Source organism: Streptomyces sp. STR69, from assembly GCF_024519455.1.
In the GTDB taxonomy this organism is placed as follows: domain Bacteria; phylum Actinomycetota; class Actinomycetes; order Streptomycetales; family Streptomycetaceae; genus Streptomyces.
On the sequence record NZ_JALJRY010000005.1, the window covers coordinates 138921 to 249854 of the forward strand.

General features: G+C 69.7%; 107 protein-coding genes, 1 tRNA gene and 3 pseudogenes (2 of these 111 running past the window's edge). 52 read left to right on the forward strand and 59 right to left on the reverse strand.

The features are described 5' to 3' along the window. Positions 1-896: the 3' portion of a 4-hydroxybenzoate 3-monooxygenase gene (locus OC490_RS11090; RefSeq protein ID WP_262057701.1), read on the forward strand. It extends 280 nt beyond the left edge of the window; only the last 896 of its 1176 coding nucleotides appear in the window; its start codon lies off the left edge, out of view; the stop codon is at positions 894-896. 42 nt (positions 897-938) lie between these two features. Further along, complete coding sequence (locus OC490_RS11095; RefSeq protein WP_262057702.1) at positions 939-2540, forward strand: acetylserotonin O-methyltransferase; 1602 nt, start codon at positions 939-941, stop codon at positions 2538-2540. Between the two features lie 61 nt (positions 2541-2601). Here OC490_RS11095 and OC490_RS11100 read toward each other — a convergent pair whose 3' ends face one another. The 8 genes from OC490_RS11100 to OC490_RS11135 all read right to left on the reverse strand — a co-directional run bounded on the left by OC490_RS11100 (position 2602) and on the right by OC490_RS11135 (position 13124). Further along, positions 2602-4275 (reverse strand): pyridoxal phosphate-dependent aminotransferase, encoded by a 1674-nt coding sequence (locus OC490_RS11100; RefSeq protein ID WP_262057703.1) that lies wholly within the window; start codon positions 4273-4275, stop codon positions 2602-2604. Between the two features lie 180 nt (positions 4276-4455). Beyond that, positions 4456-5610 (reverse strand): aldose epimerase family protein, encoded by a 1155-nt coding sequence (locus tag OC490_RS11105; RefSeq protein ID WP_262057704.1) that lies wholly within the window; start codon positions 5608-5610, stop codon positions 4456-4458. A 132-nt stretch (positions 5611-5742) separates the two neighbouring features. Then, positions 5743-6987: a multiple monosaccharide ABC transporter permease gene (mmsB, locus tag OC490_RS11110; protein ID WP_262057705.1), complete on the reverse strand. Its 1245-nt coding sequence runs from the start codon at positions 6985-6987 to the stop codon at positions 5743-5745. Then, entirely contained in the window at positions 6984-8534 is a 1551-nt protein-coding gene (gene mmsA, locus OC490_RS11115; protein WP_262057706.1) for a multiple monosaccharide ABC transporter ATP-binding protein, read from the reverse strand. Before mmsA ends, mmsB begins: the two co-directional genes overlap by 4 nt. A 47-nt stretch (positions 8535-8581) precedes the next feature. Continuing rightward, complete coding sequence (chvE, locus tag OC490_RS11120; protein ID WP_262057707.1) at positions 8582-9694, reverse strand: multiple monosaccharide ABC transporter substrate-binding protein; 1113 nt, start codon at positions 9692-9694, stop codon at positions 8582-8584. A gap of 174 nt (positions 9695-9868) precedes the next feature. Beyond that, a complete protein-coding gene (locus tag OC490_RS11125; RefSeq protein WP_262057708.1) occupies positions 9869-10843 on the reverse strand; it encodes a hypothetical protein in 975 nt (324 codons plus the stop codon). 122 nt (positions 10844-10965) lie between these two features. Further along, a complete protein-coding gene (locus OC490_RS11130; protein ID WP_262057709.1) occupies positions 10966-11970 on the reverse strand; it encodes a zinc-dependent alcohol dehydrogenase in 1005 nt (334 codons plus the stop codon). Further along, a complete protein-coding gene (locus OC490_RS11135) occupies positions 11967-13124 on the reverse strand; it encodes a mandelate racemase/muconate lactonizing enzyme family protein (RefSeq protein WP_262057710.1) in 1158 nt (385 codons plus the stop codon). Before OC490_RS11135 ends, OC490_RS11130 begins: the two co-directional genes overlap by 4 nt. 223 nt (positions 13125-13347) lie before the next feature. Here OC490_RS11135 and OC490_RS11140 point away from each other — a divergent pair, with 223 nt between their 5' ends. Next, positions 13348-14184: a hypothetical protein gene (locus OC490_RS11140; RefSeq protein ID WP_410098604.1), complete on the forward strand. Its 837-nt coding sequence runs from the start codon at positions 13348-13350 to the stop codon at positions 14182-14184. A gap of 107 nt (positions 14185-14291) precedes the next feature. On the opposite strand, the gene OC490_RS11145 is transcribed toward OC490_RS11140, so the two are convergent. Next, the gene (locus tag OC490_RS11145) at positions 14292-14744 is read right to left on the reverse strand and encodes a MarR family winged helix-turn-helix transcriptional regulator (protein WP_262057712.1); all 453 of its coding nucleotides are present in this window, start codon (positions 14742-14744) and stop codon (positions 14292-14294) included. A 137-nt stretch (positions 14745-14881) separates the two neighbouring features. Here OC490_RS11145 and OC490_RS11150 point away from each other — a divergent pair, with 137 nt between their 5' ends. Next, positions 14882-15880, forward strand: a complete 999-nt coding sequence (locus OC490_RS11150; RefSeq protein ID WP_262057713.1) for an NADP-dependent oxidoreductase — start codon at positions 14882-14884, stop codon at positions 15878-15880. 277 nt (positions 15881-16157) lie between these two features. Here OC490_RS11150 and OC490_RS11155 read toward each other — a convergent pair whose 3' ends face one another. Then, positions 16158-17321 (reverse strand): serine hydrolase domain-containing protein, encoded by a 1164-nt coding sequence (locus tag OC490_RS11155; protein ID WP_262057714.1) that lies wholly within the window; start codon positions 17319-17321, stop codon positions 16158-16160. 290 nt (positions 17322-17611) lie between these two features. Here OC490_RS11155 and OC490_RS11160 point away from each other — a divergent pair, with 290 nt between their 5' ends. Continuing rightward, entirely contained in the window at positions 17612-18430 is an 819-nt protein-coding gene (locus OC490_RS11160) for a hypothetical protein (protein ID WP_262057715.1), read from the forward strand. A gap of 39 nt (positions 18431-18469) precedes the next feature. Next, complete coding sequence (locus OC490_RS11165) at positions 18470-19273, forward strand: EI24 domain-containing protein (protein WP_262057716.1); 804 nt, start codon at positions 18470-18472, stop codon at positions 19271-19273. Here the strand turns inward: OC490_RS11165 and OC490_RS11170 are convergent. Then, entirely contained in the window at positions 19259-20518 is a 1260-nt protein-coding gene (locus OC490_RS11170; protein ID WP_262057717.1) for a pyroglutamyl peptidase, read from the reverse strand. The two genes, OC490_RS11165 and OC490_RS11170, sit on opposite strands and share 15 nt — an antisense overlap. Before the next feature lie 154 nt (positions 20519-20672). On the opposite strand from OC490_RS11170, the gene OC490_RS11175 reads away from it, so the two are divergent. Next, positions 20673-21023, forward strand: a complete 351-nt coding sequence (locus OC490_RS11175) for a YrdB family protein (RefSeq protein ID WP_262057718.1) — start codon at positions 20673-20675, stop codon at positions 21021-21023. A 15-nt stretch (positions 21024-21038) separates the two neighbouring features. Here OC490_RS11175 and OC490_RS11180 read toward each other — a convergent pair whose 3' ends face one another. Further along, complete coding sequence (locus OC490_RS11180; RefSeq protein WP_262057719.1) at positions 21039-21614, reverse strand: TetR/AcrR family transcriptional regulator; 576 nt, start codon at positions 21612-21614, stop codon at positions 21039-21041. A gap of 64 nt (positions 21615-21678) precedes the next feature. Between OC490_RS11180 and OC490_RS11185 the strand changes: the two genes are divergently transcribed. Then, positions 21679-24186 (forward strand): beta-glucosidase, encoded by a 2508-nt coding sequence (locus OC490_RS11185; RefSeq protein ID WP_410098605.1) that lies wholly within the window; start codon positions 21679-21681, stop codon positions 24184-24186. Positions 24187-24269: 83 nt separating this feature from the next. Here the strand turns inward: OC490_RS11185 and OC490_RS11190 are convergent, their stop codons facing one another. Beyond that, positions 24270-25241, reverse strand: a complete 972-nt coding sequence (locus OC490_RS11190; RefSeq protein WP_262057721.1) for an aldose epimerase family protein — start codon at positions 25239-25241, stop codon at positions 24270-24272. Between the two features lie 10 nt (positions 25242-25251). Further along, positions 25252-26157 carry an SGNH/GDSL hydrolase family protein gene (locus tag OC490_RS11195; protein WP_262057722.1) on the reverse strand — a complete coding sequence of 302 codons (906 nt, stop codon included), beginning with the start codon at positions 26155-26157 and terminating at the stop codon, positions 25252-25254. A gap of 247 nt (positions 26158-26404) precedes the next feature. On the opposite strand from OC490_RS11195, the gene OC490_RS11200 reads away from it, so the two are divergent. Further along, positions 26405-26899: a DUF3145 domain-containing protein gene (locus OC490_RS11200; protein ID WP_026178291.1), complete on the forward strand. Its 495-nt coding sequence runs from the start codon at positions 26405-26407 to the stop codon at positions 26897-26899. 69 nt (positions 26900-26968) lie between these two features. Here OC490_RS11200 and OC490_RS11205 read toward each other — a convergent pair whose 3' ends face one another. The 5 genes from OC490_RS11205 to fasR all read right to left on the reverse strand — a co-directional run bounded on the left by OC490_RS11205 (position 26969) and on the right by fasR (position 31914). Then, positions 26969-28240 (reverse strand): beta-ketoacyl-[acyl-carrier-protein] synthase family protein, encoded by a 1272-nt coding sequence (locus OC490_RS11205; RefSeq protein ID WP_262057723.1) that lies wholly within the window; start codon positions 28238-28240, stop codon positions 26969-26971. Positions 28241-28355: 115 nt separating this feature from the next. Next, positions 28356-28604: an acyl carrier protein gene (locus OC490_RS11210; protein ID WP_200715295.1), complete on the reverse strand. Its 249-nt coding sequence runs from the start codon at positions 28602-28604 to the stop codon at positions 28356-28358. Positions 28605-28684: 80 nt separating this feature from the next. After that, a complete protein-coding gene (locus OC490_RS11215; protein WP_262057724.1) occupies positions 28685-29683 on the reverse strand; it encodes a ketoacyl-ACP synthase III in 999 nt (332 codons plus the stop codon). A gap of 18 nt (positions 29684-29701) precedes the next feature. Next, positions 29702-30619: an ACP S-malonyltransferase gene (locus OC490_RS11220; protein ID WP_262057725.1), complete on the reverse strand. Its 918-nt coding sequence runs from the start codon at positions 30617-30619 to the stop codon at positions 29702-29704. Positions 30620-30708: 89 nt separating this feature from the next. After that, complete coding sequence (gene fasR / locus OC490_RS11225; protein WP_262057726.1) at positions 30709-31914, reverse strand: fatty acid biosynthesis transcriptional regulator FasR; 1206 nt, start codon at positions 31912-31914, stop codon at positions 30709-30711. A 94-nt stretch (positions 31915-32008) separates the two neighbouring features. Between fasR and OC490_RS11230 the strand changes: the two genes are divergently transcribed. Then, entirely contained in the window at positions 32009-32659 is a 651-nt protein-coding gene (locus tag OC490_RS11230; RefSeq protein ID WP_262057727.1) for a pirin family protein, read from the forward strand. On the opposite strand, the gene OC490_RS11235 is transcribed toward OC490_RS11230, so the two are convergent. Then, positions 32656-33471: a serine hydrolase domain-containing protein gene (locus tag OC490_RS11235; RefSeq protein WP_262057728.1), complete on the reverse strand. Its 816-nt coding sequence runs from the start codon at positions 33469-33471 to the stop codon at positions 32656-32658. The genes OC490_RS11230 and OC490_RS11235 overlap by 4 nt on opposite strands. A gap of 95 nt (positions 33472-33566) precedes the next feature. Here OC490_RS11235 and OC490_RS11240 point away from each other — a divergent pair, with 95 nt between their 5' ends. Continuing rightward, a complete protein-coding gene (locus OC490_RS11240; RefSeq protein WP_262057729.1) occupies positions 33567-34028 on the forward strand; it encodes a MerR family transcriptional regulator in 462 nt (153 codons plus the stop codon). Continuing rightward, positions 34025-35041, forward strand: coding sequence for an aldo/keto reductase (locus tag OC490_RS11245; protein WP_262057730.1), 1017 nt, complete (start codon positions 34025-34027; stop codon positions 35039-35041). Before OC490_RS11240 ends, OC490_RS11245 begins: the two co-directional genes overlap by 4 nt. A 6-nt stretch (positions 35042-35047) precedes the next feature. On the opposite strand, the gene OC490_RS11250 is transcribed toward OC490_RS11245, so the two are convergent. The 3 genes from OC490_RS11250 to OC490_RS11260 all read right to left on the reverse strand — a co-directional run bounded on the left by OC490_RS11250 (position 35048) and on the right by OC490_RS11260 (position 37903). Further along, complete coding sequence (locus OC490_RS11250) at positions 35048-35896, reverse strand: DUF4429 domain-containing protein (protein ID WP_262057731.1); 849 nt, start codon at positions 35894-35896, stop codon at positions 35048-35050. A 58-nt stretch (positions 35897-35954) separates the two neighbouring features. Then, positions 35955-37184, reverse strand: coding sequence for an alpha/beta hydrolase family protein (locus OC490_RS11255; RefSeq protein WP_262057732.1), 1230 nt, complete (start codon positions 37182-37184; stop codon positions 35955-35957). 83 nt (positions 37185-37267) lie between these two features. Then, positions 37268-37903 (reverse strand): TetR family transcriptional regulator, encoded by a 636-nt coding sequence (locus tag OC490_RS11260; protein ID WP_262057733.1) that lies wholly within the window; start codon positions 37901-37903, stop codon positions 37268-37270. 83 nt (positions 37904-37986) lie between these two features. Between OC490_RS11260 and OC490_RS11265 the strand changes: the two genes are divergently transcribed. Beyond that, the gene (locus OC490_RS11265) at positions 37987-39606 is read left to right on the forward strand and encodes an MFS transporter (protein WP_262057734.1); all 1620 of its coding nucleotides are present in this window, start codon (positions 37987-37989) and stop codon (positions 39604-39606) included. 231 nt (positions 39607-39837) lie between these two features. Continuing rightward, on the forward strand, positions 39838-40089 hold the full coding sequence (locus tag OC490_RS11270) for a hypothetical protein (protein WP_262057735.1): 252 nt from the start codon (positions 39838-39840) through the stop codon (positions 40087-40089). Here the strand turns inward: OC490_RS11270 and OC490_RS11275 are convergent. Continuing rightward, positions 40072-40833, reverse strand: coding sequence for a potassium channel family protein (locus OC490_RS11275; RefSeq protein ID WP_262057736.1), 762 nt, complete (start codon positions 40831-40833; stop codon positions 40072-40074). The genes OC490_RS11270 and OC490_RS11275 overlap by 18 nt on opposite strands. A 110-nt stretch (positions 40834-40943) precedes the next feature. Next, positions 40944-43691 carry a pyruvate dehydrogenase (acetyl-transferring), homodimeric type gene (gene aceE / locus OC490_RS11280; RefSeq protein WP_262057737.1) on the reverse strand — a complete coding sequence of 916 codons (2748 nt, stop codon included), beginning with the start codon at positions 43689-43691 and terminating at the stop codon, positions 40944-40946. 362 nt (positions 43692-44053) lie between these two features. Here aceE and OC490_RS11285 point away from each other — a divergent pair, with 362 nt between their 5' ends. From OC490_RS11285 to OC490_RS11315, 7 genes are all read left to right on the forward strand, one after another. Continuing rightward, entirely contained in the window at positions 44054-44491 is a 438-nt protein-coding gene (locus tag OC490_RS11285; RefSeq protein WP_019060358.1) for a DUF3052 domain-containing protein, read from the forward strand. A gap of 141 nt (positions 44492-44632) precedes the next feature. Continuing rightward, positions 44633-45091 (forward strand): peroxiredoxin, encoded by a 459-nt coding sequence (locus OC490_RS11290; protein ID WP_262057738.1) that lies wholly within the window; start codon positions 44633-44635, stop codon positions 45089-45091. A 113-nt stretch (positions 45092-45204) separates the two neighbouring features. Then, positions 45205-45780 carry a TerD family protein gene (locus OC490_RS11295; protein ID WP_019060360.1) on the forward strand — a complete coding sequence of 192 codons (576 nt, stop codon included), beginning with the start codon at positions 45205-45207 and terminating at the stop codon, positions 45778-45780. A 114-nt stretch (positions 45781-45894) separates the two neighbouring features. Further along, entirely contained in the window at positions 45895-46470 is a 576-nt protein-coding gene (locus OC490_RS11300) for a TerD family protein (protein WP_262057739.1), read from the forward strand. A gap of 119 nt (positions 46471-46589) precedes the next feature. Beyond that, positions 46590-46778: a hypothetical protein gene (locus OC490_RS11305; protein WP_262057740.1), complete on the forward strand. Its 189-nt coding sequence runs from the start codon at positions 46590-46592 to the stop codon at positions 46776-46778. Between the two features lie 149 nt (positions 46779-46927). Then, positions 46928-48073, forward strand: coding sequence for a DUF475 domain-containing protein (locus OC490_RS11310; RefSeq protein WP_262057741.1), 1146 nt, complete (start codon positions 46928-46930; stop codon positions 48071-48073). 128 nt (positions 48074-48201) lie between these two features. Further along, on the forward strand, positions 48202-48936 hold the full coding sequence (locus OC490_RS11315; RefSeq protein ID WP_262057929.1) for a Tellurium resistance: 735 nt from the start codon (positions 48202-48204) through the stop codon (positions 48934-48936). Between the two features lie 66 nt (positions 48937-49002). On the opposite strand, the gene OC490_RS11320 is transcribed toward OC490_RS11315, so the two are convergent. Next, positions 49003-49770 (reverse strand): TerD family protein, encoded by a 768-nt coding sequence (locus OC490_RS11320; RefSeq protein WP_262057742.1) that lies wholly within the window; start codon positions 49768-49770, stop codon positions 49003-49005. 176 nt (positions 49771-49946) lie between these two features. Between OC490_RS11320 and OC490_RS11325 the strand changes: the two genes are divergently transcribed. Genes OC490_RS11325 through OC490_RS11335 form a run of 3 tightly spaced genes read left to right on the forward strand, consistent with a single transcriptional unit; the run spans position 49947 to position 54483 of the window. Beyond that, positions 49947-51113 carry an HpcH/HpaI aldolase/citrate lyase family protein gene (locus OC490_RS11325; protein ID WP_262057743.1) on the forward strand — a complete coding sequence of 389 codons (1167 nt, stop codon included), beginning with the start codon at positions 49947-49949 and terminating at the stop codon, positions 51111-51113. 14 nt (positions 51114-51127) lie between these two features. Further along, entirely contained in the window at positions 51128-53680 is a 2553-nt protein-coding gene (locus tag OC490_RS11330) for a phosphoribosyltransferase (protein WP_262057744.1), read from the forward strand. After that, entirely contained in the window at positions 53680-54483 is an 804-nt protein-coding gene (locus OC490_RS11335) for an HAD family hydrolase (protein WP_262057745.1), read from the forward strand. The genes OC490_RS11330 and OC490_RS11335 overlap by 1 nt, the downstream gene beginning before the upstream one ends. 63 nt (positions 54484-54546) lie before the next feature. Here OC490_RS11335 and OC490_RS11340 read toward each other — a convergent pair whose 3' ends face one another. After that, positions 54547-54762 (reverse strand): FmdB family zinc ribbon protein, encoded by a 216-nt coding sequence (locus tag OC490_RS11340; RefSeq protein ID WP_262057746.1) that lies wholly within the window; start codon positions 54760-54762, stop codon positions 54547-54549. A 298-nt stretch (positions 54763-55060) separates the two neighbouring features. On the opposite strand from OC490_RS11340, the gene OC490_RS11345 reads away from it, so the two are divergent. From OC490_RS11345 to OC490_RS11355, 3 genes are all read left to right on the forward strand, one after another. Further along, positions 55061-57244, forward strand: coding sequence for a transglycosylase domain-containing protein (locus OC490_RS11345; protein ID WP_262057930.1), 2184 nt, complete (start codon positions 55061-55063; stop codon positions 57242-57244). Positions 57245-57297: 53 nt separating this feature from the next. After that, positions 57298-58575: a hypothetical protein gene (locus OC490_RS11350; protein WP_262057747.1), complete on the forward strand. Its 1278-nt coding sequence runs from the start codon at positions 57298-57300 to the stop codon at positions 58573-58575. A 109-nt stretch (positions 58576-58684) separates the two neighbouring features. Further along, positions 58685-59854, forward strand: a complete 1170-nt coding sequence (locus OC490_RS11355) for an amidase domain-containing protein (RefSeq protein ID WP_262057748.1) — start codon at positions 58685-58687, stop codon at positions 59852-59854. 29 nt (positions 59855-59883) lie between these two features. On the opposite strand, the gene OC490_RS11360 is transcribed toward OC490_RS11355, so the two are convergent. Then, on the reverse strand, positions 59884-61272 hold the full coding sequence (locus tag OC490_RS11360) for a hypothetical protein (RefSeq protein ID WP_262057749.1): 1389 nt from the start codon (positions 61270-61272) through the stop codon (positions 59884-59886). Between the two features lie 153 nt (positions 61273-61425). Next, positions 61426-61635 (reverse strand): Arc family DNA-binding protein, encoded by a 210-nt coding sequence (locus tag OC490_RS49325; protein WP_315986670.1) that lies wholly within the window; start codon positions 61633-61635, stop codon positions 61426-61428. A gap of 28 nt (positions 61636-61663) precedes the next feature. Here OC490_RS49325 and OC490_RS11370 point away from each other — a divergent pair, with 28 nt between their 5' ends. Continuing rightward, positions 61664-62515, forward strand: coding sequence for an RNA-guided endonuclease InsQ/TnpB family protein (locus tag OC490_RS11370; RefSeq protein WP_262057750.1), 852 nt, complete (start codon positions 61664-61666; stop codon positions 62513-62515). 29 nt (positions 62516-62544) lie between these two features. After that, positions 62545-62787: pseudogene (locus OC490_RS49330) on the forward strand (RNA-guided endonuclease TnpB family protein); the annotation flags it as partial. 149 nt (positions 62788-62936) lie between these two features. On the opposite strand, the gene OC490_RS49335 reads toward OC490_RS49330, so the two are convergent. Beyond that, positions 62937-63194 carry a hypothetical protein gene (locus OC490_RS49335; protein WP_315986673.1) on the reverse strand — a complete coding sequence of 86 codons (258 nt, stop codon included), beginning with the start codon at positions 63192-63194 and terminating at the stop codon, positions 62937-62939. A 203-nt stretch (positions 63195-63397) separates the two neighbouring features. Between OC490_RS49335 and OC490_RS11380 the strand changes: the two genes are divergently transcribed. Continuing rightward, positions 63398-63472, forward strand: a tRNA-Val gene (locus OC490_RS11380). 194 nt (positions 63473-63666) lie between these two features. Then, entirely contained in the window at positions 63667-64074 is a 408-nt protein-coding gene (locus OC490_RS11385) for a hypothetical protein (protein ID WP_262057751.1), read from the forward strand. Between the two features lie 15 nt (positions 64075-64089). Here the strand turns inward: OC490_RS11385 and OC490_RS11390 are convergent, their stop codons facing one another. Together OC490_RS11390 and OC490_RS11395 are read right to left on the reverse strand one after the other, a co-directional pair. Continuing rightward, positions 64090-64485, reverse strand: a complete 396-nt coding sequence (locus tag OC490_RS11390; RefSeq protein WP_262057752.1) for a nuclear transport factor 2 family protein — start codon at positions 64483-64485, stop codon at positions 64090-64092. A gap of 45 nt (positions 64486-64530) precedes the next feature. Beyond that, a complete protein-coding gene (locus OC490_RS11395; protein ID WP_262057753.1) occupies positions 64531-64887 on the reverse strand; it encodes a hypothetical protein in 357 nt (118 codons plus the stop codon). A 497-nt stretch (positions 64888-65384) separates the two neighbouring features. Here OC490_RS11395 and OC490_RS11400 point away from each other — a divergent pair, with 497 nt between their 5' ends. Further along, complete coding sequence (locus OC490_RS11400) at positions 65385-66110, forward strand: class I SAM-dependent methyltransferase (protein WP_262057754.1); 726 nt, start codon at positions 65385-65387, stop codon at positions 66108-66110. Between the two features lie 214 nt (positions 66111-66324). Next, positions 66325-66969 carry a class I SAM-dependent DNA methyltransferase gene (locus tag OC490_RS11405; protein ID WP_262057755.1) on the forward strand — a complete coding sequence of 215 codons (645 nt, stop codon included), beginning with the start codon at positions 66325-66327 and terminating at the stop codon, positions 66967-66969. A 116-nt stretch (positions 66970-67085) separates the two neighbouring features. On the opposite strand, the gene OC490_RS11410 is transcribed toward OC490_RS11405, so the two are convergent. The 3 genes from OC490_RS11410 to OC490_RS11420 all read right to left on the reverse strand — a co-directional run bounded on the left by OC490_RS11410 (position 67086) and on the right by OC490_RS11420 (position 69293). Then, the gene (locus OC490_RS11410; protein WP_262057756.1) at positions 67086-67811 is read right to left on the reverse strand and encodes a helix-turn-helix domain-containing protein; all 726 of its coding nucleotides are present in this window, start codon (positions 67809-67811) and stop codon (positions 67086-67088) included. 88 nt (positions 67812-67899) lie between these two features. Further along, positions 67900-68361 carry a hypothetical protein gene (locus OC490_RS11415; protein ID WP_262057757.1) on the reverse strand — a complete coding sequence of 154 codons (462 nt, stop codon included), beginning with the start codon at positions 68359-68361 and terminating at the stop codon, positions 67900-67902. A 26-nt stretch (positions 68362-68387) separates the two neighbouring features. Further along, the gene (locus OC490_RS11420) at positions 68388-69293 is read right to left on the reverse strand and encodes a ketopantoate reductase family protein (RefSeq protein WP_262057758.1); all 906 of its coding nucleotides are present in this window, start codon (positions 69291-69293) and stop codon (positions 68388-68390) included. A 122-nt stretch (positions 69294-69415) separates the two neighbouring features. Between OC490_RS11420 and OC490_RS11425 the strand changes: the two genes are divergently transcribed. After that, the gene (locus tag OC490_RS11425) at positions 69416-69643 is read left to right on the forward strand and encodes a DUF2277 domain-containing protein (RefSeq protein ID WP_262057759.1); all 228 of its coding nucleotides are present in this window, start codon (positions 69416-69418) and stop codon (positions 69641-69643) included. A gap of 131 nt (positions 69644-69774) precedes the next feature. Here OC490_RS11425 and OC490_RS11430 read toward each other — a convergent pair whose 3' ends face one another. After that, positions 69775-70416, reverse strand: coding sequence for a DedA family protein (locus tag OC490_RS11430; RefSeq protein ID WP_262057760.1), 642 nt, complete (start codon positions 70414-70416; stop codon positions 69775-69777). A 219-nt stretch (positions 70417-70635) separates the two neighbouring features. On the opposite strand from OC490_RS11430, the gene OC490_RS11435 reads away from it, so the two are divergent. Then, positions 70636-71172 (forward strand): superoxide dismutase family protein, encoded by a 537-nt coding sequence (locus OC490_RS11435; RefSeq protein ID WP_262057761.1) that lies wholly within the window; start codon positions 70636-70638, stop codon positions 71170-71172. Here the strand turns inward: OC490_RS11435 and OC490_RS11440 are convergent. The 3 genes from OC490_RS11440 to OC490_RS11450 all read right to left on the reverse strand — a co-directional run bounded on the left by OC490_RS11440 (position 71144) and on the right by OC490_RS11450 (position 75513). Next, positions 71144-73081 (reverse strand): FAD/NAD(P)-binding protein, encoded by a 1938-nt coding sequence (locus OC490_RS11440; RefSeq protein ID WP_262057762.1) that lies wholly within the window; start codon positions 73079-73081, stop codon positions 71144-71146. The genes OC490_RS11435 and OC490_RS11440 overlap by 29 nt on opposite strands. A gap of 86 nt (positions 73082-73167) precedes the next feature. Continuing rightward, complete coding sequence (locus OC490_RS11445) at positions 73168-74796, reverse strand: alkaline phosphatase D family protein (protein WP_262057763.1); 1629 nt, start codon at positions 74794-74796, stop codon at positions 73168-73170. 72 nt (positions 74797-74868) lie between these two features. Continuing rightward, complete coding sequence (locus OC490_RS11450) at positions 74869-75513, reverse strand: HNH endonuclease family protein (RefSeq protein WP_262057764.1); 645 nt, start codon at positions 75511-75513, stop codon at positions 74869-74871. A gap of 365 nt (positions 75514-75878) precedes the next feature. Between OC490_RS11450 and OC490_RS11455 the strand changes: the two genes are divergently transcribed. Together OC490_RS11455 and OC490_RS11460 are read left to right on the forward strand one after the other, a co-directional pair. Continuing rightward, on the forward strand, positions 75879-76460 hold the full coding sequence (locus tag OC490_RS11455; RefSeq protein WP_262057765.1) for a TMEM165/GDT1 family protein: 582 nt from the start codon (positions 75879-75881) through the stop codon (positions 76458-76460). A 245-nt stretch (positions 76461-76705) separates the two neighbouring features. Then, a complete protein-coding gene (locus OC490_RS11460) occupies positions 76706-77362 on the forward strand; it encodes an HAD-IA family hydrolase (protein WP_262057766.1) in 657 nt (218 codons plus the stop codon). 187 nt (positions 77363-77549) lie between these two features. On the opposite strand, the gene OC490_RS11465 is transcribed toward OC490_RS11460, so the two are convergent. Further along, positions 77550-78506: a peptidoglycan-binding domain-containing protein gene (locus tag OC490_RS11465; protein ID WP_262057767.1), complete on the reverse strand. Its 957-nt coding sequence runs from the start codon at positions 78504-78506 to the stop codon at positions 77550-77552. A 157-nt stretch (positions 78507-78663) separates the two neighbouring features. On the opposite strand from OC490_RS11465, the gene OC490_RS11470 reads away from it, so the two are divergent. Further along, positions 78664-80745 (forward strand): MDR family MFS transporter, encoded by a 2082-nt coding sequence (locus tag OC490_RS11470; RefSeq protein ID WP_262057768.1) that lies wholly within the window; start codon positions 78664-78666, stop codon positions 80743-80745. Positions 80746-80946: 201 nt separating this feature from the next. Here OC490_RS11470 and OC490_RS11475 read toward each other — a convergent pair whose 3' ends face one another. Next, positions 80947-81447 carry a GNAT family N-acetyltransferase gene (locus OC490_RS11475; RefSeq protein WP_262057769.1) on the reverse strand — a complete coding sequence of 167 codons (501 nt, stop codon included), beginning with the start codon at positions 81445-81447 and terminating at the stop codon, positions 80947-80949. Between the two features lie 165 nt (positions 81448-81612). Here OC490_RS11475 and OC490_RS11480 point away from each other — a divergent pair, with 165 nt between their 5' ends. Together OC490_RS11480 and OC490_RS11485 are read left to right on the forward strand one after the other, a co-directional pair. Beyond that, entirely contained in the window at positions 81613-82263 is a 651-nt protein-coding gene (locus OC490_RS11480) for a hypothetical protein (RefSeq protein ID WP_262057770.1), read from the forward strand. A 5-nt stretch (positions 82264-82268) separates the two neighbouring features. After that, on the forward strand, positions 82269-82904 hold the full coding sequence (locus OC490_RS11485; protein ID WP_262057771.1) for a hypothetical protein: 636 nt from the start codon (positions 82269-82271) through the stop codon (positions 82902-82904). Here OC490_RS11485 and OC490_RS11490 read toward each other — a convergent pair. Further along, positions 82893-83330, reverse strand: a complete 438-nt coding sequence (locus OC490_RS11490; protein ID WP_262057772.1) for a DUF1992 domain-containing protein — start codon at positions 83328-83330, stop codon at positions 82893-82895. The two genes, OC490_RS11485 and OC490_RS11490, sit on opposite strands and share 12 nt — an antisense overlap. Before the next feature lie 82 nt (positions 83331-83412). Between OC490_RS11490 and OC490_RS11495 the strand changes: the two genes are divergently transcribed. Then, on the forward strand, positions 83413-83805 hold the full coding sequence (locus OC490_RS11495; protein WP_262057773.1) for a hypothetical protein: 393 nt from the start codon (positions 83413-83415) through the stop codon (positions 83803-83805). 20 nt (positions 83806-83825) lie between these two features. Here the strand turns inward: OC490_RS11495 and OC490_RS11500 are convergent, their stop codons facing one another. Next, positions 83826-84497 (reverse strand): O-methyltransferase, encoded by a 672-nt coding sequence (locus OC490_RS11500; RefSeq protein ID WP_262057774.1) that lies wholly within the window; start codon positions 84495-84497, stop codon positions 83826-83828. Positions 84498-84774: 277 nt separating this feature from the next. Between OC490_RS11500 and OC490_RS11505 the strand changes: the two genes are divergently transcribed. Beyond that, positions 84775-86820: a bifunctional glycosyltransferase 87/phosphatase PAP2 family protein gene (locus OC490_RS11505; protein ID WP_262057775.1), complete on the forward strand. Its 2046-nt coding sequence runs from the start codon at positions 84775-84777 to the stop codon at positions 86818-86820. On the opposite strand, the gene OC490_RS11510 is transcribed toward OC490_RS11505, so the two are convergent. Both OC490_RS11510 and OC490_RS11515 read right to left on the reverse strand, forming a co-directional pair. Continuing rightward, positions 86789-87205 carry a DUF6193 family natural product biosynthesis protein gene (locus OC490_RS11510; RefSeq protein ID WP_262057776.1) on the reverse strand — a complete coding sequence of 139 codons (417 nt, stop codon included), beginning with the start codon at positions 87203-87205 and terminating at the stop codon, positions 86789-86791. The two genes, OC490_RS11505 and OC490_RS11510, sit on opposite strands and share 32 nt — an antisense overlap. 287 nt (positions 87206-87492) lie before the next feature. Next, positions 87493-88188 carry an SDR family oxidoreductase gene (locus OC490_RS11515; protein ID WP_262057777.1) on the reverse strand — a complete coding sequence of 232 codons (696 nt, stop codon included), beginning with the start codon at positions 88186-88188 and terminating at the stop codon, positions 87493-87495. 133 nt (positions 88189-88321) lie between these two features. On the opposite strand from OC490_RS11515, the pseudogene OC490_RS11520 reads away from it, so the two are divergent. Both OC490_RS11520 and OC490_RS11525 read left to right on the forward strand, forming a co-directional pair. After that, a pseudogene (locus OC490_RS11520) lies at positions 88322-89158 on the forward strand (helix-turn-helix transcriptional regulator); the annotation flags it as partial. A 161-nt stretch (positions 89159-89319) separates the two neighbouring features. Beyond that, positions 89320-90282, forward strand: a complete 963-nt coding sequence (locus OC490_RS11525) for a serine/threonine dehydratase (protein ID WP_262057778.1) — start codon at positions 89320-89322, stop codon at positions 90280-90282. 188 nt (positions 90283-90470) lie between these two features. Here the strand turns inward: OC490_RS11525 and OC490_RS11530 are convergent, their stop codons facing one another. Beyond that, positions 90471-91091 (reverse strand): trypsin-like serine protease, encoded by a 621-nt coding sequence (locus OC490_RS11530; RefSeq protein WP_262057779.1) that lies wholly within the window; start codon positions 91089-91091, stop codon positions 90471-90473. Further along, the gene (locus OC490_RS11535; protein WP_262057780.1) at positions 91085-91672 is read right to left on the reverse strand and encodes a hypothetical protein; all 588 of its coding nucleotides are present in this window, start codon (positions 91670-91672) and stop codon (positions 91085-91087) included. Before OC490_RS11535 ends, OC490_RS11530 begins: the two co-directional genes overlap by 7 nt. Positions 91673-91800: 128 nt before the next feature. Between OC490_RS11535 and OC490_RS11540 the strand changes: the two genes are divergently transcribed. Continuing rightward, positions 91801-92667 (forward strand): hypothetical protein, encoded by an 867-nt coding sequence (locus OC490_RS11540; RefSeq protein ID WP_262057781.1) that lies wholly within the window; start codon positions 91801-91803, stop codon positions 92665-92667. Positions 92668-92719: 52 nt separating this feature from the next. Here the strand turns inward: OC490_RS11540 and OC490_RS11545 are convergent, their stop codons facing one another. Continuing rightward, complete coding sequence (locus tag OC490_RS11545) at positions 92720-93613, reverse strand: SDR family oxidoreductase (RefSeq protein WP_262057782.1); 894 nt, start codon at positions 93611-93613, stop codon at positions 92720-92722. A 139-nt stretch (positions 93614-93752) separates the two neighbouring features. Between OC490_RS11545 and OC490_RS11550 the strand changes: the two genes are divergently transcribed. After that, positions 93753-94652 (forward strand): LysR family transcriptional regulator, encoded by a 900-nt coding sequence (locus OC490_RS11550; protein WP_262057783.1) that lies wholly within the window; start codon positions 93753-93755, stop codon positions 94650-94652. Here OC490_RS11550 and OC490_RS11555 read toward each other — a convergent pair. Further along, on the reverse strand, positions 94636-95805 hold the full coding sequence (locus OC490_RS11555; protein ID WP_262057784.1) for a steroid 3-ketoacyl-CoA thiolase: 1170 nt from the start codon (positions 95803-95805) through the stop codon (positions 94636-94638). The genes OC490_RS11550 and OC490_RS11555 overlap by 17 nt on opposite strands. 229 nt (positions 95806-96034) lie before the next feature. Between OC490_RS11555 and OC490_RS11560 the strand changes: the two genes are divergently transcribed. Continuing rightward, entirely contained in the window at positions 96035-97270 is a 1236-nt protein-coding gene (locus tag OC490_RS11560; protein ID WP_262057785.1) for a cytochrome P450, read from the forward strand. Between the two features lie 67 nt (positions 97271-97337). Here the strand turns inward: OC490_RS11560 and OC490_RS11565 are convergent, their stop codons facing one another. From OC490_RS11565 to OC490_RS11575, 3 genes are all read right to left on the reverse strand, one after another. Next, positions 97338-97922 carry a TerD family protein gene (locus tag OC490_RS11565; protein WP_262057786.1) on the reverse strand — a complete coding sequence of 195 codons (585 nt, stop codon included), beginning with the start codon at positions 97920-97922 and terminating at the stop codon, positions 97338-97340. 67 nt (positions 97923-97989) lie between these two features. After that, a complete protein-coding gene (locus OC490_RS11570) occupies positions 97990-98682 on the reverse strand; it encodes a YoaK family protein (RefSeq protein WP_262057787.1) in 693 nt (230 codons plus the stop codon). Between the two features lie 73 nt (positions 98683-98755). Beyond that, a complete protein-coding gene (locus OC490_RS11575; protein ID WP_262057788.1) occupies positions 98756-99172 on the reverse strand; it encodes a transglycosylase SLT domain-containing protein in 417 nt (138 codons plus the stop codon). Positions 99173-99543: 371 nt separating this feature from the next. On the opposite strand from OC490_RS11575, the gene OC490_RS11580 reads away from it, so the two are divergent. Both OC490_RS11580 and OC490_RS11585 read left to right on the forward strand, forming a co-directional pair. Then, complete coding sequence (locus OC490_RS11580) at positions 99544-100212, forward strand: phosphotransferase (RefSeq protein ID WP_410098609.1); 669 nt, start codon at positions 99544-99546, stop codon at positions 100210-100212. A 187-nt stretch (positions 100213-100399) separates the two neighbouring features. Continuing rightward, entirely contained in the window at positions 100400-101335 is a 936-nt protein-coding gene (locus OC490_RS11585) for a glutamate ABC transporter substrate-binding protein (RefSeq protein ID WP_262057790.1), read from the forward strand. Here OC490_RS11585 and OC490_RS11590 read toward each other — a convergent pair. From OC490_RS11590 to OC490_RS11605, 4 genes are read right to left on the reverse strand one after another with little or no spacing between them, the layout of a single operon-like run. Then, complete coding sequence (locus tag OC490_RS11590; RefSeq protein WP_262057791.1) at positions 101323-102531, reverse strand: hypothetical protein; 1209 nt, start codon at positions 102529-102531, stop codon at positions 101323-101325. The genes OC490_RS11585 and OC490_RS11590 overlap by 13 nt on opposite strands. Positions 102532-102565: 34 nt before the next feature. Then, positions 102566-103561 carry a CU044_5270 family protein gene (locus tag OC490_RS11595; protein ID WP_262057792.1) on the reverse strand — a complete coding sequence of 332 codons (996 nt, stop codon included), beginning with the start codon at positions 103559-103561 and terminating at the stop codon, positions 102566-102568. Beyond that, positions 103558-104256: an RNA polymerase sigma factor gene (locus OC490_RS11600; protein ID WP_262057793.1), complete on the reverse strand. Its 699-nt coding sequence runs from the start codon at positions 104254-104256 to the stop codon at positions 103558-103560. The genes OC490_RS11595 and OC490_RS11600 overlap by 4 nt, the downstream gene beginning before the upstream one ends. Positions 104257-104310: 54 nt before the next feature. Continuing rightward, a complete protein-coding gene (locus OC490_RS11605) occupies positions 104311-105168 on the reverse strand; it encodes a helix-turn-helix domain-containing protein (protein ID WP_262057794.1) in 858 nt (285 codons plus the stop codon). Positions 105169-105318: 150 nt separating this feature from the next. Between OC490_RS11605 and OC490_RS11610 the strand changes: the two genes are divergently transcribed. Next, on the forward strand, positions 105319-106044 hold the full coding sequence (locus OC490_RS11610; protein ID WP_262057795.1) for an alpha/beta hydrolase: 726 nt from the start codon (positions 105319-105321) through the stop codon (positions 106042-106044). 13 nt (positions 106045-106057) lie between these two features. Here OC490_RS11610 and OC490_RS11615 read toward each other — a convergent pair whose 3' ends face one another. After that, positions 106058-107122: a PP2C family protein-serine/threonine phosphatase gene (locus tag OC490_RS11615; protein WP_262057796.1), complete on the reverse strand. Its 1065-nt coding sequence runs from the start codon at positions 107120-107122 to the stop codon at positions 106058-106060. A gap of 202 nt (positions 107123-107324) precedes the next feature. Between OC490_RS11615 and OC490_RS11620 the strand changes: the two genes are divergently transcribed. Next, complete coding sequence (locus tag OC490_RS11620) at positions 107325-109454, forward strand: ATP-binding protein (protein ID WP_262057797.1); 2130 nt, start codon at positions 107325-107327, stop codon at positions 109452-109454. Here OC490_RS11620 and OC490_RS11625 read toward each other — a convergent pair. Then, positions 109391-109742: pseudogene (locus tag OC490_RS11625) on the reverse strand (nuclear transport factor 2 family protein); the annotation flags it as partial. The gene OC490_RS11620 and the pseudogene OC490_RS11625 sit on opposite strands and share 64 nt — an antisense overlap. A gap of 4 nt (positions 109743-109746) precedes the next feature. Beyond that, positions 109747-110781 (reverse strand): MBL fold metallo-hydrolase, encoded by a 1035-nt coding sequence (locus OC490_RS11630; RefSeq protein WP_262057798.1) that lies wholly within the window; start codon positions 110779-110781, stop codon positions 109747-109749. Positions 110782-110909: 128 nt separating this feature from the next. Here OC490_RS11630 and OC490_RS11635 point away from each other — a divergent pair, with 128 nt between their 5' ends. Continuing rightward, a protein-coding gene (locus OC490_RS11635; RefSeq protein WP_262057799.1) for an aldehyde dehydrogenase crosses the window boundary here: on the forward strand, positions 110910-110934 show its beginning. It continues 1433 nt past the right edge of the window; only the first 25 of its 1458 coding nucleotides appear in the window; it begins with the start codon at positions 110910-110912; its stop codon lies beyond the right edge, outside the window.

Consider the following 110934-nt stretch of genomic DNA (forward strand, 5'->3'; position numbering starts at 1 on the left):
TCGACTACGGCGAGTTGGGGCGCGGCGAGGTCCACACCGTCTACCCCCAGCAGGAGTTGGTGCGGGACCTGCTCGCCGAGTATCTGCGGCGCGGCGGCGAGATCCGCTTCGGCGCCGAGGCCGAGGAGATCTCCGAGGGCCGGGTACGGGTACGCGGCGGCGACGACGTCACCGGGCGTTATGTCGCCGGCTGCGACGGACACCGGGGCGTCGCCCGCGGCACCCTCGTGGCGCAGGGCACCCGTACCGCCCGCTGGGACCACGGCGTGACCTGGCTGGCGGTGCTGGCCGAGGCCCCGCCTAGCCTCGCCGCCGTCGGATACGCCCTGCACGACCGCGGATTCGCCGGCCACATGGCCCGTACGGCGACCGTCACCCGCTACTACCTCCAGTGCCCGCGCGGCACCGATCCCGCCGACTGGAGCGAGGACCGGATCTGGTCCGAGCTGGAGATCCGGCTCCGTACCGCCGAGTTCGGCCCGCTGAAGCAGGGTCCCGTGCTGGAGAAGACGGTCGTCGACCTGCGCTCCGACGTCCTGGACAGCCCCGGCGCCGGACGCCTCTGGCTGGCCGGAGACGCCGCCGGACTCATCAGCCCCTCCGCAGCCAAGGGCGCCAACCTCGCCGTACTCCAGGCCGAACGCCTCGCCCGGGCCTTCGTGTCGGCGCTCACCCGCGACGACGAGAGCGACCTCGCCCGCTACGCCGCCGACTGCCTGCCCCGCGTCTGGCGGGCCCACGAGTTCTCGCACTGGATGAGCGGCCTGCTGCACGGCCCGACCACCGAGGACGCCGAGGCCCGCTACGGCCGCGCGCTCCAGTACGCCCGCCTCGACAGCCTGCGCACCTCCCGCACGCACCAGGACTTCTTCGCCGAGAACTACACCGGCATCTGACCCCGTCTCCCGTCCCCACACACGATCACCGGGAACCCCCTCATGAACCTCCCCGTCGCACAGGCGCGCCTCGCCGAGGCCGACGTACAACGCATCCGGCGAGCGGCGGCCTACGTCGAGGCCCACGACACGGACGCCGTCCTGGCCGAACTGCTCCCGGACCTCACCCCCGCCGAACGGGCCGACGTCGCCCGCCACTTGGTCTTCGACCACACCGCCGTCCTCGTCTTCCCCGACTCCCTCGACGGCCTCTGCGAAGAACTCCGCCGCCTCGGCTTCGAACCCGGCGCCGTCACCCCGAGCGTCGTGGTCCGCGAACGCCTCGCCCGCCGCTACGGCCCCACCCTCGCCGAGACCCCGGTCGGCATCGTGCACGTCGCGGTCGGCACCCGCAGCGTGGAGATCTTCGCGCTCCCGGTCCCCCCGGACTCCCCACTGGAGGCCGTAGCTGCCGACGAACGCGAGGCGGAACACGAGTCGCACCACGCCTTCGCGGTCACCGCCCCCGGCCCGGTGGTCCCCGCAGGCCTACGGCTCCTCCTCCAGGAGCGGGGCGGCGCGGTCCCCGACGGCGGCGGCTACAACGGCCACGAGAACGTCACCGTCCTCTACCACCGCACCCGAACCCACCGCCGCTTCGAACTCCGCCTCCCCGGCCGCCACACCCCGCTCCCCGACCCGACGGCCTCCCTGCTCGGCGTCATGACCGGAGCCTGGGCCACCCAAGCGGTCGCCACCATGGCCGAGTTGCGCATCGCCGACCACCTGGCCGATCACCCGGGCATCGGCGCCGACACCCTGGCCGACCTCACCGCCACCGACCCGGACGCACTACGACGCCTGCTCCGCTACCTCACCTCACTGGGCCTGCTCACCTCGGCCGGCGGCACCTACCACCTCACCGCCACCGGCCAACCCCTGCGCACGGGCACGGAGTTCTCCCTCCACCCGCTGGCCCAGCTCTACGGCGGCCCGTTCTACGACTCCTTCAGCGGCCTGACCCACTCCGTACGCACCGGCCAGGAAGCCTTCGCCCACCGCTACGGCCAGCACCACTTCCCGTACTTCGCCCAACACCCCGAACTCGGCGACCTGTTCCACCGCGCGATGGCGGCGAGCGCCGAGATGTTCGCCCCGGTACCGACCCTGATCGACTTCTCGGCCGCACGACGCGTGGTCGACGTGGGCGGCGGAAACGGCGCGCTGCTGGCCCGACTCCTGCGCACCCACGCCCACTTGGAGGGCGTACTCCTGGAACGCCCCGAGGCCCTGGAAGCGGCCCGCCCCCGACTCCCCGAACGCTGCTCCTTCGTAGCGGGCGACTTCACCCGGTCCGTACCGGAGGACGGCGACATCTACCTCCTGTCCCGAGTCCTCCACGACTGGGACGACGACCGCTGCCTGACCATCCTCGACAACTGCGCCAAGGCAATGCGCCCAGGAGCCCAACTACTGGTGGTGGAACGCCTGTTGCCGGCGCCGACGGCAATCGCCTGGGACATCCACATGCTGTGCAACGTCGGCGGCCAGGAACGGGACGAGGACCACTACCGCCTACTCCTGGAGAAGACAGGCTTCGAGGTGGAGGCCCGCCACGAGCTACCGCTGGGAGCCTCACTACTGAACGCCGTAAGGGTCAGTTGACCCAAGGGGTGCGGGGAACTGCGCGACCAGCCACAGCGCACCCGCACCCGGCAACGATTCCTCAGCCCGCCTGCCCCATCCCCGCAGCATTGGGCCAACTCTGAGCATTGGGCCACCCGGTGGCGGGCGCAGGCGCAAGATTCTGCATCCCGTTGGGACTGGTGGCGCCCCGAACCTGCGCGGCCGTAAGCCCATTACGCGCAGGCACACCAGTGGGCGTCGGCCCCTGAGGCACCGGCGCAGGCGCAGGCGTACCGTACGGCTGCTGCTGAGGCTGTTGCATCACGGGCATCTGCTGCGACACCTGAGCCAACTGCTCCGGCATCTGCGCAACGGGCTGCATCGGCATCTGCGGAGCCTGCGCGACGGCAACCATCGGCTGGTACTGCGGCTGGGGTTGGGGTTGGGGTTGGGGCTGCGGAACAGGCAAAGGAACAGGCTGCGGCTGAGGCACCGCAGCCGCCGGTACCTGCATGGGCACGGGCTGCGGCTGCATCTGCGTGATCGCCGCGGGCATCTGCAGGCCCGCACCGTTCGTCGCCCCGACAAGACGATCCACGGCCGCCGTACCCGAGCTGTAGCTGGTCCCTGTGCTCAGCTCGGGTACGGCGGCTCCCCTCCTGGTCCCGTAGAGCACCTGTTCCAGGCCGGACACCAGGCGACGCACGTCCGTCTCGGGGCGCACCACGAGGCGCAGGAAGCGGCTGGACGAACCGATCTTGTTACCGCACTCGCGGACCAGGATGCGGTGCTCGGTGAGCATCCGGTCCCGGACCACGGTCCCCTCGGCGCCCACGGGGAGGCGCACGAAGAGGAAGTTGCCCTGCGACGGATAGACCGTCAGGCCGGGCAGCGCGGAGAGCTGGCTCGCCATGTCGAGTCGGTCGCGGCGCACCTGCTGGAGGCTCTGCGCGTACTCCGCGCCGTGCTCCTTGAGGATGAACACCACGTGTTCGGCGAAGGCGTTGAGGTTCCACTTCGGGAGCATCGAGCGGATGCGCCCGGCGAGGGCCGGGTTGGCGACGAGGTAGCCGAACCGTATGCCGTGCAGACCGAAGTTCTTGCCGAGGCTGCGCAGCACGACGACGTTGGGGCGCAACATCGCCTCTTGTACGACGCTGGGTTCGACCTCGGCGTCGGCGAACTCCAGGAACGACTCGTCGATGATGACGAGGTCCAGGTCGGCCATCGCGTCCATGAACTGGACGAGCGCCTGCTTGTGCTGGAAGCCGCCGTCGGGGTTGTTCGGGTTGCAGATGACGGCGACCTTGGTGTTGCGCTTGCGGATGAACTCGGCGTACTGCGCGAGGTCCAGGGCGAAGCCGTTGGACTCCTGGAGCGGGAACATGTCGACCCGCTTGCCGGTCTCCATGGGCTGGTCGGTCCAGCGGCCGAAGGTGGGGACGGGGATGGCGAGGGACTCGCGGACCATCAAGTGGTCGATCCAGGTGATCAGTTCGGTGGAACCGTTGCCCATCGCGACGCAGCTCGGCGGGAGTTGGAGCAGATTGCACAGCTCGGCCGTGATGGTGTCGGCGCTGCTCGGGTAGTACGTGATGATCTCGCGCAACCGGGCCGCCATCTGGTCGAACATGGCGGGGGTGGGGAAGTACGGGTTGCACGGGATACAGAAGTCCACGGGGCCGGTGCCGTCGCTCTCACGCGCCAGCGCTGCCATCGACGGGCTGTGCGCCGCCGTACTGCGGAACAGCGAGGTGACGTTGGAGTCGGCCAATGGAACCTCCGTATGAAGGCGGGCCCGGCGGGGACGACCGGGCCCGTCGTCTTGGGTGGCCCGCGCGGGGGAGCACGGGCCACCCTTGAGTACGGAGACGGGAGTGGCACTGTTCAACGGATGTGAAAATGGTGTGAGTTCGGGAACCCCGGGTCCGAACTACGCGTCAGCTGTGAGGCTTCAGGAGCTGAACGTGTGGATCGTCGACGTTTTGTACGTCTGACCAGGCCGCAGCACTGTCGACGGGAAGTTCGCGTGGTTCGGCGAGTCCGGGAAGTGCTGGGTCTCCAGGCACAGCGCGTCGCCCTGGCGGTAGGTGTGGCCGCCGGTGCCGGTCAGGGTGCCGTCGAGGAAGTTGCCCGTGTAGAACTGCAGCCCCGGCTGGTCGGTGGCGATCTTCAGGGTGCGGCCGGAGTGCGGGTCGTGCAGGGTCGCGGCATGCTCGGGCTTCGCGGTGATGCCCTTGTCGAGGGCCCAGTTGTGGTCGTAGCCCTTGGCCTGCACCTGCTGGACGTGGCCGGCCCGGATGTCACGGCCGATCGGCTTCGTCTTGCGGAAGTCGAAGGGGGTGGCCGAGACCTTGGCCAACTCGCCCGTGGGGATCAGCCCCGAGTCGGTGGGCGTGTAGCGGGCGGCGGGGATCGTGAGTTCGTGGTGCTCGATGGTGCCGCTGCCCTCGCCGGCGAGGTTCCAGTAGACGTGGCTGGTCAGGTTGACGACCGTGGCCTTGTCGGTGGTGGCCTCGTAGTCGATGCGCCAGTCGCCGTGCTTGTTGAGCGTGTACGTCACCTTCACCTTGAGGGTGCCCGGGTAGCCCATCTCGCCGTCGACGCTGGTGTAGTAGAGGTGCAGGCCGACGTCGGAGCCGGCGGTGAAGCCCTCCACGTCCCAGATGTGTTTGTCGAAGCCCTGGGTGCCGCCGTGCAGGCTGTTGACCCCGTCGTTGACGGAGAGCTGGTAGCTCTTGCCGTCCAGGGTGAACTGGCCCTTGGCGATGCGGTTTCCGTAGCGGCCGATCAGCGCGCCGAAGTACGGGGTCTTCGCCACGTAGTCGGCGATGTTGTCGAAGCCGAGCGACACGTTGGCGTACTTGCCGTGCCGGTCCGGGAGTTCCAGGGACTGGACGACCCCGCCCCACGACAGCACCTTGAGCCGGGTGCCGCCGTTCTCCAGCGACCAGCGGTAGACCTTGCTGCCGTCGGCGAGGGTGCCGAAGAGTTCCTTCACGGGCTTCTTGCCTCCCGAGGCTGCCTGCGCCGTACCCGTACCGAGTGTGCTCGCGGCGATACCGGCTGCCGCGGCTCCTGCAATGACCGTGCGTCTGTTCAGTTCCATTGAGCGGCTCCCTTGTGCGTTGAAGGGGGGCTCCACTGGTCCCCGCGCCCAAGGGGCGCGGGGAACTGCGCGACCAGCCATGTACGGCCCGCAGCTTTCATACGGCCTTCCCAGCGGAGCGTCGCGCTGGACTTACGAACCGGACTTGCGTTTGTTCCACACGTCGAAGCCGACCGCGGCCAGCAGGGCGAGGCCCTTGATGACCTTCTGCCAGTCGGTGCCGACGCTGAGGAGGTTCATGCCGTTGTTCAGCACGCCGAGGACCAGACCGCCGATGATGGCACCGAAGACGGTGCCGACACCGCCGCTCATGGACGCGCCACCGATGAACGAGGAGGCGATGGCCTCCAGTTCGTAGCCGTCACCGGCCTTCGGCGAGGCCGCGTTGAGGCGGGCGGTGATCACCAGACCCGCCAGGGCCGCGAGCACGCCCATGTTCAGGAACACCTGGAAGGTGACGCGCTTGTCCTTGACGCCGGACAGCTTCGCGGCCGGCAGATTGCCGCCGATCGCGTAGATGTGGCGGCCGAAGACGGAGTTGCGCATCACATAGCCGTATCCGGCCACCAGGACGGCGAGGACGATCAGGATGATCGGCGCGCCGTTGTAGCTGGCGAGCAGCATGGTGAGCCAGAGGATCGCGGCGACGATGACGACGAGCTTGAGGAGGAACAGCTTCGTCGGCGCCACGTCGAGCGAGAACTCCTGCTGCCTTCGCCGGTCGCGGAACTCCTGCCACACCACCGCGGCGATCATCGCCAGGCCCAACAGCAGTGTGATGTTGTGGTAGTTGGTGTTCGGGCCGACCTCGGGCAGGAAGCCGTTGCCGAACTTCTGCAGACCGTTGGGGAAGGGGCCCAGCGTCTGGCCCTGGAGGAGGATCTCCGTGAGTCCGCGGAAGAGCAGCATTCCGGCGAGCGTGACGATGAACGACGGTATGCCCGCGTAGGCGATCAACAACCCCTGTACCGAGCCCGCCACCGCGCCCATCAGCAGGCACAGCACCAACGCGACCGGCCACGACACCTGGTGATTGACCATCAGGACGGCCGCGAAGGCGCCCACGAACGCCGTGAGCGAACCGACGGACAGGTCGATGTGCCCGGCGATGATGACCAGCATCATGCCGATGGCGAGGATCAGGATGTAGCTGTTCTGCAGCACCAGGTTGGAGACGTTGCGCGGCAGCAGCAGGTCCCCGCCGGTCCAGACCGCGAAGAGGATCACGATCAGACCGAGGGCGATCAGCATGCCGTACTGGCGCATGTTGCGCCGCAGGCCGTCCAGCACCAGCCACAACAGGCCGCTGTCCGCGGCCGATCCGCTCTTGCCCGGTGGCGCGGGGGCCGGGCTCTTGGCGGTCACGTCCGTGCTCATCGCGTTACCTCTTTGTCCTTCGTCATCTGGCGCATCAGCACTTCCTGCGTGGCCTCGGCCCGGGGTACCTCACCGGTCAGCCGGCCCGCCGCCATCGTGTAGATGCGGTCGCACATGCCGAGCAGCTCCGGCAGTTCGGAGGAGATGAAGACCACTGCCTTGCCCTCGGCGGCGAGTTGGTCGATGACCGTGTAGATCTCGTACTTGGCGCCCACGTCGATGCCTCGGGTGGGCTCGTCCAGGATCAGCACCTCGGGACCAGCGAAGATCCACTTGCTGAGGACGACCTTCTGCTGGTTGCCGCCGGACAGCTTGCCCACCGGCTCGAACACCGTCGGCGCCTTGATGTTCATGGACTTGCGGAACCGCTCGGCGACCTGCCGCTCCTCGTGCTCGTCGACGACTCCGCGCTGGGAGACCTTGTTCAGGGCGGCCAGCGAGATGTTCCGGTTGATCGTGTCGATGAGGTTGAGGCCGTAGTGCTTGCGGTCCTCGGTGACATAGGCGATGCCGTGGCCGACCGCCTCCGCGACCGACTTCGTACGGATCTCCTGCCCGTCCTTGAGGACCGTGCCGCCGGCGTAACGGCCGTAGGAACGGCCGAAGACGCTCATCGCGAGTTCGGTGCGGCCGGCGCCCATCAGTCCGGCGATGCCGACGATCTCGCCCCTGCGCACATTTATTGACACATCGTCAACTACCTTGCGCTGCTGGTCGATCGGGTGGAACACGGTCCAGCCGCGGATCTCCATGGCGGGTGCCGCCTCGGGCTTCCCCTCGTACGGGGTGCGTTCGGGGAAGCGGTGGTCGAGGTCGCGGCCGACCATGCCGGAGATGATCCGCTCCTCGGTCGTCTCCGGCGCCTTCACGTCGAGGGTCTCGATGGAGCGGCCGTCACGCAGGATCGTCACCGAGTCGGCGACCCTGCGGATCTCGTTCAGCTTGTGCGAGATGATGATGCAGGTGATGCCCTGGTTCTTCAACTCCAGGATGAGGTCCAGGAGTTTGCCGCTGTCCTCGTCGTTCAGGGCCGCCGTCGGCTCATCCAGGATGAGCAGCTTCACCTTCTTCGACAGCGCCTTCGCGATCTCCACCAGCTGCTGCTTGCCCACGCCGATGTCGGCGACCCGGGTCTCCGGGTGGTCGCTGAGACCCACCCGGCGCAGCAGTTCGGTGCCGTGCCGCAGGGTCTCGTTCCAGTTGATGAGCCCGCGCGTGGCGTGCTCGTTGCCGAGGAAGATGTTCTCGGCAATGGAGAGGAACGGCACCAGTGCCAGCTCCTGGTGGATGATGACGATGCCGCGGTGCTCGCTCGCCCGGATGTCGCGGAAGTGGCACTCCTCTCCCTCGAAGAGGATGTCGCCTTGGTAACTGCCGTGCGGATGGACGCCGGAGAGCACCTTCATCAGGGTGGACTTCCCGGCGCCGTTCTCACCGCAGATGGCGTGGACCTCGCCCTGACGGACCGTCAAAGTGACGTCCGACAGCGCTTTGACACCGGGAAAGGTCTTGACGATCGAGCGCATTTCCAGGACGGGTCCCGCCATGGTCGTGCCTTCCAATCAAGTGTGGGGTCGGGTAACTGGCCGCGGACTTACTTGAGTTGAGCGTCCGTGTAGTACCCGCCCTTGACCAGCACGTCCTCGTAATTCGTCTTGTCGACGCTCACCGGCTGGAGCAGGTAGGCGGGGACGACCTTGGTGCCGTTGTCGTAGGTCTTGGTGTCGTTGGTCTGCGGCGTCTTCTTGTTGAGGACGTCGTCGATCATGGTGTCCGCGACCTTGGCCAGCTCGCGGGTGTCCTTGTAGACAGTCTGCGTCTGCTCGCCGGCGATGATCGACTTCACCGAGGCCAGCTCCGCGTCCTGGCCGGTGATGACCGGCAGAGGCTTGGCAGCGGAGCCGTAGCTGTCCGACTTCAGCGCGGACAGGATGCCGATGGAGATGCCGTCGTAGGGCGAGAGCACCGCGTCGACCCGGCCGCTCTTGTAGGAGCCGGTGAGGATGTCCTCCATGCGGTTCTGCGCCTTGGTGCCGTCCCAGCGCAGGGTGGTGACCTTGTTCAGCGCGGTCTGCCCGGACTTGACGACCAGTATCTTCTTGTCGATGTACGGCTGGAGCACGCTCATCGCGCCGTTGAAGAAGTACTTGGTGTTGTTGTCGTCGTTCGAACCGGCGAACAGCTCGATGTTGAACGGGCCCTTCTTGCCCTTGTCCAGACCGAGCTTCTGGATGATGTAGGTGCCCTGGAGGACACCGACCTTGGTGTTGTCGAACGAGGCGTAGTAGTCGACGTTCTTCGTGCCGAGGATCAGGCGGTCGTAGGCGATGACCGGGATCTTCGCGTCCGCGGCCTCCTGAAGCACGTTGTTCAGGGACTTGTTGTCGATCGCCGCGATGATCAGGCCCTTGACGCCCTGGGTGATCATGTTCTCGATCTGGGAGACCTGGGTGTCCGGGTCGTCCTCGCCGTAGACCAGCTTGGTCTTGTAGCCCTTGGACTTGAGGTCCTTGACCATGTTGTCGCCGTCGGAGATCCAGCGCGCGGAGGACTTCGTCGGCATCGCGATGCCGATCGTGCCGCCCTTGGCGCTGCTCTCCTTCTCCTTGCTGCCGCCCGAACCGCTCTGCCCGCACGCGGACAGGGTCAGCGCGAGGGTGGCGGCGCCGGCTATGAGGGGGAGGGCGCGGCTTCTGCGGATGCGCATATGAACTGGCCTCAATCTTCTCGTCGTTGAGAGGTGCAGCGGGCGTGGGGTTGGTTCGGTTGTGTTGTGTGGTGCAGGCCCGGTGTTGACAGGTGCGGGTGATGCGGGGTGCCTGTGGAAACTGGGGCCGCGTTCATAAGGGGCGCGGGGAACTGCGCGACCAGCCCCCGACGGTCAGTCAGTGGCAGCCTCGACGGGGAAACGGTTCAAGGACCCCGGCAACCTCGTGCCCAGCGGAGCCATGTCGCCGTCCGCGCCGTGGCGGGCCAGCAGGTCGAGGGCGAGACGGCCCCGACGGACCCGCTCGCGCGCCGTGTCGAGGGTGACGTCCCGCAGGTGGGTGCCCCACGGGTAGATACCGGGGGCCTTGGAGAGGCCGAACTTCAGGTACAGCGGGGCGCCGCGCCGGATCAGCTCGGCGACCTCGTACATCCGGATATAGCCACCGAGGTCGTCCGGCGCCTCGATGTACATGTCCATCGGAGCCGCCGACACCCGCCGGATCTCGGTGAGATGATCCAGCGTCAGATCGCTGGGCACGTTGAGAGAGTCGGCGCCCAGCTGCTCGTAGACCGCGTACGCGGCCGGGTTGACGGGACCGATCAGCGCCGAGACCTTGAGCGTGGTGTCCGCCGGGATGATCCCGGCGACGCGTGCCCGGTGCAGCGTCCACAGCACGCCCTCGTCGGCGACGAGCAGGCACTTGACGCCCAACTCCGTTGCCCGCACGGCGTCTTCGAGGCAGCCGGCCACCGCGTCGTGGCCCCGGGCGCGCAGGCCCCCGCCGCGTGAGTCGGAGCGGACCGAGCCGCCGATGTCCCAGGTCCCGCGCGGACCCGTGAACAGGCAGAGCTCGATGTCGCGTTCGGCCGTGGCCTCGACCATCTCGGTGATCTCGGCGTCGGTCAGCATCCACACGCCGCTGCCCTGGCTGATCCGGTGGATCGGCACATCGAGGCGCGAGGACTCCTTGAGGATGACCGCCAGCGCCTCGGGACCCTCGCAGGAGGGGATCTCGGTGCGCCAGCGACCGCCGCCGGGGAAGGTGTGCGGCGAGGCGTCGGCGGGGTCGAGGGCGGGCGCACCCAGGCCGAGCGCGGAGAGCGCCTGCTCCCCGGGCCTGCGGGCTGCCGTGGCGGTGTCGGTCACTGGCTGTCCTTCTCGTTCGGTATTTCGGACGCGGTTCGCGGCTCGGGGTACGGAAAAACTGTGGTGGTACGTCGGCACGGGGTGGTCAGGACACCCCGTGCCGACGTACGGCTAGGGGTTTCCTACGGCCGCAGCAGCACCTTGCCGACCTTGGGATCGCCGGACCCCACCAGCTCGATGGCCTGCGGGAACTCGGCGAGCGGCAGCTCATGGGTGACCAGGGTCAGCGGATCGAGCAACCCCGCCCCGAACACCCGCACCGTGTGCGCCCAGGCGTCCGGCGGTGCCCCGAAGACGGTGTGCACCTCCAGCTGCCGTACGACGAGATCGGTCGGGTCGAGACCCTCCGCACCCGGTGCGGGGATGCCCGTGAGGACCAGACGTCCGCCGCGCCTCAGCAGCGCGGCGGCCGTACGGGCCGCGTCGGCGGAACCCGCGGTCTCGATCACCACGTCGAAGTCGTCGGGGAGTTGCTCGTTCTTGGTACGGAAGTCCGTGGCGCCGAACTGTTCCGAGAGGGCCGCGCGGTCCGGGCGGGAGCCCACCACCAGGAGTTCGGCGGGGGAGTTCGCCTTGAGGAACTGGATCGCGAACATGCCGAGGGTTCCGGTGCCGACCACGGCGACCCGCTCACCCGGCCGCGCGTTCGCCTTCAGCGCCGCCGCCGCGATGCAGGCCGCCGGCTCCAGCAGCGCCGCCGCCGTCAAGTCCGCCTCGTCCGGGAGGACATGGAGGAGCCGGGCGGGGAGGGTGAGGGTGGTGGCCATCGCGCCGGGCTGGGTGAAGCCCGTCTCCTCATAGCCTGCCGTGCACAACGTTGTCTCGCCCGCGTGACACCGGTCGCACACCTGGCAGTTGCGGAAGCCCTCACCGACCACCTTGCGGCCGACCAGACCCGACGGCACCCCGGCACCGACCGCCTCCACCGTGCCGGACCACTCGTGGCCCGGGGTGAGGGGGTAACGGACGTAGCCCTCGGGCCTGTTGCCCTGGTACACCTCGCGGTCGCTGCCGCAGATGCCGACCGCGTGGACGCGCACCAGCGCCTCACCCGCGTCCGGACGGCGCGGCTCGTGCGAGACCAGACTGTGCTCGCCCGGTGCCGCGATGACGACCGCCGTGCTCACTTCGAGCCCTTCGGCTTGCGCTGCTCCCAGCCGTCCGCCCAGAGGTCGAACCGGGCCTGCTGCTGCGGGAATTCGGCCGCCGCGTCGGTGTCCAGCTCGACGCCGAGACCAGGCGCGTCGGAGAGGTGGAAGTAGCCGTCGATCACCTGCGGGGCACCCTTGACGACCTTCTTGATCTCCGCGTCCGCGAAGTCGTTGAAGTGCTCCAGGATCTTGAAGTTCGGGGTGGAGAAGCCGACTTGGAGCGAGGCGGCGGTCAGCACCGGCCCGCCGACGTTGTGCGGGGCGACGAGGACGTAGTGCGCCTCGGCGGTCGCGGCCAGCTTGCGCGTCTCCCAGATGCCGCCGATGTGACCGACGTCGGGCTGGATGATGTCGACGGCCTGGCTCTCGAACAGCTCGCGGAACTCGATGCGATCGTGAATGCGCTCACCCGTGGCGACCGGGATGTCCACCTTCGCGGCGACCTTCTCCAGCGCCTTCAGGTTCTCCGGCGGGCACGGCTCCTCCAGCCAGGCCGGCTTGAACGGCGCGAGCTCGTGCGCGAGCCGTACGGCGGTGGAGGGTGAGAAGCGGCCGTGCATCTCCAGCATCAGCTCGGCGTCCGGTCCGATGGCGTCCCGTACGGCCTCGATGAGCGAGACGGCGTACAGGGTCTGCTCGTGGTCGAGTTCGAAGTGGCCGGTCCCGAACGGGTCGATCTTCAGGGCCTTGTAGCCGCGCTCCATGACCCCCTGGGCGGCCTTGTGATAGGCCTCCGGGGTCCGCTCGGTGGTGTACCAGCCGTTGGCGTACGCCTTCACCTTGTCGGTGACCTTGCCGCCGAGCAGCTGCCACACCGGCACACCGAGGGCCTTGCCCTTGATGTCCCAGCAGGCCATCTCGATGACGGCGATGCCGGACATCACGATTTCGCCCGCACGGCCGTAGTCGCCGTACTTCATCCGGCGTACGAGGTCTTCCACGGCGAACGGATCGGAACCGAGAATGTGGTTTGCCTCGGCCTCGCGCAGGTAACCGATCAGCGCGTCGGTGTGGCCCAGCATCCGGGTCTCGCCGACGCCGGTGACGCCCTCGTCGGTGTGCACTTGGACGTACGTCAGATTGCGCCATGGCGTCCCGACCACGTGCGTACTGATTCCCGTGATGCGCACGGCAGCTGCCCCCTGTGCTCTTCGGTGCTGTTCGAAATTTCGGCTCACGTTCGAAATGCTGGGCAGACAGTAAGGACGGCGGGGCGGGAGTGTCAATGGGTCGAACGCGTAACGGTTCGGCAAGGGTTTCGGCCGACGTTTCGGTCAGGCGCGCGGTTCCTTGCACAATTTTCACAGCAGTGGCTATGAACGTTACCTGTGGGGAACTTAGTCTTCCGGCGTCATGGACTACTGCCACCCCTGCGGCCGGCACCTGAACGGCGCCCTCGCGTGCCCGGGGTGCGGCGCATCAGCCGAAGTACCGGTCGAGTCATCTCCCGCCTACGAGACGGGAGTTGACGTGCGTTCGCAAACGGACGGTGGGGCGGGGGATGTTCCCGACACCCGTGAGTCGTACGACGGTGACGCGGGTCGCGACGACGGGGAGCACGGCGAACACCTTGGACGGGCCGCGCGGCGGAAGAGCCGGGGGCGTGGGCGCGGCAGCGCCGATGACGGCGGCGGCGCCCGTGACGGCGACCGGGTCGAGGGCGGTGACGACGACGGTGACGGTGACACGAACGCGCCGGGTGCGAGCCGTCGCGATCGCAAGGCCGCGGCGCATCGCCGGCGCCGGCGCCGGGTGCTGCTCGTCACGGCCGGCTTCGTGCTGGCGGCCGGCGGGCTGAGCCTGGCCGAGCTGGGCACGGACGCGCCGTTCTCGATCTCGAAGCCCGCCGGACCGGGCGACGCGTCGGCGGAGGGCGGGGCGTCCTCGGAGGCCGGCGGCACGGCCGAGCCCTTGGGCGACACGAAGACCGTGGGGGCAGGGGCGGGTACGGGTACGGCGTCTCCGGACGCGTCGGCGTCACGGTCGGCTTCGCCTTCGGAGTCCGGGAAGGGGACGAAGAGTCCCTCCGCGTCGCTGACACCGGCGACCGCCGCCGGCAACACGTCCCCCACGTCGACATCCACGACGGATCCGACGACCACTCCGACCTCGGAGCCCTCGTCCTCGGATCCGAGCCCCACGCCGTCGCCCTCGGAGACGTGCGAACAGATCCTGTGGTGGTGCTCCTGAGCCGTTCGGCTCGGGGGTTCGGGCCCGAAGCATCCAGGCCCGATCCGAAGCGTCCAGGTCCGATCCGAAGCATCCAGGTCCGATCCGAAGCATCCAGGCCCGAACGGTCAGATTTCCAGCATCCGTCGTAGCAGGCCCCGGAGTGCCAGCCTTTCTTCGTCCGACAGCCCCGCGAGCGGCTCGCGGGCGAATCGGAGGGATTCGCGCAAGCTACGGGCCACCCGGCGCCCCTCGTCCGTCGCCGCCGCCAGCTTCACGCGCCGGTCGGCGGGGTCGGGGCGGCGCTCCACCAGGCCCCGCGTCTCCAGCCGGTCCACGATCCCGGTGACGTTCGACGGCTCGCACTTCAACTTCTGCGCCAGCTTGCGCATCGGCAGCGGCTCCAGCGACAGCAGGCTGAGCAGCCGGGCCTGGGCACCGGTCAGCGAGTGGTCGCCCGCCGCCTCCTCGTAGTCCTCGTAGAACCGCGCCACGACATCGCCGATCAGCTCGACGACCTCCAGGGTCACGGGGTCGGCGCGGCGCGTCTTGTCGGAGCGCGTCTTTTCGGGTGTGGACATGGGATCCAGCGTACCCCGTTACTTGACATCATGAAATATTCAGAGGCATGGTTGTTTCAGGTACTGAAGTATCAGGTACTGAAGTATTCGACGCTCCCCGCACGGAGCGCACGGAGACACGAAGAAAGGCGCTTGTGATGATCAACCGCGAATGGCACCTGCTCAGCCGCCCGGTCGGCTGGCCGAAGCCCGAGGACTTCGCCCTGGTGGAGACCGAGACCCGGACCCCGGGCGAGGGCCAGGTGCTGGTGCGGAACAAGTACCTCTCCGTCGACCCGTACATGCGCGGCCGGATGAGCGCCGCCAAGTCGTACGTCGCCCCGTTCGAGCTCGGCAAGGTCATGCAGGGCGGCGCGGTCGGCGAGGTCGTCGAGTCCAACGCCGAGGGCATCGCGGTCGGCGACCACCTCCTGCACTTCGGCGGCTGGCGCGAGTACGCGACCATCGACACCAAGGGCGCCGTCAAGGTCGACCCCGACCTCGCCCCGCTCTCCACCTACCTCGGCGTCCTCGGCATGACCGGCCTCACCGCCTACGCCGGGCTGCTGCGCACCGCCTCCTTCAAGGAAGGCGACTCCGTCTTCGTCTCCGGTGCCGCCGGCGCCGTGGGCAGCCAGGTCGGGCAGATCGCCAAGCTCAAGGGCGCGTCGCGGGTCATCGGCTCCGCCGGGTCCGACGAGAAGGTCAAGCTGTTGGTTGAGGAATACGGGTTCGACGCGGCCTTCAACTACAAGAACGGGCCCGTGAGTCAGCAGCTGCGCGAGGCTGCTCCGGATGGTGTCGATGTGTACTTCGACAACGTCGGGGGCGACCACCTTGAGGCTGCCATCGGTTCGCTGAACGAGCGTGGGCGCATTGCCATTTGCGGCATGATCTCGGTCTACAACAGCACCGAGCCCGTGGCCGGTCCGAAGAACCTCGGGCGCCTCATCCAGACGCGTGGGCGTATCGAGGGGTTCCTCGTCGGCGACCACTACGACCTGCAGCCGGAGTTCGTGCGGGAGGTCGGTGCTTGGGTGGCTTCCGGGGAGCTGAAGTACCGGGAGACCGTCGTCGAGGGGATCGAGAACAACCTTGAGGCGTTCCTGGGGCAGCTGCGAGGGGACAACACGGGGAAGATGATCGTCAAGCTTTGATCTGATCTGATCTGATCGGATCTGGCCTGACCGGGTTGGGTAGGTGTCAGGTAGCTGGGCCGGTGTTGAGAAGGCGCCGTTCGCGTACCTCCTTTGGTTCGGTCGCCTTCGGGGCGCTTTAAGCCGGTGTCGAGAGCCCCACCGTGCTCGGCGCTGCGCGCCTCCGCGCGCTGGGACTCTCGACACCGGCGCGCCCCTACGGCGCCCTCTCGGCCGGCGCGTGGGGACAGCGGGAGTTGGTGGGCCCTCGCCGTGGGGAGGGCCTACGCCGTTGGCTTTAGCCGGTCTGGGCTGCTTGGCGGGCTGCTTGGTGGGCGGCTTGGACCAGGCGGACGTTTTCTGGGGCGGCGCCGCCCGCCAGGGCGAAGCGGCGGCGGGTGTAGCCGTAGGCCAGGCCGGTGCGGGGGTCCGCGAAGGCCTGGGAGCCTGCCGCGCCGCTGTGGCCGATCGCGCCGGCGCTCAGGAACGAGTACCACGTGTCAGCTGTCGCCTGGAAACCCAGGCCGTACGAGCGGTGTGTGCCGGTGACCAGGTCGTAGCCGACGGAGTGGATCTGGCCGAACTCCGCGACCGTGTCCTGCTTCAGGAGCGGGGCCCGGCCGTCTACCTCGCTGATCGCCGCCGCGTACAGGCCGGCGAGGCCGCGTGCCGAGGCCACTCCGCCTACCGACGCGGGGCCCTTGGCGCGGATCACTCTTTCGTTGGGGAGCGACGCCAATACCGTGGGCTGGGCCGCGTGTTCGTTGAAGGCGATGCCGGCGAGGCTGTGCCGGCTGTCCGGTTCCACGGCGCGTAGGGCCTGTTCGTTGGGGGAGGGGAGCGGTGGTTGGGTGGAGTGGAAGCGGGGCTCCTGGGTGGCGGGGAGGCCCAGGAAGAAGTCCAGGGCGTAGGGGGCTCGGACTCTTTCCTCGTACACGTCCTGGAGTGAACGGCCTGTGGCTCGTCTTACGATCTCGCCGGTCAACGCGCCTATGACCAGGGCGTGATAGCCGAAGGCCGTGCCGGGGCGCCAGAACGGGCGCTGGTCGGCGAGGCGTTCGGCCACCGCGCGGTCGTCGGCCAGTTCGTCGAGGGCGAAGCCGGTGTCCGTGCCGACCAGGCCCGCCCGGTGCGCCAGCAACTCGCGCAGCGTCAGCGCGCCTTTGCCCTCCGAGGCGAACTCCGGCCAGTAGTAGGTCACTTTGCGGTCCAGTTCCAGCGTGCCGTCCTGTACGAGCAGTGCCACCACGAGGTGGGCGGCGCCCTTGGTGGACGAGAACACGCCGTAGAGGGAGTCGCCCTCCGTGCCTGGCCCGGCCCAGAGGTCGACGACCTGGCGGCCGTGTACGTACGCGCACAACTGGCCCTCGTAGTCCGCGCGTTCCGTCGACACGAACGCGGCGAACTCCTCCCGGACCGTTTCGAAGCCGTCGGCTACGGTGCCGTGGATCTCCTGGGTCATCCGCTCTCCTCAACTGATCCGCTGCTCGCGTGTGCCATGGTGAACAACGCCTGTCCGACCTGCGGGAGTTCCCCCTCGGACCTCCTCCTGGTTCCAGAGATCGGTACGGCGAGCGACACCCGTTCGACTCAACGGGGGCGGGAAGGTGTTGGTGTCATCGATGCCCGGATGTCGCATTCAGGGGGGCGAGGAACGGGCATGCTGAGTGCAGGTACCGGGTGGCGGGTGCGTGAAGAGGGGTTCCCATGGCGGCCATTCCTTCGCTTCCGAGCAAGGACGAGGTGTTGCGCGTGGCACGCAGCACCACCGACATCACCGGGCAACTCCTGGACACGGCCGGGAACATCACCAGGATCGCGATCAACACCCTTGATCCACGGGACGGTTCGGGTGCCGAGGCGCTCCGGGTGCTGCGTGAGACCACCGCCGAACTGGCCGAGGCGAGCGCGTCGCCGCAGGCCCAGGAGGCCTTCTATCGCATGGTCGACACCCTGACGCGGCTCGGTACGACTGGTGCGCCGCTGGCCGTGCACCCGGTGAGTCAGCCGGCGCAGGCGCTGTTGGGTGTGCTCGGGGACAGCCTGCTGCCCGTGCTCGACGCGGTGGAGCCCGCCGTCGAGGAGTTCGCCGCCGCGCTCGGCGATCTGGTCGAGGCGGCCTCCCCGTTGCTGCCCGCGGCGGCGGGCGTGGCCGCGGGCACGCTGCTCGCCCTCACCCCGCTGCTCCGCGCGGCGGCCGACGCCCTGGCCGAATCCTCCCCCGAACTCCGGCGCATCGCCGAGGCGTTGGCGTCCGCGCTGGCCCCGCTGCTGCCCCCGCAGGTGGCCCTCGCGCAACGCGCGGCGACCGCCGGCGCGAAGGTCCTCCGGGCGACCCTCCCGCCCCTCGCCGACCTCACGGAGGCCGCGGCGGCGACGACCAAGGCGGCCGGGCCGATGCTGGTCGCGGGTGAGGAGTTGTTCGTTTCTGTGGTGGAGCGGGTCCAGCCGGTGCTGCTGGCTGCGGCCTTCCGTGCGGGGCGGGTGGCTCGGGCTACCGCGGTACGGGTGACCGCGGCGGTTTCGCCTGCGGCGGATCAAGGGGTCGTGGTGGCGGTGTCGGCGGGTTAGGAGCCGTGGTCGGTGTCGACGCTGAGTAAAGTTCTCCCCATGCATGATCTTGGGGTGGGATTCGGCTATCTCCTGAAGGGCCAGCGCTGGGTGGCCCGGCACGGGCGGCAGTATGGGTTCGGGCTGGTTCCCGGGCTGATCACGCTGGTTCTCTATGTCGCGGTGCTTGTCGCGCTCGCGGTGTGGGGTGGGGACTTCGTCAGCTGGGCGACGCCCTTCGCGGACGACTGGGCCAGTCCGTGGCAGGGGCTGTTCCGGGGTTTCCTCACGGTGGTCTTGTTCGTACTGGCCCTGCTGCTCTCGGTGTTGACCTTCACGGCGGTCACCCTGCTGATAGGGCAGCCCTTCTACGAGACCCTCTCCGAGAAGGTCGACCGGGACGTCTCACCCGACGGCACGGCCCCCGAGTCGGGCCTCCCGCTCTGGCGTGAACTGTGGATCTCGGCCCGTGACAGTCTTCGGGTTCTGGTGCGTGCGCTGGTGTGGGGTGTTCTGCTCTTCGCCTTCGGTTTTCTTCCGTTCGTCGGCCAGACCGTCGTTCCGGTGATCGGGTTCTTCGTCACCGGGTTCTTCCTCACCGAGGAACTGACGGCCGTCGCCCTGCAGCGCCGAGGCGTCGACCTCCGCGCCCGCCTCACCCTCCTCCGCTCCCGCAAGACCCTGATCTGGGGCTTCGGCACCCCCCTCGGCCTGGCCTTCCTGGTCCCGTTCGTCGCCGTCTTCCTGATGCCGGGTGCGGTGGCGGGGGCGACGATGATGGCTCGGGACCTGCTGGGCGAGGAGACAGAGGGGGGCGACGAGGGGGAGGACGCGGAGAGCGGGCCTGAGTCAGTTGGTCAGTGACGCGTTCATTGCCGCTGTCACCATCGCCCTGACCTGGTCGATGATGTCCAACCGGTTCTGTATGAACTGGGGATCGGTGATCGTCCCGGTCGCCGGGTCCGTGTTGCCCGTTCCGAACTGCAGTACCGGTGTGTGGATGTGTCCGCCCGGCAGCGAGTCGTGCAGTCCGAGCCGGTCCCGCAGCAGGGTCGCGCGGTAGGCGATCTCGTTGGACAGGTAGTTGCCGCCGCCACCGGCGCGGGCCGTGGAGCCGGGGGTCGGGCCGTCCGGCTGTACGACGGGAGTCGTCCCGCCCGCCGGGATCTCGGTGACCTCGGTGTGGTCGTAGACGGTGAAACGTCCGGTCTTCGCGGCCACAATCGCCTTGTACGGCAAGGTCGTCGACGTCCACTGGGGCTGCGAGGCCGGGTCGGTGACCGGGACGGTCTCCGTGCGCGAGACGGTGTCGTTGTCCGGATAGCCGCCCCGCCAGGCCCCGTTGGTCCGCTCGACGTCGAAACGGCCCACCCGGCCCTGGCTCACCGTCGTGAACAGATCCAGCTTCGGGAGATACGGCCGCAGCGTCCGCTCCACGGTTCCCTCGGCGAAGTCGGCCCAGCGCACCGGGAACATGGCCGTCTCGATGCGGGCCGGGCCGTCCGCCGTCTGGATCACCGTCCCGTCGAGCGCGAGCGCGGTGGCGCCGGACGGGTTGGAGATCCTGATGTCCGCGTCCAGCGTGAACGGGTCGAAGCCGGTCACCAGGATCCGCTTCAGTCCCTTGTCGCGGGCCGGGTAGCGGATGCTGCTCTGGCCGCGCGAGGTCTGTTCCAACTCGGAGAGCAGTACGGTCCGTTGGGCGCTGCTGATCCCGAACTCCGGTGCCCAGGCCCGCACTTCCCTGGTCATTCCCAACCGCGCCCAGTACAGCGGCCGGTCGTCGTCCCGGCTCAGATCCCCACCGGCGGGGCCCCGGCCCTGCGCCCGGTCGACTGCCCGCTGCCACAGCGCGGTTCCCTCGCGTACGACGATGCGGCGGGCCTGAGCGTAGCTGTGCGCCCCTTCGAGGGCTCGGGTGAACTCCGGTGCCACGGTGTCGAATCCGGAGTGTTCGAGGATCTCCTGGGGGACCGGCTTGTCGAGCCGTTGTTCCTCGACGGTCGGGGAGAGTGTGGTGTCGGCCGCCGCCGCGCTGGTGCCGGGGGCGGAGAAACCGGCCAGCAGGGCCAGTCCGAGGACGCCTGTCCGAACTCGTATGACATTCAAAGTGGTTGAGGCCTTCCGTCGCAGTGGGGTGCGGTGCCGGACGGCCGCAGTATCGCGTGACGGGAGTGGTCTACGCCACGGGTGCGACGGACGATCCGATTCCCCGCCTCCTCGGCCGGGACGGAGTGATCCGATCCGGGTGATACTGCCGCTCATGACGGCAGTGAAGACAGCGAAGGCAGCGAACCTCGGCGTGCTCTTCGCCATTGAACTCGGCGCCCTTGTCGCCGTCGGCTATTGGGGGTTCACCCGGGGTCTCGCGACCCCGCTGACCTGGCTGCTCGGCCTCGGCGCGCCCGTCGTGCTCGCCGTGCTGTGGGGGCTGTGCGGTTCGCCGAAGGCCAGGTACAAGACGCGCGGCGCCGGTCGGGTCGTCTTCGAGGTGGTGTGGTTCGGTGCGGGGGTGGTCGCGCTGGTCCTTGCCGGGGCCTACGACTGGGCGCTCGTCTTCGGTCTCGTGTGCGTGGCGAGCAAGACGCTCGCCGTCATCTGGCGGCAGGTGTAGGGGAGTCGGGCGAGGTCATGTCTCGCCCAGCAGGGTCAGGAAGTCGCGGAACGCCCCCGGCATGTCCACCGACTCCGGGTCCAGCAGCCACTGGTACTGCAGGCCGTCCATCACCGCGACCAGCAGGGGGGCCGTGCGCTCGGGGGTGAGGCCGTTGGGCAGGACGTCTCCGTACTCGGCTCGCAGCACCCCCGCCATGCTTGCCCGCACCCTGGCGTACCGCGCGGTGAAGTAGTCGCGGGCCGGGTGTTCCTCCGTGACGCTCTCGCCGAGGAGTGCGGAGAAGGTCTGGATGATCGCGGGCCGCATCGCGTTGTACTCGACGAGAGACGCCAGCAGGTCGATCCGCCAGCGGCTGTCCGGGACCGCGTCCCACTGGTCCCGTTCCTCCAGGACGGCTACGAGCAGCGCGTCCTTCGTGGGGAAGTAGTGCAGCAGGCCCTGCTGGGTCAGCCCGACCCGCTCCGCCACCGCCGCCAGGCTCGCGCCCCGGTAGCCGCGCTCGGCGATCACCTCCAGCGCCGCCCGCACGATCTCGGCGCGCCGCTCCGCACTCTTGGCCCTGGCGCTCATGGCGTCACCGTACGACATCCGCCACAGGTGAATATAACGGCAAGATTACAAAACCTACCGATCTACAGGCAATCGATGCACGATGGAGGCGCTGAGACGCAGCAACACAGCGGCACAGGACGGACTCACGGACTCTCAACGAGGAGGCAACCCCGTGGCGGGAACCCATGAAGAAGTCGTCGAAGCGGCCCTCGGCGCACTCGACCTCGACGCCAAGACCCGGCTGCTGGCCGGTCAGGACATGTGGTCCCTGCCCGCGCTCCCGGAGATCGGCCTGACGTCCCTCGTCATGTCCGACGGCCCGATCGGCGTCCGGGGCCGGCACTGGACCGCCGACGACCCCTCCGTCGCACTGCCGTCACCCACCGCCCTCGCCGCCGCCTGGGACCCCGAACTCGCCCGCCGCGCCGGTGTGCTGCTCGCCCAGGAGGCCCGCCGCAAGGGCGTCCACGTGCTGCTCGCTCCGACCGTCAATCTCCATCGCTCGCCGCTCGGCGGACGGCACTTCGAGGCGTACAGCGAGGACCCGTACCTCACCGGGCGGATCGGCTCCGGGTATGTGGAGGGCGTTCAGGCGGGTGGCGTGGGCACCACCGTCAAGCACTTCGTCGCCAACGACGCCGAGACCGAACGCTTCACCGTGGACAATCTGATCTCCCAACGCGCCCTGCGCGAGCTGTACTTGGCGCCCTTCGAGCTCATCGTCGAGCAGGCCCGCCCCTGGGGCGTCATGACCGCCTACAACACGGTCAACGGCACGACAATGACCGAACACCGCCGACTGGTGAACGAGATCCTGCGTGGCGAATGGGGCTTCGACGGCTTCAACGTCTCCGACTGGACGGCCGCCCGCTCCACCGTCGGCGCCATCGAGGGCGGCCTCGACGTCGCCATGCCCGGCCCGAAGACCGTGTACGGCGAGGCCCTCGCCCGGGTCGTGCGTGACGGCGAGGTCGCCGAGGCCACGGTTGACGCGGCCGTACGGAACGTGCTGCGGCTCGCCGCCCGCGTCGGCATCCTGGCCGGCGCCGAACCCGTCGTCGCGGAAGCCGAACTCCCGTCCCCCGTCGACGGCGAGGCGCTCGCCCGCGAGATCGCCCGCCGCTCCTTCGTCCTCGTGCGGAACCAGGACAACGCCCTTCCGCTGAGGCCGAACACCACCGTCGCGCTCATAGGCGCCGCCGCCCGCGACGCCCGCGTCCTCGGCGGCGGCTCCGCCACCGTCTTCCCGGCCCGGATCGTCTCCCCGCTCGACGGCCTCACCGCCGCCCTCCCCGAAGGCGCCCTGAGCTACGCCGTCGGCGCCGACCCGAACACCGAACTCGCCGTCGCCGACCAGGGTTTCACCCTGCGCGCGATCTGCCGGGACGCGGCCGGCCAGGTCGTCGCGACCGTCGCCCTGCCCAACGGGCAGATCAAATGGGTGGGTTCGGACCTCCCCGAGGGCGTCACCCACGACACCCTTCACACCGTCGAACTCACCGGCACCTTCACCCCGCGCGCCAGCGGTTCGCACACCTTCGGCATCACGGGCATCGGCGCGTTCACCCTCACCGTCGACGGCACGACGTACTACGACGACGTCCAACGCCCGGCCAAGGACGACCCGTTCATCTCCTTCTTCGGCGCCCCCGAGCCCCGCGCCCTCGTCGAACTCACCGCCGACGTCCCCGTCGAGGTGTCCCTGGCGTACACCGTCGCCCGTCCCGTGGGCATCCCCCTCCGGGTCGTCGGCTTCGCGCTCGCCCACCAGGAACCGCAGCGCGACCCCGACGAACTGATCGCCGAGGCCGTCGAAGCGGCCCGCGCCGCCGACACCGCCGTCGTCGTGGTCGCCACCACCGAGCGGGTCGAGTCGGAGGGTTACGACCGCACCGACCTCCAACTCCCCGGCCGCCAGGACGACTTGGTGCACGCCGTCGCCGCCGTCAACCCGAACACCGTCGTGATCGTCAACTCCGGCTCCCCGGTCGAACTGCCCTGGCGCGAGGAGGTCGCCGCCGTCCTGCTCGGCTGGTTCCCCGGCCAGGAGGCCGGCGCCGCCCTCGCCGACGTCCTCACCGGCGCCCACGAACCAGGCGGCCGGCTCCCCACCACCTGGGGTTCCCTCACCGACGCCCCGGTCAGTCAAGTGGTCCCAGAGAACGGCGAACTCCCTTACACCGAGGGCGTGTTCATCGGCTATCGCGCCTGGGAGAAGGAGGGCCGCACCCCGTCGTACCCCTTCGGGCACGGCCTGGGCTACACCGACTGGAGCTATGCATCGATCGAGGCGGAGAGCACGACGGACAGTACGTCCGTCACCGTGCGCGTCACCAACTCCGGTGCCCGGCACGGCCGTGAGGTCGTCCAGATCTACCTGGCCCCGACGGAGCACGACCCCGAGCGTCCGGCCCGCTGGCTGGCCGGATTCGCCGGGGTCGAGGCGGCGCCCGGCGAGAGCGTCGAGGTGCGGGTCGAACTCCCGCGCCGATCTTTCGAGATCTGGGATGAGACGGCGAACTCGTGGGCAGTTGTAAAGGGTTCGTACGAGATCCACGCGGGGCGCTCGATCACGGACCGCGGGGTCGCCACGACGATTAACGTCTGAGCCGGGACAAGCTCCCCACAGACAGCCCCGGCCCGGGACCTGACCCCTGGGCCGGGGCTCATCACATCCAGGCCCCAGCCCGGTCAGCGGGCCGAGAAGCCGTACACCGTCTCCGAGCGGTAGGTCTCGCCCGGGCGCAGTTCCGTGCTCGGGAACTCGGGGCGGTTCGGGGAGTCCGGGAAGTGCTGGGTCTCCAGGGCGATTCCGGCGCCCGGGGCGAACGGGTCGCTCAGGTGGTCACCGGTGTAGAGCTGGATGCCCGGCTCGGTCGTCGCGATCGTCAGGACGCGGCCGGACGCCGGGTCGTGCAGCTCGGCGATCTCGACGGGGGCCGGGGTCGGGCCCTTGTCGAGCGCGAAGTTGTGGTCGTAGCCGGTGCCGACCTTCCGTGACTCGCGGAAGTCGAAACGGGTGCCGGTGACGTCGTCGAGCGTGCCGGTCGGGATCAGATCGGCGTCGACGGGCGTGAACCGCGAGGCGGCGAGCCGGAGTTCGTGCCCGGCCGGGCTGCCGGAGCCGCTCAGGTCGAAGTAGCTGTGGTTCGTGAGGTTCACGACGGTCGGCGCGTCCGTCGTCGCCTCGTAGGCGATGCGCAGCGCGCCCGACTCGTCGAGTCTGTACGTCGCCGAGACGTCCAGGCGGCCGGGGAAGCCCTCCTCGCCGTGCTCGCTGACCCGGCTCAGCCGCACCCCGTGCTCGACCGGCTCGACGTCCCACACCCGCTTGTCGAAGCCGCGCTCGCCGCCGTGCAGGGAGTTGGGCGCGTTGTTCTGCGCGAGGGAGTAGGTCACGCCCTCCAACGGGAAACGGCCGGCCGCGATCCGGTTCGCGTACCGGCCGACCAGCGCGCCGAGATACGGCTCCGGGTGGGTGAGGTAGCCGTCCAGACCGCCGAACCCGAGCACCACGTCCGCCGTGTGTCCCGCCCGGTCCGGCACCTCCACCGACTGCACGATCCCGCCGTACGACAGCACCCGCACCCGTACGCCCGCCCGCTCCAGCGTCCAGCGGTGCACGGGAGTGCCGTCGGGAAGGGTGCCGAAAAGTTCGCTCATGAGGGAAACCCTAGGTCACGGGTTCGGCCGCGGTGATCCGCCGGTAGGCCATCGCCGCGAGCTGCGCCTGGCCGTCCTTGCTCGGATGGAACCAGTCCCAGTGGCTCAACTGGTCCGTGCCGAAGCGGTAGTCGTAGACCGCGCCCCCGTCGAAACGGCAGCGCACATCCGTCGCGCACACCTGCTCCAGGGCCTTGTTGTACGCCTCCACCCGGTCCTGCACCGTGTCGCGCCGCTCGGTGGCCGCCGAGTCCAGGGCGTCCGCGTCGGCCAGCATCGAGGGGCAGATCCCCAGCTTCCACACCGCCTTGCCCAGCGGGTTGGTCCGCCCCTGCGACCAGAGCCGCTTGAGATTCGGCACGCTCGCGACGTAGACCTGTGTCTTCGGCAGCGCCCGGCGCAGGGACTTCAGCGAGGTCTCGAACTCGGTGCGGAAGTCGGCGACCGAGGTCATCGCCGAGGTCGAGGCCCGGCAGGCGTCGTTGGCCCCCACCATCACCGTGACCAACTGCGGCTTGCGGGCGACCGCCTGGGTGATCTGGCCGGGCAGGTCGGCCATCCGCGCGCCGGTCTCCGCGTAGTTCCAACTCCGCTCGGCCGCGCCGGTCTTGCCCAGCAGCCGTACGGCCAGACTGTCGACCGAGGCCTCGGTGCCCGTCGCCCAGGACACCTCGGGGCAGTCCGACAGGACCGTACAGGCGTCGAAACCACGGGTGATGGAGTCGCCCACGGCGGCGACCGAGGACGGGCTGCGGTCCCAGACGGGGGTGGGGGAGGGCTTAGCCTCGGCCGCCTTACCGCTCTTGCTGTGGGTGCCGGAGGACGCGCCCCCGCCCGAGTCGCAGCCGGCCGCGCCCAGTACGGCCGCTGTCATGAGGGCGAGCGCTGCCCGTGAACGACGACGTCGCATGCGCATGTTGAGACCCATCCCCTCCATAACGGTCTCAACCCATAACAACGCGCCATGGTTCCCGTTGCGGCCCGATGCAACGGCTCACCCCGTACAAGCGTCCCCATGGGTGAATGGCGGGGTTTCCTGGCACCTGGAGGGACGGTACGTCACACTCCGCGCGCCGCCGCACGGTAGCCTCGCCCTCAACGTGGCTGCCCCGCCACCGCCGTTTGCCAGTCAGCAAGATGCCCCGCTCTGTCCGGAGGTCCCGGTGACGACACGTGGAGTTCTGTACGTGCACTCCGCGCCGCGCGCGCTGTGCCCGCACGTCGAGTGGGCCGTCGCCGGGGTGCTCGGCACACGCGTCAGCCTCGACTGGATCCGACAGCCCGCCGCGCCCGGAACATGGCGCTCCGAATTCTCCTGGCAGGCGGAGGCGGGAACGGCGTCCAAACTGGCGTCGGCCCTCCGCGGCTGGCACCTCCTCCGCTTCGAGGTCACCGCCGAGCCCTGCCCCACGGCCGAGGGCGAGCGCTACAGCTGCACCCCCGACCTCGGCATCTTCCACGCCGTCACCGGCATCCACGGCGACATCCTGATCCCGGAGGACCGCCTGCGCGCGGCCCTGACGAGGTCCCAGCAGGGCGAGACGAACCTGGAAGCCGACATCGCCAAGCTCCTCGGCAAGCCCTGGGACGACGAGTTGGAGCCGTTCAGGTACGCGGGCGAGGGTGCGCCGGTGCGCTGGCTGCATCAGGTGGTCTGACGTTCCGTTCCGTACACGCCGAGGGCCCCCACCGGTTGGTGGGGGCCCTCGGCGTCGTACAGGAAGTTCTCAGACCGTACGGAACGCCAGCACCACGTTGTGTCCACCGAACCCGAACGAGTCGTTCAGCGCGGCGATCCGGCCCTCGACCGGCAGCTTGCGGGCCTCGCCGCGGACCACGTCCGCGTTGGCCTCCGCCTCCGGGTCGAGGTTGTCGACGTTGATGGTCGGCGGGGCGATCCGGTTGTAGAGGGCGAGGACCGTCGCGACCGACTCGACGCCGCCCGCGCCACCCAGCAGGTGACCGGTCATCGACTTGGTCGCGGAGACCGCCATGTGGTCGGCGTCGTCGCCGAACACCTTGCGCAGCGCCTTCAGTTCGGCCACGTCACCGGCCGGCGTCGAGGTCGCGTGCGCGTTCACGTGCACGATCTCCGCCGGGTCCAGGTCGGTGTTGTCGAGCAGGTGCTTCAGGGCCTGCGAGATACCGCGGCCCTCCGGCTCCGGCTGCACGATGTCGTGGCCGTCGGCGGAGATGCCCTGCCCGACCGCCTCCGCGTACACCCGGGCACCGCGCTGTGCGGCGTGCTCGGCGGACTCCAGGACCAGGACGCCGGCGCCCTCGCCGAGGACGAAGCCGTCGCGGGCGGTGTCGTAGGGACGCGAGGCGCCCTGCGGGTCGTCGTTGTTCTTGGACATCGCCATCATGTTGCCGAACGCGGCGATGGGGAGGGGGTGGATGGCCGCCTCCGTGCCACCCGCGACGACGACGTCGGCGCGGCCGGTGCGGATCATCTCGATGGCGTAGCCGATGGCCTCGGCGCCGGAGGCGCACGCGGAGACCGGCGTGTGCACACCCGCGCGGGCGCCGACGAGCAGCCCCACGTTGGCGGACGGGCCGTTCGGCATCAGCATGGGGACGGTATGCGGGGAGACGCGGCGGACGCCCTTCTCCTTGAGCACGTCGTACTGGTCGAGGAGGGTCGTCACACCGCCGATGCCGGAGGCGATGACGGTGCCCAGGCGGTCGGGGTCGACGGCGGGGTCCTCACCGGCCTTGTCGGTGAAGCCGGCGTCGGCCCACGCCTCCTTGGCCGCGATCAGCGCGAACTGCGCCGAGCGGTCCAGTCGGCGGGCCTGCGGACGCGGGATGACCTCTGAGGGGTCGACGGCGGCCGGCGCGGCGATACGGACCGCCTGCTCGGCGGCCCAGTCCTGCTCAAGGGCCTTCACACCGGACTTGCCGGCGATCAGACCTTCCCAGGTCGAGGCTGCGTCGCCACCCAGCGGTGTGGTTGCGCCGATACCGGTGACGACCACGGTGCGATTGGTCGGGCTCACGGGAATTCTCTCTCCAACGGTACGAGGATTAAGCGGCGCCACCGCCGGGTGGCGGGGCCATGCAGCCGGGCCTATGGGGTGGCTCGGGCCTGCTGGTCCGGGCCTAAGAGGTGGCTCAGGCCTGGTTCTTGAGGATGTAGTCGGTCGCGTCGCCGACCGTCTTGAGGTTCTTGACGTCCTCGTCGGGGATCTTGACGTCGAAGCGCTCTTCGGCGGCGACGACGACCTCGACCATGGACAGCGAGTCGACGTCCAGGTCGTCGGTGAAGGACTTGTCCAGCTGGACGTCCTCAACCGGGATGCCGGCGATCTCGTTCACGATGTCGGCGAGACCGGCGACGATCTCTTCCTGAGTGGCGGCCATGTCAGGCGCTCCTTCTTTGTGATCCAGAGGGTGTGGCGGTGCTTCCGGTCCGGATCCGATGATGATCCGGCACGGAGTGCCTAGGGGAGGGTAACGACCGTCGCGGCGTACACGAGACCCGCCCCGAAGCCGATGACGAGCGCGGTGTCGCCGCTCTTCGCCTCGCCGGTCGCCAGAAGCCGCTCCATAGCGAGCGGAATCGAGGCGGCCGAGGTGTTGCCGGTGGTGCGTACGTCACGCGCGACCGTGACGTGCTCCGGCAGTTTCAGCGTCTTCACCATCGAGTCGATGATCCGCTCGTTGGCCTGGTGGGGAATGAAGACATCCAGTTCGTTCGCGGTGATCCCGGCCGCGTCCAGCGCCTGCTGGGCGACCTTCGCCATCTCGAACACGGCCCAGCGGAACACCGCCTGGCCCTCCTGCGTGATCGCAGGGAACTTGCCCGTGGAGTCGTACTCGGTCCACGGCACGGTCTGCTTGATGGTGTCGGACTTGTCGCCCTCCGAGCCCCACACGGTCGGGCCGATGTGCGGCTCCTTCGCGGGGCCGACCACGACCGCGCCCGCGCCGTCGCCGAACAGGAAGGCCGTCGCGCGGTCCTCCAGGTCGGTCAGGTCGGACAGCCGCTCCACACCGATGACGAGGACGTACTCGGCGCTGCCCTCGACGACCATGCCCTTGGCGAGCGTCAGGCCGTAGCCGAAGCCCGCGCAGCCCGCCGAGATGTCGAACGCGGCAGCCTTGTTCGTGCCGAGCTTGTCCGCGATCTCCGTCGCCACGGCCGGGGTCTGCTTGAAGTGCGAGACCGTCGACACGATCACGCCGCCGATCTGCTCGGCGGTGATCCCCGCGTCGGCGATCGCCTTGCCGGACGCCTCGATGGACATCGCGGCGACGGTCTCCTCGTCGTTCGCCCAGTGCCGGGTCTCGATACCGGAACGGGAGCGGATCCACTCGTCGGACGAGTCGATCGTCTCCAGGATCACCTCGTTCGGGACGACCCGGACCGGACGGTAGCCGCCCACACCGAGGATGCGCGCGTACGGTGCGCCCTTGCTCGGCTTGATCTTCGTCGACATGTTCCTACGGCTCCTTCTTCAGGCGTTGGCATGCTCTGCGATGAGCTCGCGGGCCGCGTCGAGGTCGTCGGGGGTCTTCAGGGCCAGCGTCTTCACGCCCGGCAGGGCGCGCTTGGCGAGGCCGGTCAGGGTGCCGCCGGGGCACACCTCCAGGAGCGCGGTGACGCCGAGCTCCTTGAAGGTCTCCATGCACAGGTCCCAGCGGACGGGGTTGGCGACCTGGCCGACGAGGCGGTCCAGCACCTCGGCGCCGGTGGTGACCGCCTTGCCGTCCTTGTTCGAGACGTACGTCAACTTCGGGTCGGCGGGCGTCAGTTCACGCGCGGCCTCGGCGAGCGCGTCGACCGCCGGGCCCATGTGCTCGGTGTGGAACGCGCCGGCCACCTTCAGCGCCACGACCCGGCGCACGCCCTCGGGCTTGTCGGCCTCCAGGGCGGCGATCTGCTCCAGCGTGCCGGCGGCCACGATCTGGCCCGCGCCGTTCACGTTGGCCGGGGTCAGGCCCAGCTTCTCCAGATGCGCGACGGTCGTGTCGTGGTCCCCGCCGAGCAGCGCGGCCATCCCGGTCCCGGTGATCGCGGCGGCCTCGGCCATCGCCAGACCGCGCTTGCGTACGAGGGTCAGGGCGGCCGTGTCGTCGAGGACACCGGCGAAGACGGCGGCGGTGATCTCGCCGACGCTGTGACCGGCGACGGCGCCCGGGGACACCTCGCCGAGCGCGGTCGCGGAGACCAGCCCGGCGGCGACCAGCAGCGGCTGGGCGACGGCGGTGTCGCGGATCTCGTCCGCGTCGGCCTTCGTGCCGTAGTGCACCAGGTCGAGGTCGATGGCGGCCGAGAGGGCACGCAGACGGTCCTCGACACCGGGGAGGTCGAGCCAGGGGGTCAGGAAGCCGGGCGTCTGGGCGCCCTGGCCGGGAGCGACGAGTACGAGCACTCTCACACTCTCTCTTGGGGACGGGCACGGCCGCCCGTGGGGACAGGGACGAAGAACACGAGGGGGTTTTGTGGGGCCCCGACAAAAACCTAGGTCTGGAGATCTCCATCGGCCAGACGCCCCAGGATCAGCGCGATCCGCAGCGTGAACGCGGAACGTACATCGGACGGCGACCAGCCGGTGACGTCAGTCACACGTCGAAGCCGGTAGCGCACGGTGTTGGGATGGACGAACAGCATGCGTGCCGCACCTTCGAGACTACTCGCCTGTTCCAGATAGACGCTGAGCGTCTCCAGGAGCGCCGACCCGGCCTCCTCCAGTGGTCTGTAGATCTCCTCCACCAACTGGTCGCGCGCACCCGGGTCACCGGCCATCGCGCGTTCCGGAAGCAGGTCGTCCGCCAGCACCGGGCGCGGTGCGTCCTGCCAGGCGGAGCAGGCCTTCAGCCCGGCCGCGGCGGCCTGCGCGGACCGGGTCGCGGCCAGCAGATCCGGCACGATCGGCCCGGCCACGACAGGTCCGGCCGCATACGGCCCGATCAGCGACTTGGCGACCGCGAGGGGGTTGTCGCTGCCTCCCGCGATCACGACGAGCCGGTCGCCCAGCACCCCGGTCAGCACCTGGAGCTTGGCGTGCCGGGCAGCACGGCGGATCGCCTCCACGGTCAGCTCGCTGTCGCCGTCGGGCGCGGTGCCCAGGACGACACACACGTGCTCCGGCGAGTTCCACCCGAGCGCGGCGGCCCGGGAGACAGCCCCTTCGTCGGCCTCGCCGCTCAGCACGGCGTTCACGACCAGCGACTCCAGCCGCGCGTCCCACGCACCGCGCGCCTCGGCGGCCTGCGCGTACACCTGGGCGGTCGCGAAGGCGATCTCACGGGCGTACACGAGCAACGCCTCGCGGAGGACGGATTCGTCGCCGGGCGCCGCCACCTCGTCGATCGCGGACTCCATGACCTCGATCGTCGTGCGCACCATCTCCACGGTCTGGCGCAGCGTGATGGCCCGGGTCAGCTCCCGGGGCGCCGTACCGAAGACGTCGGTGGAGATCGCCTGGGGGGCGTCGGGATGCCGGAACCACTCGGTGAACGCGGCGATACCGGCCTGTGCGACCAGCCCGATCCAGGAACGGTTCTCCGGGGGCATCGCCCGGTACCACGGCAGCGACTCGTCCATGCGCGCGATGGCCTGGGCGGCGAGACTCCCGGACGACTGCTCCAGCCGCTTGAGGGTCGCCGGGTGCGAGTGGGCTCGGGGCAGGGGGGCTGCGGGTCTGGTGGTTTCGGGTTCGGGCACGTGACAAGACTGCACCATCTTTTGGTTCGGTCACCTTCGGGGCACCTTGAGCCGGTGTGCCCTCGCCGTGGGCGGGACTACCGTGGTGGGTGTGATGGACGTACGGCGTTCTGCCGAGCGGTACTCAGGGGGTGACCCGCAGGGCGGGATCCAGTCGTGGCACGCCTTTTCCTTCGGGCCGCACTACGACCCCGACAACCTCCGGTTCGGTGCGGTCATCGCCTGCAACGAGGAACGGCTCGCCCCGGGCGCCGGGTTCGACGAACACCCGCACAGCCACACCGAGATCGTCACGTGGGTCGTCGAGGGGGAGCTCAGCCACCGCGACTCCACCGGCCACCTCACGCGCGTCCGGCCCGGTGACGTGCAGCGTCTCAGTTCGGCGGCCGGGGTGCGGCATGTCGAGCGCAACGACAGCGACTCGCCCCTGACCTTCGTGCAGATGTGGCTGGCACCGCTGGAGCCCGGTGGCGAACCGTCGTACGAGATCGTCCACGGCATCGCGGACTCCACTCCGTACGCGGTGCCGGAGGCGGGGGCGATGCTGCACGTGCGCCGTCTTACGCCCGGCGAGCGGACGGCCGTACCGGACGCGGCGCATGTGTACGTTCATGTGGTGCGCGGCGAAGTGAGCCTGGGCGGCGAGAAGTTGGGGCCGGGGGATGCTGCTCGGATCACGGACGCGCGGGATCTGGCGGCTCAGGCGGCCACCGGGGCCGAGTTGTTGATGTGGGAGATGCTCTAGATCTCGGTCAGCACCGCGTCCGTGAAGGGCGGCCAGGCCTCCACCGCCCACGGCCCGAACGCCCGGTCCGTCAGTGCCACGCAGGCCGCGCCCGCCGTCGGGTCCACCCACAGGAACGTACCGGACTGGCCGAAGTGGCCGAAGGTGCGCGGGGAGGACGAACTGCCCGTCCAGTGCGGGGACTTGGAGTCGCGGATCTCGAAGCCGAGGCCCCAGTCGTTGGGGTTCTGGTGGCCGTAGCCCGGCAGGACGCCCTTGGTGCCCGGGTACTGGACCGTCATCGCCTCGGCGACCGTACGGGGGTCGAGGAGGCGCGGTGCCTGGAGTTCGGCGGCAAAGAGGAGGAGGTCGTCGACCGTCGAGACCCCGTCCTTCGCCGGGGAGCCTTCGAGGGTCGTTGAGCTCATGCCCAGCGGGTCCAGGACCGCCTGATGCAGGTACTCCGCGAACGGGATCTCCGTCGCCTTCGCGAGGTGGTCGCCCAGCTGCTCGAAGCCCGCGTTCGAGTACAGGCGGCGCTGTCCGGGGGGTGCCGTCACGCGGTGTTCGTCGAAGGCCAGGCCCGAGGTGTGGGCGAGGAGGTGGCGCACGGTGGAGCCGGGCGGGCCCGCCGGTTCGTCCAGCTCGATCGCGCCCTCCTCGTACGCGACGAGGGCGGCGTAGGCCGCGAGCGGCTTGGTGACCGAGGCGAGCGGGAAGCGGTGGGCGGTCGGGCCGCGGGTCCCGAGGACGGTTCCGTCGGCCCGTACGACACCTGCTGCCGCGGTCGGCACCGGCCAGTTCTCGATCAGCGCGAGGTTCTGCAAGGACATGCCGTCGAGCCTAAGCGCTCGGTCCCGGGCCTCCTGCCGATTTCTTACGGGTTCCGCTTGCTTCGAGTGCACTCCAAGGCCATAGCGTGGTGGCCATGACGGTGATGGAGACCACGGGTACCAGGACCGACAGCTGCGCAGGCCCGCCGCAGGCCGAGCGGCGTCCCGACGGCGCGGACAGCTACACCATCAGCGAGGTCGTCGCCTTCACCGGGCTGACGGCACACACCCTGCGCTGGTACGAGCGCATCGGGCTCATGCAGCACATCGACCGCTCGCACACCGGCCAGCGCCGCTACAGCAACCGCGACCTCGACTGGCTCGACCTCGTCGGCAAGCTCCGCCTGACCGGCATGCCGGTCGCCGACATGGTCCGCTACGCCGAGCTGGTGCGCGAGGGCGACCACACCTACGGCGACCGCTTCGAACTCCTCGAAGCCACCCGCCGGGACGTCCTGGCCAGGATCGCCGAACTGCACGACACCCTCGCCGTACTCGACCGGAAGATCGCCTTCTACGGCGAGGCCCACGCCTACGAGAAGGAGAAGGCAGGATGACCGACACCACGATCCCGACCGCACGGCTCGGCGCGGACGGCCCCGAGGTCGGCGTCCAGGGCCTCGGCTGCATGGGCATGAGCTTCGCCTACGGTCCCCCCGACGCGAAGGAGTCGCTGGCCACCCTGGACCGGGCGCTGGAGCTCGGCGTGACCTTCTACGACACGGCGGACGTGTACGGCGTGGGGGAGAACGAGCGGTTCCTCTCGCCGTTCTTCAAGGCGCACCGTGACGAGGTCGTCGTCGCCACCAAGTTCGCCATGTCCATCCCGCCCGGCGAGCCCACCCGGCGGGTCATCCGCAACGACCGGCCCTACATCCGCCAGGCCGTCGAGGCGAGCCTGCAACGTCTCGGCATCGATGTCATCGACCTCTACTACATGCACCGCCGCGACCCGGCCGTCCCCATCGAGGAGACCGTCGGCGCGATGGCGGAGTTGGTGCGCGAGGGCAAGGTCAGGCACCTCGGGCTGAGCGAGGTCACGGGAGCGGAGCTGCGCGCGGCGCACACCGTGCACCCGATCGCCGCCGTGCAGTCGGAGTGGTCGCTTTTCAGCCGTGACGTCGAGATCAGTCTCGTCGGGGCGGCCGTCGAACTGGGCTCGGCCGTCGTGCCGTACTCGCCGCTCGGCCGGGGCTTCCTCACCGGCTCCTTCGCCAACGCCGAACAGGACCTGACGGAGGGCGACTTCCGCCGTTCGCAGCCCCGCTTCACCGGCGAGAACGCGTCGGCCAACGCGGCGCTCCTGGAACCGATCCGCGCGGTCGCCGACGCCCACGACGCCTCCCTCGGCCAGATCGCCCTGGCCTGGGTACAGCAGCGGGCCCAGGTCCACGGCCTCCCGGTGATCCCGATCCCCGGCACCACCAAGCGCAGGCGGGTGGAGGAGAACACGGCGGCGACGCGGATCGTCCTGACGGACGACGAGCTGACCCTGCTGGAGCCGATCGCCGGCAAGGTGGCGGGCGACCGCTACGCGGACATGACCTTCGCTTCCACCAGCAGGGAGTAGTGGTCCTTACAGTTCCGCGAGGAGTTCCGCCTTCTTCACGGTGAACTCCTCGTCCGTCACCAGCCCCGCTGCATGCAACTCACCAAGATGCCGAATCCGCTCGGCGATGTCCGCGGGGTCACGCCGAGCGGCCGGGATCACAGCCGTAGGACGCGCGGAGCGAACGGCGGAAAGGACCGCTGCCGCGAACGGCAGAGACTCGTGCACCGGCCCGTATCCCAGCCCGAACACCACAGCCGCCGGATCCTGATCCACCGGCACCGGCGGCGCAGTCCCCCGCAGCAGCCGTAGATGACCCTCGAAGACCTCGGGGGAGCGCCACTCGACGCCGTTGAGGTCGGTGACCGGGAAGCTCTGGTCGCCGGCCTTCCACTTGGCCGACGAGGCGCCGGTCCAGAACCAGCGGAAGGACACCGTCTTCCCGTCGAAGGTCGCCTTCCCGTCGTACGCCTTGAAGCGCAGCGGTACTTCGGGCGCGGCCACCAGGAACCGTTCGGCGGGCCCGCGGTCCTGTTTCAGCTGGGCGCGCAGCTCGTCGGCGTAGTACTCGGCGAGGGTCTCGCGCTCGGCGGGCAGCACCAGTTGATAGGGGTCGCTGCCCTCCTTCAGCTGGCCGGCCGCCGCCTCCATGAGCGGGTCGGAGCCGGGGCGCGGTACGACGCGCAGGACGACGGTGCCGCGTCTGCCGGGGGCGAGCGTCACCGTCTCGATCGCCTCGAAGGGGATCCAGCGTTCACCGAGCGCCTGGAACAGCTTGGGGGTTCGAATGCCCCGCTCGTAGCGGATACGCACGAAGTCGGACTCGAACTCCCAAGCGGCATGAAATCCGGCCAGTACGTCACCCATGCGGCTCATCGTAGGCGGCACACACTCCTCCGTCCCATCCCCGCGCAGACCGCAGTTCCTGCTGTTTCTACGCGCGTCCGGCCGCCGGGGCGTCGGACAGACCCTGTCGGCAGGTGTCGGTGTCGTGCGCGCACGACACCGCGTCGTACGCGCCCACACCGATGTCGGCGAAATTGGCGAGGCTGTCGGTACCCGACGCGAAGTAGCCGGTGTGCCCCTTGGCGTCCTTCGCGGCCAGCACCCGCGCGCCGAACGCCCTGGACACCGGGTCCTCGCCGTGCCCGAGACCGCCGACCTCCATGTACGGCACGTCCTGGATCCAGTCGTCGGCGTCCCGCATCGCCCACACCTGGGCGAGGGTGTGCAGGTGGGAGGCGTTCGAGGCGCGCATACCGGGGCTGCCGGCCACCGCGATGTCGGTCACCCGGGGCGGCAGTTCGTGTGCGGCGACCCCGCACACCACCGAGCCGTAGCTGTGGCAGAAGAGGGCGATCCGCGAGGTGCCGGGCAGCGCGCGTACCAGCGCGTTCAGCCGTACGGCGCCTGCCTCGGCGCGTCCCGCGGTGGCCGAGTCGATGCCGAGGCCGCCGGGCGCGGTGTAGTCGGCCCAGGCGATGACGGCCGTGCGCGTGCCGGTGTCGGTCGCGGACTTCGCCGTGTTCTCGGCGGCGTACAGGTTCTGCGCCATACCGACCGGTGCCGAGTAGCTCTTGTTGGTCTTCTGGAAGGTCAGCAGGTCGGTGTCGACACCGGGGACGATGATCGAGACGCGCTGCGCGGTGTCCAGGTCGCCGAAGACCTCGGCGATCCGGCCCGAACCCTCGGGGTCGAAGGCCAGGATGTGGCGGTCCCCGCTCATCAGCGCCTCGAAGCGGTGCATGAGGCGGCCCGCCTCCTGCTTGCCGTAGGGCGTGAGGCGGCTGTCGTGCATGCGCTTCCGCTCGACCTTGCGGGCCTGGTCGAGGGCGATGTGGTTGGCGCGGTAGCGCAGCTGGACCGGGGCGCCGTTCATGTTGCCGACCGCGAGGGGATAGCGGTGCGCGAGGCGCGTGCGCTGCTGGGCGGTGAGCGAGGCGAAGAAGCGGGCCAGCCGGGTCGGGGAGGCGTCCGGGTCGGGCAGCTCGCGCCCGTTTATGCGGCCGTGCTCCCATGCGGAGAGGGAGGCCTGGAGCGCCGTTTTCCCGGGGTGGCTGCGTACCGCGGTCCAGCCGGTGGTCGCCAGCATCACGAACACCACGGCCAGCGCGAGCAGCGCGCGCCAGGCGTTCAGCGTGGGGGAGGAGTCGAAGGAAGTCACTGGGAGGACACACTAGGAGAACGAGAGGGTCTCGCGTTAACCGAGTGACGGGGATCACGTTTCAGCGGTACGTGATGAGGAACTCAGTACGACTCGCTCGCGCGCCAGTTCCCCGCGAGCGCCGGTCCCACCCCGTCCAGGTAGGCGGCCGTCAACTCCCGCATCGCCTCGATGCTGAGGTCGTCCCCCGCGATCCACATCCGCTCCACCACCCGCATCACCCCGCCGAACACCGCCACCACCAGCCGCGGCCGGGGGTCCGCGTCCATTGCCAGCCCCTCGCGTACGGCGATGATCTGCGCGAGTTCCTCCTCCAGCTCCATCGAGCGCCGCAGATGCGCGGCGAGCAGCGCGGGCGTCGACTCGATGACCCGGTAGGTGCGCATGTGCAGGTCCAGCGGTACGACCTGCTGGATCGCCTCGTTGATGGTGTCCCAGCTCTCCAGCACGGCCCGGCGCAGCGCCTCCAGCGGGGCCTCGTGCGGCGGGCGGGCGCGGACGGCCCCGACGAAGTGCGTCTCGGTGAGCCGGGGCACGAAGAACGCGGCCTCCTCCTTGCCCGCGAAGTAGCGGAAGAAGGTGCGCTGCGAGACGTCGACGGCCTCGGCGATCTCGTCGACGGTGGTCTGTTCGTAGCCCTTGGTCGTGAACAGTTCGAGGGCGGCGTGCAGCAGCGCGTCCCGCGTGCGGGCCTTCTTGCGCTCGCGCAATGTCTCCATGCCGTTCTCCTTGCGATTGTTGACAGCCGCCGACATCTGCACCTGTTTGTCAACTGTCAGCGGCTGACACTAGCCTCGAACGCATGACTAGTCAGACCACCATCAGCGCGACGGGGCCGGGGGACAAGGCACCGGCCGCCCCGTCCGACCCGACGCCCTCCACGGGGCTGCGCGGCCACCCGTGGTTCACCCTCATAACCGTCGCCGTCGGCGTCATGATGGTGGCCCTCGACGGCACCATCGTCGCCATCGCCAACCCGGCCATCCAGAAGGACCTCGGCGCCAGCTTCGCCGACGTCCAGTGGATCACCAACGGCTACTTCCTCGCCCTCGCGGTCTCCCTCATCACCGCCGGCAAGCTCGGCGACCGCTTCGGCCACCGCCAGACCTTCCTGATCGGCGTGAGCGGATTCGCCCTCGCGTCCGGCGCGATCGGCCTCTCGCACAGCATCGCGTTCGTCGTCACCTTCCGCGTGCTCCAGGGGCTGTTCGGCGCGCTGCTGATGCCGGCCGCGCTCGGCCTGCTGCGGGCCACCTTCCCCGCCGAGAAGCTCAACATGGCCATCGGCCTGTGGGGCATGGTCATCGGCGCCTCCACCGCGGGCGGCCCGATTCTCGGCGGCGTCCTCGTCGAGCACGTCAACTGGCAGTCGGTGTTCTTCATCAACGTGCCGGTCGGCGCCATCGCGCTGATCCTCGGCCTGCTGATCCTGCGTGACCACCGCGCCGAGAACGTGCCCCGCTCCTTCGACATCCTCGGCATCGTGCTGCTCTCCGGCGCGATGTTCTGCCTCGTCTGGGCCCTCATCAAGGCGCCCGCCTGGGGCTGGGGCGCCGGTACGACCTGGGCGTTCCTCGCCGCGTCCGTCCTGGGCTTCGCCCTGTTCGCCTTCTGGGAGCAGCGCGTCAAGGAACCCCTCATCCCGCTGGGCCTGTTCCGCTCCGTCCCGCTGTCCGCGGGCGTCGTGTTGATGGTCCTGATGGCGATCGCCTTCATGGGCGGCCTGTTCTTCGTGACGTTCTATCTGCAGAACGTGCACGGTATGAGCCCCATCGACGCCGGTCTCCACCTCCTCCCACTCACCGGGATGATGATCGTCGGCTCCCCGCTGGCCGGCGCGGCGATCACCAAGCTCGGCCCGCGCATCCCGCTGGCCGGCGGCATGGCGGCCACCGCGATCGCCATGTACGGCATGTCCACCCTGGAGTCGGACACCGGCAGCGCGGTCATGTCCATCTGGTTCGCCCTGCTGGGCCTCGGCCTCGCCCCCGTGATGGTCGGCGCCACCGAGGTCATCGTGGGCAACGCCCCCATGGAGCTCTCCGGTGTCGCCGGCGGTCTCCAGCAGGCCGCGATGCAGATCGGCGGCAGCCTCGGTACGGCCGTCCTCGGCGCCGTCATGGCCTCCCGCGTCGACAGCGACCTGGCCGACAACTGGGCGGACGCGGGTCTGCCCAAGCTCACCCAGCCGCAACTGGACGCGACCGCCGAAGCGGTCCAGGTCGGTGTCGCCCCGGTCGCCCCGGGCACCCCGGCGGCGGTCGCCGCGAAGATCACGCAGGTCGCCCACGACACCTTTATCTCCGGCATGAGCCTGGCCTGCCTGGTCGCGGCCGGCGTAGCGGTGGTCGCGGTGTTCGTCGCCCTGCTGACCAAGCGCGGCGAGAACGCGGAGGCGGGCGCGGGAGCCGCCCACATCTAACCCTTTTTCAGGGCGAGTTCGCCTATCAGGGTGACTGCGCTAAAGATTCCTGGCGTTCGGTACGCGCCGCAGGTCACAGTAAGTCAAGTCCTCCGCAGGGCAGGGGGGACGGGTGGTCTGCGGCGCGCTGCCGGAGGGGGGCAGCGCGCAAGCAGGCTTTTTTCATGCGTACGGGGGTAGCGGTCGTAGTGTCGTAGTACGGAACTGGCGTGGACATCCAGGGAGTTGACGATGACGGGTTCAGGAAACGGAACACGCACTCGGCCGGACCGCGCGACGCTCGCCGTCGTCGGACTGGTCTGCGCGGTCGCGGGCTTCTTCCTGGCGGGCAACCTGGGGATCGTCCTCGGCCCGATCGCGGTGATCTGCGGCTGGCTCGCCATGGGCCGCAGGTGGGCGGGCGCACGCCGGGTGGTGGCCCTGGTGGCCCTGGTCCTGGGCGCGATCGACACGGTGGCGGCGGTTCTATGGACGTTCTTCTGAGCCGGGGCTGACCAGGCTCGGCACCCCCGGCAGTGCCGCCACCTCCGCCCGCAGCGCCCGTACTTCCTCTGTCAGCGCCTCGATGGCCTCGGTCTGCCGTCGTTCCTCCACGTCGTCCTTCTCGAACCGGGCGATGAACCAGGTGGCGATGTTCGCGGTGACGACACCGAGCAGCGCGATCCCGGACAGCATCAGCCCGACGGCGATCATCCGCCCCAGGCCGGTGGTCGGCGCGTGATCCCCGTACCCCACCGTCGTCATGGTCGTGAACGACCACCACACGGCATCACCCAGCGTCCGGATGTTCCCGTTGGGCGAGTCCCGTTCCACGGACAGCACCGCGAGCGAGCCGAACATCAACAGCCCGACCACCGCGCCGGCGACATACGTCGTCAGCTGGATCTGCGAGGCCATCCGGGCCCGCCGCCCGACGAGTATGAGCGTCGACACCATCCGCAGCAGCCGCAGCGGCTGGAGTATCGGCAGCACGACCGCGCACAGATCCATCCAGTGCGTCCGCACGAACCGCCGCCGGTCCCGGGACATCGCGAGCCGCATCAGATAGTCGGCGGCGAACGCCGCCCACACCGCCCACTCGACCGCCGTGCATACCGCCGTCAGTGAATGACCGGCGGTGGTGTCCACGATCGGCACGGCATAGGCAACGGCAAACGCAACGGCGAGCGCCAGCAACGGCCGCTGAGTCAGCTGCTCCCAACGGGCTTGCGCCGATTGTTGCTTCATGCCCGCATCGTAGGTCGACGGGACGCCCCTTAAAGGCGCCCCGAAGGGGCTTGCCTTTAAGGGGCGCGGGGAACTGCGCGACCAGCCCCCACCGGCCCGCAGCCAAAAAACTACGCGTCCCCTCCAGCCACACCCGGATCGGCCGAGGCGACATCCAGCAACTGGTACCGATCGATCGCCTGCTTCAGCACAGACCGATCAACCTTCCCCTCCCGAGCCAACTCCGTCAGCACAGCCACCACGATCGACTCCGCGTCGATGTGGAAGAACCGCCGAGCAGCCCCCCGAGTGTCGGCGAACCCGAACCCGTCGGCCCCCAACGACTGATAAGTCCCGGGCACCCACCGCGAGATCTGATCAGGAACCGACCGCATCCAGTCGGAAACCGCCACGAACGGCCCCTCCGCCCCGCTCAACTTCCGCGTGACATAAGGAACCTGCTGCTCCTCCTCGGGATGCAGCAGGTTGTGCCGCTCCACCTCGACGGCCTCGCGCCGCAGTTCGTTCCAGGAGGTCGCGGACCACACATCGGCCCGCACGTTCCACTCCTCGGCGAGGATCCGCTGCGCCTCGATCGCCCACGGCACCGCCACACCCGATGCCATGATCTGCGCCGGAACCGTGCCCGAGGCACCCTGGCTGATGCGGTGAACGCCCTTGAGGATGCCCTCGACATCGACGTCCGCCGGCTCGGCCGGGTGCTGGAGCGGCTCGTTGTAGACGGTGAGGTAGTAGAAGACGTCCTCACCGTGCGGGTGTTCCGCGTCCGAGCCGTACATCCGCCGCAGCCCGTCCTGCACGATGTACGCGATCTCGTACGAATACGCCGGGTCGTAGGCGACACAGCCCGGGTTGGTCGACGCCAGCAACTGCGAGTGCCCGTCCGCGTGTTGCAGACCCTCACCGGTCAGAGTCGTACGCCCGGCGGTCGCGCCCAGCACGAAACCGCGCGCCAACTGGTCGGCCATCTGCCAGAACTGGTCACCGGTGCGTTGGAAACCGAACATCGAGTAGAAGACGTAGACCGGGATGAGCGGCTCGCCGTGGGTCGCGTACGCCGAACCCGCCGCGATCAGCGAAGCGGTGCAGCCCGCCTCCGAGATGCCGTCGTGCAGCATCTGCCCGGTCGGCGACTCCTTGTACGCGAGCAGCAGTTCACGGTCCACCGACTCGTACTGCTGGCCGAGCGGGTTGTAGATCTTCGCGCTCGGGAAGAACGAGTCCATGCCGAACGTGCGGTACTCGTCCGGCGCGATCAGCACGAACCGCTTGCCGATCTCCTTGTCCCGCATGAGGTCCTTGAGCAGCCGTACGAACGCCATGGTGGTGGCGATCGACTGCTGGCCGGAGCCCTTCTTCACGCTCGCGTACGTCTTGTCCTCGGGCAGGACCAGCGGCTTCGAGCGGACGACACGCGTCGGGACGTACCCGCCCAGCGCGTTGCGCCGGTCGTGCATGTACTGGATCTCCTCCGAGTTCCGGCCCGGGTGGTAGTACGGCGGCGCGCCGGACTCCAGCTCCTGGTCGGTGATCGGGAGGTGCAGCCGGTCGCGGAAGCCCTTGAGGTCGGCGACCGTCAGCTTCTTCATCTGGTGCGTGGCGTTGCGGCCCTCGAAGTTGGGGCCCAGCGTCCAGCCCTTGACCGTCTGGGCGAGGACCACGGTCGGCTGGCCCTTGTGCTCCTTGGCCGCCTCGAAGGCCGCGAACACCTTCCGGTGGTCGTGCCCGCCGCGCCCCAGGTGCAGGATCTGGTCGTCGGTCATGTTCTCGACCATCGCGCGCAGCCGGTGGTCGTGCCCGAAGAAGTGCTCGCGGATGTACGCGCCGGTCTCCGTGGCGTACGTCTGGAACTGGCCGTCCGGCGTGGTGTTGAGCTGGTTGACCAGCACACCGTCGCGGTCCTGGGCGAGCAGCGGGTCCCAGGTGCGGTCCCAGACCAGCTTGATGACGTTCCAGCCGGCGCCCCGGAACTGCGACTCCAGCTCCTGGATGATCTTGCCGTTGCCGCGCACCGGGCCGTCGAGCCGCTGGAGGTTGCAGTTGACGACGAAGGTCAGGTTGTCGAGGCCCTCGCGCGCGGCGATCGACAGCTGGCCGAGCGACTCCGGCTCGTCCATCTCGCCGTCACCGAGGAACGCCCACACGTGTGACCTGGAGGTGTCCGCGATCCCGCGCGCCTCCATGTAGCGGTTCATCCGCGCCTGGAAGATCGCGCCGAGCGGGCCGAGGCCCATGGACACGGTCGGGAACTCCCAGAAGTCCGGCATCGACCGCGGGTGCGGATACGAGGACAGTCCGTACGGCGCCTTCGACTTCTCCTGGCGGAACGCGTCCAGCTGCTGCTCGCTGAGCCGGTCCAGGAGGAACGCGCGGGCGTAGATGCCCGGCGAGGCGTGCCCCTGGAAGAAGATCTGGTCGCCGCCGTCGCCCTGGTCCTTGCCCCGGAAGAAGTGGTTGAAGCCCACGTCGTAGAGCGAGGCGGAGGAGGCGAAGGTGGCGATGTGGCCGCCGACCCCGATACCGGGACGCTGGGCCCTGGACACCATCACCGCGGCGTTCCAGCGGGTGGCGTTGAGGACCTTGCGCTCGATCTCCTCGTTGCCGGGGAAGAACGGCTCGTCCTTGGTGGCGATGGTGTTGACGTAGTCCGTGCTGCGCATCTCGGGCACGGCCACGCGCTTCTCGCGGGCCCGCTCGATCAGCCGGAGCATCAGATAGCGGGCCCGCTCACGGCCGCGCTGGTCCACGGCGGCGTCGAGCGAGTCGAGCCACTCCTGGGTCTCTTCGGGATCGAAGTCAGGAACCTGACTCGGAAGGCCGCCAATGATGATCGGATTGCGATCGGATCCGGAAGCCACGCTGTTCCTTACCTGTCAGAGGGAGCTGGGTGAGGGGGCTGCACCGTTCCCCATGGTCTACCGCGGGGCGGCAATCGTCATCTCTACCGTGAGGTAACCGTGACTCGTTTAGCAAAGTCATTCGAGTCGCGTACCCTCGGAGGGTTCTCAAACGTGCAAACCGGGCAGAACGCTGTGGTGTACGTCACCGGTGGTCGCGATAGCGTGCCTGGAGTTGCGGCGACACGGCCAGGATCGTCACCGTTTCGGCGTTCCGAATCGCCGGGTACTTGCGCGATCCGGCCCGTCCGTGTGGACTACGGCCAACGCTTCGCGTACGCGCGTGGCTGGACATTCATCAAGACATGATCAGGAGGCAACCCGTGAGCGCGACCGCGGACCACGCGGAGGAGCGGACGAACCCTGCCGTCAGGCTGGGGTTCCAGCCCGAGCAGGTGGTCCAGGAGATCGGCTACGACGACGACGTAGACCAGGAACTCCGCGAGGCCATTGAAGAAGTCATCGGCAGCGACCTGGTGGACGAGGACTACGACGACGTCGCCGATGCCGTGGTGCTGTGGTTCCGCGACGAGGACGGCGACCTGACCGACGTGCTGGTGGACGCCATCTCGTACGTCGAGGAGGGCGGCTCCATCCTGCTGCTGACGCCGAAGACCGGCCGTGACGGCTACGTCGAGCCGAGCGACATCTCGGAAGCCGCCACGACCGCGGGCCTTTCCGCGGCCAAGAGCGTCAGCGTGGGCAAGGACTGGAGTGGCAGCCGGCTGGTGACGCCCAAGGCAGCCAAGTCCAAGAGGTAGTCCACGGAGGTACCTCGATCGTCGAACCCCGGACGGGCTGGCCACGCCAGCCCGTCCGTCCGCATGCCGTGATCGCTGCGTAGGGTGGTGGGCCCAGGGTGGTCTCACCCGAACAGCCCCACCGAAGGGATGCAGGACGAGATGGCGATCCAGGTCGGCGACAAGGCCCCCGATTTCGAGCTCAAAGACAACCACGGCGCCACCGTGAAGCTCTCCGACTTCCGCGGCGACAAGAACGTGGTGCTGCTCTTCTACCCCTTCGCCTTCACCGGCGTCTGCACCGGCGAACTGTGCTCCCTGCGCGACAACCTGCCGCAGTTCACCGACCGCGACACCCAACTCCTCGCGGTCTCCAACGACTCCATCCACGCCCTGCGCGTCTTCGCCGAACAGGAGGGCCTGGAGTACCCGTTGCTCTCCGACTTCTGGCCGCACGGCAACACTTCGCGCGACTACGGCGTCTTCGACGAGGACAAGGGGTGCGCTCTGCGCGGCACCTTCATCATCGACAAGGAGGGCGTCGTGCGCTGGACCGTCGTCAACGGGCTCCCGGACGCACGCGACCTCGGCGAGTACGTGAAGGCCCTCGACACCCTGTGATTGTTAGGTTCCAGGGCCTGCGAGGGCCGGGAACCCGTCACTAGGATCGAGACGTTGATCCGATACCGACGCACTACGGGGCATCCCCGCCCCTGGACACCAATGGAGGACTCGTGGGAGTCAGCCTCAGCAAGGGCGGCAACGTTTCACTGACCAAGGAGGCCCCGGGCCTGACCGCGGTCATCGTCGGTCTGGGGTGGGACGTCCGCACCACCACCGGTACCGACTTCGACCTCGATGCCAGCGCACTGCTGCTGAACAGCGCGGGCAAGGTCGCGAGCGACGCCAACTTCGTCTTCTTCAACAACCTCAAGAGCCCCGACGGCTCCGTCGAGCACACCGGTGACAACACCACCGGTGAGGGCGAGGGCGACGACGAGGCGATCAAGGTGAACCTCGCGGCGGTCCCGGCGGACGTCGACAAGATCACCTTCCCGGTCTCGATCTACGACGCCGAGAACCGCCAGCAGTCCTTCGGCCAGGTCCGCAACGCGTTCATCCGCGTGGTGAACCAGGCCGGCGGCGCCGAGATCGCCCGCTACGACCTCTCCGAGGACGCCTCGACCGAGACGGCGATGGTCTTCGGCGAGCTCTACCGCAACGGCGCGGAGTGGAAGTTCCGCGCCATCGGCCAGGGCTACGCCTCGGGCCTGCGCGGTATCGCCCAGGACTTCGGCGTCAACGTCTGACGTCCGTAGGCTTCACCCCCAGGCGCCGCACGGTTCACGTGCGGCGCCTGGCGGTCCCCCTCTGGGGGAGTGCAGGACAACTCACACAGCATCGCCTCGGGGAGGACCAGCACAATGGGCGTCACACTCGCCAAGGGGGGCAACGTCTCCCTGTCCAAGGCCGCACCGAACCTCACGAACGTACTGATCGGGCTCGGCTGGGACGCGCGTTCCACCACCGGAGCCGACTTCGACCTCGACGCCAGCGCGCTGCTGTGCAACGGCGGCCGGGTGCTCGGGGACGAGTGGTTCATCTTCTACAACCAGCTCAAGAGCCCGGACGGCTCGGTCGAGCACACCGGCGACAACCTCACCGGTGAGGGCGAGGGCGACGACGAGTCGATCCTGGTCGACCTCACCAAGGTGCCGGCCAACGTCGACAAGATCGTCTTCCCGGTCTCCATCCACGACGCCGACAACCGCGGCCAGACCTTCGGCCAGGTCAGCAACGCCTTCATCCGCGTCGTCAACCAGGCCGACGGCCAGGAACTCGCCCGCTACGACCTCTCCGAGGACGCCTCCACCGAGACGGCCATGATCTTCGGCGAGCTCTACCGCTACCAGGGCGAGTGGAAGTTCCGCGCGGTGGGACAGGGGTACGCGTCGGGGCTGAGGGGCATCGCCCTAGACTTCGGGGTCAACGTTTCGTAAGGGGCCGCTCACTCGGGGTGGCTCGGCGACGACAAGAGAGAGCCACCTGCTGCGCCTGGTAACGAGGCAGGTGGCTCTCGGGAGCTCGCCGCCCTCGGAAGGACGGGAGTCCGTTCATTATGCCCAGCGAACCGCAGCAGCCCGAACAGCGCCCCGCCCAGGCGATCAACGCACTCATGTACTGCGCGGCTCTGATCGCCGGTGTCGTACTGGTCGTGGCCGGTCACGCCACACCTGTCGAGGCGTCCGGTTATGTCTCCCCGTTTCTCGTGATCTTCGAGGGGACGAAGTCGCGTTCGCACGGCTGAACGCCCAGGACCTGCGGGTTACCCGACCGGTACGGGGTAGCTGTCCCGGTCGGGGTGGTCTCCCTCTAGACTCAGTGCTCGACGTCAAATTTTAAGTAAAGCCGAGTGCGGCGCGGGGGAGACCCGTACACACAGGGATTGGGTAGCCAGTGCTTCTGAAAACCTTCGGCTGGTCGTTCGCGGTCACCGCGCTCGGCCTGGTCGCGGCCGCGTTCTACGGGGGGTGGGAAGCCTTCGGAATCGTGGCGATCCTGGCCGTCCTGGAGATTTCGCTGTCCTTCGACAACGCGGTGGTCAACGCCGGGATCCTGAAGAAGATGTCCGCCTTCTGGCAGAAGATCTTCCTCACGGTCGGCGTCCTGATCGCCGTCTTCGGCATGCGGCTGGTGTTCCCCGTCGTCATCGTCGCGGTGACCGCCAAGAAGAATCCGATCGACGCGGTCAACCTCGCGTTGACCGACAAGGACCAGTACCAGCAGCTGGTGACCGACGCCCACCCGGCGATCGCGGCCTTCGGCGGCATGTTCCTGCTGATGATCTTCCTCGACTTCATCTTCGAGGAGCGGGACATCCAGTGGCTGCGCTGGATCGAGCGCCCGCTCGCCAAGCTCGGCAAGGTCGACATGCTGTCGGTCTGTATCGCGCTGATCGCCCTGCTGGTCACCTCGATGACCTTCGCGGTCCACGCCCACCAGCACGGCGGCGCCCACGCGGACAAGGCACAGACGGTCCTGATCTCCGGTATCGCCGGCCTGATCACGTACATGATCGTCGGCGGGCTCTCCGGCTACTTCGAGGACAAGCTCGAAGAAGAGGAGGAGCGGGAGCACGAGGAGGAGGAAGAGGCCGCGCGCACCGGCAAGCAGCGCCCGGCGGTGGTCCTCGCCGGCCAGGCCGCGTTCTTCATGTTCCTCTACCTGGAGGTCCTGGACGCGTCCTTCTCCTTCGACGGCGTGATCGGCGCCTTCGCCATCACCAACGACATCGTCCTGATGGCGCTGGGCCTGGGCATCGGCGCGATGTACGTCCGCTCGCTGACGGTGTACCTGGTCCGCCAGGGCACCCTGGACGACTACGTCTACCTGGAGCACGGCGCCCACTACGCGATCGGCGCCCTCGCCGTGATCCTCATGGTCACCATCCAGTACCAGATCAACGAGGTCATCACCGGCCTGGTCGGCGTCGTTCTGATCGGCTGGTCGTTCTGGTCCTCGGTCCGCCGCAACAACGCGATCGCGGAAGCCGAGGGAAAAGCCGGCTCGGACGAGAAGACTGAGGTCTCGTCCGGGGTGTGACAAGCTCCCTGGTAAGGGAACGCTCTGTTCGGGGCGGCAGACAGAGGACATGCCCTCGGTCCGCCGCCCCGACGGCTTTGTCATGCGGCATGCGAATGCGGCACGTGGATGTGGACGTGGGGGCGGGAATGGGCTTCTTCGACGGGATCTGGCGGCGTGAGGCCGACTTCGACTCGGGCAGCGCGGCCAGCAACGCGATCGAACTGACCAAACGGCACCACCAGGTCTCGCTCACCAAACAGGGCGCGGCCACCGGCAACCTGCGCGTCAACCTCACCTGGCGCATGCGGACCTCCGACATCGGCGGCCCCCAGCGCGACAGCCTGCTGCGCCACCCCTTCAAGGCCCTCAAGCCGCCCGAGGTCATGGGCCACAGCCAGAGCATGGTCAACGTCGACCTCGACCTGGGCTGCCTCTACGAACTCATGGACGGCACCAAGGGCGTGGTCCAGCCCCTCGGCGGCCTCCTCGGCGACGTCAACTCACCCCCGTACGTGAAGCTCAGCGGCGACGACCGCTTCGGCTCCGCGTCCGGCGAGACGATGTACGTCAACCTCGACCACCGCGACGAGATCAAGCGCCTCCTGGTCTTCGTCTACATCTACGACCAGACCCCGGCCTTCGACCGCACCCACGCGATCGTCACCCTCTACCCCAGCAACGGCCCCCGCATCGAGATAGGCCTCGACGAACGCCACCCCCAGGCCCGTTCCTGCGCGGTGGTGATGATCGAGAACGTCAAGGGCGAACTCGTCGTCCGCCGCGAGGTGAAGTTCGTCTACGGCTTCCAGGCAGAACTGGACCGCCTGTACGGCTGGGGACTGCAGTGGGGGCGAGGCTACAAGACGAAGGTCGAGCGCTAGTTTTTTAGGGGCGCGGGGAACTGCGCGCCCAGCCCCCACCGACCGGCACCCGAAAACCGCTCACCCTCAGATGAACTGCGGCCCCTGCGGCGGCAAGCGGAAGTCAGGATCCACCGCACTCGCCGAAGGCACCGGCTGCGGATACCCGTACGTCCCCGCGGGAGCGGCCTGCGGATACCCGTACGCAGGCTGAGTCACCGGCTCCTGCGTCTGCGGATACCCGTACCCGGACGACTGCGCCGGAACCGCCGGAGGCAACGGCTGTGAGGTCTCGGGAACGCCCGCGGCCTCCGACTCGTCGACCGTGATACCGAAGTCCGTGGCCAGTCCCCGCAGCCCGTTCGAGTACCCCTCGCCGAGCGCGCGGAACTTCCACCCCTCACCCCGCCGGTACAGCTCCCCGCAGATCAGCGCGGTCTCCTCGCCGGTCTCCGGCTTGATGTCGAAATACAGCAGCGGCTCACCCTCGGCGACGGCGGCGTCGTACAGCGTGATGCGCAGGCCCAGTACGCGATCGAAGGTCTTGTCCTCCGCCGATGCGACCACCAGAATCCGGCTGACTTCGGGCTCGACACCGGCCAGATCTGTCTGGATCGTGTCGGTGGGGCCCTCGGCGACACGCTTCTTGCCGAGCCACCAGACCTTCCCGGAGGGGTGCCGGGGCTGGTTGTAGAAGACGAAGTCCTCGTCGGAACGCACCTGACCGGCGGGGCCGAGGAGCAGAGCAGAGGCATCCACGTCCGGGACACCCTGTCCGGGCGTCCAGCGCAGCACGGCACGTACCGTGGTGGCCTCCAACGGGACGTTCGACCCCTTCAGCATCGCGTGCGTCATGCGGTCATCCTGCCCTCTCGGTCCTGGTCACGACAACGTGGGGGTTCGGACACCGACACGGCCGAGTTACCTGAAGTTCATGCCCGGCGGGAACCCCTGACATGGATTTGTACGTACTATTACCGGCCACCTATCGAAAACAATCACGAACCACAACGTCACCACGGGGGAGCTTTATGCGTCATTTCGGGCACATTGCCCCTGAGGTACGGCAGCGTCTCTTCTTCCAGGAGCCGTGCGAGTTCGACGCGGACTCCCCGGCCCGGCTGCTCGCCGCCGCCCTCGGCGCCACGCTCTACAGCCCGGCCACCCGGCCCCACCTGGCCGACGACATCGTCAAGCTGGCCGGGCGCGGCGTCGTGTCGATGGTGCTGTGCCTGGAGGACTCGATCGGCGACGAGGACGTCCCGGCCGCCGAGGAGAACCTCGTCCAGCAGTTCACCGAGCTGGCCGCCCGCCCCGACACGGAGCTCCCGCTGCTGTTCGTCCGGGTCCGCGTGCCCGAACAGATCCCCGATCTCGTCCGCCGCATAGGCCCGGCCGTACGACTCCTCTCCGGCTTCGTGATGCCGAAGTTCACCGAGGAGAGCGGCATGCCCTTCCTGGAGGCGCTGGCCGCCGCGGAGGTGTCGAGCGGCCACCGGCTGTTCGGCATGCCGGTCCTGGAGTCGCCCGAGCTGCTCTACCGCGAGTCGCGCGTCGAGACCCTGGAGGGCATCTCCCGCGCCGTCGACAAGTACCGCGACCGCGTCCTCGCCCTGCGCCTGGGCGTGACGGACTTCTGCTCCTCCTACGGCCTCCGCAGGGCCTCCGACATGACGGCCTACGACGTCCAGATCGTCGCCAACGTGATCGGCGACGTGGTGAACATGCTGGGCCGGGCCGACGGCACCGGCTTCACGGTGACCGGCCCGGTGTGGGAGTACTTCCGCGTCCAGGAGCGCATGTTCAAGCCGCAGCTGCGCCGCAGCCCCTTCCTGGAGGGCCAGGCGGAGGAGCTGCGCGAGGCGCTGATCGAGCACGCCATGGACGGACTGCTGCGCGAGATCGCCCTCGACCAGGCCAACGGGCTGATGGGCAAGACCTGCATCCACCCCACGCACGTGCTGCCCGTGCACGCGCTGTCCGTGGTCAGCCACGAGGAGTTCTGCGACGCACAGGACATCCTGCGGCCCGAGCGGGGCGGCGGGGGTGTGCTGCGCTCGGCGTACACGAACAAGATGAACGAGGTGAAGCCGCACCGCGCCTGGGCCGAGCGGACCATGCTGCGCGCCGAGATCTTCGGTGTCGCACGCGAGGACGTCGGCTTCGTGGAGCTGCTCGCCGCCGGAATCCCCGGCTGAATCGCAAGGGACGCATGAACAAGGCAGTGAACAACGGGGTCTGGTCCGGCAGTTGGGTCGCGGAGCGGCTCGGCGTCGAACTCCTCGGCGACCCCGAACTGACCGACCTCCTGGGCCTGGCCCTCCGCCGCAACCCCAAACGGGCCCACCTCCTCGTCTCGAACGTGCTCGGCAAGCACGTCCCCCAGTCCCCGTCGATCGTCTACGGCTACGGCTTCACCCTGGGCCGCCGCGTGCGCGACCTCCTGGGCCCCGACGAGTCCCGCCGTGCGGTGGTCCTCGGCTACGCGGAAACCGCGACGGGCCTGGGCCACGCCGTGGCGGACGGCATCGCCGTCGCCCCCTACCTCCACTCCACCCGCCGCCCGGTCCCCGGCGTGGCCACGGCAGGCGGCTTCGAGGAGTCCCACTCCCACGCGACCTCCCACCTCCTCCTCCCCGAGAACCCCGCGCTGCTGGCCGGCGAGGGCCCCTTGGTCCTGGTGGACGACGAGTTCTCCACCGGCAACACGGTCCTCAACACCATCCGCGACCTTCACGAGCGCTACCCGCGGGACCGGTACGTGGTGGTGGCCCTGGTCGACATGCGCTCGGCGGCGGACGCGGGCCGCCTGGACGAGTTCGCGGCGGAGATAGGCGCGAGGGTGGACCTGGTGGCAGCGGCTTCGGGCACGGTTCGCCTGCCGGCGGGGGTCCTGGAGAAGGGGCAGGAGTTGGTGGCGCGGTACGAGGCAGGGGGTGCCGGGACAGGTGGTTCGTCGTCGGCCGCGCCGTCCGGGCCGGCCGCGCAGTTCCCCGCGCCCCTGAAAACCGACCTGAGCGCCAACCCCCCAGGGGCGCGGGGCAGTGTCGATATGCGGCTCCGCCGCGGGGCGCGCCCAGCCCCCACCGGCCCGCAGCCAAAACGAGTCGACCTCCGCTGGCCCAACAACCTCCCCGACGGCGGAAGACACGGCTTCACCCCCGCCCACCGAATACGCCTCGAACGCGCCCTCCCCGCAATGGCAGCCCGCCTCGCAGAGGCACTCCCAGAAGACGCGCACCGCGTACACATCCTCGGCTTCGAAGAGCTGATGTACGCCCCCCTGAGACTCGCCCGCGAGCTGGAGCAGATCGTCGACGCCGACGTCACCTACTCCACCACCACCCGTTCCCCCGTCCTCGCGGTCGACGACCCCGGCTACGCGATCCGCACCCGCCTCACCTTCCCCGCCCACGACACCCCCGCGGACGGCCCCGGCGACCGCTACGCCTACAACATCGCCGGCGCCGGTTTCGACGCGGTGGTCGCGGTCGTCGACTCCCGCGGGGACACCCCCGAACTGCACGGACTGCTCGCCGAGTTGGCCGCGCACACCCCGCACGTCGTCCTCGCGGTGGTCCCCTCGTACGTCCCCGAAAGGCCCCCCATGCTGCCCGAGCCCCTCCGCGGCCCCGCCTTCTCCTCGTACGCGCCGGAAGAGGTCGGCTGGCTGCTCCAGGATCTCTCGGACGTGACGCTGGAGGCGCCGACCGAGGAGCGCGAGGAGGCCATCCAGAGCGGTGGTGCGCACTACGCGGAGTCGCTGCCGGTGGAGTACCAGCCCAGCGAGCAGTACCAGGAGCTGTTCCACACCGCACTGGACGAGGCCGCCGGCCGACTCGCGCTGGCCGTGGGGGCAGTCACCGAACTCGTCCTCGCCGAGCGCTCACCGCGCCCCGTGCTCGTGTCCCTCGCCCGCGCCGGCACCCCCGTAGGTGTCCTGATGCGCCGCTGGGCCCAGTACCGCCACGGTCTCGACCTGCCGCACTACGCCGTGTCGATCGTGCGCGGCCGAGGCATCGACGCCAACGCGCTGCGCTATCTCGCCGCCCATCACGACCCGGCCGACGTCGTGTTCGTCGACGGCTGGACCGGCAAGGGCGCCATCACCCGCGAACTCGCCGACGCGATCCGGGAGTTCGAGGAGTCCGACGGCGTCACCGGCTTCGACCCGGAGATCGCGGTGCTCGCCGACCCCGGCTCCTGCGTGAAGACGTACGGCACCCGTGAGGACTTCCTCATCCCCTCCGCCTGCCTCAACTCGACCGTGTCGGGGCTCATTTCACGCACGGTGCTGCGCTCCGACCTGGTCGGCCCGCACGACTTCCACGGCGCGAAGTTCTACCGCGAACTCGCCGGCGCGGACGTCTCGGTGGACTTCCTGGATGCCGTCGCCGCCCGCTTCCCGGAGGTCACGGACGCCGTGGTGACCCTGGCCAAGGAACTGCTGGCCGCCGACCGCACGCCAACCTGGGAGGGCTGGGCGGCAGTTGAGCGGATCAGCGAGGAGTACGGCATCCACGACGTGAACCTCGTCAAGCCCGGCGTCGGCGAGACCACCCGGGTGCTGCTGCGCCGGGTGCCCTGGAAGATCCTCGCGCGGGCCGGTGCCGGTGCCGACCTCGACCACGTCAGACTGCTCGCCGAGCAGAGAGGCGTGCCCGTCGAGGAGGTGGCCGAACTGCCGTACACCTGCGTGGGGTTGATCCACCCCAAGTACACGCGCGGTGCGACCGGTGCCGACGGCAAGGCGGTGTCGGTCTGATGCCGGTACTCGTCGCGAGCGACCTCGACCGTACGCTCATCTACTCCTCGGCCGCCCTCGCCCTGACCATGCCGGACGCACGGGCGCCCCGGCTGCTCTGTGTCGAGGTGCACGAGAGCAGGCCGCTGTCCTTCATGACGGAGACGGCGGCCGGACTGCTCACCGAACTCGGTGACGCGGCCGTGTTCGTGCCGACCACCACCCGCACCCGCAAGCAGTACCAGCGCATCAGCCTGCCCGGCCCGGCACCGAAGTACGCGATCTGCGCCAACGGCGGCCACCTTCTCGTCGACGGCGTGACCGACGAGGACTGGCACGCCGGGGTACAGGCGAAGCTGGCCGCCGAGTGCGCTCCGCTGGAGGAGGTCCGCCAGTACCTGGCCGACTCCGCCGACCCGGCCTGGGTGCGCAAGCACCGCGTCGCCGAGGACCTCTTCGCCTACCTCGTCGTGGAGCGCGAACTCCTCCCCGAGGAGTGGGTGAAGGAGCTCGCGGTCTGGGCGGAGAACCGCGGCTGGACGGTCTCCCTCCAGGGCCGCAAGATCTACGCCGTACCCAAGCCCCTCACCAAGAGCGCTGCCATGCGAGAGGTGGCCCACAGAACTGGTGCCGACCTCACCCTCGCAGCAGGCGACTCCCTCCTGGACGCCGACCTCCTGCTGGCGGCCGACAAGGGCTGGCGCCCGGGCCACGGCGAACTGGCAGACGAGGCTTGGACGGCCCCCAACATCACGGCCCTACCGGAGCGAGGCGTCCTGGCAGGCGAGCGGATCCTTCAGGAGTTCCTGAGGGCAACGCCTTAAGGGGCGCGGGGAACTGCGCGCTCAGCCCCCACGCACCCGCACCCGACAACGCACCGGGCTCACCTAGCCGCAGCAGCCCCCACCGCAACAACCACCGCCCCCTCCGCCCGCTGCAGGCGAGGGGGCGGACGACGTACCGCCCACCGCCACAGCCGACAGCAACTTCACCGTGTCGTCATGCCCGGAGGGGCAGTCCGCCGGCGCGGAAGACTCCGCCATCGGCCGGCTGACTTCGAACGTGGATCCGCAGGTGCGGCAGCGGTACTCATAGCGAGGCATGACATCAGGCTAACGCCGAGCTGACATGAAGACGGCACCTTGTTTTTTCATGAAGGTTTCGGCTGTGTCCTGTTCTGTCGTTTTCTTATATGGAGAACTTGCGAAGACCACTGGTAATTTGAGTCCGCCGCGTGACCTGTGAGGCCGAGGGGAACCGGGATTTGCAGCCGCGTCCACGGCAACCTTGTAAGACCCTCGTACGTCTGTGCGTCTGCCTGTGCGAGCAATATGGAGTGCGGAGGGAGACGTAGTGACCCACGAGGGGGAGGGGGAGCAGCCTCAGCGGCCGGACGAGACCATGCAGCTGAAGCTCCCTGCCGGGTTCCGGCCGGACGAGACCATGCAGTTGCGGTTGTCCGACCTGGCGATACCGGAGGCACCCGAGATACCCGAGGGGGAGACGAAACCGGTACGGCACCGGGGCCGCAAAGCCCCCCGCCCGTCCCTCCGCACCCGTCTCTCCCGCCTCGCCCAGGCCCTCGGCCCCCGCTTCGCTCCCCTCATCGCCCGTCTCGCCCCGGTCGTGATCTTCCTCACGCCGTACGTCCGCAAGATGCGCCCGCAGTACCCGCGCCCGGGCCGTACCGACTGGCGCCGCTGGATACCCTCCTGGCGGCAGTGGGTCGGAGGGGTGGCCGCCTCCGTCGGGCTCAGTGGTCTGTTCCTGGTCGTCGCCTACGCGACCACCGACATCCCCTCGGACCTCAACACGTACGCGACCCAGCAGGACAACGTGTACTTCTGGTCCGACGGCACGCCCATGGCCCGTACCGGCTGGGTGCAGCGGCAGGCCATGCCGTTGAAGGACATTCCGACCGATGTCCGCTGGGCGGTGCTCGCCGCCGAGAACGAGAGCTTCTACAGCGATCCCGGCATTTCGATGAAGGGCATCGCCCGCGCCCTCTATCGCACGGTCGGCGAGGGTGACACCGAGGGCGGCTCGACGATCACCCAGCAGTACGTCAAAAACGTCTATCTGACCCAGAACCAGACGGTGAGCCGCAAATTCACCGAAGCGATGATCTCCCTCAAGCTCGACAACAAGATGAGCAAGGACAAGATCCTTGAGGGCTATCTCAACACCAGCTGGTTCGGCCGCGGCACCTACGGTCTGCAGCGTGCGTCCCAGGCCTACTACGGCAAGGACGTCAGCCAGCTCAACGCCAGCGAGGGCGCCTTCCTCGCCTCCCTGCTGAAGGGCGCGGGCCTCTACGACCCGACGATCAGCAAGGCCAACCACGCCCGGGCGGTGGCCCGTTGGTCCTGGATCCTGGACCGCATGGTGAAGATCGGCAAGCTGTCGCCGGCCGAGCGCGCCAAGTACAAGACGTTCCCCGAGCCGCTCAAGGAGTCGCGGACCTACGACACCGGCAAGCAGAGCGACTACCTGGTCGAGCTGGCGACGCAGTACGCGAAGAAGACCGGGCACATCTCCGACAAGGACTTCGACCTCGGCGGCTACCAGATCTACACGACCTTCGACCGCAACCGCGAGACCGAGCTCACGGACGCCGTCACCAAGGCCCGCAAGGCCGCCCAGAAGGACGACCCCGCCAACGCGAAGGCCGCGCACTACGGCGCCTCCTCGGTGGCCTCCGACGGCCGTATCCTCGCGGTCTACGGCGGCCCCGACCACCGTACGCAGGGCTTCAACGAGTCCAACGCGACCACCGTCCCGGCCGGTTCGGCCTTCGAACCCTTCGTCTACGCCGCCGCGTTGGAGCACGGTGTCACCAAGACCCGGGGCAGACCGCCGACCCCGGTCACCCCTCAGACGCTGTACGACGGGAACGACGGCGTGCCGGTGACCACACCGGAGGGGCCGTACTGGGACCGCAGCGGCAAGAAGGTCTCCGCGCACAACGACGGCAAGAAGTCCTACGGGCAGATCAGTCTGCGTCAGGCCCTCGCCCAGTCCGTGAACACCCCGTTCATGCAGCTCGGCATGGACACCGGCCTGTCGACCGTGCGGCAGACCGCCGAGGCGGCCGGACTGCTCTCCTCCAGTTTCGGGGCGCAGGTACCCGCGCTGTCCCTGGGCAACGCCACACCCAGCGCCCTGCGGATGGCGAGCGCGTACGGCACGTTCGACGCCGGGGGCGTCCACACCGAGCCGTACTCGGTCCGCCGTATCACCCGCAACGGCGCCGGGGTCGTGCTGGAGCGGCCGAAGCCGAACCGGGCGATGAGCAAGACCACCGCCGACGAGGTGACGGAGGCGCTCGCGGACTCCTTCGGTCTCGCGCATCCCGCCGCCGCCCAGACCGACGGAGCCGAGGTGGCGGGCAAGACCGGTACCACCCAGGACGACACCGCGGCCTGGTACGTCGGCACCGCCAAGTCCGTGTCGACCGCCGTCGTCGTCTACCGCATCGACCTGAGCAAGAGCCTCGAACCCCTGCCGCTGAAAGGAATCTCCGGCACCCCAGTCACCGACGTCCCCTACGGCATCTGGTCGAGAGCCATGACCCCGCTCGGCTGAGCTCGGCTGACCACCGCAGCGCAACCGCCACCTCCTCGCAGAATGAGCCGCCCATGAAGCCCCCGACGAAGGCGCCGTCCGGCCGCCGCCGCCGAGCCCGTGAACCTCGCCGTACCCCGAAGCCGGGATTCCTCACCCTGGCCGTGTTCCTTGTCGTCGCCTCTCTGGTGACCGGGTATCTGGCGTTGAACCGGGACAGTACGACGCCGACCGCGTCGGCCGGCAAGAACGCCTCGCCGAAGTCGACCAAGGAACCCGTCTGGGACGGCAAGACGCAGGTGCTGGGGGACGGCTCGACCTCGTACACGGGGCCGCAGAAGGACCAGTTGAAGGCCGTACCGCTCAAGCCCGGTGAGAAACCACCCCAGTTCGTCGTCTTCTCCTGGGACGGGGCCCTGCAGGGGGACGACAAACTCTTCTCGCACTACCGGGAGATGGCCAAGGAGTACAACGCCCACATGACCTTCTTCCTCACGGGCATCTATCTGCTGCCCAAGAGCAAGAGGGACCTGTACCACCCGCCCATGCACCCGGTGGGCTCCGCCGCCATCGACTTCCCCACCGACCAGCACATCCGCGACACCCTGGAGCAACTCCGCCTGGCCTACGAGCAGGGCAACGACATCGGCACCCACTTCAACGGCCACTTCTGCGAGGCCAAGGGCGGCGGTGACTGGAGCGTCGCGCAGTGGAAGAGCGAGATCGACCAGTTCTTCTCCTTCGTCGAGAACTGGAAGACCAACACCGGCTACACCGACATCCCGGCCCTGCCCTTCGACTTCAAGAAGGAGGTCGTCGGCGGCCGTGCCCCCTGCCTGGAGGGCCAGCCCAACCTCCTGAAGGCGCTGAAGGGTTACGGCTGGAAGTACGACGCCAGCTCCCCGGGCGACTTCCAGATATGGCCCACCAAGAAGGACGGCCTCTGGGACTTCCCGCTCGAACTGCTCCCCTACGGGAACAACATCCAGGCCCTGTCGATGGACTTCAACTTCCTCTACAACCAGTCCAACGGCGCCACCCAGGGCGACCCCTCGAAGTTCGCCGACTGGGAACAGAAGACCATCGACTCGTACATGGCCGGCTTCAACCGGGTCTACTACGGCAGCCGTGCGCCCCTGTTCATCGGCAACCACTTCGAGAACTGGAACGGCAGCATCTACATGAAGGCGATCGACACGATCATCCCGAAGATCTGCACCAAGAAGGGCGTGAAGTGCGTGTCCTTCAAGGAGTTGTCCGACTGGATGGATGCGCAGTCGCCGCAGACTTTGCAGCAGTTGCGCAGTCTGGACCCGGCCCAGTCGCCGGACTGGTCCACGGTGGTCAAGTGACCTGTCGCGACTGGTGAACTCACCAACCGCAACCCCCTTCACAGTAGCCACACATGGCGTGCGAAGATGCCCTCGCCCGGTAGGCGTACCGGCGTAGAGGGGAACACCATTGAAATCCAGAAAACTGAGCCGTAGCCGGAGCCGCACGGCCATAGTCACGGCGGCGGCGGCCTCCGTCGTCGCCGGGGTCGCCCTCGTGCCCAACTGGAGCGCGGGAGCGGCCGTAGTCAACGACCCGACCGTGGACGCCTCGACCAAGGCGACCTTCCAGAAGCTGGCCGACGCGGTCTTCACCGACCGCACCCAGGCCCTCGTCCACGGGGCGACGACGAAGCAGAGCACCTCGCGCTTCTCGGGCGACGTCCGTCTCTCCAGCACCCAGACGCGCGACGAGAAGTCCGCGCTGAGCGCGCTGCGGGGCCGCCAGAGCAGCATCGCGAAGCTCGGCGAGACGTACAGCACGGGCAGCACCAAGGTCACGCTCGACGCGACCCGGGTCACCGGCCGTACCGCCAAGGCCGACGTCACCGAGACGACCACGCTGACGTACGCGAAGGCCACCGCCGGCGCACCGAAGACCACCGGCTTCCAGGCCCACCACGAGTTGACCTTCAAGGCCGACCAGCAGGGCACCTGGCAGCTGTCGAACATCCAGGACACCGACACCGGCGGCCTCGCCGTCAACACGGTGGCCAAGCCCGCGGTCAAGGCGTCGCCCGCCCCTGCCGACGACGGCAACACCACGCCGGACGCACCGCGCGCGGCCACCACCCGCAACCCGGTGGCGGTCCCGAAGACGAGCACGGCGTACGACTACAAGGCGATGGCGACCTACGCCGAGAAGTACTGGAACGTGTACAACACGGACTACCCGAACTTCAACGGCCACGCGGACGGCGGCGACTGCACCAACTTCGTCAGCCAGTCCCTGAAGGCCGGCGGCTGGAAGCACGTCCCGGGCTACGTCTACGACTACACGAAGTGGTTCGGCACCGCCGACATCCAGTCGGACTCCTTCGTCGGCGTCAACGAGTGGTCCTGGTTCGCCCAGAACTCCAAGCGGACCACCCCGCTCGCCAACGTCTACCAGGCGGAGGTCGGTGACGTCATCCAGGTCGACTTCGACCGGGACGGCGCGAAGGACCACACGATGATCGTGACGTACAAGGCCAACGGCATCCCGTACGTCACCTACCACTCGAACAACACCTACCGCAGGTCGCTGTCGAGCCTCATCGCGTCGTACCCGAACGCGTACTACTACGCCTACCGCACCTGAGCCTCGCAGGTCGGCACCCGCCGCCGGGCTCAGTGTCCGGCGGCGGTCCCGCGCTCCTCGCGGATCTGGCCGACCACCCGCGCGACCGTCTGCCGTACGGCCTCCGTCTCGGTCAGGAAGTGCCAGTAGTCCGGGTGACGGCCCTCCAGCGTGGCGACCGCGCGGTCGAGGCGGCCGACGGCGTCGTCCAGGGGCCGGGCGTGCCGCGGCTCGGGCGTGGTCCGTCCCGACATCGCCAGGCGCTGGGCGTCACGGATCGCGAAGCGGGTGCGGTCGATCTCCTGCTGCGGGTCCTTCTGTACGGCGTTCAGCCGCCGCAGCCGGTCACCGGCCGCCGACACGGCCTCGTCGGTGGTGTTCAGCAAAGCCCGCACCGTCGACAGCAGTGACGTGGCGTCCGGCCAGCGCTGCGCGTCCCGCGCGGCCTGCGCCTCCTTCAGCTTCGCCTCGGCCTGCCGTACGTTCTCACCGGCCTGGTCGGGCACGTGCTGGAGGTCCTGCCAGCACGCGGCCGAGAACCGCCGCCGCAGCTCGCTCAGCACCGGGTCGACCTGGCCCGCGCGGGTGGTGAGCGCCTGCGCGCGGGTCCGCAGCGAGACCAGCCGGTGGTCGATCTCGGCGGCCCGCTCGGGCAGTTGACCGGCCTCGGCCGTGATGGCCTCCGCCTCCCGCGCGACCTGCGTGGCCCGCTCCAGCGTCTGCGGCACGCCGTGCTGCCCGGCGCCCTGGTTCAGCTTCGTGAGCTCCGGCCCGAGCTTGGCGAGCCGCCCGGCGAGATCGTCGGCCCGCAGTCCCGACGCCCGTACGGCGTCCAGCGCGTTGCTCGCGGCCAGCAGCGCCTGCCGGGCCCGCTCCACGGCCGGCGCCAGCCGCGCCAACTGCGTCTCCGCCTTGCCGAGCAGCGGACCGAGCCCGCTCTCGAACCGGTCCAACTCCTGCTTGACCTGGCCGAGTTGATCCTTGGCGGCGGTCAACTCGGCACGGGCCTGGTTCGCGGCGGCGGCCTCCAGATCGTCGCGGTCGAGGTCGTGCGCGTCCACGGCGTTGATGTAACGGCCGCTCGCCTCGTCGATCCGCCGGCCCAGCGCCTCGAAGTCGCTCACCGCGCGGCGCGCGGCCGGCGAGTCGTCGACCGCGGTGATGGTGTCTATCGAGATCCGCAGATCCCGCTGGGCGGTGTCCAGCTCGTAGAACGCGGCGGCGGCGGCGTCCTTGGCGGCCTGCGCCTCGGCCCGCTGACCCTCGGCCCGCCCCCCGAACCAGCGCCGGGTGCCACCGCCCGCGAACGCGGCGGCCAGCGCCGGTGCGGCGAGCAGCGGCAGGCTCATCAGCGTGAGGGTGTCGAAGGCGGCACGGGCGGCGGAACCGCGCCGGGACCGTGTGAGCGGCGAATACGGCTGCGCAGGTGTCGCCGTCACATCCCTCTCCCGTGTTGTGCGTCCTGACCGTTGTCATTCTCCCACCGGTAGAGGACGAACACACGGGCCGGTCAGTTCGCGTTCCGCACCGTGACTTTCCCGTCGCCGGTGTGGGCGGTCACCACCTTGCTTTCGAGCAGGGTGCCTAGTCCTTCAGGGCCTGGGTGAACGCCCATTCCCGTGTAGCGGGGCAGGGGAGGCTGAATCGCCGCCAGGGTGATTCGGCGTCTCAGGAGCGACGGCGGTGAGGCCGGCCTCAAGCAGGTGCAGCATCTCGGAGTTGAGAGACCGCCGGTCGGTGGCCGCCTGGCCGGTCAGTCGTTGGTGAAGGTCTTCAGGCAGGCGAAGCGTAAATTTGATCATGCCGTCATTGTGCCGCTACCATGGTGGCATGTCACGTTTCCGGATGTATCCGACGAGTGAGCAGGCGGGCATCGTGCTCGGCCACTGCGCGCACGCCCGGTACGTGTGGAACCTGGCCGTCGAGCAGCACTCCCACTGGCGCAAGGACAGGAAGGCGGCGCCGGGTTTCGCCGAGCAGTGCCGCCAGCTCACCGAGGCCCGGCGGGAGAACGAGTGGCTGCGCGAGGGCAACGCCGACGTGATGCAGCAGGCCCTCAAGGACTTCGCGCAGGCCAAGAACGCCCGCTTCACGTCCGCGTTCGGTGAACCGACCTGGCGCAAGCGGTTCCGACACGAGGGCTTCCGCGTCATCGGCACAGACCGTGTTCCCGAGTCGGAGCTGGACGACAGCCCGAAGCTGAACGCCAAGACCGGCAATCAGGTCATGGGCCGCTCGGTGGTGGTGCAGAAGCTCAACCGGCGCTGGGCGCAGGTGAAGGTGCCCGGCTGCGGCTGGGTTCGCTTCCGCCTCACCCGCACCGGCCTGCCGGAGGCGAAGACGTACCGGGTCACCTTCCGCAACAATCAGTGGCACATCGCTTTCGCCGTCATCCCCGAACCGGTCCCCGCGCCCGGCACGGGTGAGGCCATCGGCGTCGACCGGGGTGTGGCCATCACGGCCGCCCTCTCGGACGGTCGCAGGCTCAACTGCCCCCAGCTCACGGTGAAAGAGCGGGCGCAGATCCGCAAGCACCAGCGCCGCGCCGCCCGCGCCCCGAAGGCAGTGAGCGGAAGACCGCCGAGTACGCGAAGGCCGCCAGGCTCAAGGCCCGAGAAGCCGACCGGCGCAAGGACTGGTGCGAGAAGACCTCCACCATGCTCGCCCGGACGTACGGCGTGATCCGGTTCGAGAAGCTGAACATCAAGAACATGACCGCCAGGGCCAGGCCGAAGCCCGACCCGGAGCAGCCTGGCAGGTTCCTGAAGAACGGCCGGGCTGCCAAGGCCGGGCTGAACCGGGCCATCCTGGCCCAGGGCTGGGGTCTGCTGCGCCGCCGTACCGAACACAAGGCTCCTGGCCGGGTCGAGGACGTACCCGCCCCCTACACGTCTCTGCGGTGCAGTGCCTGCGGATGGATCGAGAAGAAGTCGCGCAAGAGCCAAGCCGACTTCGTCTGCGTGTCCTGCGGGTTCACCTGCAACGCCGATGAGAACGCAGCAGTCAATGTCGCGGCAGGACAGGGCGGGATCCCCCGCCCCCGGCATACCGCCGGTGCCGGAGGGGTGACAGCGGCCACCAGCCGTTCGAACGCCCGTGAACCTCAACCCACGTGGGTTGGAATCCCCTCTTGTAAGAGGGGGAGGATGTCAAATGGGAACTCGACGAGTCTCGTCTCGTCCGAGTCGATGGTGAGGGCACGGCCCGGCAGCGCGAAGGCCCGGTGATCGGGGTGCTTGTCGTCACCGGCGGAGGCGGTACCGCAGGCGGTGGCGCCGAGGATCAGCAGGGCGAGGATGCCGGTGGCGGTCGCGGCGCGGCGACGGGTACGGGTACGGGTACCGGCATGGGTACGGGTCACGATGGTTTCCCTCTGGGGCGGTCGCGGAGTCCCGGTGACTCCTACGGCTCCCCTCGCCCGTAGGGAGCGACGCTCCTCAGGGGCATCCGGTGCGCTCCCGGACCCGGGGTGGGGAAAACCCCCGGCACTTCTCCGGGGGATACGGGTGGGGATACGGGTTTGCAGGACAGGCCCCCTGGCAATGTAGGCTGTCGACTCGTCCTGGGCGCGTAGCTCAGGGGTAGAGCGTCGCCCTTACAAGGCGAATGTCGGCGGTTCGAAACCGTCCGCGCCCACCAGGATAAACAGCAGGTCAGAGGCCTTCCGGGGAGATCTCCGGGAGGCCTCTTTCCGTGCTCGGAGTCCACCTCGCCCTGCGGGATGCGCCGCACGGGCCACCGGGTTGTCGCCTGCCGTCCAGACCCGCCCGGGTTTCTACGGAAGGTGCCGGAAGGCGCTCGCGGATTTCGGGGGCGGTGGGCAGGATGGGCTCATGACTCAACCTGGCGCCACGCCCTCGGGTTCCGTGTTGTCCCTGTGGTCGAAGGACTCGGTGTTGTCGATCGGTTCGGTGGGGTCGGTGCTGTCCATCGGTTCCGTCGGGTCGGCCCTGTCCGTCGGGTCGATCGGGAGCTCGCTGTCGGCCGGGTCGATCGGCTCGGCGCTGTCGGTGGTCTCGGCGGGCTCGTGGCTCAGCACGGGGTCCGTACTGTCCGCGCAGTCACGGTGGTCGGTGCTGTCGTGGCGTGCGACGCGCGGGTTCCGGGCGGTCGGGGCCGGGTCCGGAGCGGGGACCGGCACCGGGGTCCGTTTCGGCGGGGTGCCGGTCGTGGGAGCGGTCGGGGTCGTCGGGGCTGTGGCGGCCTTGGCACTTGCCCAACGGGCGCTGCGTAAGCCGTAGTTGGGGACGGCGGGGTCAGGACCAGAACTCGTTCGACCTGTCGATGTCCTCGACGCACTCGTCCAGGTCCGTGATCCTGTCGCCGAGGATGCGGAAGACGATGCCGCCGGTCTCGTCGATGCGCTTGCCGTCGCGCTCGGCCGTGACGTGGTGGAGTGTGACCGCGTGGCCCCGGCCGTCGACCAGGACGTTGCGCAGTTCGACGCGCAGGGTGCCGTTCGTCTGAGCGAAGAGCTGACCGTACATGTCGATGGCTGCGTCCAGGCCCTTGAAGTCGCCGGACAACGGGTGGGTGCCGGGAACGTGGTGCGTGACGTCCGAGGACATCAGCCCGCGCAGGGTGTCCATGTCGCCGCGGACGAAGGCGTCGTAGCCCTTGCGGACGAGGAGTGCGTGCGGGTGGTCGGCCATGATCGATCGCCGCCTCTCGGTTGCTTCGGCGATATAAGGCTTCTCTCAGCCATTGTCCGCCTTGTCGTCCACCGATGGCGCCTCGTGGGCGTGCTTCAGCTTCATTCGTGACTCGACGCGCTCCGCCGCGGTGACTTCCGTCCAGAAGCGGTGGCCGCTGACGAAGACCGCGAGTTCGTGCTCACGCTGCCGGAGCTTCTCCACCTCGGCCTGTTCGTCGGGCGTCCAACCTGGAGAGGCGGGGCGTTCCACCTTGCGCCAGCCGCCCGTGTCGCTGAACCCGTCCAGGGGCTCGACCGACCAGGGCAGCCGCTTCAGCAGGGACGTCAGCTCTGCCCGGACCTGATGCAGCTCCTCCTGACCGGCGAGGAGGTCGCTAGGGAAGTCATAGGTCGTTGCCACGCGCTAATGCTACGCCTGTTCGAATTTGGGTCGCGAGTTCCTTCCGGGACTTCATGCGAACGGGTGTGGGCGGTACGGGGGGTCAGGCGGTACCGGTGCGTCCGTTCCGGTGGCCCAGGGGTGGGGAGAGCTTTGCGGGCTGGTACCTCTGTGCGACGACGGGTCGGCATATCGGCTACGAGTCGTGGCTGGAGCGGGACAGTCTGAACCTCCTGAATGCGGATCCGCAGGTGACGGGGATCGCGTCGCAGCCGTTCTGCCTGCTGCACCGGCACGACGGCGGGTGTCCGCGTCGGCATGCTCCCGACTGTTTCCTGCGCCTTGCGAGCGACGACCCCAGGGAGACATGGCGCTGCTTTCTCGACGACCACGACACCTGGATCCCCCTGACCCCACCATCACGGCGCTCCACATCGCCGTCGCCCGGGAATCTCAGCCGGCCGAGTCCCGGGAAACCCAGTGGCTCTTCGGGCCCGGCTCTGAATACGTTCGGCCGCATGGCAGACGACTGCTTCGGGCATCCACGACTCGCCGCGATCTACGATCCGCTCGAACCCGACCGCAGCGATCTCGATGCCTACCTCCGGATGGCGGAAGAGTTCGGCGCGTGCCAGGTTCTGGACATCGGCTGCGGCACAGGGGTGTTCGCACTTCTCCTGGCCGACCGCGGGATCGAGGTCGTCGGCATCGATCCCGCCCAGGCATCCGTCGATGTCGCCCGGGCCAAACCGGGCAGTGAGCGAGTGCACTGGATCTGCGGTGACGCCACGGCCCTCCCGCCACTGCAGGTCGACCTCGCGACGATGACAGCGAACGTCGCCCAGGCCATCGCCGATCCGGACACCTGGCAGAAGACCCTCCGGGGAGCCTACGAAGCGCTACGGCCCGGCGGGCGCCTGATCTTCGAAACCCGTGATCCGGCCAGACGCGGCTGGGAAGAGTGGACCCGGGAGAACTCCTACCACGTGACGGAGATCCCGGGCGTCGGCTCCGTCGAGAGCTGGGTCCAGCTGATCGAGGTGAGTTGGCCCCTGGTGACCTTCCGCTGGACCTACGTCTTCGCAGCGGACGGACAGGTGCTGACCTCGGACTCGACGCTGCGTTTCCGGGAGCGCGACGAGGTGGAGACGGACCTGGTCACGCACGGCTATGTGGTGCAAGACGTGCGCGATGCGCCTGACCGGCCAGGCAGGGAGTTCGTCTTCCTGGCACGACGTCCCTGATCCACAGTGATCCACGCCATTTGAACTTCAATGGCACACGCTCAAGGTTTCGATGGCACAGGACACGGGTCGTCGAAGCGTCCGGTGCCGGTGCCGGTGTCAGGTGTTGCGTCTCGAAGGATCTGGTCTCCGTCTCAAGTGACCTGGTCTGGTTCCTAGTTGATCTCAGCTGATCCGGCTCGTCATCCTGATTGCTGCACTACTCTGCCGAGCCATGAACGCGGACCGCTGGTTGGCAGACACCCGGACCTCCTACGACACGGTCGCGGTCAGCTATGCCGACCAAATACGCGAGGCTCTGGCCGGGGCGCCGTATCTTCGGGCGGCTCTGGCGCTGTTCGCCGACTTGGTGCACGCCGCCGGCGGTGGGCCGGTGGCGGACGTGGGCTGTGGACCTGGACACGTCACCGCTCACCTGCACGAGCTGGGTGTGGACGCTTTCGGCATCGACCTTTCGTCCGTGATGATCGACGTGGCTCGGCGTGACCACCCCCGCCTGCGGTTCGAGGTGGGCTCGATGACCGACCTCGGCCTCGCCGATGCTTCAGTCGTCGGACTGCTCGCATTTTGGTCGTTGATTCACGTCCCCGACGAAGCAGTGCCCATGGTCTTCGGCCACTTCCGGCGCGTGTTGCGTCCCGGCGGACCACTGCTGCTCGGCTTTCACGTCGGCGACGAGTCGAGGCTGAAGACGCAGGGCTACGGCGGCCACCCGATGAAGGTCCACGTTCACCGCCGCCGGCCCGACCAAGTGGCGGCCTGGCTACGCGATGCCGGGTTCACCGTCGAGGCCCACATGCTGATCGACCCCGACGAGAGCGTTCCAGGTGCGGTCCTCTTCGCACGCCGTCAGTCCTAGTCACTCAGGCGTGGTACCAGTTCGAAACGGCAGAGCCGGACCCAATCGGCTGAGCCGGCATCCGGCAGCCACTCGCCCGGGACCACATCACCTGGGGTTCCCGGTATCCCCACGTCTCAGCTGAACTGGTCGCCGCAGGCCAGGAGTCCGACCAAGGGCCTGATCATTTGAGACGGGACATCAGGCGACCGTGGCTCCCCCCTCCGGGGAGTCGGTGGAGCGGCTGAGTTTCTCCCAGGCGTCGAAGCCGTCCTGGACGCGTCGGCGCCCGGCGGCGACCAGGCGTAGCGCGTCCGAGCCGAGCAGGACGTGTACGGGAGGCCGGTCCGCGTCCAGCAGGGTGAGGATGGCGTCGCCCGCGCGATCGGGGTCGCCGATGCCCTGACCCGCGAGGGCCTGGCGCCGGGTTCGGATCGGGTCGAACAGGGCGTCGTAGTCGGCGATGCTGCGTGGTGCGCGGACCAGTGACCTGCCGGCCCAGTCGGTTTTGAACGCGCCGGGAGCACCTGTCGCAGCGCCGGTCGCAGTCGCGACGAGTGCTCGTCCCGGTCCTTGCGCCCGGCCGTGGTGCCCGCGAGGGCGAACAGATGCCGCCGCTCGATGTCGTCGAACCGCAGCGCGTCGCAGAGGGCATGCAATACCTGTTCGGAGGGCTGCCGGGCGCGGCCTTGTTCCAGCCGGGTGTAGTACTCGGTGCTCACCCCGGCCAGCCGCGCGACCTCACCGCGCCGCAGACCGGCGACCCGGCGACCGGCGCCGAACTCGACCGGCAGACCGATCTCCTCCGGCGTGAGTCCGGCACGGCGGGCCCGCAGGAAGTCGCCCAAGTCGTTGTTGGCCATGCCCCGAGTCTTCTCTTCAGCCGGCCGATCACCAAGGGGATGGCTGGCCCTGCCAGTACTACACACCAGGTCGGGCGAGGCAGCCGTTTCAGACGGTGGTCGGGTCCGTCGCCGTCGGCTCCGTCGACGCCTCGTCGTCGCTCATGGCCACGTAGACGGTCACGATCGAGGCGACCACGTCGATCTCCGCCGGGCCGACGAGCCGCAGCCAGACGAGCTCTTCCAGACCGTCGAACCGGCGCACGAAGGCAGCCGCTTCCTCGGGCCAGGGAAGCGGTGTCCTCGGCAGATGGATCACGGAGATCGCGTCGACGAAGCAGCCGGAGAGCCCGGGGCCCTTCGACAGCCCGACATGGCGGAGGCCGGCGAGGGAGATGATGGCCTCCGGCTTCGACGGCCCGTCCCGGAGGGTGATCTCCAGTGACTCCTCGTCGTCCTGGGCCTCGAAGGAGACCCGGGCGATGAAGTGATGGGCGAACGGCGCCAGCAGCCTCGCGGCACTCGCACACCGGTTCCTGAACGCGTCCTCTGCCTGATCCAGCCCCGTCACAGGCGGAGACTATCGGGCGGCACCGGTCAGTTGGGCTGCGATGCCCTCAACTCCCTTACCAGTCCTGCCGTTACCGGCACCGCGATGCCCTGGCGTTCCGCCGCCCGCAGCAACGCCCCGCCGATCGCGTCCAGTTCGAGCGGGCGGTGCGCCTCGGCGTCGCGCTGCATCGACGACTTGGTGCCCGGAGGGAACGTGTCGTAGCGGGCCAGCGCCCCCACCGGGTCGGACGGGCCGCCGTAGGACCGGCTCACCGCGGCCGTCTCCTCCAGCAGGGCCGTCAACTCCTCGCGGTGGCGCGTCCGGACGTCGCCGAGGGGGAGGCCGTAGCGGGTGGTGAGGAGGGCGAGGGGGGCCAGGAACGTCATCTTGGCCCAGAGCGCCGCCGTCTCGTCGGGCAGGACCCGGGTGGTGGGGCCGGCCGTGCGCAGTGCGGCTGCCAGTGCTTCCAGGCGTTCGCGGGGGACCGGATCGCCCGTGAGGTCGATCTCCGCGAACGGGCTGCCGTGCTCAATCACCCCCCGGGCGACGCGAGTTGACTCGACCCGGATGATCGCGGGGGCGACCTGGGCGGGCGGGTAGTGGGCGCGCAGGCGGGCCGGATGTTCCACGCCGTTCAGGAACGGGACGAGGAGGCTGTCGCCGAGCGCCGGTGCCGGGACGCGGGCCAGTGCCGCGTCGAGCGCCGTCGCCTTGACCGTGATCAGGCAGGCGTCCACCGGTTCGCGCAGTTCCGTGTCGGCCTCCACCGGTGCCGTGAAGTCGCCGAAGGAGGCGCTGCGGACCCGGATTCCGTTGCCGCGGAGGGAGTTGGCCGTTTCTTCTCCGGCCAGGCAGATCACCCGGTGGCCGGCCCGGGACAGCAGCGCCGCGAGCAGGCCGCCCACGCCGCCGGGACCCAGTACGGCCACGGTGAGTCCGTCGTTCGCCATGTTCTTCGTCCTCTCGTCGGGTCGGCCCCGTGCACGGTGACGGTGGCCGCCTCGGCAGGATCATCGCAGGCGGGTTCGGGAGAGCGGCGGCGGTATCCCTTTCGGGGCGCGAGACTGGACGTATGTGCCGCAGTATCAAGACTCTTCGACCGCCCGCCCTGCCCGACGAGGCCACGGAGGAGGAGATCCGCGCCGCCGCGCTGCAGTACGTGCGCAAGGTCTCCGGGTTCCGGGCGCCCGCCGCGCACAATCGCGAGGTCTTCGACCGCGCGGTCCATCTGATTGCCGACGCGACGGCTGAGCTGCTGGCCGACCTTGAGGTGAGGGGGGCTTCGCGGGGAGCGCAGTGACCGATCTGCGGGCCGGTGGGGGCTGGTCGCGCCCACGCGGCGGAGCCGCACATGTGACAGCCCCGCGCCCCTAAATGGCGGTCGCCTTCGGCGGCCGGCCTTGGGGCGCGACAGCGCGGCTCCGGGCTGCTCTACGGCGCCGCAGTCGCCTCCGCCGCCCCCGGCTGCCGTCGCATGACATACGCCGCCCCCGCCCCCGCCCCGAACAGCGCCGCGAACGACACCCCCGTCGCCAGCCACGTCGTCCCGAGCCACTGTGCGCCGTAGTAGCCGAGCGCCACGCTGTACGCCGCCCAGGACAGGCCTGCCAGGGCCGACCAGGGGAGGAAGTCGCGGGCGCGGCGGTGGGCGGCGCCCGCGCCGAGGGAGACCACCGAGCGGCCTGCGGGGGCGAAGCGGGCCAGGATGACCAGGGCGCCGCCGCCGCCCGCCAGGGCGTGGCCGAGACGTTCCTGCGCGGTGGTGAGCCGGCGGGAACGGGAGATGGCGCGGTCGAGGCGTTCGCCGCCCAGCCAGGCCAGCCGGTACGCCATCAGGTCGCCCAGGACGGACGCGGCGGCGGCGGACGCGATCAGGGCCAGGATGCTGGGGACCTCGTGCGGGACGGGAACGGCGTCGGCCGCCGCGCCGGTGCCCGCTGCCGCCGCCGTGGCCGCCGCGACGACCAGCACACCGCTCGGCAGTACCGGCAGGAACACATCAAGGAGGACGGACACGGCGATCATGGCGTAGATCCATGGGCTGCCGGTCAGCGACCCCACACTCTCGAACAACGCATCTCCCCGTGAACTCCCCCGTGGGCCGCGGCAGCAGCGGCCAGTGACAGCCATACAGCGTACGCCTGGGTGGGGACAGGAGATTCACGGGGGGCACGTGTGATCGGCACAGCTTGTTCACTCGGCTGCCCCGTCCCGAGGGGCGGGACGGCCGCGCATCCCGTAGCAACGTAAAGGGGCTCCAAGCACACCTGAACGTGAGGAACGGTACACATCATGGTGGCAGGCATATGCGCGGGCGCCGTCGTCGCGGCCCTACTGGCGAGCGGCGGCACCGGCACCGGCAGCCCGGACGGCTACTCGATGCGGACGGACGCGCGGTTCGCGCCGGTCGCCGCCCTCGTGCCGTCGGCGGCGGTGACGTACGACGCGAAGCTCGTCCCCGCCGCCGCGTGGATCGAGGTGAGTCAGCACACGACCCGGGGCGGCGCCACGACGGTGAAGCTCCGGGTCGACGGGATGGTGCCGGGGCACGCGTACGCCGTCCATGTGCACCAGAAGCCGTGCGGCGCCGACCCCGCCGCCGCGGGCGGGCACTTCCAGCACAAGCCGTCCACCGACCCGGCCGACATCACCGCCGACAACGAGGTCTGGCTCGACTTCACGGCCGACGAACACGGCGCCGGTGAGGCGAGCGCCCGGCACGACTGGAACTTCCGGCAGGGCGAGGCGTCCTCCGTCGTGATCCATGACATGCCCGGCAGCCGCGTCCGTGCCGCCTGCTTCACCGTGCCGTTCGGCTGGGCTCCCTGAGCTGCGGATACGTCCAGGGGCGGGCGGCGGCCGACGACGCCCGCGCTGTCGTCGCGACCCGGAGAACCGCCCGCGCCACCGCGTCGGCGTCCGACAGCGTGACCGAGTCGACGCCGGGCCGGGCGCCCGCCGCGGTCACCCAGTGGACGCCCTCCGTCGGCACCCCGAACGCGAACCGCCGTGCGTGTGCACGTCCCTGACGGTCTATCAGACGGTACGGGCGCGCCGTCACGTCCAGTCCGCCCGTCTCGTAACCGTCCACCGTGTGCGGCCGGCACCCGCCCGTCTTCAGCAGCCGGCCGAGCAGCGGGTCGGCGGTGCGGCGCAGGTCCGGTTCCGGGAGCCGGGCCTCGACGAGCGTGGTCACCCGCACCGCCGAGCCCGGTATCGCGGGGGAGCGCGCCACCCAGGCACCGTCCGTCTCCCGCACCTCCAGCCGCGGCCCGAGCACCTCCACCACACCCGCCGCCACCAGCGCGGCCAGCTCCTCGATACGGCGCCGGGGCGGGCCGATGGACAGGAACGCGTTGAGCGGGGTGTACCAGCGGTCCAGGTGGTCACGGCGCGAGTCGCCCGCGAGGCCGCGGTGGTCGACGACCAGCCGGAGTTCGTTGCGCAGATCCCGCAGCACGTCCAGGGCGGCCTTGAGCGGGCCGTCCACATTGCCGAGCGCGGCCTGTCCGGCGTCCTCGCGCAGATACGACAGCAGCCAGTCCCGCCAGGCCGCCGGGTGGGCGAGAGCGCGGTCCGGGTACGGGCGGGACAGCCGGTCCCAGCTCCAGCGTTCGGCGGCCGGGATCCCGAACTCGTCGAGTGTCAGCGGTTCTTGGGGGTCGCGGTGCGGGACGCCGAGGAAGCGCCCGGCGAACTCCGACTCCGCGCACCGGGACGGCCGTAGCGTCCTTAGGAGAGTGGCGTAGTAGACCGTCTCCACCTCCTTCGCCACCAACGGCCATATCTCCGTGAGGAATTCGGGGGGCTCGCCGGAGTCGGCGCGTTTGCGGAAGGCGGCTATGGCCTCCGGGGTGAGGACGAGGGGGGTGTGGCGGCCGTGCGGGCCCTTCGCGTTGTCGCCGCGGGCCTGGTACGGGATGCCTCGGCGTGAACCGGCGTACAGGCGGGGCTCGTTGCCGGAGGGCAGATAGCGGAGGGAGCCGTCGTCCGCGCGGACGAAACGGCCGCCCCGGCCCGTCGTCAACAGGGCTGTGTGGTCGAAGAAGTTGAGGCCGAGGCCGCGCAACAGCACTGGTTCGCCCGGCTGTACGGCGGACAGGTCGGCGTCGGCCGGGTTGGCGGGCGGGAGGTGGCGCAGGCCGTGGTGGCAGGCGTAGGCGGCGAGGCGCCGTTGGGTCGTGTCGCCGAGCGTCGGGAGGTGGCCCTGGGCCAGGACCACCGCCGAAAGGGCGGACAGGGTACGGCCGTTGTCCAGGGCGAGGGACTGGTGGCCGTCGGGTGTGTCGTCGAGCCGTACCGCGCTCGCCCGGTGTGTCGCGACCTCGACGGAGTCCGGCGCCTCGCGGACCGTGCGGGCGAACACCCACTCCAGATAGCGGCCGTAGTGGGCGCGGGTGGGGTAGTCGTCGGGGCCGAGTTCGGCGGGCGCCCACTCGTGCAGGCTCGGGCCGGGGCGGATCGGGCCGGAGCAGTCGACGCTGTCGTCGGTGAAGAGGGTGACCTGGGAGGCCACGGTGTTCATCAGCAGTTCGGGGGACTGCGCGGAGCGCCAGACGCGGCCCGGGCCCGGGGGTGCCGGGTCGACGACGTGGACGGTGAGCCGGGTGCCGGGCGGGAGGAGTTCGGGAGCCGAGGCGCAGAGGCGTTCCAGGACGCTGGTGCCGCGCGGACCGGCGCCGACCACGGCGACGGAGACGGGTGCGGGTTCGTCGTCGGACGCGTTCACTGCAGACAAAGGGGGGACTCCCGGGCGTGTGGGGCGCAATGGAGCGGACCGCCCACCGGAAGCGGACGGTCCGCATCATCATGCCCGCAGCGATGTCACGGGGACGTCAGCGGGGACTCCTCGACCGTCCTCAGCGTGCCGTCCGCCCGGGCCTGCTCCAGCCGCAGCCGGGCCGAACGGCCGCGCAGCGTAAGGGTCATGAGCTGGTTGCCGAACCAGGGCCCGCCCGTTTTCCGCCACTTGACCGAGGGGTCGGCGCAGCGGCCGTGCCGGGCGAAGCGGCGGCCCAGGCCACGGGCGACGGCACTCCAGCCGAAGCGGAAGCCGACGCGTATGTAGGCGGGGATCGAGTTGTGGACGGGGGAGCAGGTCAGCTGGAGGACACGCGAAGTCGGGCCGCCGGTACGCCACTTGGGCTCCGCGACGTACGCGTGGTGCACGTCCCCCGACAGCACGAGCACCGACGCCGGTGCCGCCTCCCCCGACCCCACCTCGGCGATCAGCCCCGCCAACTCCTCGAAGGAGTCCGGGAACGCCGCCCAGTGCTCCAGATCGGCGGCCCGCCGCAGCTTCTCCCCGAACTCGGCCCAGCGGGCGCCCCGTTCACCACGGCACAGGGCCGCGTCCCAGGCCTCGGCGTCGTGGACGAGGTGCGGCAGCAGCCAGGGCAGCGAGGTGCCGATGAGGAGATGGTCGTAGGAACCGGGGTCGGCCAGTGCCTCGGTGCGCAGCCAGTCGGCCTCGCCGGGGTCGAGCATCGCGCGGTGCTGTTCGTCGAGGACGCGCGCCGCCCTGCTGTCCACCATCAGCAGGCGTACCCGGCCGAAGTCGCGCCGGTAGCTCCAGCGGACGGAGGCCGGGTCGGCGTCGGCGCGGCAGGCGAAGGCGCGGAGTCCGTCGGTGCCGTCCGGGGTGTCGCGGACCGCCAAGTAGAGGGGATCGGCAGCCAGTTCGGCGGGGGAGAGGTTCCCCAGGTGCTGGTGCACCCAGTACGACATCAGCCCGCTCAGCAGCCGCTCGCGCCACCACGGGGTGGCCCGCATGTCGGCCAGCCAGGAGGCGGAGGTGTTCCAGTCGTCGATGACGTCGTGGTCGTCGAAGATCATGCACGACGGCACGGTGGACAGCAGCCAGCGGATCTCCGGGTCGAGCCAGGACTCGTAGTAGAGGCGGGTGTACTCCTCGTAGTCCGCGACCTCGCCGCCGGGCGGCTCGCTCAGGTCGCGGCGGGCGGAGAGCCAGCGGCGGGTCGCGTCGGAGACCTCGTCGGCATACACCTGGTCGCCCAACAGGAGGAGTACGTCCGGCCGTTCGGCCTTCGGGTCGCGCGCGATGCGCGAGGCCAGCGTGTCCAGGGCGTCCGGGCCCACCGGGTCGTGGTCGTCGGCGGGCGGCGCGGCCCACCGGCAGGAGCCGAACGCGACCCGGACCGTGCCGTCGGCATCAGGGGTGTGGATCGCGGAGGGCGGGAACGGTGAGTCCGGCAGCGGCCACACCTGCGTACCGTCCAGGAGGACGTCGTACGGGGTCGAGGTCCCGGGTGTGAGGCCCTCCACCGGCACCAACGCGTAGTGATGGCCCGCGACTTGGAAGGAGCGGGCGGTGCCGGCGGCCCCGTCCGCGCAGCGCACCTCGGCGGCGCACGGACGGCTCGCCTCGACCCATACGGTCGCGGACGAGCCGTCGGCGTAGCGAAGCAGTGGTCCAAGGATCAGGTCCGCCACGGTTGATCACTCTCCTCCGTCGCCCCGTACGGTACGGAACGACGGAGGTCGGCGCCTAGATCTCCAGGCAGATCAGCAGCCGCTGAGTACCGAGCTCAGCTTGGTCTTCTCCGCCGAGTCCACGGAGAGGTCGTAGTAGTACTTCACCTGGACCCAGGCACGGACGTACGTGCAGGCGTACGAGGTGAGCGGGGGCATCCACTCGGCCGGGTCCTGGTCGCTCTTGGACTGGTTGACGTTGTCCGTGACGGCGATCAGCTGCGGCCGGGTGACGTCGTTGGCGAAGGCCTGGCGCTGGGCGGTGGTCCAGTTGCGGGCGCCGGAGTCCCAGGCCTCGGCGAGCGGGACGAGGTGGTCGATGTCCAGGTCGGAGGCGGCGGTCCAGGTGGCGCCGTCGTAGACCGAGTACCAGCTGCCGCTGGTCGCGGTGCAGGCGGAGTTGGTGACGACGTTCGTGCCGTCCCGCTTGAGGATGTACTCACGGGTGTTGCAGGTGCCGCTGATCGTGATCCAGGTGGGGAACAGGTCACGGTCGTAGCCGGTCCGGACCTCGGTGGCCACGGTGAGCGAGGCGAGGTAGGTGCGGGCGGTGGCGGCGCTGACGGGGGTGGGGAGGGCGGCGGAGGCGGTCGGGCCGTTGAAAAGCGCGACGGAGGCTATGAATCCGGTAAGAGCCGCGAGTATGCTCAGCCGTCGACGCGCGTAGAACTTCGGCATACGAACTCCCTTGTGGTGTGGGGGTGTTGGAGTGCGGGCGAAGGAATGCTTGCGGTGCCGTGTTGCGGCTGGGTGTGCGTTTGGTAAGAAGTTAGTGACGTGCGCATGACAAGGCAATGGTTTGGCGGTCGCGTACTATGAATGGCGCAGAAGGGGAGTAGCTCTTCGCCGGACCGTCGACATACTGCTCAGCTCGTCTGAGCCGGCGCCCGGAGGCAGATCCGTCGCGTCGAAGTGGATGGATCGGCCAGCGAGACCTTCGGTAAAGCAGTGCACCCGTAGTTTTTCGTGTGTGCTGCCGTGCCGAGGTGTCCGCGGACAGCAATCACACTCTCGGTGGGGCAGCCCCGACCGATTGAGGAACCTTGATCAGCATCAGCGTGACGGCGCTAGTCTTCGGCGTCGTCTTCCTGGCCGAACTCCCCGACAAGACCGCGCTCGCCGGACTCGTCCTCGGCACCCGCTACCGCGCCTCGTACGTCTTCGCAGGCGTCGCCGCCGCGTTCCTGCTGCACGTGGTGCTGGCGGTGGCGGCCGGAAGTGTGCTGACCCTGCTGCCGCAGCAGCTCGTGGCCGCCGTCACCGGTGTGCTCTTCCTGGGCGGGGCTGCGGTGCTCCTCTTCAAGAAGGGCGACGACGACGAGGAGGTCCGGGCGCCCAAGGACCAGTCCTTCTGGAAGGTCTCCGGCGCCGGTTTCATGCTCATCCTGGTCGCCGAGTTCGGTGACCTGACCCAGATCATGACGGCCAACCTCGCGGCCCGCTACGACGACCCGTTCTCCGTCGGTCTCGGCGCGGTGCTGGCGCTGTGGGCGGTCGCGGGTCTCGGCATCGTCGGCGGAAAGGCGCTGATGAAGCGGGTGCCGCTGAAGCTGATCACGCAGATCGCGGCGGTCCTGATGCTGGCGCTGGGGGCGTGGAGCCTGTGGGAGGCGGTGACGGGCTGAGCGGGCCGGGCGTGACCGACGGGCCGGGTGAATGTGCCGGCTGGGCGGGCGGGCGAGCTGAACGGTGAGTGAACTGTTTCCGGAGGCGGTGGCGCGATGCCGGTCCGGTTTTGTACCGTAGAGAAACAAAGTGGCTCCCGTCCGTTTTCCCTGACCGGCGGACGGGGCCGCCTTGTCCCTTCGGGGGCCGGCCGGGTCGACCCGGTTGGCCCGCGTATTTCTCTCCCGTTCCTTGGAGCCTGCCGATGACGGCCACCACCGTGCTTACCGCCCGCGCCCTCCTGCTGGACATGGACGGCACCCTCGTCGACTCGCACGCCGTCGTCGAGCGGATCTGGCGGCGCTGGTCCGAGCGGCACGGGCTGAACGCGGACGAGGTCATGAAGGTCGTGCACGGCCGGCAGGGCTACGCCTCCATGGCGCTGCTGCTGCCCAGCCGGCCCATGGAGCAGAACCACGCCGAGAACGCCCGCATGCTCGCCGAGGAGACCGCCGACGTCGAGGGCGTCGTCCCGATCCCGGGCGCGCCGGAGTTCCTGGCCTCGCTGCGGGGGCTGCCGCACGCGCTGGTGACATCGGCGGACGTCGCGCTGTCCACGGCGCGGATGGGCGCGGCCGGGCTGGAACTGCCGGAGGTCCGGATCACCGCGGAGTCGGTCGGCGCCAGCAAGCCCGACCCCGAGGGCTTCCTCAAGGGCGCCGCCGAACTGGGCATCGCCCCCGCGGACTGTGTCGTCTTCGAGGACTCCGGGGCGGGGATCGCGGCGGGGCGCGCCGCGGGGATGCGGGTGGTGGGCGTCGGCCCACAGGCCGCGTTCCACCGGCCGGACGTGGTGGTGCGGGATTTGCGTGCGGTGCGGGTGGAGGCTGTGGGCGGGGAGATTCGGTTGCACGTGGGGTAGGGGGTGGTGGGCCTACGGGCGTGGGCCTACGAATGTGGGTCAACGGGTGTGGGCCTACGGATATGGGTCAACAGTTGTGGGCCTACGGGTGTGGGGCAACGGGTGTGGGCCTACGCGGGGTTGCCTACGTGGGTTGGCCAACTGGCGTTGGTCCATGGGCGTTGCGTCGTGGCCGGCGCCGCGTCCGTCACGGGTCTGTCGTCTCCGACTCCAGCTTTGCTCGTGTCGCCGCCCCGTACACCCCCAGCGTGTCGGACTGGATGCCGCGAGCCAGTTGGTAGGTGCGTACTGAGGCCTGCACCTGCTTGTCGAAGACGCCGTTGTCCGGGCCGGTGTAGAGGTTCAACTGGGTCAGGCGGAGCTGGAGTTCGGTGACCTCGGGGCCCTCGTCGCCGCGCTGCAGGACCGGGGCCGTGCTGCTGCCGCCGGCCTGGCGGCCGGTGGCGGACGCGTCCGACGCCGTGGCGCTGGTCGTCGGGGTCGGACTGGCCGCCGCGGACCGTGACGGTGAGGCGGACGGGCTGCTCGTCGCCGACGCGGACGGGCTCGTGCTGAGCGTCGGGGACGGAGACGCCGACGTCGGCCGTACGGACGTAGAGGCGCTCGTGGACGGTGTCACCGGTGCCGCGCTCTTCGACACGGTGGGGACGCTCGCACGGACGTCCTTCGGCGCCGCCTCGTCCCGCGACGGCGTCTCGTACGAGAACATGCCGCTCGCGAAACCGGCCGCCGCCACCACCGCCACGACGGCTCCCGCGGCGGCGAGGAGCACGGTACGGCGGCGACGGCGCGGCGGGTCGCCGCCTGCGCCGGTGTCTGCGTCCGTGTGCGCGCCCGTGTCGGTGAAGATGCCGGCGAATGCGTCCGAGGGCGTCACCACGCGCAGCGGCATCGTCTCCTCGACCGCCGGCAGCCGCTGTGTCTCGCCCTCGGGGGGTGCGGTCCGCTCGGGGGCGAGCGTCCCCTCCAGTTCCACATACGGTCTGATCCGCAGCGGGTCGAAGTCCTCCGCCGCTGCCGCCTCCGCCGTGCGCGCGTCACGCAACGCGTCGGACGCCCGTTGGGTGCAGGTGCAGGACGGGGAGCCGTCGGTCGCCCGGGGCGCCCCGCACTGCGGGCATATGTGGCCCTTCGCCTCGTTCACGTGTTCGTCCCTCCCCATCGGACTCCCGAGGTTATGCGGATCTCCTTCACGCCGTCTCCTCCGACCCCCGGAACGTCAGCTTCCAAACGGACTCAACAGGCCGTAACAGGGCACACCGATCACCATGGATGTGTAACGAGAGCCTCGGGAGGTCTTCATGGCCGGCGATGCGCACGGTATGACAGGGAATGTGCACGGCGCGCAGCCACCGGAGAAACCCCCGCGGCGGGGCAGCGCCGCCCAGGAACACGTGCCGGGCAACGTCCTCGTCTCCATCGGGGCGCTGCTCCTCGGGCTGCTGCTCGCCGCCCTCGACCAGACCATCGTGTCGACCGCGCTGCCGACGATCGTCAGCGATCTCGGCGGACTGGAACATCTGTCGTGGGTGGTCACGGCGTATCTGCTCGCCTCGACCGCCGCGACCCCGCTGTGGGGCAAACTCGGCGACCAGTACGGGCGGAAGCGGCTGTTCCAGATCGCGATCGTGATCTTTCTCGTCGGGTCGGCGCTGTGCGGTGCGGCGCAGAACATGCCCCAGTTGATCGGCTTCCGGGCGCTCCAGGGCCTGGGCGGCGGCGGGTTGATCGTGCTGTCGATGGCGATCGTCGGCGATGTCGTCTCGCCGCGTGAACGCGGGCGCTACCAGGGGCTGTTCGGGGCTGTCTTCGGCGCGACGAGTGTTCTCGGGCCGCTGCTCGGCGGGCTGTTCACCGAGCACCTGAGCTGGCGCTGGGTCTTCTACATCAACCTCCCGGTCGGTGTCGTCGCCCTCGCCGTCATCGCGACCACCCTGCACATCCCGCGCAAGTCCACCCACCACGTCATCGACTACCTCGGCACCTTCCTCATCGCCGCGGTCGCGACCTCCCTGGTGCTTGTCGCCTCGCTGGGTGGCACGACCTGGGGCTGGGGTTCGCCGCAGATCGTCGGGCTGGCGGTGCTCGGCCTGGTTTTGATCGGGGCGTTCGTGGCGGTGGAGCGGCGGGCCGCCGAACCCGTCCTGCCGCTCAAGCTGTTCCGCGTCCGCACCTTCTCGCTCGCCGCCGTCATCAGCTTCATCGTCGGCTTCGCGATGTTCGGCGCGATGACCTACCTGCCGACCTTCCTCCAGGTCGTGCAGGGCATCTCGCCGACCATGTCCGGCGTCCACATGCTGCCGATGGTGTTCGGCATGCTGATCTCGTCCACCACCTCCGGCCAGATCGTCAGCCGCACCGGCCGCTGGAAGGTGTTCCCGATCGCGGGCACCGGGGTCACCGCGCTCGGCCTGCTTCTTCTCCATCAGCTTGACGAGAACAGTTCCACCGGTGAGATGAGCGCCTACTTCTTCGTCTTCGGGCTCGGACTCGGCCTGGTCATGCAGGTGTTGGTGCTCATCGTCCAGAATGCCGTCTCGTACGAGGATCTCGGCGTCGCCACCTCCGGCGCGACCTTCTTCCGGTCCATCGGCGCCTCGTTCGGCGTCGCCATCTTCGGCACGATCTTCGCGAGCCGGCTGGGCGACAAGCTCACGGATGCTCTACGGGGCTCCTCGCTGCCGGGTGGTGTCACGGTGGACGGCCTGGAGTCCGATCCGCGCGGCATCTCCGAACTGCCGGGCGCGGTACGGGCGGAGGCCCTGCACGCGTATGCGTCCTCGATTACGGACGTCTTCTTGTACGCCGCCCCCGTCGCCCTCGTCGGCTTCGCCCTGGCGTGGTTCCTCAAGGAGGACAAGCTGCGCGGCTCGGTCACGGCACCGGACCTCACGGAGACCCTCGCCAGCAATCCGGTTCAGCGCTCCTCCTACGACGAGGTGTGCCGCGCGCTGTCCGTGCTCGGCACGCGGGAGGGCCGCCGCGAGATCTACCGGACGATCACCGCGAAAGCGGGCTACGACCTTCAACCGGCGGCGAGTTGGCTGCTGCTGCGCATCAGGCGGGACGGCTGGGCGGAACCGGGTGTGCTCGCCGAACGCAGTTCCGTGCCGCTGCCTGTCATCCTCGCGGCTGTCCGCCAGATCGAGGGGCGGCAGCTGGCGGTGCGGGAAGGGCTGGACCTGCAACTGACCGACCAGGGGCGGGAGATGGCCGACCGCCTGTCCCAGGCTCGTGAGGAGTCCCTCGCGGAGACCCTGGGCGACTGGTGGGGGCCGGACCGGCCGACCGATCTCATCCAGCTGGTGAAGGAGCTCAACGGGGAGCTGTGCGGGTCCGATCGGGAGCAGCCGCACAACGGGGCGGTGATCAGCGGTGGTTGAGGTTGTCTGAGGGGGGCGGTGTGGGGAGGGTGCCGGGCAGCTGGGGCGGTGTTGAGAATGCGCTGGGCAGCTGGGCCGGTGTTGGGTAGGCGCCGTTCGCGCACCTCTTTTGGTTCGGTCGCCTTCGGGGCTCTCGACACCGGCGCGCCCCTACGGCGCCCTCTCGGCCGGCGCGTGGGGACAGTGGGAGTTGGTGGGCTCTCACCGTTGGTTGAGCAGGGCTTTGCGGAACCAGTGTTCCGCGTACGGGTCGTTGTTGTGGCGGTCGGTCTCCTCGTAGCCGAGGCGGCTGTAGAGGGTGCGGGCCTCCACCAGGTCGTGGCGGGTGTCGAGGATCATCGTGCCGGCTCCGAGTTCGCGGGCGGCCTCCTCCGCAGCCGTCACGAGCTTTGCGGCGCCGCCCCGGCCGCGCATCGCCTCGTAGAGGAAGACTCGCGTGAGCTCGGCGGTCGTCGGGGAGAGGAGGCGTACGCCCGCCGATCCGGCCGCCGCGCCCTCGTGCCACGCGACCAGTAACTGGCCGCCGGGCGGGGTGAGTTCGGCACCGGTGCGGGCGGCGATCTCGCGCTCCAACTCCGCCGGATCCGTCCGCCGCGACTCGTGGAGCAGGTACCAGCGGTCGCTGACCTCCGTGTAGTACGCCCGCCAGAGCGCGGCGGCGACGGGGGAGTCGTAGGGCTCGGGGGTGATGGTCCAGGTCATGGGCGGTATGTCAGTCGACCGCGGTGGTCCTCCGCAAGCGGATATTGGGTGTCGCCCCGGTGACGGACATGTCGTGGCCGTCGTTTGAAGGGGGCCTTTGCGGCAACCCGGTACGGGAACCGACCGACTACGAGAGCCGGTTGGCCAAGAATCCGGAAGGCACTCATGTCCACAGGCGTGATCATCGTTTTGATCGTGATCGTGGTCGGCGTGGTCGCTGCCGCGGCGGTCATGGCACCGCGTGCCCGAGGCGCGATCGGCGGCTCGGGCCTGAAGCGCCGCTTCGGGCCCGAATACGACCGGACCGTAGCCCGGCACGACGGCGACACGAAGGCCGCCGAGCGTGAGCTCGGCGAGCGCGTCCAGCAGCACGGTTCGCTGCAGCAGCAGCCGTTGGAGCCCGCGGCCCGTGAGCAGTACCAGGCCCGCTGGGCCGCCGCCCAGGAGCTCTTCGTCGACTCGCCCAGGCAGGCGACAGCCGATGTCGACCAACTGCTCGGCGAGGTGGCCGGCGCGCGGGGCTTCCCCGATGTCGCCGAGTACGAGAAGCAGTTCGACGCGCTGTCCGTGCACCACGCGGACCATGTCCACGGCTACCGGCGCGTGCACCGCGTCGTCGACTCGGGCTCGAACGGCACGCCGGAGAGCCAGGCCGGTACCGAGGAGATGCGCGAGGCCATGCTCGAAGCCCGCGCCCTCTTCGACGACCTGATCAGCGCGGACAACAGCGACGGCCGTGGCAGTGGCAGCAGTCGCGGGCGTGCCGGACGCCACACGTTCGGCTCAGTCAACAGGCAAGCAGTGAAGGGAAGTTGAGCCGCATGACCGATGTGACACGACCCAACGGCGACACGAGCGACGAGAGCAGCGAGAGCAGCGAGAGCGGCGAGCGCAAGGGCGCGAGCACGGACACGCAGACGGGCAAGGGTGCCGGCACGGGCACGGGTGCGGGCACCAGTACGGGTACGGGTACGGGTACGGGTATGGGTGCGGGCATGGGCACCGAGCGGCGTGAGGCCACGACCGTGACCCCGATCCCGCGCCAGACCGATCGCCAGGACGATCGCCAGACCGATCGTCCGACCGATCGTCCGACCGACAGGACCGCTCCCGTGCACGCCCCCGAGCCCCCTCCCGCGCCCGTCGCCACCGCCGCCGACAAGCGGCACGACCGGCTGGACGCGGGGAACGGGAGCCTGCTGCCCCACGACGAGAGCGACAAGTTCAGCCTGCGGCTGCAGCACGCGGTCACCGGGTTCGTCGACGAGCCCCGCTCCGCCGTGGAGGAGGCCGCCCACGTCCTGGAGGAGGTCGCCGACCGCCTCACGCAGGCCGTCACCAAGCGGCGTGACACCCTGCACGGCTCCTGGGAGTCCAAGGGCTCGGACGACACCGAGCAACTCCGCCTCGCCCTGCGGGACTACCGCGAGCTGACGGAGCGGCTGCTACACATCTGAACCGGCGGGTCCATCGACCCCGTCAACCGCCCGGCGCTCCCGCCACTCCCGTGCGACCGCTTCCACGTCGTACGGCTTCATTCCCAGCGGAGGGCCGGGCGGCGGCTTGAACATCATGTCGCGGATCTTCACGTTGACTTCGGTGATGATCTGCCGTGCGATCCGCTCCGAAGGGGCCGAGTACGCCGCAGCCAGGGCGTCCTCGGCCTCCTTGCGCAGCGCCAGCGTCGGCGGGAGCACGGAGATGCCCTCGCGGGCCATCTTATGCTTGATCCACCACAGTTCGTCGTACGTCGTGTCGGAACCGGAGGGCAACGGCTTGCCCGCGCCGGGGAGTTGGGCGAACTCGCCGGCCAGCTCGGCGTCCCGGATCTGCTTGTCGACCCAGGACTCGAAGGACACACCCGGTGGCTTTCGCTCGGTCATGACTCCATTGTGCCGGACGTGGCGCGGCCGGGGGATTTATCATGCGGCGGCTGTGTAAGGACACCTCAAGGGGGAAGCGCACGTGCTCGAACTCACCATGGCCTCGGTCTCCGGGACGGACGAGGGCGCCACGGCCGGCATGTTGATGGCCGAGGCGCCCAGCGACCCGGGCGCGGTGCTGCGGGTGGGCCGCGACGAATCGGTGTGCCGGCTGGTGACACCGGACGACTGGCTGTTCATCTCACGGGTCCATCTGGAGTTCCTGTGCGGACCCGAGGGCATCTGGCAGGTGAGCTGGCTGCGCGGCTCGCAGCCCGACCCGTCCTCCGAAGTACGGCTGATCGTCGGGGAGTACGCCCAGACCGTCGGCTACGGCGGCAGCGTCCCGTTGCCCCGTGGTGGCAGCGGCGAGATCGTCATCAAGGACCGCACCGGGCCGCGCAGCATCAACGTCGGCTTCTATCACGAGAGTTGAGGCGCGCTGACGTAGAGCTCCTAGTCGATGACCCTGGCCAGGGCGAAGCCGTCGTAGCCCTTCTCGCCCACCGTCTGGATCGCCGTGCCGGACAGGCGCGGGTGCGAGCCGATCAGTTCGATCGCCGCGCGGGTGCCCAGGACGTCGGGGTCCGTGTTGGCCGGGTCGGCGACCCGGCCGCCGCGGACCACGTTGTCGACGATGATCAGGCTGCCGGGGCGGCTGAGCTTGAGGGCCCATTCCACGTAGTGCGGGTTGTTGGCCTTGTCGGCGTCGATGAAGACGAGGTCGAAGGGGGCCGCGTTCTCGTCGGCGAGGCCGGCCAGCGACTCCAGGGCCGGGCCGACCCGGACCTCGACGAGCTTGTCGAGGCCGGCGCGGGCGATGTTGCGGTTGGCTACCTCGGCGTGCTTCGGGCTGTACTCCAGGGTGATCAGACGGCCGTCGGCGGGCAGCGCGCGGGCCAGCCAGATCGTGCTGTAACCGCCTAGTGTGCCGATCTCCAGGATGCGGGCGGCGCCCTGGATCCGGGCGAGGAGATGCAGCAGCTTGCCCGCGGCGGCGGACACCGCGATCTGAGGGAGGCCGGCGGAGTCGCTGTCGCGGAGGGTCGCCTCCAGAACCTCGTCGTGCGGGGAGAGGTGGCCGATCAGGTAGTCGTCGACGTCGTTCCACAACTGCGACTCGCTCATGTGCCGGTGCCCTTCGTGAATCCGGTGATCGTGAATCCGGTGAGAATTGTTGCGACCCGTTCGTGTGCAATCACTCACTCTACGGATGCGCCGCTATTTGCTGTGCCCAGGCAACCCGGGGCCGACTATCGTCATCCGGACAAAAGGAGGGCGGCCGTCAGGTGAAGAGGGGGTTGCCTGCGTCCCTCCCGCAGGGGGTGCGAACCTCATAGGGTTCGCAGAGGGAACAGCCACGCGTGTGACGCGTGGGACGAGCGGGGCGGGAGGCCTACGAGGCGTGGCGAACGTGGAGCACAGCGGGCGACCGGCGGGAGCCGCAGGAGCTTTCGGGTCGACGGCCGGTGATACGGCCAGGGCACGGCTGCGCGCGGCGCGCCTGTTCCTGTGGCTGGTGGCCGCGGTCCTGGCCGTACGGCAGGTGGCCGTGGTCCTCAGCACCCCGCGCGGGGACCGGCTGACCGACCTGGAGACCTGGGTCGGGCCGAACGGCGTCCTGCATGTGAAGGGCTCGCTGTACGACTCGACGCAGTTCACCGGCACCCCCTTCGCCGGGCTCGTCCTCAAGCCGCTCACCCGGGCGGCCGAGCAGGCCCTCGGCTGGGGCTGGACCTTCGGCACGCTGCTGCTCGTCGTCGCGCTCGGCCTGGTCGTCTCCCGGGCCCTGCCGCAGCCCGTCACCCGCCGGGCCTCGCTGCTCGCCGCGCCCGTCGCGATCAGCCTGCTCATGCTGTCGCTGCCGGTGCGCAACACGCTCTGGCTCGGCCAGACCAGCATCATCCCGGTCCTGCTCGTGCTGCTCGCCTGCTTCACGGTGCGCGGCGAGCGGGCCAGCGGCGTGCTGATCGGTCTGGCCGCCGCGCTCCAGCCGACGGTGCTGCTGTTCGCGCCGCTGCTGTGGTTCACCGACCGGCGCCGGGCCGCCGTGACCTCCGCGCTGACGTTCGCAGCGAGCGTGGTGATCGCCTGGGCGGCGATGCCGCACGACTCGTACACCTACTGGGTGCACCACATGGCCGGTGTCGGCCTCGGCGGCAAGGCGGACGACCTCGGCAACCAGTCCCTGCACGGCGCGCTGCTGCGGCTCGACCTGACCGGGCCGCTGGAGATCGGTGTCTTCCTGGCGCTCGGCGCGGTCGTCGCGTACCTGGGCCTGTGCCGGGCCGTGCGCTACGCGCGCGACGGGCAGCTGTTGCTCGCGGTCGCGGTCACCGGCTGCGCGGCGATCGCCGTGTCGCCGACGACCTGGCAGCACCAGCTGCTGTGGGTGCTGCTCGCGGTGGTGGGCCGGGTCGGCAAGCGGGCCTCGGACCGGTACGTGTGGCCGGTGGCGGTGGTCCTCGTCGTCACGCTGCCCGCGAAGATGATGCTGCCGAACATGGCGGCCGTCTATCCGCTGCGTGACAACGTCGTCCTGCTCATGGCGCTCGCCGCGGCGACCGTCGTGCCGTTCCTGCCGCGCACGTCGGAGCACTACCGGCGGCCGATCCCCACGGAGTACGCCGAGCCGGTCCCGGCCCGCTGGAAGCACGTCCCGCTGATCCCGCAGCTGCGCCGAGTCCTGACCCGCCCGAACCTCCTCCTCGAACTCCTCCTCATCCGTGTCACCTACGCCGCCTACCAGCAGGTCCGCCTCGCGGCGACGGGCGGCACCAACGCGGGCGGCCGGGCCACGGCGGAACACCACGGCCACCAGATCCTGTCGATCGAGCAGTTCCTGCACATCGACATCGAGCACGCGGTCAACCACTGGGTGGTGAAGGTCGACTTCCTGCGGGAGTTCTTCAACTTCTACTACGAGTCCTTCCACTTCGTGGTCCCGCTGAGCGTGATGGCCGTCCTGTACTGGCGCCGCCCGGTCGACTACCGCTGGGCCCGCTCCTCCCTCGGCTTCGCCACCCTCCTCGCCCTGGTCGGCTTCTGGCTCTACCCCCTGGCCCCACCGCGCCTGCTCCCGGGCCTGGGCATCATCGACACGGTCCACGGCGTCCAGGACTTCTCCAAGCCGGACTACGGCACCCTCACCGCCCTCACCAACCAGTACGCGGCGATGCCGTCCCTGCACTTCGGCTGGTCCCTGTGGTGCGGTGTGGTCATCGCGATCATCGCCCCGAAGTGGTGGATGAAGGCGCTGGGCCTCCTCCACCCGTTCTTCACCGTCTCGGCGATCGTCGCGACCGGCAACCACTGGGTCCTGGACGCGGCGGGCGGCGCGGCGGTCGTGGCGGCGGGCTTCGGGCTGTCGTACGTCTTCCAGGGGCCGAGGGCGCGGTTGTTGACGAAACCGGCGGAGATCAGAGCAGAGTCGGAGCTGACTCGGCTCTGATCAGTTCGGCGGTGAATTCGACCGCCTCCTCGGGGTTGTCCGTCAGGAAGAGGCAGATGTTTTCGAGGTGCGGCCAGGCGAGGACGCGGAACTCTCCGCCCGCCGCGGACAGAGCGGGGTAGTGGTCCTCGGCGTCGGTGAACGAGCCGGCGTCCCAGAGAGTCAGTGACCAGGTGGAGAGGCTGGGATACAGGGCCCGGAGCGTCGGGTTCTCGTAGGCGGCCGACAGCAGTCGCCACATGTCCGAGGTCGTGTGACCGTTGGGCCGCCGGGAGGGCCTGTGCTCTTCCAGGATGAAGTTCCACTCTTCTTCACGCGTTCGCCCATCAGGACCGTCCGGTGTGGCAGCACGGGGCGTCGCCGTTGTGGAAGGTGGTGATGGCACGTGCGGCCTTGTTTCCGCAGATGTATCTCAGCTCGTCCGCCGTCACGGACTGTCCTGCCTTTGTCGGAGTCTCCGGACTGTCCCGAGTTGGGTGGAGTCGAGTTGACCTGCCCCACGGTTTGGGTTCCAGCTGCGGTGACTCGAGAATCCGCCTCAGCCCGTCGGTGAAGCGGCGCAGGTCCGACCTAGCCGCTCCGGGACCAGTTCCCCGCGCTGTTGCCTGAGCGCCGGCTTGCCATCCGCCCCGCCCACTGGGCTGCCACGCCAACGCTTCAACGAGCGGATCGTCACCAGACGACCGGGCCGATCCTGTCGAAGAAGCCGCCGGTCGGGCCGTCGGAGTCGATCGAGGCCATGCGGACGATGATGTCCGCGCCCTCTTCGATGGTCTGGGTGCCCGTGTGGCCGTTGAGATCGGTGGCCGTGTAGCCGGGATCGACGGCGTTGAACCGGATGGCGGGGAACGCCTTGGCATACTGCGCGGTGACCATGACCAGCGCGGTCTTGGAGGAGTTGTAGTCCAGCGCCATGACGTGGAACTCCACCCGACTGGGGTCGGAGGTCGCCGCCAACGAGCCCAGACCGCTGCCGACGTTGACGACGACCGGAGCATCGCTCGCTTCCAGCAGCGGCAAGAAAGCGTGCGTGACGCGCACGACGCCGAAGACGTTCGTGTCGTACGTGGTCGCCATATCGGCCCCGGTGACCTCGCCGACCGGCTTGCGTGCGCCCACGATCCCGGCGTTGTTGACCAGGACGTCGAGACGGCCGGCGTCCGCGCGGACGAATTCGGCGGCAGCCTTGACGGAGTCCTCGTCGGTGACGTCGATCTGGACGAAGCGGGCGCCGAGCTTCTCGGCCGCCTCCCGGCCACGGTGGCCATCGCGTGCCCCGACGTAGACGGTGTGCCCGGCCTCGGTCAGGCGCCTGGCGGCCTCGAAACCCAGGCCCTTGTTCGCTCCGGTGATCAATGTGGTGGTCATGTGTTCGCTCCGTGTTCGGTGGGGTGGTGACGCCTCCACCCTCCCCGCACCACGCACGGGCAGACAGCGCCCGCCTCAGCCAGCGGACTGGCAGTACCAGGCTGTCCGGGCACGGCAGCGCGATACTGGGGCGATGAGCGAATCCAGGGAACTGGGCAGAGCCCTGCACGGCTGGCGGGACCGGATCGCCCCCGCAACCGTCGGACTGCCGACGGGCGGAGTACGGCGAGCCGCCGGGCTGCGCCGCGAGGAACTGGCGCAGCTCGCCGGCCTGTCGGTGGACTACATCACCCGTCTCGAACAGGGCCGGGCCACCTCCCCGTCGGCGCAGGTCCTGTCCGCGCTGGCCCGCGCCCTGCGGCTGTCGGCAGCCGAGCGCGCATACCTGTATCTCCTCGCGGGCCAGCTGGCACCGGGTCCCGGGCAGCTGCCGACGCACATCCCACCCGGTGTCCGAAGGCTGCTCGACCAACTGGACGGCTCACCTCTGAGCGTGTACGACGCTGCATGGAACCTGATGCTGTGGAACCCGTTGTGGGCAGCCCTGTTCGGAGACGCATCCGTTCTACGCGGACGCGAGCGCAACATCGTCTGGCGGCACTTCGCCGGCCTGCCGAGCCGGGTCAGCCACACCCCCGAGCAGGAGGCCCGGTTCGAGGCGGCCGTGGTCGCCGATCTCAGGGCAGCCACCGCCCGCTACCCGGCCGATGCCGGCCTGCGCTCCCTGATCAAGGATCTGCAGGGTGTCAGCACCGACTTCACACGCCTCTGGGACACGGGCATCGTGGGCATCCACGAGTCGGACACCAAGACCGTCCATCACCCCGACATCGGCACACTCACCTTCGACTGTGACGTGCTCATTGCTCCCGACAGCGATCTGCGCATCGTTGCCTATACCGCCGCTCCCGGCAGTGGCGCCGCCGATCGGCTCAGGCTCCTCAACGTCATCGGCACCCAGACCATGACCGAAGACAGCACCCCGGGACAGCAGTCGGCGGGGGCATCCCACCCTGACGCGGCCCGGGCCACCGACCACCGAGGACGGCTCGCATTCTCCTCGGCCGACCCGCCCAAGACGTTCACCTCACCGCGTGCCACGCCTGACCCCGGCTTCCTTGGACACCGCCCATGAACGCACAGCCCGTCAACATCCCCTCCTTGAACGATATTGCGTCCGCCGCCAGACGGATCCGCAACGTAGTGCGCCGCACACCGGTGATACAGGTGGCGGCCGGGGAACTGGACGTGCCCGTCCCCGTCATTTTGAAGCTGGAATTCCTCCAGCACACCGGCTCCTTCAAAGTCCGCGGCGCATCCAACGCCCTCGCCCTTCTGCGCGCTGCGGAACGCGGCGCCCCGACCGCCGGCGTCTGCTGCGCGTCGGGCGGCAACCACGGGGCCGCCGTGGCCTGGGCTGCGCGCGAAGCGGGCCTGCCCGCCACCGTGTTCGTTCCCGACTTCTCACCCAAGTCCAAGACCGACATCATCGAATCTCTCGGCGCACGCCTGTGCCGCGTCCAAGGCTTCTACGCCGACGCACTGGCAGCCAGCCAGGACCATGCCCGGCACGAGGGCGCCTTCCACATCGACGCCTTCGACGCCCCGCAGACGGTCGCAGGGCAGGGCACGCTCGGCCTGGAGCTTGCCGAGCAGGTACCAGAGGGGCAGCCCGTGCTGGTCGGGTGCGGTGGCGGAGGCCTGTACGCAGGGGTCGCCCTGGCGTTGGACGGACGCAACCGCGTGACCGCAGCCGAACCGTCCTCGGCGCCCTCGCTCACAGCGGCGCTGGATGCAGGGAAACCAGTGGACGTGGAAGTCGGCGGGATCGCCTTGGACAGCTTGGGTGCCCGCCGGGCGGGCCGCATAGCCACCGCTGTGGGTCTCTCGCTCGGCATGAAGACCCTCACCGTCACAGACGAGGGTATCGCCGCCGCCCGCGCACTCCTCTGGCAGCGGCTACGCATCGTGGCCGAACCCGGCGGAGCCACCGCTCTCGCCGCGCTGCTCGCCCACCCCGAACACTTCCGGGACGGGGCCACCATCGTCGTCTCAGGGGCCAACACGGCACCCGGGTCAAGTATCGGCTGCTGAGGAGCCGTTGCGGTACCGAGAGATCGGCTTGGTCCGGGGTCTTCACCGAGGGCGAGGAACTTTCCCAGGTCGACCGGGACGTCCGGATGCGGCCGGGGAAGGAGGCGACGAAGGGGCCGGGCCGCCTGACGACCTCCTGGCTCTGTTCGGCAGCATCAACGCACCCGCCGACTACGCCGAGCGCTTGGTCAAGTGCCCTTGTTCTCCACGCACCTGCGAAGGACATTCGCCCCCACATACACTCCCACGTCGTCCACGACCAGGGCGTGTCGGGCCGTGGCACAGCGGTTCGCGGGCACGAACCGCAGGGGTACGGCCGTACGACGGCAGGGTGCCCCACCGCAGCCGTCCCTACCCCGGCCGAATTCGGTGGCTGTGGCGGGTGTTCGGTCCCCGGCCGCGGGCAGCCGGGCCGGAACGGTCCCCGCCGCGCCGGTCAGAACGAGGAGGGCGGCGTTCCTGCCTCGGCCCGACGGGTACGTGATGATCCACTGGACATGCAGCCGTCTGCTCGGCACCGGTGCGTTGTGGCACAGGTTGTCTCCCACGACGGCGTCCACCGAGGCGGGCCGCCGCGTCCGGACGCCGTGCGCGGCGGTGAGCACCAGGTCGGGAGCGACGAGGACGCCGCCGCAGAACTGGCCGTTGAACAGATCGCCGACCGGTGAGGAGGCGTTGACCTGCGCCACCACCGCGTTCGCGTCCGGTCCCGCCGTCACAGCGGTGACGCTCGGGGTGTCGGCAGAGGTGACCGACACGCCGAGGGTCATCGGCAGTGCCCCGACGGCGAGCTGTACGTGCCTCAGCACGACTTCTTTCCGGTTTCCACGCTGGGGCCCAGGACGTTGTGCCGGCGGTACTTCTTGCCGCCGACGTGATAGTCCACCGTGATTCCCTTCATCCGTACGTGGGAGGTTCCGGTCACGTGGATCGCCAGCACGAGATTGTGCGTGGCCTTGGGTGTCGCGGGCTGCGGTGCGATGGTCGCTCCCACGGCGGGCCGTCGGTGCTGCCAGCCCGTGCCAACGGAGGCGAGGGCGAATTTCGACGGCGGATAGCGGGTGTCGTAGCCGATGAAACTCGTTGTGGCGGGTACGAGGACGGCGTCGGCGAACCGGAGCCCGTGCGGCTCCGTGAGGCGGACGCTGTCGACGACCACCTCGTTCTTGCCGTAGTTGTGCAGTTCGTCCCCGCCGAACGTCAGCGTGGCACCTTGTTTCGCCGGCAGGCACACGTTTCCCGACCCGGCGTCGGAGTAGTCCGGCCCGTTGAGCGGGCCGTTCCCGGCCGGGGTGCCGGGCGCCGACGAGCAGCTCGTGCTCAGCGTGAGTGCCAGTGCCAGAACACAGGCCCGCCCGAGCAGGACCTGCGGAGCCGCGGTGATGATCACAGGGTCACGCCAACATCAAGCCCCTGCCCCTGCTTATTACTTGAGCGCCAATTTGCCGTCCCTGAATAAGATCGTGTTCTTGAGCGGCGTGAACGCGCCTGATTCCAGGGAGAGTTATGGGGATTTCGGTGCGTGGATCCGTGCCGCGCAGAGCGGGTGGTGTGGCGTTCGCCGTCGTGCTGCTCGGTGGGGGAGCGGTTGGGTGTGGGGACCACTCCGCGAAGGAGGGCTCGGCCGAGCTGACGCCCACGGCGGCCGTGGCCAAAGCGGTGGACAAGGCCGAGGACATCACCTCGCTCCACTACCGGGTCACCGGGACCGTGCCCGAGAGGGGGCGCATTACGGCCGAGGCGTCCATGAAGACGGAGAAGACGAAACCGACGGCCATGACCATGAAGATGACCGTGGCCGGCGCGCGTGCGAAGGGCGGGCTGGACATCCGGTTCGTCGGCAAGACGATCTACCTCGGCGGCAGCGGCGTCGACACGTCGAAGTGGGGCAACAAGAGCTGGCTCAAGGCCGAGCCGGCCGTGTGGGGGCGTGGCGCGGCGGACAACAACTCCTATGGCGTGCTGCCAGGTTCGATGGAGGGGAGCCCGGTCGTGCAGTCCACGATCATGGCGGGCTCCAAGAACGTGCGGAGGATCGGCGCCGAGTCGGTCGACGGCACCAAGGCCGTGCACTACCGGGGAACGGTCACCACCCGCGACCTGCGCGCGGCCCAGAGCGCAGCCAAGGGCAAGGCGTCCTGGCAACGCCGGACCGACAGCATCGACCAGTTCGTCGCCCTGCGCGTCGACGGCACCCTCACCATGGACATGTGGGTCGACGGCGACGACCAGCCCAAGCAGTTCCGGGTACGGGGCAAGACCTATCCCACGCAGAACGACACCGACGGCAGCACGCTCGACCTGACCGTCACCTTCCTCGACATCAACCAGAAGGTGACCGTCAAGACCCCGCCCGCCGACGACACCGCCGAACTCGGGGGCTGACGGCCCCGGTTCGCGAGCCCGCGGCCGTTCTCCGCCTTCGTCAACCGGACCGCTACGACGGCTGGTTGACGTCGAAGTAGTAGTCGTGGTCCAGGTCGGCCAGTAGCCCCATCCGGGTCGGTGTCCAGCGGAACCGCTGCCGCGTGAGCGTGCTCGTTCCCGTGAGGTCGGACGAGACGAAGTGGCCCAGCCAGCCGAAGTGGGTTCCGGCCTCCTCGACCGGCACGCTCGTCACCGGTATGTCCAGCCGCTTGCCGATGACTTCGGCGATCTCCCGTACCGGCACGCCCTCGTCCGCGACCGCGTGCAGGACCGAGCCCGCCGGGGCGTTCTCCAACGCGAGCCGGTACAACAGCGCGGCGTCCTCGCGGTGGACGGCGGCCCAGAGGTTGGTGCCGGCGCCGACGTAGGCGGAGACGCCCTTGGCGCGGGCGATGTCGATGAGGGCGGGGACGAAGGCGTGATCGCCCTCGCCGTGCACCTGCGGCAGCCGTATCGCCGACGCGCGCACGCCCCGGTCCGCCGCCGCCAGAGTCGTCAACTCGGCTGCCAGACGCGGCAGTTCGGGGTGGGAGACGAGGTCGGGTATCGCGTCCTCGGTCCGCCCGTGACTCATCACGGAGCTGATGACCAAGGGGCGGTCCGTGCCCGCGAGGGCGTCGATCAGGGTCCCGACCGCGCTCAAGTCCGTTGCGACGCACGGGCCGTAGTTCGAGAAGTCGTGGATGAAACCGGTGTGGATCACACCGTCGGCGGCGGACGCGCCCGTGCGGAGCGCGTCCAGGTCCTCCAGCGAACCCCGGTGGACCTCCGCCCCGGTCGCGGCCAGCCGTTCCGCCGAAGCGTCGGAGCGGGCCAGGCCGAGGACCTGGTGTCCCGAGTCGAGCAGTTCGCGGACGACCGCGCCGCCCACGAATCCGGTCGCGCCGGTGACGAAAACACGCATGACGAAATCACCCCAGGTGGGTCGGGAAGTGGTGTGCTTCAAGCCTGCGCCCGCCCGGGTGCGCCCGTCCAAGACCTACTCCGGAAGACGTGATTCGTTTCCGGTATCACCCCAGCTCCTACGGTCGTACAGTCGACGTATGACTGACCTGGATCTGCGTCTGGTGCGCTGTTTCACCGTCGTCGCCGAGGAACTGCACTTCGGGCGGGCGGCGGCCGTACTGCATCTCGCGCAGCCGTCCCTGAGTCGTCATGTCCGGCGTCTGGAGGGTGAGTTGGGGGTGCGGCTCTTCGACCGGACGACGCAGGGCACCCAACTCACCGAAGCGGGGGCGGCGTTCCTGCCCCGGGCCCAGGCGCTGTTGCGGTCGGCGGCGGAGGCAGCCGGTGTGGCGCGGGCGGCCGGGCGGCCGAGCCGGGTCGTCATCGGGTACATGACCGGGCTCATCGTCACCCCGGCGGTGCGCGCGTTGCGCGGGCGCTTCCCGGACGCCGATGTGCAGCACTCCTTTCTCGGCTGGGGCGAGATGCCGGCCGCCCTGCTGGAGCACCGGGTGGACGTGGTGGTGGGCCGATTCCCGTTCGCCACCGAGGGGTTGAGCGTGACGGTCCTCTTCGAGGAGCCCCGGGTGCTGCTGGTTCCGGTCGGCCATCGGCTGGCCGGCAAGGAGTACGTCACCCTCGACGACATCGCGGACGAGCCCGTACCCCGCTTCCCCGACGAGGAGTTCAACGCGTTCTGGCGCGTCGATCCCCGCCCGGGCGGACGGCGGGTGCCGGACGGTCCACTCGTCGAGAATCTGGAGGACAAGCTCGAAGTCATCGCGGCGGGCGAGGCGGTGGCGCTCGTTCCGGTGGGCGCCATCAGGAAGGGCCTGCGGCCCGATCTGACCACGGTCCCGCTGGAGGGTGTGGACCCCATCCCGGTCGTTCTGGCCTTCCGCGCAGGCGAGGAGAACCGCCGACTGCTCGCGGCCTTCCGCGCCTGCGCGGAGGATCATCTGAGCCCCGCCGACGGGTCGGCTACAGCCGCTGAATGATCGTCCCGGTCGCCAGCGCCCCGCCCGCGCACATCGTGATCAGCGCGAACTCCTTGTCGGCGCGCTCCAGTTCGTGCAGGGCGGAGGTGATCAGCCGGGCGCCGGTCGCCCCGACCGGATGGCCGAGGGCGATCGCGCCGCCGTTCACGTTGACCTTCTCCAGGTCCTGCCCGAAGACCTGCGCCCAGCTCAACACCACTGACGCGAAAGCCTCGTTGATCTCGACGATGTCGATGTCCTTGAGCGTCATGCCGGCCTTGCCGAGCACGGCACGGGTCGCGTCGATCGGCCCGTCGAGGTGGTAGTGCGGGTCGGCGCCGACCAACGCCTGGGCGACGATCCGGGCGCGGGGGCGGAGTTTGAGCGCCCTGGCCATCCGCTTCGACGCCCACATGATCGCCGAGGCGCCGTCGCTGATCTGCGAGGAGTTGCCCGCCGTGTGGACGGCCGTCGGCATGACCGGCTTCAGCCGCGCCAGCGCCTCCATCGACGTGTCGCGCAGGCCCTCGTCCCGGTCGACGAGCCGCCACATGCCGAGCCCGGCGCGCTGCTCGTCCTCCGTCGTCGGTACCTGGACGGCGAACGTCTCCTTCTTGAAGCGCTCCTCGGACCAGGCGATGGCCGCCCGCTCCTGTGAGATCAGGCCGAGCGAGTCGACGTTCTCGCGGGTCAACTTCCGGTTGCGGGCGATGCGTTCGGCGGCCTCGAACTGGTTGGGCAGGTCCACGTTCCACTCGTCGGGGAACGGCTTCCCCGGCCCGTGCTTCGACCCCGACCCCAGCGGCACCCGCGACATCGCCTCGACACCGCAGCTGATCCCGACGTCGATGACGCCCGCCGCGATCAGGTTGGCGGTCATGTGCGAGGCCTGCTGGGAGGAGCCGCACTGACAGTCGACCGTGGTCGCCGCCGTCTCGTACGGCAGGCCCATCGTCAGCCAGGCCGTGCGCGCGGGGTTCATGGACTGCTCGCCGGCGTGGGTCACCGTGCCGCCGACGATCTGTTCGACGCAGTCGGCGTGAATGCCGGTGCGGCCGAGGAGTTCACGGTAGGTCTCGCCCAGCAGGTAGGCGGGATGCAGATTGGCGAGCGCGCCGCCGCGCTTGCCGATGGGAGTGCGTACGGCTTCCACGATGACGGGTTCCGCGGCCATGGGACACGTCCTCTCCTCGTCCACCGCGCGGCGCGGGCGTCCCGGCCACCCGCCACGCAGAACTAGTACGCGTTCTAGTTCTGTGTGCAGTCTGCTGACAGGCCGTCCACAACCGCAAGGGTCGTGCAGGGAATTCGGCTTGCCGTGCCTCTTGCTACTTGTAGAACCCGTTATTACCTTCACGGCAGCCGGGTTCCTGATGGACCGTCAGATGACGGGAGTTGCGCCGATGCCCTGTCCAGCGTTGCCCGAAGGGTTCGACTTCACCGACCCCGATCTGCTCCACCACCGCGTGCCCCTACCGGAGTTCGCCGAACTGCGCGCGGCCGAACCGGTCCGCTGGATACCGCAGCCCGCCAACATCGCGGGGTTCCAGGACGAGGGCTACTGGGCCGTCACCCGGCACGCCGACGTCCGGTACGTCTCCACCCACCCGGAGATCTTCTCCTCGACCCTCAACACGGCGATCATCCGCTTCAACGAGCACATGAACCGCGACTCGATCGACGCCCAGCGGCTGATCCTGCTCAACATGGACCCGCCCGAACACACCCGCGTCCGCCAGATCGTCCAACGCGGCTTCACCCCACGCGCGATCCGCGCCCTGGAGGAACGCCTGCGCGACCGGGCCCGGTCCATCGTGGCCAACGCCCGCGCCCACTCCGGCCCCTTCGACTTCGTCACCGAGGTCGCCTGCGAACTGCCCCTCCAGGCCATCGCCGAACTCATCGGCATCCCGCAGGAGGACCGCGTCAAGATCTTCGAGTGGTCCAACAAGATGATCGCCTACGACGATCCCGAGTACGCCATCACGGAGCAGGTCGGCGCCGAGTCCGCCGCCGAACTCATCGCCTACGCCATGGGAATGGCCGCCGAGCGCAAGCAGTGCCCGGCCCACGACATCGTCAGCACCCTGGTCGCCGCCGAGGACGAGGGCAACCTGAACTCGGACGAGTTCGGCTTCTTCGTGCTCATGCTGTCGGTCGCCGGGAACGAGACGACCCGCAACGCCATCACCCACGGCATGCACGCGTTCCTCACCCACCCCGAGCAGTGGGAGCTGTACAAACGCGAACGTCCGTCGACCGCCGCCGAGGAGATCGTCCGCTGGGCCACCCCGGTCAACGCGTTCCAGCGGACGGCGACCCAGGACACCGAACTCGGCGGCAAGCACATCAAGAAGGGCGACCGGGTCGGCATCTTCTACGCCTCCGCCAACCACGACCCCGAAGTCTTCGAGAACCCCGACGAGTTCGACGTCATGCGTGACCCGAACCCCCACCTGGGCTTCGGTGGCGGAGGCCCGCACTACTGCCTCGGCAAGTCCCTCGCGGTCCTCGAAATCGACCTGATCTTCAACGCGATCGCGGACGCGATGCCCGACCTGACCCTGACCGGCGACCCGCGCCGGCTGCGCTCCGCCTGGATCAACGGCGTCAAGGAGCTTCAGGTGACCGCCGGTTGAGGGTGACCACACAGCTCGGGCCGGCGGCATCCCGGCGCCGCCGGCCCGTTCTCGATCACCGCTGTGCTTACTTCCGTATGGCGAACTTCATGAGCTCGCGCTCGTCGCCCTGCTTGATCTTCCCGGTCTCGTTGATGACCTGGAGCTTCCAACTGGCGCCCTCCCGGACCGCCTTGGCGACCGCGCAGCCGTTGTGGTCGCTGAGCAGGTTGGGCCAGATCTCGGCGACCTGCTGGGTGCTGCCGCCGCTCGCGTCGTACACCTTGAAGGCGATGTTCCGTGCCTTCTGGAAGGAACTGCCCTTCTTGTAGGCGGCGGCGACGAAGACGATCGACGTGATGGCGGCCGGGATCTTGGCGAGGTCGACGGTCACCGTCTCGTCGTCGCCGTCGCCCTTGCCGGTCTGGTTGTCACCGCTGTGCAGCAACGCGCCGTTGCCCAGCGGGTCCAGGGAGTCGAGCCCGGCGAGCCGCACCGGCTCCGCGCCCTGCATCGCGATCGCGATGAGGTCGAGGTCGGTACCGGCCTTCTGACGCAGCTTCCCGATGATGCCGCCACTGCTGCCGACGGTGGGGTCCCAGGACGCCCCGATCTCCAGATGGGTCACTCCGTCCAGATCCGCCGGACCGTCTTCCTTCGTGAGCGTGATCATGTGTGATCGATCCTCTTGATCGTGGGACTAAGACGCACGAATTCTGCCTTCTTGGCAGGGCTTTGGGCTACTCGCGTCCAGAAGCGATCGCGGCGAACACCCCGGCGGTCAGGGCAGCGAGCAGGAGCGGATAGCGCAGATCGTGGTGCAGGACCAGCCACGCGCCGACAAACGCGCCGAAGGCCATCGCGACGGCCGCCGACAGCCGGCGGAAGGTGCCGGGGCCCCAGCCGTCGCCCGCGACCGAGTCGGCGACCAGGCCGGTCAGGGTCATCGTCAGGACCGTGGTGGTCGTGAAGTCGGTGACCTTGAGCTTGCGGACCACCGCGTTGCGCAGCCCCATCGCGAAGGCGGTGAGGGCGATCAGGGGGTGCGTGGTGGCGCCGTCGCCCGGGGCCACGCAGGCGATCACCGCGGCCACGCCCACGAGCAGTGCCTCCGCGCCGAGACTCACCCGGGCCCAGGTCCGGCGCGAGCCGGTGTTCATCCGCACCGCGATCCGGCCGCCGGCCGCCGCGCCCACCAGGAAGGCGCCCAGGGAGGTGAGGGTGCGCGACACCGAGAAGCCCGGTGCCCCGGCGGCGGCGAAGCCCAGGACCACCACATTGCCGGTCATGTTCGCGGTGAAGACATGGCCGAGGCCCAGATAGCTCGCCGCGTCGATCAGCCCGCTGACCATGGTCAGCCCCAGCAGCACGGCCACCAGCCGGACCCCGCGTGCCTCACGGTCGTAGGACTCTGGCTGTGTGTTCTGGTCCATGAACGCAATGTAGCGGCGGCCCCCGGTGTGCCGGGGACCGCCGCTGCGTACGTGCGTGTGTGCGGGCCGGTGATCAGTACCAGCCGTTGGACTGCCAGAAGTTCCAGGCCGCGGCGGGGGAGCCGTAGCGGGAGTTCATGTAGTCCAGACCCCACTTGATCTGCGTGGCGGGGTTGGTCTTCCAGTCGGAACCGGCCGAGGCCATCTTCGAACCGGGCAGCGCCTGGACCAGGCCGTAGGCGCCGGAGGAGGAGTTCGTGGCGGTGACGTTCCAGCCGCTCTCGTGCTCGACGATCTTGCTGAACGCGTTGTACTGCGCGGCGCTCGGGATCATCTTGTGCGCGATCGACTGAGCGGAGGAGGCGGAGGTCGTCGCGGCCTGGGCGGGAGCCGAGGTCAGCACCAGACCGGTGGTGGCGGCGGCCAGGGCGGCGGCGGTCAGGGCCTTCTTCGGGGAGGCGATGCGAGCGACGATGCGGGAGACGGACACGGAGAACCTGTTTCTTCGGGGACAGAGACGTCGTACGCCTGCCGGTGTCACGCGGTGCGCGGTGCCGGCAAGGCGTCGGCGCCGAGGCCCGTGAGGACTCGTCGGCGCCGTGCGACTGCTCCACAGAAGCACTCTCGATCCGTGTCCGCAAAGACCCCTTTTACTAGTTGTGGTCGCATGTGGGTGAATCGTCAACCGTGTGACGTGGCTCTCAAACCCCAGGTCAGAGGGCGTGCGGACGCGTGCATGTCATGCTTTGGCGCTACTAATCCGCATCGTTGGTGATGTGGGTCATGTGGGGCGCTTCACCACTCGTGTGACGGCCGGTGCGCGACACCTCACGCAGGGCTTAGATTCTGGCCATGCCAGCCATGGGGAAGCTGATCGGCTCCGGCCGTACCGCGGACGTGTACGAGATCGACGAGGGGTGGGTGCTGCGCCGCAACCGGGAGGACTGGGGGGACGCGGCGGCCGAGGGCGCGGTGATGGAGCATGTGCGCGCGTACGGCTATCCCGTGCCCCGGGTGCGGCCGGTGGACCCGCCCACCTCGCGCACCGACCTGGTGATGGAACGGCTGACCGGGCCCACCATGGTGGAGGCCCTCGTCGCCGGCTCGATCGACGCGCGGGAGGTGGGGACCGTACTTGCCGCGCTGCTGCGGCAGCTGCACGCGATCCCCGGCCGCCGCCCCGGCACCCGTGTCCTGCACCTCGACCTCCACCCGGAGAACGTGATGCTCACCCCGGCCGGCCCCCACGTCATCGACTGGGGCACCACGGAGGACGGCGACCCCGGGCTCGACTGGGGCCTCTCCGCGATCATCCTCGCCCAGGTCGCCGTGGACGACCTGCCGATCGCCGGCCCGGCCCGCGCGATACTCACCGCACTCCTCGCCGATCCCGCCGACCTCACGGAGGCGGGGCTGGCGGAGGCCAGGCGGAGGCGGGCGGTCAACCCGACGATGACTTCGCACGAGGTCGAACTCCTCGGTGCGGCCGAGGAGTTGGTCCGGTCGCTCGCATCTTCCCGGGAACCGTGAATCGGCGTGAACGCGTCACCGTCGACGAGTGCGTGAGGGGCCGGGGCGCCGGACGGCGTCTTCGGATGGGTTCCGAGGACTGCGGGGCAGTGTGAGGGAACTTGGGGCACGTGGAGAAGAGGGCCGGCTGCCGGCTGCCGCAGGGACCCGCCGGGACCCGTTTCGCCGGCGGCTGCTCGCCGCGGCCGTGGTGTCTGTGGCCGTGCTGGCGCTGACGGTGTCCTGCGTGAACGCGGCCGCCCCGCAACGTCGTTCGCCCGTCGGCAGTGCGTCCGCGTCGGTGTCCGCGAGCGCATCGGCGGCGACCGGCGGGAACTGCGATCCGCTGCGGTCGCTCAAACCGCCGGCCCACATGCCGACACCGGGCGGCCGGATGCCCAGCGGTACGGCGATGGAGCGGATCGTCGCCCGCGGCCGGCTGATCGTGGGAGTGGACCAGAACACCTATCTCTTCGGCTACCGCGACTCCGACACCGGACAGCTGGACGGGCTCGACATCGACCTGGTGCGGGAGATCTCCCGCGCCCTGTTCGGGCGGCCGGACCGGGTGCAGTTCAAGACCGTGCCGTCCGCACAGCGCATCGAGATACTCCAGCGCGGTCAGGTCGACCTCGTCGCCCACTCCATGACGATCACCTGCGAGCGCATGGAACAGGTGCTGTTCAGCAGCGACTACCTCGACTCCGGCCAACGCGTCCTCGTCACCGACACCTCCCCGGTGAAGACCCTGGCCGATCTCGCCGGACAGAAGGTGTGCACGGCCCGGGGCACCACCTCGCTGACCGAGCTGCGACGCGCCCGCCCGAAGGTGCAGCCGGTGACCGTCTCCGACTGGACCGACTGCCTCCTGCTGCTCCAGCAGGGCGCGGTGGCCGCCGTGTCGACCACCGACAACGTCCTCGCCGGACTCAGTGCCCAGGACCCCGCCACCCGCATCACCGGACCGCGGTTCACCTACGAGCCGCACGGAATCGCCGTCCCGAAGACGACACCGGAACTGGTCCGCTTCATCAACGGCGTGCTCGCGCACCTGCGTACCTCGGGCACGCTCCGCGCCCTGCACGAACGGTGGTTGGGCCCCTACGGCGACTTCTACCCGCCCGCACCGCGCTACCGCGACTGACGGCGCCGCAGCCTGGCCCCGATCCCGGTACGGAGGATGCTCCAGGCGGACCCGTCACGGGGGCCGGAGGCCGCCAGCAGCGTTCCGGGGAGCAGGTCCAGCGGCTCGCCCCGGAGCCGGCCCGGCAGCCCGCCCTTGGCGTTGACCCAGTCCCCCCAGTGGAGTTCGGGGGTGAGGGTACGGACCGAGACCATGCCGGACCACCTGTGCCAGGACCGGGTGACGACCCGTGCGGTGACGGGCGGCCCCGTGTAGCGGAGCACCTTCCCGCCCGTGCCGGTGAATCGCCCGTCGAAGGTCCGCACCGCGTCGAGCGCGGTGGTGCGCAGCTCCCAGCCTCCGCCACCCCCGGTCTGGAGCAGTGTCGGCCCGGGACCGAGTCCGAGGATCGCACCGTCCTCGGTGCCGTGGTTCCTGGTGGACAGGATCTCCTTGTAGCCGCGTGACTCGACGCGGACCTCCACCTCGGAGACCTGCGCTTCGGGATCGTGTCCCGCGTCCGAAAGGGAGGACAGCGCGAGCGCGGCCGGCACCCCCGTGTGGACGAGGACCTCCGCACCGGTGCCCCGGGTGGTGGTGCCGTCCAGCGGGCGGGCCGCGGACAACGGCAGTACGCGCAGCCGCCATTCGCAGCCGGCGGCGTTGCCGACCTCGACCCGGCCGGCCGACGACCAGATGGCCGGAGTGTCGTGGCCGAACAGGAACCTGGCCCGGTCGTCGTCACCCACCGGCCAGAAAGCGTGGTCGTCGAAGTCCGTCCACAGCCGGAGATGCAGGCCCGTGGGGCGGGCGCTCTCGATCTTGGTGAACTCAAGGATCGACGCTCCCGGCGGGTCCGGCTCGGCGAGCTCGACCGTCTGGTTCCCGATGCCGCGACGGGAGAAGACCCCGCCGTCCTCGGGCTCGTCCTGCTCCAGCGGGGTGACGGAGACCGTCCACCGCCCGGCCGTCTCGATCCGCAGCCGCTGCGGTCCCGACAGGCCCAACCGGTACTCCCAGGTGCGCGGCTCCTCGGTCCGGGACTGCTCGGGCTCGTAGTCCCGGACCGGGTGGGTGTCTTCGGCGCCGAGGAGGGTGAAGGTTCCCACGTGGGCGCGGTGGACCACCGTGGCCCAGCCCTGCGGCCCCCGGTAGTCCAGTTCCGCCGGCCCCGTGCCCTCGGCGGCCTCGGAGAACGGGCGTACGTCGGCCGTCATCGCACCCCCGCTCCCCGATGTGTCGTACCGCAGGCTAACCGGCCGGCACCTCACCCGCCCGGTCCGCGACGCCAACTCCCAGGAGGGCGGCGTCAGTTGTGCCGCGATAGACGAGGCTCGACGAGTCGAAGACCCAGGCGTAGCCCTTCGGGGCGTTCCTGAACGTGAGGCCGACGCCCTCCCGTCCCGCCGCGTCCTTGACGTGGTCCACGACGCTCACGCCCGGGAGCTCGGCCATGGCACGGTAGATCGCGGCACTGAGGTCGGGCAGCAGAGTGGCCTCGTCGACGATGGCGCCGAGATTCTCCACGACAACTTCCGTACGGCGGGCCGCCGATACGTTCGCGGCATCGCCGGAGAACTTCTTCAGCAGCGGGGCGGGGTCGGTGGGCAGGGCCTGGAGCTGACGGAAGGTCAGGTATCCGACCCCGTTCATGTCCATCTCCATCCTCTGGGTGGGGTCGGCGACCGCGACGCCCTTGCGCAGACCGTCCCGCTTGCCGTCCACCGCGTCCCACTGCTCCTGCCGGACGGCCCCGTTGTACGGCTTCGGCGTGAAGAGCCCCTGGTGCCGGGAGAGTTCGGCGGCGCTGCTGAACCGGACGCCCAACTCGGCCGCCGATCCCTGGGACTTGGTGTAGATGAACTGGTCGTCGCGTGCCGTGACCGCGGGACGGGAAGCGGCGGCCAGGGCGATCCGGTCCAGCAGTTGTACGGCCTTCTGGTGGCCGTCGGCGGCACCCGCGCCCGCTGCCGAGCCGTCCTTGCCGTCCCGCGCGCTGTCGACCGCGACCACGCCCAGGCCCACGGCGGCGGCGAGGGCCAGCGGTGCGGCGACGAGCACAAGGCGTCGGCGCGCGGACGGCTTGGGCGCGGTGGGAGTCGTGGTCGACTGCCCGCGGACGGTGTCGTGCTCGTGGGTGATGTGCTGCATCAGGTGTTCCCTCAGTACGCGGTGGCGGTCCCGCGAGAGCACCGGGCGGCCCGGGGCGGGCAGCAACTCGGCCAGTTCCTGGGGGTCGGTGTTCATCGCGTCTTCTCCTGCGTGGACTTGGGTGTGGACCGAGCCGCCTGCCGGCGGCTACCCGGTGACTGTCCGACCGGGGCCGGGCGTTGCGCTTCCCGTTCCTGTTCCTGGTTCTGTTCCTGCTTCAGTTCTTCCTGCTTCTGTGCCTGGCCGAGTCCGAGTTCGAGGTCGGTGAGCTTGCGCAGGCGTTTTCTCGCGCGCGAGAGCCGGGACCGTACGGTGCCGACGGCCACGCCCAGGGCCTCGGCCGCCGTGGCCGCGTCCAGCCCCTCCCACACGCAGAGCGTGAACGCCTCCCGCTCGCCCCGGCGCAGCTTGCGCAACGCCCTTTGTGCGGCGGCCAGTTCCTCGGTGTCGGCCATGCGCCGGGTCACCTCGTCGGCGAAGTCCGGCACGGGATCGGGCGGCGGGATTCTGACGAGCGCGGCCTGATGTCTTCGCGCCGCCCGCGCGGTGTTGCGCGTGACGTTCGTCGCGATGCCGAGCAGCCACGGCCGCAGGCTGTCGTCGCCGGGCAGTACACGCTCGCGCAGCCGCCATGCCTCCAGGAAGGTCAGCGACACGATGTCGTCGGCCGTGCCCCGGTCGCCGGTCATCCGGACGGCGTGCCGGTGGACCACCGAGGCGTGCTCGTCGAAGAGTTGCCCGAACGCGTCGGGGTCTCCGGCTCGCACGCGGGCCCGTAGTGAGATCTCCACACCCTTCCCTGTCCGCAGGACGGACCGCGCTGCGGTGACCCGCGTCACACGGTCCTACCCGGTGACCCCGGACCGGGGACGGCCGGAGTCCGGTGTCCGGGTCGCGGACGCGAGGAGGGCCAGCTTCTCGGCGGCGTCGGTGCCCGGGTCCGGGTGGTAGACGACGAGGGTCCGGCCCGGTGCGCCGTCGATGCTCAGCCGCTCCCGGTTCAGTTCCAGGTCGCCGACCTGGGGATGGGCGATGTGCTTCGGCGCGGCCTCGCAGGTCTGTACGTCGTGGCGGGCCCAGAGCCGGCTGAACAGGGGGCTGGCGAGGGAGAGTTCACCGACCAGCTCGATGAACCTGGGGTCGTCCGTGTCGGGGCCCACGGACTCGCGGAACGCGGCGACCATGCCTCCGACCGCGCTTTCCCAGTACGGGTAGAGCGCCTGCTCGGCCGGGTCGAGGAACAGCGACAGCAGCCGGTTGGACCCGGCCGCGAAGCGCGGGGACAGCGCGGTCGCCAGGGAGTTGGCGGCGAGGACGTCGAAGTAGCGGCCCTCGACCAGCGCGGGGAGCGGGAGCGCGCCGAGGAGCTTCGCGATCCCCTCGGGCACGGTTTCCCGCACCGGGCGGGGCCGGCGGCGCCGGGGCTTCGCGGCGCCCAGGCGCAACAGGTGGGCCGTCGCGTCCTCGTCGAGCCGCAGCACCCGGGCGATGGACTCCAGGACCTGCACGGAGGGGTTGCGGTCGCGGCCCTGCTCCAGGCGCAGGTAGTAGTCGGCGCTGATCCCGGCGAGCAGCGCGACCTCCTCCCGCCGCAGGCCCGGCACGCGCCGTACCCCGTAGGCGGGGACGCCGGCCTGTTCGGGGGTGACGAGTTCACGGCGGGCGCGCACGTACTCGCCCAGCAGATTCGGTTCACCGGCCATCTCCGCACTGTAATTCGCCCGGCCGCGCGCGTGCCTGGTCCTGTCACCCCCAGGGGCGCGGGGGCCCTGGCTGGGGCGTGGGCCGGGCGGCAGCGTCACCGGTGGCGTGCTGATCAGCGACGCCGGCCACCACAGCGAGGAGCAACAGCCATGTCCACATACCTACTGGTGCACGGTGCCTGGCACAGCGGAGACAGCTGGCAGCGGGTGGTCCCGCTGCTGACGGCGGCCGGACACCGCGTGTTCGCGCCCTCGCTGACCGGCCACGGCGACAAGGCGCGGCTGCTCGGCCCCGAAGTAGGCCTCGACACACACGTCGACGACGTCGTAGGGCTCATCACGCAGGAGGACCTCACCGAGGTGGTCCTCGTCGGGCACAGCTACGGCGGACTCGTCGTCTCGTCGGCCGCCAACCAGGCCCCCGACCGGATCGCCCACATGGTCTACCTCGACGCGATGGTCCCGGAGGACGGGGAGAGCGCGATCGACATCATGCCCGTGACGCAGGTGTTGATCGACATGGCGGTGAGTTCAGGTACCGGCTGGCGGATTCCGCCCATGCCCGAACTGCCGCCGCCCGGGGGCCTGTTCGGCGTCACCGACCCGGCGGACATCGCCTGGCTGCGGACGACGCTCTCGGACCAGTCGGCGCGCTGCCTCCAGCAGTCGGTACGGCTGGACAACCCGGCCGCGCGGACGATCCCCCGCACCCACATCCACTGCGTGGGCAGCGAGCCGGAGGGCTTCGAGCGGCGGCCGGTCCCCGCGATCCAGCCCAACGGCACCCCGGCGCAGGTGTGGGAACTGGAGGCGGGCCACGACTGCATGATCACCAAGCCGGCCGAACTGGCCGACCTGCTCGGCAAGTTGGGCTGATCCGGTACCGGCCTCAGACCGGGGCCGGTGCCACCACCCCCGTCGGCTGGCACAGGACGAGGGCCAGGTCGTCGGTGGGCGGCCCGCCGGCGTGCGCGAGCAAGCGGTCGTACAGCACATGCAGCGCCGCGTCCGGTGTCGGCTCGCTCAACGCCGTCGCGCACTCGGTGAGCAGGGCGAACGGAGTGCCGTCGAGGGCGCGGGACTCGGTGAGGCCGTCCGTGTAGAGGAGGAGGCGGTCGCCGGGCTGGAGGCGGACCCGGTACTGCCGTGGGTCCGGGTGCAGGCCCAACGGCAGCGCGGGGACCCGGGGTTCGAGGAGTTCAAGCCGGTGGCCCGAGCGCAGGGGCGCCGGATGGCCGCAGTTGACGAGCCGCACCTCACCCGGCCCGAACTCGGCCAGCACCGCCGTGACGAAGTCCTCGGGGCCGAGACCGGGCGTCAGCCGGGCGTCCAGCGCCCTCGCGAGGCTCGCCAAGTCCGGTGCCGTATAGACGAGTTCACGGAACCCGATGAGCGTGTCGGCCGCCGTCCGCAGCGCGTCGAGCCCGTGCCCGCGCGCGTCCCCGACCAGCACCCGCAGGCCGTACGGCGTCACCGCGAGGTCGTACAGGTCGCCGCCGACCGAGGACTCGCGGTTCGCACAGTGGTAGCGGGTGCTGACATGGGTGCCGGAGAGGGTGCGGGAGACGGGCCGCAGGATCGTCTCCTGGGTGATCCGGGCCACCTCCCGCGCCTCCGCGAGCCGTTCCCGCAGCCGGCCGCGCTGCCTCGCCGCGTACACACTGCACACGCAGCCAAGGAGCAGCCCGCCCCAGCGGACGGCGAACCCGGCGTTCAGCTGTGTCCCCGCGCCGAGCCCCGCCGCCAGCGCGAGCAGCACCGTCCAGCAGCAGACCAGGAGCGTACGGCGGGCCCCCAGGAACGTGGCGGCCATCAGCGGTCCGATCGCCAGCAGCGGCAGGATCGGCTGCACCCGGCCGATCAGCAGACCCGGGGTGGCCGCAAGCAGACAACCGACCGGTGCGACGAGCAGGCGGCGTCCCCCGTCCCTCGCGTTCGTGTCCCTCGCGTTCACGCCACGACGATCGCGGAATTCCTGGCTCCGCACCTGCGGCACGGGGGAGTTGACCGGCTCTCGATCACAACTCGTCGGAGTCGGGACGGAAGATGATCGAAAAGGGCGGCCGTTCCGGTGGTACGGCGACTTTTCCGGTCGGCCGTGAGCCGCGTTCCGGGACCTCCGCATGGAGTCGGTGACGTACGGACACACTGGCCTCGTGCCGGACAGGACTGACCCGAACCCCGGGAACCTCGGGAATCTGCCGCCCGAGACCCGCAGTTTTGTCGGGCGGCGCGCCGAACTCGCCCGGCTCCACGCCGCGTTGGACCCCGCCGTCGGCCCGGCCAGGCTGGTCAGCGTCGTCGGGGTCGGCGGGGTCGGCAAGACCCGGCTCGCGCTGCGCGCGGCGGCGGAGGTCCAAGCCGCGTACCCCAACGGGGTCTGGCTGGCCGAACTCTCCCCCCTGCACACCGCCGGACTCGTCGACCTCGCCGTCATGGAAACCCTCCGGCTCGCCGACCAGTCGACCCGCCCGGTCATCGACGTCATCACCGAATGGGCCCACGGCAAACGGCTGTTGATCGTCCTCGACTCCTGTGAGCACCTCCTCGCCGACTGCGCCAGACTCGCCGCCGCCCTACTGTCCCGCCTGCCCGGCCTGCGTGTCCTGGTCACCAGCCGGGAACGGCTCGCCCTGCCCGGCGAGGACGTCCTCCACCTCGAACCACTGCCCGTGGACGGCCGACCCGGCGCCCATGCCGCACCCGGTGCGGGTGACGCCGTGGCTCTGTTCGCCGCCCGCGCCGCAGCCGCCGGACGCCCCCTGCACGACGACGACTCGGCCGCCCGCGCCACCGCCGTCGCCGTCTGCCGTCGCCTCGACGGCATCCCGCTCGCCCTCGAACTCGCCGCCGCCCGCCTCGCCGAGCTGACCCTGGACCAGCTCCACACCCGACTCGGCGAACGCCTGCCCTCGGCGCTGGACCTGCTCGCCTCCGACACCGGCGAACGCCCGCCCCGCCACCAGACCCTGCGCACCGCCATCGGCTGGAGCCACGAGCTGTGCGCGCCTCTCGAACGCCTGCTGTGGGCGCGGCTGTCCGTCTTCAGCGGCGGCTTCTGTCTGGCGGCCGTCCGGCAGGTCTGCGCGGGCGGACCATTGCCCCAGGAGCGGATCGCCGGGCTGCTCGACCGGCTCGTGGCCCAGTCCATCGTGCTGCCCGACCCCGTCATCTCGGCCCGCTTCCGGATGCTCGACACCGTCCGCGAGTACGGCGCCGACTGGCTGCACGCCCTCGGCGAGGAACGCGCCGTACGCCAGCGCCACCGCGACCACTACGCCCGCCTCGCCCGCGAGGGCTGCGCCGAGTGGAACACCGGACGGCAGGTCGCCTGGTGCGAGCGCGTGCTGACCGAACACGCCAATCTGCGTACGGCCGTCGAGTGCGCGCTCGCCGAGCCGGACGGCGAGAGGTGGTCCACCGCCGTGGAGATGGCGGGCCATGTCGGCTTCCTGTGGCGGCACTGCGGCTACCTCCGCGAGGCCCAGCACTGCCTGGACCAGGCCCTCGCCGCCGAGTCGCCGCCCGGCCCCGGCCGCACCCTCGCCCTGTGGTCGCGCGGCGCGGTCGCCATCCTCCAGGGCGACCAGGAGGCGGCGGCCAACTGGGCGGTGCGCTGCGCCGACGCGGCCCGCGAACAGGGCTCCCCGGTCGCGCAGGTCGCCGCCGTCTACCTCAGGGGCGGCCACCTGGCACTCACCGGCAGGCAGGCCGAGGCCATCGACGTCCTCGCCGCGGCACCCCAACTCCCGGTCCAGGACGACGGGTTCGGCGCCGCCCAACTACAGGCCCGGCTCGCGCTGTCCCTCGCGCACGTGCTGCGCGGCGAGTTCGAGCGGGGCCGTGAGGTCGCCGACGAGGTGCGTACGGCAAGCCGGAAACAGGGCGAGTACTGGTGCGGGGCCTTCGCGGACTACCTGATAGCCCAGGCGGACCTGGCGCGCGGCGACATACCGGCGGCTGTGCAGGGCGCCCGCACCTCGATCGCCGGTCACGCGCTGCTGCACAACACCGTCGGCGCCGCCATGTCCCTCGACCTGCTGGCCGCCGCCGTCGTCAGCGCGGGCGACGCCCACCGCGCGGCCCGTCTCCTCGGCATCGGCACCCGCCTGTGGGAACTCACCGGCCGCGCCCAGATGGACTCCCCGGACCTGATCGCCACCCGCCGCACCTGCGAACTCCGGGTCCGCGAACACCTCGGCGACGACGCCTACACGACCGGCTACCGGGCGGGCCTGGCGATGTCGTACGACGAGGGAATCGCGTACGCGGCTGTCAGTCGGTGACGCGGGGTGGGGTCGCCGAACGGCAGGAACAGGGTCCGGGTGTCGATCAGCCAAGTCCCGTGCACCTGGCGGAAGGTGTCCTCGATGGGGGAGGCCGCCCTGGACGGGGGGACCGGGCGGGACCATACCGCCGTGGTGGCCGTCGACTCGGTACGTCGTGAAGTAGGCGGTCGAGATCGCGGTGTCGCGGGAGGTGAGGGTGACCAGGACGTTCGACATCGGACGGCGCGAGAGCCGCCCGGCGGGGCGGGCGCCGAAGTACTTCCGCAGCGCCTCCCGCCCCTCGACCGAATTACACCGCCACGTACGTCACCGGCTCGCTCCCCGTCATGACCTCCGCCTGCCCCAGCTTCACCAGCCGCCGCAGATGCGCCTCCGCCTCGGAGACCGCGATGTTCCGTGACTGGTAGGGGATTTGGGCCCAGGGCCGGTTCCACTCCATCCGCTCGGCCACCTGCCAGGCGGTGAGCGGCTCCGACAGCAGTGCGAGCAGCCCGGTCAGCCGGTCCTCGTGGTGCGTGAGCAACTCCCGTACCCGGCCGGACGCGTCGGTGAAGGTGTACTGGTGGGCCGGGAGCACCTCGGCGGGTGCGAGGCGCCCGACCCGCTCCAGGGAGGCGAGGTAGTCGCCGAGGGGGTCGGCGATCGTGGTGTCGTCCGGGTCCTCGTACAGGCCGATGTGCGGGGTGATCTCGGGAAGGAGGTGGTCGCCGGAGAACAGCCGCCCGTGGCCCGGGAGTTGGGCCGGGTGTTCCTCTTCCAGGTGCAGGCAGACATGGCCCGGCGTGTGGCCAGGGGTCCAGATTGCGCGCAGTCGCCGACCTGCCAGGTCGAGGAGTTCGCCGGGGACGATCTCCCGGTCGGGCAGCGCGGGCGCGAGGCCAGGGACACTGCGCGGACGGGCCGCCCGGAGCGGGGCGAGGTGCTCCTCGGGGGCGCCGGCCGCCGCGAGCTTCGCGGTCATGTACGCCAGCCAGCGGCCCGGTTCGGTCGAACGGGCCCGCCGTACGATCGCCGTGTCCGCCGCGTGCATCGCGAGCCACGCACCGGACGCCTCGCGCACCCGCCCGGACAGGCCGTGGTGGTCGGGGTGGTGGTGGGTGATGATCACGCCGTGCACCTCGCCGACCTGCGTACCGCAGGCATCGAGGCCCGCGACGAGGGTGTCCCAGGAGGCCGGGTCGTCCCAGCCGGTGTCGACCAGGACCGGGCCGCGGTCGGTGTCGACGACGTAGACGAGTGTGGTCCCAAGTGGGTTGTCGGGGATGGGGACTTCGATGGAACGAACACCGCCGCCGTGGTCGTGGACCTGACCCGTGGACGTCATGGACTCCCCAATCGCCGCCTTCCGGCCACTATACGTGGACTCCATCGACCGGAACTGGTATTCAGTCCTCGTATCTGATGGATCGTCAGACAGCGGTTCAGGCAGCGGTACCGGGGAGGCGTTCGGCCATGACGGAGCTCGTGGAACACCGAC

What these genes read in the sequence shown, in the direction of transcription:
- OC490_RS11095 (WP_262057702.1), top strand. Translation starts at nt 939, where the DNA reads ATGAACCTCCCCGTCGCACAGGCGCGCCTCGCCGAGGCCGACGTACAA.
- OC490_RS11105 (WP_262057704.1), bottom strand. Translation starts at nt 5,610, where the DNA reads ATGGAACTGAACAGACGCACGGTCATTGCAGGAGCCGCGGCAGCCGGT.
- mmsB (WP_262057705.1), bottom strand. Translation starts at nt 6,987, where the DNA reads ATGAGCACGGACGTGACCGCCAAGAGCCCGGCCCCCGCGCCACCGGGC.
- mmsA (WP_262057706.1), bottom strand. Translation starts at nt 8,534, where the DNA reads ATGGCGGGACCCGTCCTGGAAATGCGCTCGATCGTCAAGACCTTTCCC.
- chvE (WP_262057707.1), bottom strand. Translation starts at nt 9,694, where the DNA reads ATGCGCATCCGCAGAAGCCGCGCCCTCCCCCTCATAGCCGGCGCCGCC.
- OC490_RS11140 (WP_410098604.1), top strand. Translation starts at nt 13,348, where the DNA reads ATGGACTACTGCCACCCCTGCGGCCGGCACCTGAACGGCGCCCTCGCG.
- OC490_RS11145 (WP_262057712.1), bottom strand. Translation starts at nt 14,744, where the DNA reads ATGTCCACACCCGAAAAGACGCGCTCCGACAAGACGCGCCGCGCCGAC.
- OC490_RS11150 (WP_262057713.1), top strand. Translation starts at nt 14,882, where the DNA reads ATGATCAACCGCGAATGGCACCTGCTCAGCCGCCCGGTCGGCTGGCCG.
- OC490_RS11155 (WP_262057714.1), bottom strand. Translation starts at nt 17,321, where the DNA reads ATGACCCAGGAGATCCACGGCACCGTAGCCGACGGCTTCGAAACGGTC.
- OC490_RS11165 (WP_262057716.1), top strand. Translation starts at nt 18,470, where the DNA reads ATGCATGATCTTGGGGTGGGATTCGGCTATCTCCTGAAGGGCCAGCGC.
- OC490_RS11175 (WP_262057718.1), top strand. Translation starts at nt 20,673, where the DNA reads ATGACGGCAGTGAAGACAGCGAAGGCAGCGAACCTCGGCGTGCTCTTC.
- OC490_RS11180 (WP_262057719.1), bottom strand. Translation starts at nt 21,614, where the DNA reads ATGTCGTACGGTGACGCCATGAGCGCCAGGGCCAAGAGTGCGGAGCGG.
- OC490_RS11185 (WP_410098605.1), top strand. Translation starts at nt 21,679, where the DNA reads ATGGAGGCGCTGAGACGCAGCAACACAGCGGCACAGGACGGACTCACG.
- OC490_RS11190 (WP_262057721.1), bottom strand. Translation starts at nt 25,241, where the DNA reads ATGAGCGAACTTTTCGGCACCCTTCCCGACGGCACTCCCGTGCACCGC.
- OC490_RS11195 (WP_262057722.1), bottom strand. Translation starts at nt 26,157, where the DNA reads ATGCGCATGCGACGTCGTCGTTCACGGGCAGCGCTCGCCCTCATGACA.
- OC490_RS11210 (WP_200715295.1), bottom strand. Translation starts at nt 28,604, where the DNA reads ATGGCCGCCACTCAGGAAGAGATCGTCGCCGGTCTCGCCGACATCGTG.
- OC490_RS11215 (WP_262057724.1), bottom strand. Translation starts at nt 29,683, where the DNA reads ATGTCGACGAAGATCAAGCCGAGCAAGGGCGCACCGTACGCGCGCATC.
- OC490_RS11230 (WP_262057727.1), top strand. Translation starts at nt 32,009, where the DNA reads ATGGACGTACGGCGTTCTGCCGAGCGGTACTCAGGGGGTGACCCGCAG.
- OC490_RS11235 (WP_262057728.1), bottom strand. Translation starts at nt 33,471, where the DNA reads ATGTCCTTGCAGAACCTCGCGCTGATCGAGAACTGGCCGGTGCCGACC.
- OC490_RS11240 (WP_262057729.1), top strand. Translation starts at nt 33,567, where the DNA reads ATGACGGTGATGGAGACCACGGGTACCAGGACCGACAGCTGCGCAGGC.
- OC490_RS11245 (WP_262057730.1), top strand. Translation starts at nt 34,025, where the DNA reads ATGACCGACACCACGATCCCGACCGCACGGCTCGGCGCGGACGGCCCC.
- OC490_RS11250 (WP_262057731.1), bottom strand. Translation starts at nt 35,896, where the DNA reads ATGAGCCGCATGGGTGACGTACTGGCCGGATTTCATGCCGCTTGGGAG.
- OC490_RS11260 (WP_262057733.1), bottom strand. Translation starts at nt 37,903, where the DNA reads ATGGAGACATTGCGCGAGCGCAAGAAGGCCCGCACGCGGGACGCGCTG.
- OC490_RS11265 (WP_262057734.1), top strand. Translation starts at nt 37,987, where the DNA reads ATGACTAGTCAGACCACCATCAGCGCGACGGGGCCGGGGGACAAGGCA.
- OC490_RS11270 (WP_262057735.1), top strand. Translation starts at nt 39,838, where the DNA reads ATGACGGGTTCAGGAAACGGAACACGCACTCGGCCGGACCGCGCGACG.
- OC490_RS11275 (WP_262057736.1), bottom strand. Translation starts at nt 40,833, where the DNA reads ATGAAGCAACAATCGGCGCAAGCCCGTTGGGAGCAGCTGACTCAGCGG.
- OC490_RS11290 (WP_262057738.1), top strand. Translation starts at nt 44,633, where the DNA reads ATGGCGATCCAGGTCGGCGACAAGGCCCCCGATTTCGAGCTCAAAGAC.
- OC490_RS11300 (WP_262057739.1), top strand. Translation starts at nt 45,895, where the DNA reads ATGGGCGTCACACTCGCCAAGGGGGGCAACGTCTCCCTGTCCAAGGCC.
- OC490_RS11305 (WP_262057740.1), top strand. Translation starts at nt 46,590, where the DNA reads ATGCCCAGCGAACCGCAGCAGCCCGAACAGCGCCCCGCCCAGGCGATC.
- OC490_RS11315 (WP_262057929.1), top strand. Translation starts at nt 48,202, where the DNA reads ATGGGCTTCTTCGACGGGATCTGGCGGCGTGAGGCCGACTTCGACTCG.
- OC490_RS11320 (WP_262057742.1), bottom strand. Translation starts at nt 49,770, where the DNA reads ATGACGCACGCGATGCTGAAGGGGTCGAACGTCCCGTTGGAGGCCACC.
- OC490_RS11325 (WP_262057743.1), top strand. Translation starts at nt 49,947, where the DNA reads ATGCGTCATTTCGGGCACATTGCCCCTGAGGTACGGCAGCGTCTCTTC.
- OC490_RS11330 (WP_262057744.1), top strand. Translation starts at nt 51,128, where the DNA reads ATGAACAAGGCAGTGAACAACGGGGTCTGGTCCGGCAGTTGGGTCGCG.
- OC490_RS11335 (WP_262057745.1), top strand. Translation starts at nt 53,680, where the DNA reads ATGCCGGTACTCGTCGCGAGCGACCTCGACCGTACGCTCATCTACTCC.
- OC490_RS11340 (WP_262057746.1), bottom strand. Translation starts at nt 54,762, where the DNA reads ATGCCTCGCTATGAGTACCGCTGCCGCACCTGCGGATCCACGTTCGAA.
- OC490_RS11345 (WP_262057930.1), top strand. Translation starts at nt 55,061, where the DNA reads ATGCAGCTGAAGCTCCCTGCCGGGTTCCGGCCGGACGAGACCATGCAG.
- OC490_RS11350 (WP_262057747.1), top strand. Translation starts at nt 57,298, where the DNA reads ATGAAGCCCCCGACGAAGGCGCCGTCCGGCCGCCGCCGCCGAGCCCGT.
- OC490_RS49325 (WP_315986670.1), bottom strand. Translation starts at nt 61,635, where the DNA reads ATGATCAAATTTACGCTTCGCCTGCCTGAAGACCTTCACCAACGACTG.
- OC490_RS11370 (WP_262057750.1), top strand. Translation starts at nt 61,664, where the DNA reads ATGTCACGTTTCCGGATGTATCCGACGAGTGAGCAGGCGGGCATCGTG.
- OC490_RS11385 (WP_262057751.1), top strand. Translation starts at nt 63,667, where the DNA reads ATGACTCAACCTGGCGCCACGCCCTCGGGTTCCGTGTTGTCCCTGTGG.
- OC490_RS11390 (WP_262057752.1), bottom strand. Translation starts at nt 64,485, where the DNA reads ATGGCCGACCACCCGCACGCACTCCTCGTCCGCAAGGGCTACGACGCC.
- OC490_RS11400 (WP_262057754.1), top strand. Translation starts at nt 65,385, where the DNA reads ATGGCAGACGACTGCTTCGGGCATCCACGACTCGCCGCGATCTACGAT.
- OC490_RS11405 (WP_262057755.1), top strand. Translation starts at nt 66,325, where the DNA reads ATGAACGCGGACCGCTGGTTGGCAGACACCCGGACCTCCTACGACACG.
- OC490_RS11410 (WP_262057756.1), bottom strand. Translation starts at nt 67,811, where the DNA reads ATGGCCAACAACGACTTGGGCGACTTCCTGCGGGCCCGCCGTGCCGGA.
- OC490_RS11420 (WP_262057758.1), bottom strand. Translation starts at nt 69,293, where the DNA reads ATGGCGAACGACGGACTCACCGTGGCCGTACTGGGTCCCGGCGGCGTG.
- OC490_RS11425 (WP_262057759.1), top strand. Translation starts at nt 69,416, where the DNA reads ATGTGCCGCAGTATCAAGACTCTTCGACCGCCCGCCCTGCCCGACGAG.
- OC490_RS11435 (WP_262057761.1), top strand. Translation starts at nt 70,636, where the DNA reads ATGGTGGCAGGCATATGCGCGGGCGCCGTCGTCGCGGCCCTACTGGCG.
- OC490_RS11450 (WP_262057764.1), bottom strand. Translation starts at nt 75,513, where the DNA reads ATGCCGAAGTTCTACGCGCGTCGACGGCTGAGCATACTCGCGGCTCTT.
- OC490_RS11460 (WP_262057766.1), top strand. Translation starts at nt 76,706, where the DNA reads ATGACGGCCACCACCGTGCTTACCGCCCGCGCCCTCCTGCTGGACATG.
- OC490_RS11470 (WP_262057768.1), top strand. Translation starts at nt 78,664, where the DNA reads ATGGCCGGCGATGCGCACGGTATGACAGGGAATGTGCACGGCGCGCAG.
- OC490_RS11475 (WP_262057769.1), bottom strand. Translation starts at nt 81,447, where the DNA reads ATGACCTGGACCATCACCCCCGAGCCCTACGACTCCCCCGTCGCCGCC.
- OC490_RS11480 (WP_262057770.1), top strand. Translation starts at nt 81,613, where the DNA reads ATGTCCACAGGCGTGATCATCGTTTTGATCGTGATCGTGGTCGGCGTG.
- OC490_RS11485 (WP_262057771.1), top strand. Translation starts at nt 82,269, where the DNA reads ATGACCGATGTGACACGACCCAACGGCGACACGAGCGACGAGAGCAGC.
- OC490_RS11490 (WP_262057772.1), bottom strand. Translation starts at nt 83,330, where the DNA reads ATGACCGAGCGAAAGCCACCGGGTGTGTCCTTCGAGTCCTGGGTCGAC.
- OC490_RS11500 (WP_262057774.1), bottom strand. Translation starts at nt 84,497, where the DNA reads ATGAGCGAGTCGCAGTTGTGGAACGACGTCGACGACTACCTGATCGGC.
- OC490_RS11515 (WP_262057777.1), bottom strand. Translation starts at nt 88,188, where the DNA reads ATGACCACCACATTGATCACCGGAGCGAACAAGGGCCTGGGTTTCGAG.
- OC490_RS11525 (WP_262057778.1), top strand. Translation starts at nt 89,320, where the DNA reads ATGAACGCACAGCCCGTCAACATCCCCTCCTTGAACGATATTGCGTCC.
- OC490_RS11545 (WP_262057782.1), bottom strand. Translation starts at nt 93,613, where the DNA reads ATGCGTGTTTTCGTCACCGGCGCGACCGGATTCGTGGGCGGCGCGGTC.
- OC490_RS11550 (WP_262057783.1), top strand. Translation starts at nt 93,753, where the DNA reads ATGACTGACCTGGATCTGCGTCTGGTGCGCTGTTTCACCGTCGTCGCC.
- OC490_RS11555 (WP_262057784.1), bottom strand. Translation starts at nt 95,805, where the DNA reads ATGGCCGCGGAACCCGTCATCGTGGAAGCCGTACGCACTCCCATCGGC.
- OC490_RS11560 (WP_262057785.1), top strand. Translation starts at nt 96,035, where the DNA reads ATGCCCTGTCCAGCGTTGCCCGAAGGGTTCGACTTCACCGACCCCGAT.
- OC490_RS11565 (WP_262057786.1), bottom strand. Translation starts at nt 97,922, where the DNA reads ATGATCACGCTCACGAAGGAAGACGGTCCGGCGGATCTGGACGGAGTG.
- OC490_RS11570 (WP_262057787.1), bottom strand. Translation starts at nt 98,682, where the DNA reads ATGGACCAGAACACACAGCCAGAGTCCTACGACCGTGAGGCACGCGGG.
- OC490_RS11580 (WP_410098609.1), top strand. Translation starts at nt 99,544, where the DNA reads ATGGGGAAGCTGATCGGCTCCGGCCGTACCGCGGACGTGTACGAGATC.
- OC490_RS11590 (WP_262057791.1), bottom strand. Translation starts at nt 102,531, where the DNA reads ATGACGGCCGACGTACGCCCGTTCTCCGAGGCCGCCGAGGGCACGGGG.
- OC490_RS11595 (WP_262057792.1), bottom strand. Translation starts at nt 103,561, where the DNA reads ATGAACACCGACCCCCAGGAACTGGCCGAGTTGCTGCCCGCCCCGGGC.
- OC490_RS11605 (WP_262057794.1), bottom strand. Translation starts at nt 105,168, where the DNA reads ATGGCCGGTGAACCGAATCTGCTGGGCGAGTACGTGCGCGCCCGCCGT.
- OC490_RS11610 (WP_262057795.1), top strand. Translation starts at nt 105,319, where the DNA reads ATGTCCACATACCTACTGGTGCACGGTGCCTGGCACAGCGGAGACAGC.
- OC490_RS11630 (WP_262057798.1), bottom strand. Translation starts at nt 110,781, where the DNA reads ATGACGTCCACGGGTCAGGTCCACGACCACGGCGGCGGTGTTCGTTCC.